The organism is Peribacillus sp. NPDC055009, assembly GCF_053608705.1.
In genome coordinates, this window is sequence record NZ_JBSGVZ010000003.1 from 173,015 (window position 1) to 288,357 (window position 115,343).

Sequence of the window (115,343 nt, forward strand, 5' to 3'; positions counted from 1 at the left end):
CGAATGTCGTTTTTCCACTACCTGTTTTCCCCACTATCCCCAATGTTTGACCGCGCTCAAGCTGAACGGAAATATTGGATAGATTCACAACCGTTGAGGAAGGGTATGTAAAATACACTGAATTGAATTGGATATTTCCCGGATTCGCAATACTCTCCAGCCCCAATGAATTCTTCACATCCGCTTCATGTGAAAGGGTATCCTGAACACGATCTAGCGAAGCATTTCCCCTTTGCATGACATTGATCAGTTCACCCACCGCGATCATCGGCCAAATTAACATGCCTAGGTACACATTGAACGAAACAAGTCCGCCAAGAGTTATGGCCTGTTGAAATACAAGGTAAGCCCCATAGCCCAACCCGATTAAATAACTGATGCCAATGATAATGCTGATCGTCGGATCGAAGAGGGCATCGATTCTTGCCACGGCTAGATTTTTGCGATATACATCCTCGGTCATTTCATCAAACCGCTTTTCATCTTCCCGTTCCTGGACATAGGCCCGGATAACACGGACACCTGAAATGGATTCCAGGACCTTGTCATTTAAAGTACCAAAGGCTGCTTGTGCATCCGTAAAACGTTTGTAAATTTTCTTCACGTAAATTTGCATCATCACTGCCATGATTGGAAGCGGCAGAACCGCCGCAATCGTCAACTGCCAGCTGATCGTGGCTCCCATCATGACCACTACCGTAATGGTGAACAGCACAGCGTCAACGAGGGTCAATATCCCGAAACCAGCTGTGAGGGATATTGCCTTTAAATCATTGGTTGCCCTTGCCATTAAATCCCCTGTACGGTTTTTTTCATAAAAGCTCGGCGTCATTTTCAGCAAATGGCCCATAAATCCGGATCTTAGTTTTCGTTCGACCAAGTTTCCGCCGCCGAATAACAGATAACTCCATAAGTAACCAAATAGATAACTGCCGATCAGTACAATCAGCAAATAAATAACGTATTTCATGACCCCTTCCTGCGTCATGCTGCCATTGTTCATATCATCGATGGCATTCCCGACAAGTTTTGGCGGGATAACCTCCAAGATATTCACTATACATAGAAATAAAATCGCCAAGGTGTAACGCTGCCACTGTTCTTTAAAGAACCAGGACAGCTTTTTAAAAATCGCAAACATGAATTCCCCTCCCTTTTGATCAACTCTTTCACTCGCTAACCGCTTTCTGGATCTCCCGGCTGCAATAAAATTTCCAATGTCTTTTGTCTCATTTTAAAATTCCTCCTATCTTTTATATGGAAAGGATGCGAATGCACCTGTAGTCCAAATGCCAAAAAGCCCCCGCCAATTAGCGGAAGCTTTTTTAAATGCGTAATAACACATATAAAAAGCGCAGGCCGCGAAAATTCCACAACCTGCGCTTTAAAATGATCAATGAACACGTCGGATTCTATGTCTAGAAAGACAAGGTCTCAGGGCAGGCGGACGTATGATATTCGATTATGACATCACTGTGCTTAACTGATTTAGTCATGACGTTCGCCTCCTTTTTCATTAATTAATGGTAATTTTTAACTTATATTTAAAGATTACTACGTTTGCATATTTTTGTCAATTGAGACTTTTCTAGATTATTGATGGATAATCCTTTATTCTTATAAGAATGACGTAACCTAAGGAGGTTCAGCATATGCAATGGAGAAAATATATACTCCTGGCGGTTCCCTTTTTATTATCATCCATTTTCATCTTATTTGCCGTACCGGTCCAATATAGATTTTTATCCTTCATGCCTGTGTTTCTTTTCTGGATAGTCTATTATATTTTATTGTACCTGGAAAAGAAGAAGAAAAGATGACCTCACCTTGGGGGCGTTGCAAATGCAACGCCCCTTTCTTGACGGCTCTGCATATAATGATCGAAAAACAACCGTGGTGATTGTATGCTCTCCCAATATTTGCAAAAGCTGTTGGGTAAACACCCTGCCAAAACAAAACCCATCATCGATGATGAAAGATATGGCACGCTAAAATCCCTTTTACAAAATGAGCTCTTTCAGCCTTTTGATGAGTCAAAAGCTTTTTTCCCTGAGGAAACCGCTCTTATAAAAAGCATTCGAACCGAGACTGCTGCCTTGAACCGGAACAATATCACAAGAACACAAGCATATCTTGCCTTTTACAATCGTAATCCAGAGGTCCATTGGGCCTTTTTAGCACATATGGTTTCGAGGAATGGAGGATACCATATGACTGACTTGAAAAGCTCAGCCATGACCCACCTCTTTGACCAATCGGAACGGCAGAAATTCTTCCTGTTCCTTGAGCGCGCCAATTCAGCCATATTTGATGATGCCTTCCCCCAGCTTCTTTTATATGAACATTCTAAACAAAAAGAACTTCCGCTAAGAAGGTATTTACCGGTATTCCGCATTTCAAGATTCATGGCCCCGATTTGGGAATCTTTCATTGAAGAGCCCCATTCACCCCTTTTGACAACGGCCCTTATCATTAATGAGCAAAGAATGCTTCAGGAAAGGATATTAAAACGCACCCGTCATGGTGAAATCCTCCGCAGGCTTGATTTTCAGCTGCAGGAATACTTAGGCTTCATGAAAGTGATCTTTCCTTATGCAAACAAGCAAAAGGGACTTCATTCCTTGACCGGCCTTACCGTTGAACGCTTTGCCGACCCGAAACAGCGTATTGAAACGGGGAAATCATTATATGAGCTTCTTTTTCAGCATCCGGTGGTTTTTCGCGGTGTTGGCCAATTTACTAAAGAGATTCCCCACACGGGTTCCAGAGAGGATTACTGGGCAAGCATATATACCTCTGATGCATCCACTTCAAAAGATGATAAAGTCTACAGCCCCACTCTTCATGATGCATGGGAAGATCAACTATTCTTTCCTCCCCATTCCTTTGATTGGTTCACGAATGTAAGCTTCATAGAAGATTTACAAAGCTTACCGATCATTAAAAAGTCGGACCTGACCAACGAGGTGCTCGAAAATGTCAAGCATCTCAAAACCCTTAACGGAATGAAAGCCATTTTCTAGCATCAAGCCTCTTACTTTGAATATCCCTTCCCCCATTTGGCAAGAATGGTTAGCAAAAAAGAATGGGTGAAGCAAATGAGAGGCATTGTACTATTGAATCCAAATTACAAAATCGGGGATTTACATACTGATGAAAGCTTTGCAATCCAAAAGATCGTGACGGACAAGTATATGGAAGAGAAGAATATTTCCTCGGTCATACTCAATCCGTATCAAATCCACCCTTATTACACAATCCCGCATGAGCTTTTATTCAATTTACAAAGTAAAAAAGCGGGTCAAATCGATTCCCTTGTGCTTCACTCCCTAGAAACGATCGAACGCTTCAACTATATTTACCCTGAAAAATGGCTTGAGCTATGCGGATATTTCAAAGAGGTTATCAGTGTCACGACTCAAACTCCCGTTAGGAAATATGAAGTAAATTAATGCTTATCATGGTACTTAAGTCATTGTGAATGGATTCTAAGGTTTAAAGACCTTTTTTTCATTCATTTACAAAATGTCCTTCCTAGCGCTTTTGCCACAAGAGCGACTCATATATGCATCTCTCCTCATGATTGTCGCTTTGCCGCTTCTTCCTCTCTTTATCTATTAAAACCCCATTGACATTTATATTTATATCAATTTTCCCAATTATAAGATTACTAGGGATTATATAACTCCAGAACATTCTTTTGGAAATATAGATAAATTTACGGATAAAGCATAGAAAAATAAGTTAATTTTATATATCATTGGAGATAGGAATTTTCTTATTTTTTACTTTTACTAGAAAGGAATGTTAATGATGGCCAAAGAAAAAAAGAAAAAAACCCCAATTCCTTTCCGACTGAACTTTATGTTCTTTTTAATATTCATTTTATTTTCAAGCTTAATAATCCGGCTTGGCATCGTCCAAATCGTGTATGGGGATGATTACCTCCGCGAAGTCGACCGAACGGAAAACGATGTGGCCAATACCCCGGTTCCCCGTGGTAAGATGTATGACCGCAACCTGAATCCGGTCGTTGATAATGAGCCACGTAATGCCATTACCTATACGAAATACCCGAATACGAAAACGGCAGATATGGTGAAGACGGCGGAAATCCTTGCCACCTTGATAGAAAAGGATACCAAAAAGGTAACCCTGCCGGATAAAAAGGATTTTTGGATTTTAAAACATCCGAAAGAAGCCGAAGCCTTGATTACCAAGGCCGAGAGGAAGAAAGTAGTCGAAAAGAAACTGGAGCAAAAAGATTTATACAAACTTCAAATGGAGCGGGTAACCGATGAGAATATCAAGGAATTCTCCAAAGATGAATTGGAAGTCATCGCCATCTTCCGGGAATTCAATAGCGGCTATGCCCTCGCACCGTCGATCGTGAAGAATAAAGATGTCACCACTAAGGAATTCGCCAGGGTCAGCGAACATTTGGATGAAATGCCAGGTGTGGATGTAACGACGGATTGGGAAAGGACCTATAAGTATGACGAGACCCTCCGCTCGGTTCTTGGCAAGGTCTCTTCTTCCGAAGAAGGCATTCCCAGTGAAAATATCGACTATTACCTGGCACGCGACTATACCAGGAATGACCGGGTCGGAAAAAGTTATATTGAAAAACAATATGAAGATGTCCTGCGCGGTCAAAAGACGCGGATTGAAAATGTGCTGAGCAAAGGGGAAGTCATCAAAACGAATACCCTCACTGAAGGGCAAAGCGGAAAAGACTTGGTCCTTACAATTGATATGGAGCTGCAGCAACAGGTTGAAAAAATCATCGAGAGAGAATTGTCGAAATCGAAAGCTAAAGGAAATACCTACTTATTGGATCGTGCCTTCGTCGTTTTAATGGACCCGAATACAGGCGAGGTGCTCACGATGGCCGGCAGGCAATACGGCCGCAACAGTAAAACCGGCTTGACCGAAATGAACGATTTCGCTCTTGGAAACATTACGACATCCTATACGATGGGGTCATCTGTTAAAGGAGCCACTGTCTACACGGGCTTTCAGACAGGAGCCATCGCACCAGGGTCAGCTTTTTTTGACAGAAAACTCCTTTTAGCAGGGGCTAATCCCAAAGGATCTTATAGTGATTTGGGTTATGTAACCGATGTCTCTGCGTTAAAGAAATCGTCGAATGTCTATATGTTCATGACGGCAATCAAAATTGCCGGCGGTCATTATATCCCTCACCGGCCGTTAGGAATCAACCGGGAAGCTTATTCAATCATGCGGAATCATTATGCCCAATTTGGATTGGGTGTCCGCACAGGCATCGACCTGCCAAATGAATCCGTAGGGTTTAAAGGAGTCGATATGTCAACAGACGGATTGCTGCTGGATTTATCGATTGGCCAGTATGATACATATACTCCTATGCAATTGGCACAGTATGTTTCAACGATTGCAAATGGCGGAAAAAGACTTGAGCCCCATATGGTCAGGGAAATCAGGAATCCTTCCAATGAACACCAGGAATTGGGCAGCGTTTTTAAAACAATGAGTCCTAAAGTATTAAACGATTTAGGCGGGAAAGACGTTTGGATGCAACGTGTCCAGGAAGGATTCAGACAGGTTGCCCAGGAACCAGGCGGGACGGCATATAAATATTTCGGCGGGAAGTCCTACCGTGCGGCAGCAAAAACGGGTACTGCCGAGGCCTTTTACGATGGACCGCGGAGAAATCAATATAGCGCGCCAGTCCCGACTATCAATTTGACGCTTGTAGGTTATGCACCTCACAATAATCCGGAAGTGGCATTTTCTGTCGTCGTGCCATGGGTGTATCAAGGCAAGCCCTCTGATGATATTAACAAACGGATCGGGCGGGACGTAATGGACGCCTACTTTAAATTGAAGGAAAAAAGAGCAAAAGGTGAATCTGATGCAGATAAAGCAGTAGAAAGCACTCAATGATGATTACAAAAAAGGCCTGCTCGTAATCGAGCAGGCCTTTTTATGATGCCCGTTTATTCCAGCTTTTGAACGAATTCCTTATAAAGGGCCCTAAGTGCATCTCCCCTGCTGATGATGCCGACGACTTTATAATTTTTGTCCACGACGGGGATTTTCTTGAAATGATGCTTGGAAAGGACCTTTATCAATTCATCTAACGGATCTTCGGGAGATAGCTTTGTAATCCTTTTATTTTTAATGATTTGTGAGACTTTATCATTCATTTTGGATGTAACCTTTTCATCCAACTCTTCACCGGGAAGAACCGTAATATAGGTGAAATACCCCATGATGGCTTCCTCTGCGGGTGTCAAGTAACGGAGGATATCCCCGTCCGTCACCATTCCCAATAGCTTATCATGTTCATCCACAACGGGGACCCCGCCCACTTTATTTTCGATTAAGATCCGCAGAATTTCCTTTAATGTAAAATCAGGACGGGCTACGTAGACTTCCCTTATCATGAAATCCTTAACTAACATATTACCACCCCTTTTTTAAGTTTATACGTTCTGTATTCATCTCTCTCTATTAATACCCTTACTTACTCTATTTAAAAACCCTTGCCGCCTGAACTGCCTTTTTCCAGCCATCATATAAATCCTTCCGTTCCTGTTCTTCCATCTCGGGTTCGAATTTCTTATCGACTGCCCACAGCTTTGAAACCTCTTCCTGATCTTTCCAATATCCGACAGCAAGCCCAGCTAAATACGCTGCCCCTAAAGCTGTCGTTTCACTAATGACCGGTCTTTCGACTGGTACATTCAGGAGGCCGCTTTGAAATTCCATCAAGAAATTGTTTTTGACAACGCCGCCATCGACCCTCAATGCCTTTAGGTTAATCCCTGAATCGACTTCCATGGCCTTAAGTACATCTTTTGTCTGGTAGGCCAGCGCTTCCAATGTTGCCCGGACGAAATGCTCCTTCGATGTCCCCCTTGTCAGTCCGAATACAGCTCCCCTGACATCACTATCCCAATAAGGGGTACCTAATCCAACAAATGCGGGAACTACATAGACACCATCGGCTGAAGTGACCCGCAAAGCATACTTTTCACTGTCTTTCGGATCATGCAAGAGTTTCAGCCCATCCCTTAACCATTGTATGGCCGAACCTGCGACAAAAATACTGCCTTCCAAGGCATATTGGACTTTTCCATTCAGCCCCCATGCAATCGTGGTCAACAGGCCATGCTCTGATTTCACTGCCTTTTCTCCTGTATTCATCAGCATGAAGCATCCTGTGCCATACGTATTCTTAGCCATTCCTTTTTCAAAGCATTCTTGTCCGAACAAAGCGGCCTGTTGATCTCCCGCTGCCCCGGCAATCGGGATTTCGTGCCCAAAGAAATGGTGTGGCGCTGTTTTCCCGTATATCTCCGATGAAGAGCGAACATCCGGGAGCATCGATCGCGGCACTTGCAGGATTTCCAGTAGCTCTTCGTCCCACTTCAGGTCATGAATGTTATACATCAGCGTCCTTGAAGCATTCGAATAATCGGTTACATGTGCTTTACCACCCGAAAGTTTCCATATCAGCCACGTATCGATCGTACCAAACAATAAGTCTCCGTTTTCAGCCTTTTCCCGTGCCCCATCTACATGGTCGAGAATCCATTTCACCTTTGTACCGGAAAAATAAGCATCAATCAACAAACCGGTTTTTTGCAAAAATAAGTCTTCGAGACCTCCATCCTTCAATTGCGTGCAAATTTCGCTTGTCTGCCGGGATTGCCAGACGATGGCGTGATGGATCGGCTGACCTGTTTCCTTATCCCATACCACGGTCGTCTCCCGTTGATTCGTTATGCCAATTCCAGCGATCTGTTCAGGCTTTACATTCATTTCCGATAGACAGGAAGCGATTACCGCTAGGATGGAACCCCAAATTTCATTGGCGTTATGCTCCACCCATCCAGGATTTCTGAAATATTGGGTGAATTCCTTTTGGGCAATATGCAAAACCTCCCCGCTTTTATTAAATAAAATGGCCCGGGAACTTGTCGTTCCCTGGTCCAATGATAGTATGTAAGTCTCCATGGCTGTCTCCTCCTGCACTTAAGAAAAAGTTCATTCCCGCTTAAGTGTCATGCTGTTTTTCTTCCTACATTTTACTAGATATACCCGTGAAAACAAAAAATATATAAATTACGGCGAAAAATTGAAAAATATTGGCAGGTTAAGAGTTTATCTTTTACAATGAAAATAAGATTGATAGGAGGAATGGAAAATGAATAACCATGAAATAGATTTTAAATTATATGGAGATGACATGCAGTTTGTTGAAGTGGAATTGGATCCTCAGGAAACGGTGATTGCCGAAGCTGGAAGTTTGATGATGATGGAAGATCAAATCAAGATGGAAACCATCTTTGGCGATGGGTCATCGAATGGTGACAGCGGAATGATGGGTAAGCTATTCGGTGCCGGGAAACGGCTCCTTACTGGTGAGAGTCTTTTCATGACGGCTTTTACGAATGAAGGACGAGATAAAAAACATGTTTCATTCGCCTCGCCTTATCCAGGTAAAATCATTCCGATGGATTTAAGCGAGCTCGGCGGGAAAATCATTTGTCAAAAAGACGCATTCCTGGCGGCAGCGAAAGGCGTTTCAGTCGGAATTGAGTTTCAAAGAAAGATAGGGGCAGGCTTCTTTGGCGGTGAAGGCTTCATCATGCAAAAACTTGAAGGAGATGGAATGACCTTCGTTCATGCCGGCGGCACAATCCATAAAAAAGAATTGGCTGCAGGAGAGATCTTACGGGTCGATACAGGATGTTTAGTAGCGATGACTAGCGGGGTAGATTATAATATTGAAACTGTAAAAGGCGTGAAAACAGCTTTATTCGGTGGCGAAGGTTTATTCTTTGCAACATTAAAAGGACCAGGAACCGTCTGGGTGCAATCTTTGCCATTCAGCCGGCTTGCAAGCCGTGTATTTGCTGCAGCTCCGCAAAATGGAGGATCCTCCGAAGAAGGCAGCGTAGCTAGAGGCTTATTCAATTTATTCAACGATAAATAAGAACCGGACCAATGACTGCCATCATGGCAGTCATTGATCTCTTTTGAAAAGGATGGGTAGCTACATGCAGCTTGTTAAGTGGTCCTACATGAGACGCTATAATATCAAGGCAATTTTTGATCAATTCCCGAATTCGCCTGTTATTTTCCGAAAAATAAGAGATTACTATTTTGTTTATACCATTCACTGGACAGCTGCCGATGGCCCTATCGGCATAAAGGAGCTTGAAGAAATGGAACAGCTGCTCAACCGGGAACTCGGGACTGAACTGCAATATCTTTATCGGAAAAAATGAGATTACTCCTCGTACATCATTTTTCTTGTCATGCCTCCATCGACGATAAGGTCAGCACCCGTAACGAAATCATTTTCCGATGCCGTCAAATAAAGACAGGCCCTTGCAATATCCTCAGGCTTGCCAACCCGATTGGAAAAATGCTGCTGGTGATCTTTATCCCTCAGCGATTCATAATCTCGCGTTTCAATCCATCCCGGAGAAATCGAATTGACCGTAATTTTCTCTTTGCCTAAAGAAGCGGCAAGTGCATGTGTCAGTGCTTTGATCCCTCCTTTTGTCGCTGCATAGGATTCCGAATCAGGTTCAGACATCACCGCTCTGGTTGATGCCAAATTGATGATTGCACCTCCCTTTTCATTTTTCCGCATCGATTCTGCAGCAGCCCGGGAACAAAGGAAAACACTGCGCAAATTCGTATTCATCATATCGTCCCATTCCTCAATCGTCAGGTCATAAAGCGATTTGAATAATGCCTTTCCTGCATTATTGATTAATATATCAATGGTCTTATATGTTTTTAGAGTTACATCCATCAAATGATGGATGTCAGCTTCCTTGCGTACATCCGTTTTGACGAACATGGCTTCATGACCGTTACTTTTGAGCTCTTCCACATACGAAAGACCTTCCCGCTCGTCCAAATCTGCGAGAACGACTGAAGCGCCGCTTTCTGCATATCCCTTTGCCACGCCTCTCCCTATCCCATTCGAAGCGCCAGTTACAATCACCGTTTTATTTTTGAAACCCATTATTCCATCCTCACTTTCACAGATTTGTCCCTATCATAATATCCAATTCGCTACACTTCAAACAATTTCCATCATCAATAACCTGGAGGACCCTTATATTTTTCTAGCTGCCCTAAAGTGATGTATGATAGATAATAACAGCAAGAATGAACCAGATTGAACGGGATCCGCTATTATCTTTCTTACGGTGTAAAAAACTTATATTGGAGGAATGTAAAAATGGACTTATTAAAAAATGTGTTTTCTTTAGGATTAGGTGCTGCCGCTGCTACAAAAGAGCAAATTGAAAAAGCAGTGGACTCTCTTGTCAAAAAAGGCGATATCAGCAAAGAAGACTCCAAGGTCCTTTTGAAGCAATGGGTCGAAAAAGGGGAACAAGCCCAAAAGCAGCTGGATGATTCCATCAAGGCCAAAGTCAACCAAGCGCTCAATGGCCTAAACTTGGCAACTAAAGAAGAAGTTCAGGAATTGGAGCGCCGTATCGTAATTTTGGAGAAGCAGAACCAAAACTTACAATCGTGACAGGAGGTACTTCAATGTTTCGCAAGCGACTGAAACACGCACATCGTTACCAGGAAATCATTAATGCCTTCTTGAAAAATGGTTTCGGTTACTTCATCTATCGCCTGGGATTATCCGAGAGCAAAGCGGGATCGAAACTCCAACCCGATGAAAACCTGAACCTCCGCTCAATCGGAGAGCGGCTGCATAAGATATTACAAAGCTTGGGACCAACATTCATTAAACTTGGTCAGATTGCAAGCACTAGGCGTGATTTCGTTCCCGATGAGATCGTCCGCGAACTTGAAAAGCTACAGGACCAGGTGACCCCTTTTCCATTTGATAAGGTTCGCAAAATTGTCGAAGCCGAATTGGGTGATTCTTTGGAAAACATTTTTCTTGAATTTAATGAAACCCCTCTGGCAACCGCTTCAATTGGACAGGTCCATACGGCACGCCTTCCTTCACAGGAAGTCGTAGCAATCAAAGTGCAGCGGCCCGATATTCTGCCGACAGTGGAAACGGATTTGGAAATTCTCGATGATTTGGCAAGACTTATGGAAGCTCGCATATCTTGGGCAAGACGCTACCAAATCAGAAAAATGATTGATGAATTCGCTAAATCACTACGCGCAGAACTCGATTATAACTCCGAGGGTCGAAACGGGGAAAGAATTGCCAAGCAGTTCATCGATGATCAAGGGTTTAAGGTACCAAGGATCCATTGGGAGTTTTCCACAAAAAGGGTCCTGACGATGGATTTCATTCAAGGAATTAAGATCAACCATTATAAGCAGCTTGATGATGAAGGTTATGATCGCCGGCAAATCGCAGAAAGATTAGCGAACTCCATGCTTCAGCAAATATTGATTGATGGATTTTACCACGGCGACCCCCATCCGGGCAATATCATCATTTTGCCGGGAAATGTCGTCGCACTCATGGATTTCGGAATGGTGGGACGTCTGGAGGAAGAAACGAAGTATCAGTTCGCCTCGCTAGTCATAAACCTGAAACGCGGAAGCACCAATGGATTGATCAAGACGCTTTCAGATATGGGCCTCCTGACGGACGAAATCGATATGGCTCCATTAAGGGGGGATATTGATGAGCTGCGAAATAAATATTATGATATCCCATTGAGCCAAATCAGTTTAGGCGGAGCAGTCAATGACCTGTTCACTGTTGCCAATCGGCATCAAGTCCAAATCCCTCCCGAATTCACGATGCTCGGCAAGGCTCTGCTTACCATGGAGGCCATTGTCGAAGGGTTAGATCCGAATTTCAGCATCATGAAGGCAGCTGAACCTTTTGGGGAGAGGCTTTTTAAGGAACGCTACAATCCAAAAAACATTGCGAAAAACGCCTGGAATCAATTCATCGAGTCTGCTGAAGCCATTGCCGAACTGCCCAAGGATGTCAAGGAAGTGACAAGTATCATTAAAAAAGGGAAATTGCGGCTCGATATCAACATTCCCGAACTTCAAGTATTTTTACATAAGCTTGATCAAATCTCGAACCGGCTGTCGTTCAGTATTATCCTGCTTGCATTCAGCATAATTATGGTCGGTCTCATTATCGGCTCTGCAATAGGCGGGGAAACCTTAATCCTATGGAAAATACCGGTTATCGAGATTGGATTTGTCGTTGCAACCCTGATGTTCTTACTTATGCTCTACACCATATTCAGATCCGGAAAAATGTAACCTACTATAAAAGGGGTTCAGATTGGTTTCATCCCGAACCATGAATTTAAAACAAGTCCTTATCCTTTAAGTTTTTTACTGCAATTCTCACTGGATTGAAGAAATTTACGACACTCCTGCCGAATAACTGGGCTAGCCGAAACCCACAGACGCTTGCATTGATGAGGCTTGTCTACAGTTGGAAAGGGAGTGGATTTCCGAAAGCAGGTTTTCCAGCAGTCTGAAGGGAACCCCTTTAATGCAGGGTTCCCTTTTCGTGATTTCATTCATTGGTTATTTATCCGTCGTTCATATGAAACGGCATACGCACTATGGCGAAAATTCAAGATCCGGTCTTCCGAGCACTCGATTCCTTCAGAAATATTGGTTGGATCAAACAATAAAGAATCTTTACACACTTCCGATTTTTTGGAGATCATTAAATGCCCAATCGTGATTACCTGTTTATCTTCCGGCCAAGCTGTGGTTGGATCGTCAGTCGGGTCATTTTCCCCTCCTATTTGTATGTTCAATTTAAAGCCCACCGGACCTTCTTTCAGCCTCTCTTCCATTTCTTCATTCAGATACTCTGGCGAATGCTTGGCCAAATCCTTTCTTTCTAGCATACTAAGGCCGGCATCAGGTACCCACTCGTACTTGATGGCCTGCCTCCTTCCTTCCGCGTTAATGAAATAGAATGCATGAATGGAATAATATTGACACGTTGAGAAACTGGCTGGAGAACGCATTTCTTTAAGCATTTGCAGGCTTGCCTTGCTTTCTGGATACTTCCACAGGATTTTTGCAAGCTCTTTCAGATTTGGGAAACCTTCTTTGGCAGATTTGAAAAAGCCAGCTATATCAACAAACGCTTCCGGTGTTTTCGCAAAGAATAACGGAATGGTCACAGTATTAAGATCTGACACCTCTCCATTCGGCAATTGAAACTTGACTGCCATGCCCTTTACAGGGGAAATGGCATCAGGATGGCTTGGAATCGGCGAGCTATTTGAAAACCGAATGATCGCCGGCACGGCTTCATCCTGAAGATGCGAAGCCACCGTTAATGGGGACGCTTTTCCGTTTGGGGTAAAAACCCCCTCATAAACATATCCCCTTGCATGTGCACGCCGATAACCAGGATATTTTCCAGCTACATCTTCAATCACATTAACTGCTTCCCTGGCTAATTCAGGTTTCAAGTCGTCAGTTTCCTCCAACATACCTCACCCCACCTTTTCAGATTATAATCCACTATTACATGTACCCTTTATTCCATTAGCTTATTCTTTCTTGAATCACCGAAAGCATTGATTGCAAAAAAACACCTGGAAATATCCAGGCGCTGCAAACTTATGTATACCTTTATGGACACGTGATTTTATCCATTAATTCAAATGATCGGCCTACAGATCTCTTTTTCTTCCATTAGAAAAATACTCATTCCTATTCCCGCTCCACCTGTGAAAGGATCACATGGGTAACGGTTGCCGCAAAAGGAATGGTCCGATTGATGAATTCCTCCACTTCTTCAAGACTCTGAGTGTGGATTTTCAGCATAAAGCAAGCCTGCCCGGCAATTCGATAACAAAAGTCAACATTCGGCACCTCGGAGATATACTTTTTGAATTTCTCATATTCCCCATTTTTTATCGTTGCTTCCACGATACACTCAATTGGAAAACCGATCTTTTTATGATCAATCTCGGCAACATACCCTTTAATGATCCCGAACGACTCCATTTGCCGTACCCGTTCGGCAACGGTGGGAGCAGAGAGGTTTACTTTCTTTGCCAATTCCCTCATGGAGATGCGGCTATTCAACGTTAATTCGGCAAGGATGCTCTGGTCTTTCTCATCTATTTTCATTTTTAAATTATTCCCCTTCCTCTCTTTACATTCTTTCATTATTCAACCGCATTTCTTTACAAACGGAATTAAATTTCTTGGTTTTTTATATTAGGATTATCTCAAAGGAGAGATGTTCATGACAAGAATAAAAAAATTATCACAGGGATCCAGTCCATTTCAAAGATTATTTCATTCTGAAGAGATTTCGCATAAATGGTCGGAGCTTTCAGATTGCATATCTGCAGATGGGAAACTTTCGGAGAAGTTAAAGGAAAACGTCAGAAGGGTGCTGGCATACGGTAATGGCTGCTCATACTGTCAGGCAAAAGGGACTCCACTAAAGCCGGAAGATATGAAAGAAAGCTATGCAATCGCCTTTGCGGAGGTATTTCTCTTGCAACGTGAAAAAACGGAGGAAAAATTTTTCCAGGTGTTGAAGGAGGCATTCAGTGATGAAGAAATTTCTGAACTATTGGCATTCATTTGTTTTACAACCGCCCAGCAATATTTCGGGGCTTTGATGGATTTAAAATAACGACAAAAAGGAACAGGCGCATTGCCTCGTTCCTTTTGTAATAAACCTATTTTCTAGTTTGAACGGTCACCGAATCCTTATAAATTGAATTACCACCTAGGATTTCGCCCCATGATCCTCCATTTCATTGATCCTTGGAAGAATGGAGCGGGAAGGTACCGGGGATGTCAAAACCACGGATGTATTCAGATGACCATATGGTATCAATCGATCTATCAGTAATCTCATGCTGTCCATATCAGCTAAAGCCGCTTTCAAAAAATATCCAACTGTTCCCGTTACACGATGGCACTCGATAATGTCTAAATCATTTTTCACCAATGTCTCAAAATCGGAAACAGGAACCTTAAGTTCACTCACCTGAATGAACACAAGTACACCCCTTCCTATTGCCAGAGGTGAAACCCTTGCGCTGAACCCCTCAATGATCCCCTTTTCTTGCAGGCGATACATACGTTCAGAGATGCTTGGTCGACTGAGAGCCAATTTCTTCGATAGTTCACTAATCGTAATGCGTCCATCTCTTTGTAAAAGTTCCAGTAACCTGACATCTATTTCATCCATGAAGCAACCGCCTTTCATAATGAAGGAATATAAGCATATATTTCTTTAAAATGTTGTATGGATAGCAATAAATACATTCTTTTTTGTATGTAATTTTACCAGTTAATATTCTATCATTAAAATAATCAAATAGAAAAAGAAAATTCAGAATTCACCAAAGGGAGGAACCTGCATTGACCTTTACGAAAATCCCGGTTCGACAAAACATCGAAAGCATCAGCCCATATGTTTCCGGCAAGCCAATTGAAGAAGTGCAACGCGAACTTGGTCTTGAAACGATCGTTAAATTGGCATCCAATGAGAACCCATTCGGTTACTCACCTCTAGCAAAAGAAGCCATGCTTACCGAAATGGAGCAAACCTCCTTATATCCTGAAGGTATGGCACCGGCATTAGCTGATAAGCTGGCAAGGAAATTGAATATCAATAAAGATCATATCATTTTGGGAAATGGTTCTGATGAAGTGATTCGTTTGTTAACAAGAACCTATATCCAACAAAATGATGAAGTCATCATGGCTGATGTGACATTTCCACGGTATGAAACGAATGTATTGATTGACGGCGGCACACCTGTAAAGATACCTCTTATTAATGGGGTACATGACCTGCAGGGTATGTATGAGGCCATAACAGAAAAAACAAGAATGATATTTGTCTGTAATCCCAATAATCCAACAGGAACGATCGTTCAAAAAGAAAAGTTGCGCACTTTTATCGAGAAGGTGCCGAAACATATTTTGCTGATCGTTGATGAAGCATACTATGAATATGTCGAAGATGCAGAATTTTTAGAAACCTTACCACTTCTCAATATGCATTCAAACCTGGTTATCTTACGCACTTTTTCGAAGATTTATGGCCTGGCTGCATTAAGGATTGGATACGGTTTAATGGATGCTTCAATCATACAAGAGCTAGTTAAAGTGAAGGAGCCCTTCAATACCAATCGTTTAGCACAGGCTGCAGCATTCGCTTCCCTCGACGACCATCCATTTGTTGAGAAATGTGTTCGTAAGAATGAGGAAGGAAGAAGATATTTAGAAAACGAACTAAGCAAGATGGGATTAACATTCTACCCTTCACATGCCAACTTCTTGATGGTCAAATTGAATCAACCTGGCAGGGACATTTTTGAGAAGTTATTAATTCAGGGTGTCATCATCCGTTCAGGTCATTTGCTAGGCTATGAAAATACTATCCGCGTGACCATTGGCACTGCGCCTGAAAACGAGAGATTCATAGCATCCTTACAACATATTATCAATAAAACGTCTGGTGCATGACCGATCGAAATGAAGTTGCTGTATATCAATGATCATTAATGAAAGATACGACATGGACGCCTTTGCCCATGCCGTATCTTTTACGTGAATTTATTTAGCAATATCCTTTTCTATTATAGGTGTCTCCTGTGCATCCACACTTTTAAATTTAAAAATCGAAATCGAGATTAATGCAGCCAACACAATCAGGCAAGCAATGATACTGATCCGATTCTGTTCACTGAACACGAACGTGACACAAATGATGCTTAAGGTGATTACAGTAAACAAGGTTACATATGGAAAGCCCCACAATTTAAAACTCGGAGCCTTGGGATAAGAATTGCGAAGTTTTAGCTGCGCTAAACAGATGCTGATCCATACAAGTGATACTACAAAGCCCGGAAAAGCCATTAATAGAGTAAATGCCTGGTCCTGTGCAACGAAAGTAATCATGGAGCCGACGACCAATACAACTGCACTTAATATCAAACTATACAAAGGAACGCCATTTTTTGATACATAAGAGAATGATTTGGGAGCTTCCCCTTCTGCAGCTAAAGAATGCAGCATTCGGGTACACCCATATATTCCAGAGTTAGCGGCTGATAAGACTGCCGTAATCAAAATGAAATTCATGATATGCGCAGAACCCTGAAAACCTGACATTGACAAAACTTGTACAAACGGACTTGCCTGGTCGCTAATTTCGTTCCAAGGAATCAAACCGCAGATTACAAGGATCGGTAAGGTGAAGAATAAAACGACTCTCCAAATATAGTTTTTAATGACCTTAGGTAAAATGCGTTCTGCATCCTTTGCTTCGGTTACTGTCACCCCTATTAACTCGGAACCGCCATAGGAGAACATGACGATCAGTAACGCCGAAAAGATGGACATCCATCCATTTGGGAAAAATCCTCCATGCCCTGTGAAGTTTTGCAGATAATTAGATCCGCCGCTTGGGATCACTCCAAATAAAATACAGGCTCCCAATATGATGAATAAGATGATCATTGTAATTTTAATGCCAGCAAACCAAAATTCGAATTCACCATAATTTTTGACATTCATCATGTTAATCCCAATTATGAAAGCCGCACACCCTAAACTTAATACCCATAGAGGGATAGCCGGGAGCCAATATTGCAAGAAGCTTCCTGCCACCACTACCTCAATGACACATACGGACAGCCACATGAAACAATACATCCAGCCTACGATGAAGGAAAAACGCTTACCGAATGCTTTCTGTACGAAACCCTTCATATTCGTATTTGGATAGACAATCGCCATTTCTGCTATAGCACCCATGACTACAAGCAGTAATAATCCTGCAAAAATATAAGTGAATATAACTCCTGGCCCTGCTAACGATATGGTTTCGGCACTTCCTTTAAAAATCCCAGTACCTATAGCCCCTCCCATTGCCATCATGCTAATATGCCGTGGCAATAATTTCTTTTGCAGTGACCCACCATTTGACTCCATTACATTTGCCTCCTTCATTCCATAATTTTCTCATATAAATTAAACCCATTTCAATCGTTGAATGGCGAATAGATAAGTTATCTCATCAACCGTTATGGTTTAGGAGTGGAAGAAAGCAAAGCCTTCTTGAAAACTCTTCTCATACTTCCCCAAAGTAAAAATGATATCAATAAGCTGATGGTTTTACAAGAGGAATCATTGCAGGCTAATATGGCTCCCGTATGGTCAAACGCCGGTCAGATTTTCGAAATGGAGTGACTTGCTGATAGCCTTGCCTTACGGGGACCAATGACCGGGTTTCTGACTCTATTAAAATGAAACATTCTAATCGGGGACTACATCGGTAATCCCCATGATACATATTCCAGTTATGTTATTTATTTACGATGTGAATCGCATGTCCCAAAACTGCCTCAGCCGCTTCCATCCACCCCTCGGTCAAAGTTGGATGAGGATGCATGCTGAGGGCAATATCCTCGACCCGAGCCGCCAGTTCAAGGGCAAGGACCCCTTCACCTATAAGGTTGGAAGCATCAGCACCTACCATATGCATCCCGAGCAATATGTGGCTATTAGCATCCACGATCACTTCAGCAAATCCCTCCGTTTCACTCGTTGCAAGCGCCCTTCCGTTGGCACTGAACGGAAATTTGCCGACCTTGACGCTGAAACCCTGTTGTTCAGCTTCTTCACGGCTTAAACCAACACCAGCTATTTGTGGTTCCGAGAAGATTACATATGGAACATATGGTGAGTCTACGGCACTTGGCAGCCCCCCTATCACTTCAGCTGCCACAATTCCCTGTTTGGATGCTCGATGGGCAAGAGCCGGACCAGGTGTAGTATCACCGATGGCAAAGATGTGCGGCACATTTGTACGGCATTCCATATCCACTGCTATTTGGCCTTTCTCGCCAACCGTAACTCCAGCCCGATTCAGGCCAATTTCTTCAGTGTTAGGTATCCTGCCAATTGTAACCAGGGTCTTTTCGCTCACGACCACTTCCGTCCCCTGTTCTTCCGAGGACACATGAAGATGTACTTGGCCATTCACTACTGTCGCGTTTTCTACACTCGAGGAGGTTTTGATTTTCATCCCAAGCTTCTTGGCATTCCTTGTGACTTCCTTTACCAAGTTTTCAGCAACTTGGGGGAGTATGCGATTGGCCATTTCAATGATGGTCACTTTAGTACCTAGCTTTGCAAATGCCATACCCAATTCGATTCCGATATATCCTCCGCCAATGATTGACAAGCTTGAAGGAACTTCCTGCAGCTGCAAAGATGATGTCGAATCCAATATATATTCTCCATCGACTTTAATGAAGGATGGAATGAAAGGCCTGGACCCCGTCGCAATAATTGCCTGCTCAAACTTATAGGTTTCGAAATCGCCATCGGTTTCGACTCCAATGCGGTCATCAGATAAAAAGGTTGCTTGACCTTTAACCACCGTCACTCCATTTTCCTTACACAAATGGGCAATACCTTGCCTCAATTGAGATGTGATGCCCGCTTTCCAATCCTGCCAAACTCCCAAGTCCATAGTCGTGCTTTCCTGAGGCAGCCGGATTCCCATTTTCCCTAAATCATTAAGACTTTGGTATTGATTTGCTGCGTGAATTAATGCCTTTGATGGTATACAGCCCCGATTAAGGCATACCCCGCCCAGCTTATCCTTTTCAACAAGCACGACTGATTTTCCTAACTGGCCGAGACGGATAGCCGCAGCATATCCTCCCGGACCTCCTCCCATGATGACAACATCCGTCTCTACAGCAACTTCCCCAACTACCATTTATCTCATCTCCACAACTAAACGAATTGGATTTTCCAGCAATTCCTTAATTCTATTGGTAAAATGCACCGCTGTTACCCCATCAATCAAACGATGGTCGAAAGAAAGTGACATATTCATCATTAAACGGATAACACCTTCCAAATCGCGAACGACCATGCGATGTTCCATTTTATGCAAAGCTAATATGGCCGCTTCCGGATAGTTAATGATCGGGGTCGCGTGCATCCCTCCGATCGGTCCTACATTGCTGATGGTAAATGTACTGCCTGTGATTTGATCTATGTTCAGCTTCCCTTCACGGGCTTGGGCTGCCAATCGCTTGATTTCATCAGCCAGTTGGAAAATGGTTTTTTGATCGGCATTTTTTATGACTGGTACAATGAGACCCTCGTTTGTATTCGTCGCAATCCCAATGTGATAATAATTTTTCAGGATGATTTCATTGGTTCTTTCATCAATTGAAGCGTTTAGTGTTTTGAACTCCTTTAAGGCGATGACAATCGCTTTAACGAAAAATGGCAAAAAAGTCAATTTAATATCCTTATCATCGGAGTACTCCTTTAATTGATTTTTAAATTCCTTCAATCGGTCCATTTCCAATTCATCTACATGTGTTACATGAGGAATGGTTGAAACCGACTTTACCATATGTTCAGCGATTTTTTTACGAATGCCTTTAAGCGGAATCCGCTCTTCCCGCTCATTTTCCAAACCTTTTTCCTGGATGGCATCCTTCATCGGGGCCATATCTTGAACAATCCTGTCCTCAAGCTGTTTGGCTTTTTCTCGTGTAAACGAATTATTTTCTTTAAACTGCTTCAAGTCACTTTCGGTAATTCGCCCAGCTGGACCGGAGCCTTTAACCTTCTCGATATCAATCTTCATTTCCCTCGCCAATTGACGCACGAATGGTGTTGCCAGCGCACGCAATGTCTCATGATGCTGTTTAGTCGTAATATGCTCTGCATTCACTTTTACATCGCTAGATTGCACGGCATGGTTTTCTTCTTCAATAATGACTGTATCCGGAACTGACATATCGTTCTCTTCCTGAATTGTGAATATTGTGGTTCCCACTTCCACGATATCCCCTTCGGAAAAAAATATCTTCTTGACCACTCCCGCTGCGGGAGCAGTCAATTCAGCATTGACTTTATCCGTTTGCACCTCAACAATGGGTTGATCCTGTTTTACCGCATCCCCCTCTTTGATGAGCCATTGGATAATTTCCCCTTCATGCATCCCTTCCCCTACATCAGGAAGTTTAAATTCCATCATGCGTCATCCTCCTTCTCCCTTAATCACAATTAAAATGATATCGTTTCGACTATTCCTTGTTTTACACGGTCAACAGTCGGTAAATAATGATCTTCTATTGTAAACGGCGGAACCGGAACATCAAATCCAGTTACACGCTTAATCGGCGCTTTCAGGTAAATAAGAGCTTCATCATTAATGATGGAGATGATCTCAGCACCTAATCCGGCAGTCTTATGGGCTTCATGGACGATTAATGCACGACCTGTCTTTTTAATGGATTGCACGATCGTATCCCTATCCAGAGGGTATAAAGTTCTAAGATCGACCACTTCACATTTCCAGCCTTTTTCCGCTTCAATCTTTTTCGCGGCATTCAATGCCTCCCTTAACATGGCCCCCCATGCAAAAATGGTCAGGTCGCTTCCCTCCTGGACCACTTTTGCTTGACCGATGGGTATTCGGTACATTTCGTCGGGAACTTCTTCCTTAAAGGCCCGATACAATTTTGTCGGTTCCAAAAAAATCACCGGATCTGGATCTTCGAGCGCTGAAATGAGCAGCCCTTTTGCGTCATATGGATTACTGGGTGCAACCACCTTTAAACCCGGAGTATGGGCAAAGAAGGTTTCGACACTTTCGGAATGAAGTTCAGGACCCCTGATTCCGGCACCATATGGAGTACGGATTACGAGGGGCACCCCAAATTGCCCACGAGTACGATACCTCATACGGGCAGCATGGGAAACGAGTTGCTCGAATCCAGGATAAATAAAGGCGAGAAACTGGATCTCCACTATGGGCAGCATTCCGTTAAGGGCTAAACCAATGGCAGAGCCGATGATTCCAGATTCAGCTAATGGCGTATCGACAACTCGATCTTTTCCATACTTCTCATAAAGCCCTTCCGTTGACCGAAAAACCCCGCCATTAACTCCAATATCCTCACCCAAGATCATCACGCGATCATCATGACCCAGCATTTGGTCCAGCGCTTCCGTAATAGCCTGGAGCATCGTTAAATTTTTGCCCATTATTTCTTCCCGCCTTTCCTTAAAATTTGATTCAATTCCTGCTTCTGTTCCTTTAGATGCCATGACTCCTTTGCATATACATGGTTAAACATTTCGAGCGGGTCGGATTTTGGATAACCTTCTGCTCTTTGCAGGTGAGCATCGATCAGTTCGTTGAATTGTTTTATCACCAATTCCTCCTGCTCTTCATTCCAGTGACCCTCTTTATCCAAATACTTTCTAAGACGTGTTATGGGATCGCGGTTTTCCCTCCAGAACGTTGAAATTTCGTCCTGATCGCGATATATGTTCGGATTGTCTGCAGTAGTATGGGCGCCATAGCGAAAGGTAATGGCTTCAATCAATGTAGGCCCTTCCCCTTTTAGCGCTCTTTCGACAGCATCCTTTACAGTCAGCCATACTGCAAAAATATCATTTCCATCCACCCGCACCCCATGGATGTCATAAGCAGCAGCCCGCTGGGATATCGTTTTGGATGCCGATTGCTTTTCAAAAGGTACACTGATTGCGTAGCCATTATTTTGGCAGAAAAAGATTGTCGGGGTTTTATAAACGCCAGCAAAATTCAGTGCCTCATGAAAGTCCCCTTCTGAAGTGGCACCATCACCAAAATAAGCAATGCTAACATTCTGTTCGCCTTTAAGCTTACTTGCCCAAGCCGTACCAACTGCATGAACCATTTGAGTGGCAATGGGAACACTTGGAGGCATAATCCTTTTTCCTTCTGGACAAATTGAGCCGTCAAAATGTGCCATCCAGTATAGGAAGACACGGTATAATTCCTGACCATGAATGATTGCAGCTCCATGATCACGGTATGTGGGAAACATCCAATCCCCTGCCGACAATGCTAAAGCGCTTCCTACCTGTGATGCTTCCTGTCCTTCGAATGGTGCATATGTCCCAATCCTGCCTTGGCGCTGAAGATTAATTGATTTTCGGTCAAATGTTCTGAGCAGAAGCATGCTCTCATACATCTTTAACATAAGTGATTTATCGATTTTTCCATCAATCGTTTCAATGATTTCCCCTTCAGGAGTCAATACACGAAACATTTCCGGCTCAGTTCCATCTGAATGCGCTTTCATTATTGGGTTTCCCGTCTTTTCCATTTCATTTCTCCCCTTAAGATAGATTTGATTCGCAAACTTACCAAGGTTTTGAACAGTCATGAAATAACAGCCCAAAATGTTTTATTGGTCTCTATGTCTGTGATTAAATGCTGTTTCATAAAATACATTTCCTTATATAAAAGGATAATACATCCAAGTTTTTAATAATATGTTAAATAGAATGAATTTTTCATATATTGCCTTTATTTAGAATATGTTTTCTGATACTTCACCTTCATTTTGAAAATGAGAACATTCAATGGGTAAATTTCATTTATTACCTACAAATTGTGATATGCTCGATTTATTCACGACCTCACCCAAAAAGTATCCAGCACAAAAAAAGACCCATTATATAATTAAGGGTCTTAGACTGTATACAAACTCCAAGGAAAAATCCAGTTGCATACGTTTTTTTCTAATGGAATATTCCAGTTGATTTCTGAAATCCAATGAGGATTATAGTAAAAACATGAAGGATAATCGAGTTTACTTTTTTAATCTTGGTTCAGGTCGAGAAATCCGAAACTCCTTTTGTCAAAAAAAAATTGATGGAGCCGCCAGACTCTAGACGAATTGGAGAAGGGCCAGTTTCCATACAATATTTCTTAAAAAAGAAGTTCCATTTGATTGGAGCGGGTGTTCGAGACTCCTGCGGGAAAAAGCGCGTCGAGGGAGACCCCGCAGGCGAGCGCCGAGAAGGATCCCGGACGCCCGCGGTAAGTGAGTGCCTGGAGTGGAAATCATTACACATTCCCTCTTTCAGAAATCCGAAATTAGATCAATGTTACCCCTTTTTGCAATTCAGGATAAATGGGGTGGAACTTCGCACCGAAATAGCACCCAAAATTAGAAAGATCTATTTTTCAAATGTTCCTTTCACGACTGCTTCACCATCCTTGACCATGATTTGTCCCATCGCGATAACACTATTTATTTCTAAAGTTTGTTTCTTCATTATGATGATATCGGCGTCCTTACCTACCGCAAGCTGACCCTTTGCAGAAAGTTTTAAAATGTTTGCCGGGTTTGCCGTCGCAACTCGTATGGCATCGGCAATTGTCACTCCATCCTCGAGGACCGCATCGACAACACAATCATATAAGGACATGCATGTACCAATGTTCAAACCCCGCAGGTTGCCGCTTCCATCGAAGTCAGGCAGGCTGGCTTGTCCATCTGAAGTTATGGTAATCTGCCCGATTTCAACGCCTTCTTCCAGTGCCCTTTTTATTGCTGTACTTGCTTTGACCTCCCCTTCTTCAAGGAACTTCTCGATCGTACTTGTCGTAAAATCGATATACCCCCCTTTTTTTGCATATTCCACCCCTGCATTGAATAAATGCGGATTTCGGTTTATATGTGTAGGATAGAACTGAGTGATCGGTATTTCCGTTGTCTCGACAACTTCCTCAATTACATGCAAATGATCTAGACTGTCTCCGACATGAATGTTGACGATACCGCATTTCCCGGACAGCAGACCTCCATTACGCGCCTGAGAGGCCAGTTTAGCCAGCTCAGCTGCAGTCGGCTGCGAGGAACGATGATCGGCAATGGCTATCTCGCCAACACCGATAATTTTATCGATAAGAATCAAATCATCTTCGATCTTACCTGTTAACGTCTTGACTGGAACTTGATAGGAACCAGTCTGAACGAAGCAGCTAATTCCCTCTTCTTCAAGCGCTCTCGCTTTAGCAAGCAGTGCGGGCATCGTCCTTGTCGTTCCATCTGTTCCGATGACCCCTACCAATGTCGTTATACCCGCTAAAGTGGCATCTGTTAATTGGATTTCAGGAGTCCTCGTTTTAAAGCCGCCTTCCCCGCCTCCGCCGATAATATGTACGTGACCATCTATAAAACCCGGAGCCACGATTTGGCCATCCGCATCAATCACCTCCAATTCAACGAAATTGTCAGGTACCTCAATCTTGTCCTCGATGAATCCAATTTGCTTCCCAACCAAGAGGATATCTTTTTGGCCCATATATTCCGGACCATATAGCTCCCCATTTTTAATAAGTGTGAGCATTCTCCTTCTCCCTTCAAAAAATACAAATTTTCAAATAGGTTTCAAAATCTTTTACCCGGGTAAATATACAACATGACCAGCTAACAATTACATAAAAAAGACCAAACATACTTGTTCATTTTTTAAAAGTTGTAGCCGAATTGACATCTTGATTATGCTTTTCCAAAAGTATAAAAACAAAAGGAGCAAACGACATGAATAAAGTGATTTCTTCTGACATTAAAACAAATAAAAGATTATCCATGCGACAAATCATGAACCTATATCAAGTTACAAAAGAATTTAAAGGGAATATATATTTTATCTGCAACCATAAATTGGTCGATGCCAAGAAACTTTCGACTTTCGTATCCTTTGTGCTCATTCTTCAAGAGTGTGCAACCATGAAAGTCATCCTTGAAGGCGAGAATGTACATGCCATGCTAGAAAAAGTACAGGCTATTTGTAAAGAAAATGATGAAAGTTCATTCGGTTTCCAATCGAACCAAACCGTTAATATTTAAATGATTCCGACTACGTTATGAAGAGGGTGTATAAAAATGAGAACCATTTTAATGGTGATAGGCGCAATTGTCGTAATCGGCATTATAGCAAATCTAATTTTTTAAAATAAATGAAGAACTGTAGCCAAACGCGAGTTTGCCTGCAGTTTTTTTATTTTAAAAACGTTCCAGTTGATTTCATCCTGAGCTTTTTTGGGCGGTTCACAGATTTATTCGGCCTTACCCGCTCTTTATTCGGCCGTTCTCGGATTTATTCGATCTTACCCGTTCCTTATTCGACCCTACTCGGATTTATTCGACCCTACCCGCTCTTTATTCGGCCCTTCACAGATTTATTCGACCTTACCCGCTCTTTATTCGACCCTTCTCGGATTTATTCGGCCTTACCCGCTCTTTATCCGGCCGTTCTCGGATTTATTCGGCCTTACCAGCTCTTTATTCGGCCGTTCACGGATTTATTCGACCTTACCCGCTCTTTATTCGACCCTTCTCGGATTTATTCGGCCTTACCCGCTCTTTATTCGGCCGTTCACGGATTTATTCGATCTTACCCGTTCCTTATTCGACCCTTCACAGATTTATTCGACCTTACCCGCTCTTTATTCGACCGTTCACAGATTTATTCGACCTTACCCGCTCTTTATTCGACCGTTCACAGATTTATTCGACCTTACCCGCTCTTTATTCGACCCTTCTCGGATTTATTCGGCCTTACTAGCTCTTTATTCGGCCGTTCACGGATTATTCAGACTCCGGAGCCACGTATTAAATCCGCTCCCTTTCGTCGACAAACTGAGACTGTCAAATGATTGACAGTCTCAGTTTGTTAATTTTATTTAAACCCCCTTACCTGAGAATCACCATGGAACCTCCCAGTCCCTCCATTTATTCAAACCTTCCCTAATCTCATTTCCTTTATCAATCCAATATTGTCTCCTTTTGTGCTCTTCTTCCTTCTCCTGTTGCTCTGCTATAAGTGCCTGCTGTTCAGCTATTAGCGGTCCGATATCCTGAGCTTTAAAAGATTGAGCCGCTTGATTTTGTAAAGCTTGCGCCATTATTTTTTGGAAGATGAGTGCACTTCCCTGACTGCTGTGTGTCGTTAGATAATGATTTTCGTCGGTCTTATCATATCCAGCCCATACAGCACCGACCAGCGAAGGTGAATAACCGATGAACCATTGATCTTTAACCCCTGATATTCCTTCGATGGGAACTTGTGTGGAGCCTGTTTTACCTGCTATTTCATAACCTGAAACTGCGGCGTTTTTCGCTGTGCCATATTCCACTGTTCCAAGCAGCATGGCATTCATTTTATCGACGGCGCCTACTGAGGTCACTTTGGTGCTCTTCTCTTTCCAGGCGGCAACCTCTTTTCCATCGGCATTTTCTATTCTTACAATGGCATGGGTCTCCATCCGTTCCCCTTCGTTGGCAAAAGCTGAAAAGGCTCCTGCCATCTGCAGCGGGGAAACACCTTTTTTCATCCCTCCTAAAGCGATCGACAGGTTTCGATCATCCTTTTCATATGGAATTCCAAACCGCTTAAGTGAATCAAGCCCCTTATCGATGCCAATCTCATTCAATAGCCAAACCGTCGGTACATTCAAGGAATTCATCACCGCTTCATACATGGGGACTTCTCCTTTATATTCACCGCTCAGGTTTGTTGGCTCATATTCACCGAAGCTCATTTTTTCATCCTTTAAAGGGTCAGTGATATCATATCCCTCTTCAACAGCTGGCGTGTAAACGACAAGCGGTTTAATGGATGATCCAGGAGACCTTGTCAGCTGGGTGGCCCGATTATATCCCATGAATTGATGTTCACCTCTCCCGCCGACAAGTGCTTTTATGCCGCCGGTTTCAGGATCAAGGAGAACAGACCCGCTTTGAACCAGTTCTTCTGTACTCGTTCCAGCTGGAAAATTGGCTGCATTCTCATACACGGTTTCTGTAGCCTGCTGCATGGATTGGTCCAGAGTCGTGTAAATTTTATAGCCCTTTGAAAGCAGCTCCTCAAGCTTAATTCCATATTTACTTGATGCTTCCGATAAAACATGATCGACATAATAGGGATATTTACCTCTTAATGGATCGGTTTCCTTCTCCCCCATAAGAAGTGTCACCGCATCTTTTTTTGCAGCTGCTTCTTCATCTTTCGTCAAATAACCATGTTCCGCCATTCTCGAAAGAACCAAATCGCGCCGCTTCACTGCCCCGTCTAAATTCTTGTATGGATCAAGTTTGGATGGCAAGTTAATGACTCCCGCCAGCAATGCGCCCTCGGCAACGGTCAATTCAGAGACCTCTTTGGAAAAATAAATATTTGCAGCCTTTTTGATTCCCCATGCCCCATGGCCAAAATAAACTTGATTCAAATACATTTCCAGAATTTCATCTTTTGTATACTGATTTTCAACTTCCTGGGCGAGAAAAAACTCTTCTATCTTCCTCTTCAGTGTTCGATCCGATTCCAGCATCGTGATTTTCACAAGCTGCTGGGTGAGCGTGCTCCCGCCTTCAACAACACTTCCAGCCTTTGCATTTTTAACCAAAGCCCTCATAATTCCTTGATAATCTATGCCGTGATGTTCATAAAAACGGTGATCCTCAATGGAAACCACCGCTTGTTTCATATGTTCCGGTATTTCATCTATCGCAACACCTTCGGATTTATTTGCCGTGATCGTACTGGCAAGATTCCCATCCAAATCATAGATCCCTGTCGGTTGCTGAAGCTTATTTTCAAGATGACTTATATCAGCACCCTGCCTGAAATACAACAGTGAACCGGCGCCTAAAACCACTATCACCAATATTATAATTAGACCTAATTTCACTAACCCTCTCATTTGTACCCCCATTTTCCCATCTGCGACATGTTTCATTAAAAATATTTTACCCTTTTTATTAAAGAAAACTCGTCGATTGAATAAAAGGCCGAAGCTAGGCGCCCTTTTCATGTATCACTATACTCGGATATCGGCACCCTTGATGATATTTCTTCATAGTCTGAGCGTGACAACTTACTTAAGGACCAGATTTCATCCTACCATTTTAACTATGCTCGTATCTATCCTTTACCCGTAAATGGCAGTCTATATACAGATTAAAGGCGTGAAGCCATTTAAAAGTGGGTATAACACCTTTAAGGTCTTAAAAAGGGGAGAGATGATATTAATGAAGGACTTAAAGCATATTGTCGTCGCTTTTGATGGAAACGAAGAGAGTAAACGGGCTGTCGAATATGGAGCAACATTGAAAAAGGCCTTTCCAAAAGCCGAGTTGACCGTAGTTCATGTCCTAAATGATAAAGTTGAACAGCGTATCGTGGGAGACGCCTCTGCTCCAGGGTTCGTACCTGCTGCCGGATTTTATGTAGATCCAGTCCAGACACATCCTGTTGTTGAAGTTGATCAGCCACGAAATCAAAAGGTAAATGACACCCCTTCCGCCATCGAGAATAGTATTCAGAACGCAGAAAGTAATACGTTGAGATTGTTAAGTGAATGTCAAGTCAAGGGGAAATTCGAACTATTGGAAGGATATGCGCCAGATAGCGTATGTGACTTTGCAGCAAGAACTTCAGCTGATCTTATCGTTGTCGGCAATAGCGCTAAAAGCGGTTTGGAAAAGTTCTTCCTTGGCAGTACAGTAGTTCCATTTTGAAAAACGCCCCCTGTTCGGTATTCATTGCAAAATGAAAGTTGAGCCGGTTCACACTAATTGTTCATACTTCGAAAAAGTCCGTTTTCTTATAGAATCCGGACTTTTTGTTGGATTTTTCAGTAATACATGTATTGTTTGTATCCAAAACCACATCCCTGCACCAGTTCGAACTGTTCACTCTCAGCCTATTTGGCTCCCCTTTGTAAGTATTTAATTTTCGATCATCGGATAGAATATTACAATTAAAGAAAATGCACATGTCATCAAAAATCGCCGTTCCCATTTTATGGCGATATTCTTTCGTTTATCCAACTTCTTTACAGACCTTCAATACACCTGCTATTAACCATGTTAGATGGCTAAATACGACAATTTTTCTATAGACTCACTAAGGTTTGATTTGGTATCTTTATTAAGCCTAATTTACATTGGGGAGGGAATGGACATGGATAAACATTCGATTTCAGCTGAAAAAGGCGCGTACATAAGCATCGCCGCTTACATATTCTTGTCTGCTCTTAAATTGTCATTCGGTTATTTTGGAGATTCCAAAGGGCTTTGGGCTGATGGTTTAAATAATACGACTGACATCATCGCTTCCATAGCCGTATTGATCGGTTTAAAAATTTCAAAGAGACCTCCCGATGATAATCATTCATATGGTCATTTACGGGCGGAAACCGTAGCCTCGTTGGTAGCTGCCTTCATCATGATCACCGTGGGCCTCCAGGTTGTATTCAGTGCCATTGAATCCTTCTTTCACCAAGATTCAACAACCGTTCCCAGTATGCTGACCGGCTATGTAGCTCTATTCTCTGCAATCTTCATGTACGGAATCTACCGTTATAACTTATCTCTAAGTAAAAAGATCAACAGCTCTTCCATCTATGCCGTCGCACAGGATAATCGATCCGATGCCCTTGTCAGTGTTGGTGCTTTCATTGGAATCATCGGCACCAAGATGGGAATCCCTTGGCTGGATGCGATAGCTGCAGCAGTCGTGGGGATCATTATCTGTAAAACAGCCTGGGATATCTTTCGTGATGCCTCCATCTCTTTAACCGATGGTTTCGACGAGCAGCTCCTGCAAAAGATCGGAAAAACCATTATATTGACAGAAGGTGTTAAAGAAATGAGTGAAATTAAAGCCCGGATGCACGGAAGTGAAATCCTGCTCGAAACTACCGTTCACGTTAACCCCCTTTTGACCGTCATTCAAGGTCATGATATTACGGTTAAAATCGAAGAGAATCTTTTGAAGGAATATAATATTCAGCATGTGATCGTTCATATCGAACCATATGCATTTCATAAAAAAGGTAACCGTCATTAACTTTACGGATACCTTTTTTTGTTATTAATTCCTGTAATTACTGTAATAAAACTGTGTCAAAAAAAGGTATTTATTGATTGATTGCCGAATATTTATCCAATTGACACATGTTAAAAGAACAGTAATCTGTTATCATGAAAACAACATGTAATTATTTTGATATTTTGTAATTTTATTCTAATAAAGCACTTTCTGGGTCAAAAGTAAATTCATTTTCCTACAGTATGGAGGGCAAAATGGTATCTAATCGAGAAATGACCATTCACTTTTTATCTTCTCAAAAAACCAGCATCATTTCCAAATGGAAAGATGAGTTGCTGCATTTACCTAACGGATATCTAGGGTATTTTAAAGGAGAAGTGGAAAATATTTTTAATCTGCTAATGGATCAGCTTGGAAAATCGGATACTGAAATAGGCGATGTACTGAAGGTCGTAGGGGAAAAAATTGCGTCTGATCGAGTTAATAAGCAATTGGATATGGAAAATTTCTTTTCCACTGCAACCATCGGGAGATCCATCATCATTGAGCACGTATTGAATTCCGAAGCACCCAAAGAAGAAATATCGGATCTAATTAAGCAAATAAACGTTTGCTTCGATAAACTCATTCATTTTGCATTATCCCATTATACCGAATTGAAAACGATGGAACTTGAAGAACGCTATCAATTCATAAGCCCAAACCATAAAGACCGTTTGACGCTACTTGGCCAAATGACCTCAAGTTTTGTCCATGAATTCAGAAATCCACTGACTTCCATCATGGGATTCATACAATTGTTACAGGCAGAACAGCCTGAAATAAAATACCTTGATATCATTTCAAAGGAATTGGATCAGCTCAATTACCGGATCACACAATTCCTTAATATTTCCAAAAAGGAAACTTCAGCATCACCACCTGATCTATTTTCCATTGCTCAGCTTGTTAATGAGGTAATCGAATTTCTATATCCAAGCATCTTGGAAGTAAATGCTTCCATTACATGTAATATTGCCGAGGATGCCGTAATTTCCGGTTCTAAAGAAGAATTCCGTCAGGTTTTACTTAATATTATTTTAAATGCTCTTGATGTGGTTGCAGGGATGCCTTCCCCATCCATTTACATTTCAGGCTCTGAATCACCACCCAGCATTCTTACTTTAAATATATCGAACAACGGGCCGAAGATACCTGACGACGTTTTGCCGAATATTTTTGAACCATTCATCACAACCAAAAAAAGGGGAACGGGATTGGGATTATTCGTCTGTAAAGAAATCGTCTTAAAGCATCATGGAACCTTAACCTGTCACTCTACCGATTTCCTAACGACCTTTTCCATACAATTGAAAACTAAATAATGGATAAACAACCTTTTTTACTTAGGTTTTTAGTGTGAAATTTTTGACTGATTGACGTCCAGTTACTTATACTAATAGGTAGGTTCCACTACTAATCGAGGTGAATGATCCTATAGATTGAAAATATAAACCAGCATAATTTTCATACAAGATAGACAAGACTTATTTTTCATCTAACATTTTATACACTAAATATCATTTCATTCATTATTGGTTTTGGGAGGTGACTGGGATAATTAAATCGTTTTGCGATTCAATTAAGTCCCACACTAATTGGACATATTAAGTTTTTTATTCGTCATTATTTTAATCGCTTTAACGGCCTTTTTTGTAGCTTCTGAATTTTCGATCATAAGGGTCCGCAGCTCCAGGATCGATCAATTGATTGAAGAGGGAAATAAAAAAGCCATTGCGGCTAAGAAGGTTACATCCGATCTTGATGAGTACCTATCCGCGACACAGCTTGGTATTACCGTTACTGCCCTTGGATTGGGGTGGCTTGGACAGCCGACCGTCCTAAAATTGGTTGGTCCATTATTCAATGCCTTGAATTTCCCTCAAGAAGTCACAAGCATTCTGACATTCGTCATTTCATTTTCCCTGATTACGTTCCTGAATGTGGTTGTAGGTGAATTGGCTCCAAAGACGGTTGCCATCCAAAAGGCTGAGCAAGTGGCCTTGGCAATTGCCAGCCCGCTGATATTTTTCCATAAGATAGCCTTTCCCTTCATCTGGGCCTTGAATCATTCTTCCCGATTAGTTGTCGGTTTATTTGGCTTCAAGCCAGCATCCGAAAGCGAAATAGCCCATACGGAAGAAGAATTGCGTTTCATCCTATCAGATAGCTATAAAAGCGGAGAGATCAACCAGTCGGAATTTAAATATGTAAACAACATCTTTGAATTCGATGATCGTGTTGCCAAAGAAATCATGGTTCCTAGGACGGAAATCATGACCATATCCAAAGATGATACGGTTCAGGAATTCGTCGATGTCGCCAAATTGGAAAAATACACTCGATATCCTGTTGTCGAAGGTGATAAAGACCATGTCATCGGCTTAGTGAACTTAAAGGAAGTTTTCTCGGATCTTATAAAGAATCGGGAAATCCATATCAAAGCGATAGAAAATTACGCTCGTCCGATCATTCGGGTAATGGAAAATATCCCGATTCACGATTTGCTGTTAAAAATGCAAAAAGAACGCATTCATATGGCTATTTTGATGGATGAATACGGCGGGACTTCCGGACTTGTCACAGTCGAGGATATCCTCGAGGAAATCGTTGGCGAAATTCGTGATGAATTCGATATCGATGAAGTTGCCTCGATCAGGAAAATTAAAGATGGCCATTATATTTTAGATTCTAAACTTCTTGTAAAGGAAGTGAATGATTTACTTGGCATTCACTTAGAAGAAGATGATGTCGATACGATAGGCGGATGGGTCCTTACTGAAAATTATGATGTGAAGGTAGGGGACATCATGGAAAAAGACGGCTTCTGCTTTAAAGTGATTGAAATGGAAGATCACGCCATTCGTTCTATCGAGGTGACAAAAAAGGTCGTTCAGCTTCCTCTGGAAGAAGACCTTACCCAAGGATAATGATTAAAAACAGCCACGTAAAAGGTGATTTTACGTGGCTGTTTTTTCGATTGTTCATTTATCGGGAAACCGTCCCATTTTTTTGACCGTTACGATTGGAGGTGTACTCTTTTTTTTCCATAGAATATACAGCATGATAAAGATAAAGGAAAAACCAGCAGCCGGAATGAGATAAGGTTCCGTTATTTCCCGGATTTGCTGCCAATTCTCGCCGAGGATCCGCCCTAAGGTCAGAAACAAGATGGTCCAAGGTATGACAGCCGCAACCGTATAAAATATAAACTTCCATACGGACATCCTCGCAATTCCGGCAGGGATGGAAATGGCATGGCGAACCACTGGAATGAACCGAGCCGTAAAAATCACGCCTACGCCATACCTTTGAAACCATTCCTCAGCATGTATAATATGATTTTCTTTAATTAATATATATTTTCCATACTTCAAGAGAAAGGGCCGTCCTCCATAATAACCAGCCCAATAGAGAAATAGCTGTGCCATCGTCCCGCCTGCCACTCCTGCAAGAACAGCTCCCCAAAAATTCATTTTCCCCAGGCCGACGACATAACCACCGTATCCGAGAACAAGCTCACTCGGGATGATTTCAACCATCAGCCCCAATAAAATCCCCATATACCCCATTTCCGCAAACCAATTCAATATCGTCATAATAAGCTGTGATATCATGCTATCGGACTCCCCTTACCGCTAATTTCAAATTGTTTGTCCTTCTATCCTATTTCAGCTCATGAGGTTCTATTCGATTTTTCATACCAGCTTCACAATACATCACATTTTGGAATGCACAAAAAAAAGACCAGCTGATATGTACTCCGGTCTCTTTGCATCAATATTCTTTTAGCTCCCGTTTTTGGGAAAATTGAGAAAAAACAGCTGTGGTGAGTAAGGATGAATCATTTTGTGAAACATTAGTGAAAATCTCCTGGCGTGATTTCGTTTTTTCGATATGAATCCCGAGATTTTTATACTTGTTGATTTTTTGATTATTCATGCTTACCCTCCCTTTCTGCTGTAGCGTTATCCTTTAACTTCCCATTTAACGAAGAGATGAAACCTGTTTAAACGATGGGATCAAAAAACAATCAATTGACTTGAATCGTTTGCAGTTGATGTTCGTGCACTTCGTCTTTTTCAACATGTACCTGCACCTTATAGGTTCCCGATTCTTCGAAAGATACCTTATTTAGATATGTTCCATTTCCATCTTCTTCAGCTTTGGTGAAATGACTCTCTTCGCTGCCTTCCTTCCAGACCTCGAAATTCACATCTGCATTTGTCAGTGGTTTCCCATTCAATTCAACGGTCGCTTCAAAGTTTGAACTTTTTCCTGCCTTTACTGGGTTACTTTGAAACTCGATGGATACATCCGTACTAGGATGAACCGATGCACCTTCACTTTCATGTTCAGGAACGACAACTTCTTTTTCAGGCATTACATGAAGGCCTTTAGCCGTTACATGGGAGACTACAATATATTTGCCTTGTTCTTCAAAAGTATGCATCACTTGATACATTCCACTTCCAGTATTCTTCGCTTCAAGCATTTCCCGTTTATCCTGTCCGGACTTTCTCACTTCAAACAGTACCTCATCAGCTTCATTCACCAATTGGCTTCCCTGTTTCACTGTCGTTTCAAGAATGACTTCTTTTCCAGGCTCCACTTTCCCTTTAATGACAATTGATGCATCCATCGATTCTGGAACAGCACTGTTCACTTCTTTATCCTCTGGCATTTCAGCCTCTTGACACCCAGCTAGCATAACTAACAATGCAGTACACATATAAAGTTTTTTCATATGAACTTCCCTTTACTATTTATTAGACTAAAAATCTGTCCTTTTCATATTGCCCATCCTTTCCATTTTTCAGATTTTTATACATAAATCAAAACTAAATCGTCCGCATCACGGTGACTGAAGTCAGCATGGCTACTGCGATGATCGTTAAAAATGAATATAAAAAGATTGAAGTCCCCACAACGCTCAATCCGCAAAGCAATACGCATCCATCAATGAAAAAAATCAGCAGCCCTACATTGAGTCCACTTTTCCTAGAAAGGATCTGTGCCAGCATATCCGTTCCGCCTGTAGAAGTCCCATACCGAAGCATCAAGCCGATTCCAAGTCCAATCAACCCTCCCCCGATTATCGCACTTACATAAATGGGAAGACTCCATCCTGTGACAGCGTCGGAAAAAATGTCGATGCATAAAGAGGAAAAAAGCAAGCCATGCAAGCTGTTCAGAAATAATTTTTTTTCAAAATACCAAGCATATATATATAATGGAATGCTGCTCAAAATCACACCCAGTCCGGTAGGAAGTCCTATATAGTAATGAAAAATCAGCCCAATCCCTATCATGCCACCATCCAATAAATGATAAGGTATCAGAAAAAAATTGATTCCCACACCTACCAGCATGCTGCCAGCAATGATCGCTGCCATCCTTTCCATGATTTTCATGGCTGCCACCCCCTTTAATCTTCCGTTAAAACTTGTCTTGGTTTCTATAGAATATGTTTGTACCATCAAAAAAATAATGTAACTGACCAACTTTTTATGAAACGGCTCTTAGTTTTCTGAATATTCTATAATATGTTACAATAAAGTAGAGAAAACAGTCAAAAACAGCTAATTATTAGCTCAAACTGATCCTTTACAAGCAATTTACCGGATTTAAGGTGCCGTAAGCTGTTTGACTGAATGATTAACTCTTTCTATAATGAAAGTATTTAAATTAATTAGAATGAGGTGATTTGATGGGGCATTAAAGAATGTTCGTTTTGACGGACGGAAGCTGCTTTGCGTAACGGATATGTGCATCCTTTTGGAAAATGGCTGCACTCCTTCAGACAGAAATTCTTCTATTTCCCGTCTACGCATCGCTAATCGGCATATACTATTATTCTCTTCATCACTAAAAAAAATGGGAGTTCAAGCGGCTGCACATCTATTACCACAGCCATTTTGAAGTAATCCCAAAAATATTCAGCATGGAAAAAAAATATACTTGTATATTTTAAAAATGTAGGAGGTGTACTCCTTATTCGTCTCGAAGGCGAGTTAAGGGAGACTATTTGGACATAATAAACTTGGTTCTTATTGCCATTTTAATTGCTTTAACAGCATTTTTTGTAGCTACGGAGTTTGCGATTGTTAAAGTGAGAAGCACGAGGGTCGATCAATTAATTGAAGAAGGAACGAGGAATGCTATTTCAGCAAAGAAGGTCATCTCCAACCTGGATGAATACCTCTCAACTTGTCAGCTCGGAATTACCGTTACAGCTCTAGGGCTTGGATTCCTTGGGGAACCGACAGTTGAAAACATTTTGCGACCACTTTTAAATCAATTAAATCTTCCGGAGTCGGCTTCACATGTACTCTCAGTTGCAATTGCCTTTTCTTTCATTACGTTCATACATGTCGTTGTTGGAGAATTGGCACCGAAAACATTGGCGATTCAAAAAGCGGAGCAAGTAACATTATTGGTTTCGAAACCTTTAATTGCCTTTAACAAAGTCATGTATCCTTTCATTTGGGTATTGAATGGCTCTGCAAGGTCGCTTACAAGAATGCTAGGATTAAAAGCAGTTTCCGAACATGACTTGGCTCATACAGAAGAAGAGCTGCGTATCATTGTTTCCGAAAGCTACAAAAGTGGCGAAATTAACCAATCAGAGTTTAAATATGTGAATAAAATTTTTGAATTTGATGATCGGATTGCAAAAGAAATCATGGTTCCACGTACAGAAATTGCAACGGTATCCAAAGAAGATACGATCCAGCAGTTTTTCACTGTTATGGCGGAAGAGAACTTTACACGATATCCTGTCATTGACGGTGATAAGGATCATGTTATCGGAATGGTCAATATCAAAGAGCTATTCACTGAAATGATAGATAAGAACAATCAGGCTGCGTCAACGATCGACCGATATGTTCGTCCGATCATCCGTGTCATTGACAGTATCCCCATTCACGATTTACTTTTAAAAATGCAAAAGGAACGGATTCACATGGCTATCCTCATGGACGAATACGGCGGTACGTCAGGGTTGGTGACCGTTGAAGATATCCTTGAAGAAATCGTTGGCGATATCCGCGATGAGTTCGACCTGGATGAAGTGCCCGATGTCCGTAAATTAAAAGAAGATCACTACATCATCGATGCCAAGGTATTGGTCAGCGAAGTGAATGACTTACTTGGATTGGATATCAATGATGAAGATATTGATACGATGGGCGGATGGATCCTTACCGAGAATTACGAGGCCAAACAAGGTGATATTCTGACTTACGGTCCTTATAACTTTAAGATAAAGGAAATGGAAGATCACCATATTCGTTATATTGAAATATATAAACAAGTAAAAGTCGTAAGCGAAGTAAAAGAATTCCCGATCATATCACAAACCGAAATCGTTTCATGATAATAACCCCCGTTCCTAAAAGACAATAGGATCGGGGGTTATTTTTTTCAACTGGTACATGAAATAAAATAAATACATATTATATAAAACCTGCTGCTTTTAACATTGAATGATTACATGAAGTATAGTTCTACCTTAATTGTTTCATACTGTTAAAAAAGCGATACTTTTTGAAGGAGTGAGGAATCATGAAACTCATAACCATTTGCCAGCACTGCAAAGGGAAAGGGAAAACCCGTTTTCTGCAATTCTTTTCCCGGGACTGCAATCATTGCAACGGTCAAGGTAAAGCGGTAAAAGATATGTCAAATTTAAGAAATCAGGCAAAAAACATCTAATAATCTTTCATATTTTGAAATTGGTTTTGATGACACCTGCCCTCTTTAACGTATCATAAACAATCAGTATCGAAGGTCCAAGGAAAAGCCCAATGAAGCCAAGCATCTTAAACCCTAAGTAAAGACTGATCAACGATGCCAATGGGCTCAACCCCATATTTGCTGAATAGATTTTTGGTTCGATTGTCCTTCTTATGATGGTAATGGCCAGGAATAGGATGATGAGGCCAATACCTAGATGATGGTTTCCTTGAGCCCAGACGATAACTGCCCAAGGAACCAGTACAGATCCCGTCCCCAAGATAGGAAGAATATCCACAACTACTATTAAGAGTGCCAACGGAATCGTATACTTCACTTCTAACAACCATAGTCCTCCATAAGCCATGATGAACGTTACTAAACTCAACGTGATTTGTGCCTTGATGAAGCCTACGGCTGCCATACTTAAATCTTGATAAACTAGCGAAATCTTTTGATAGGTGGATGCCTTCAAATAAAGGACTGCCTTTTTTCTTAACTTTGGCAATTCAAGACTAAATAAGAATAAAGCGATTAAGTAAATTAAAAAGTCAATGAAAAATCCCGGAATGAGTGTAACGAATTGAACCATATCCTGAACAAAGCCCTCTGTGAACCCCTCCAGAGCCATGACTCCCTTTTCCATCGTTTGTTCTATTGATTGAATGAGATTTGGCGGTAAAGTTTGGGAATATCTTTCCCATTGCCTAATGACTGGCAATATTGCCGTCAAATACACTTCACGTATGAAACCGGGAAATTCTTCCGAATAGACAATGACCTTCTTGATTAATACCGAAAAGGAAAAATAAGTGATGCTCATAAGCCCGCCTACATATAAAACAAATGAAATCAATACTGCCCAAAAACGATGCAGCTTTGCCGTTTCACCAATCATGCGGACCAATCCATCCAAAAGAATGGCGGTGAGCAACGCTAAAATCAAAGCCCATGAATAGGGAATGACGATTACTATGACTAAAAGGAGAAGCCCCCTCCAAAACCAGCGAAAAAAGACGGCGAAATTCACTGAACAAACCCTCCTTGCACTTTCCTGTTCTCCTTATATTTATGAAATGGGATCACATATATTTCGCTTATACGTTTTATTTTCTCAATAAGGGGAAAAAGAGATACAAAGAGATGGAGGGATTGACATTGGATAATAAAGATAAAGAAAAGTATCTTGAGGAGCGTAATGATAAATCCAAGGCCTTCAAGAAAAATCAGGAAAAACAGCTGGAACGTGATCAAGTGGTCATGCCCATTGATGATTTACCAATTGATGAAATTAAATATGAACAACAAGAAGAAAGAAATAAAAAAGAAACAAAACACCGCTCCACCAGCGAGAAGCTTTAAACAAAACCCAGCCACTTTAGAGGCTGGGTTTTGTTTGCAGGATATACTGAATTCAGGCTTCAAGGTGAGGTGTCGTATAGACTTTTCTCTGCGCCACTAGTACTTGCTAATAGAATATTTGAAGGAAAACATATATTACAGTTAGTAGTCAAAAGGAGTTCGGAAAACGTATTTTTAATTAAATGATGTACCGGGCCTAACTGACCCGCAAAGCCACACCTTCAACTCCTCAGGTATGGTTTCTGACTAAATGTTATAACAAAGTTGATTGGAGCGGGTGTCGAGACTCCTGCGGGAAAAGCGCGCCCAAGGGGTGCAAGCCGAGGAAAGCGAGTGCCTGGTGCGGAAATAAACGCCCAAATGGAAAAACCATTAATAAACTGTTGGCAAACTCGAATTTCCTATAGTCTAAAATATCTCCCATCATATATTAAGGTTCTTCTTGTGAATGTGCTTATGCTTCCCCGTAGTTTTTTGATGATTTGGGAAGACTGAGCTTTCCCTCAATTCATTCATATTGCCAGTGTTTTTCCCTTTCCCGCTTTGCTTCCAAAAATAAACATTGACTGAAATAAATGATTCTTTACAATAGACTTTTAAGAATTAAAGAATATAATGGATTGGTCGACCATTATAAAGGAGAATCATATGACGAACCCTACTCAATTATTTCATCAATATTTACAAGTATCGAGATCATTAGTAAGCAAAATGAATGAACAAATTACAGCACTTGAAATTTACCATAATCAGTGGACAATCCTGAATTACTTAAAGAACTGTGGCTATTCCACAATCCCCGATATTTGCAGTTACTTGGATGTAGATAGTGTTATCATCACACGTTCGGTCAACAGTATGGAACAGAATAATATGATTAAACAAGTTCCTGGAAAAGATGAACAGGAAAAACGAATCGAATTGACCCCCCGGGGCAAAGAGGTACATACAAAATGTCTTAAGATTGCCGAAAAAATCGAAGGGAAAGCCCTGGAAGGCATTACAGAAGAAGAACAGGAAGTATTTTTCCAGACGGTCCTTAAAATCCTCAATAATATAAGAAACTAAAATGGGTATCTTATATCATTGTTGCACACCAAGCTATAGCCATGCCTTTTTTAAAAGCCGGATTCCTGCTTCGATTTCCCTTTCGGTTAAACCACCGTACCCAATCAAAATAGTCGGATCTTTCACATTCTTTGAATGATAAACCGATGTTGGGTGGACTTTAACCCCCACACTGGCAGCCTTTTGAATGAGCTCTGCCTCACTGCTGCCGTTTTTCACTTTTAAAAGAACGTGCAAGCCTGACTTTTCACCGATTACGGCTACACGATCATGGAAGCTCTCTTCAATAGCATTCAGCAGCACCTTATTCTTTTTTCGATAAATCGTTCGCATTTTATTCAGATGGCGTTCCCAATGTCCATTTTTCATAAAAAGACAGAGCGTTTCCTGAATCAGTCTGGAAACGGTCTGTTTGTATCCTATTAACTTCTGCTGATAGCGGCAAGCCAACTCCATGGGTAACACCATAAATCCCACCCTGATTGATGGGATGAGCGACTTTGAAAACGTGCCTAAATAGATGACCCTTCCATTGGTGTCCAACCCCTGCAAGGACGGAATCGGTTTACCAGCATGTCGGAATTCCCCGTCATAATCATCTTCAATAATATAACCCTTTTTTTCCACTGCCCAATTGAGCAATTCCACCCGTCTAGTTATCGGCATGATCATACCGGAAGGAAATTGATGGGAAGGAGTGACATAGGCAACATTCGCTGCACTCCCTTTCAAGGAGTCCACACTCATTCCACTTTCATCCAAGGGTATGTATGCCATATCCGCTCCCTCCAGCCTCAGTACCTCCCTTACCCGATGAAAGCCAGGGTCTTCCAACCCAAATACCCGTTCATTTCCAAGAAGTAACCGCAGCTGATGGATGAAATACTGGGTACCTGCTCCAATGATGATTTGATCAGCCCCGCAGCGAACTCCTCTTGATTGAAATAGATAGGATGAAATCTCAGCCCTGAGCCCCCATTCCCCTTGAGGATCACCGCTCATGAACATTTCCCTTTCCTGTAGATACAAAGTATTGTTCAAGCATTTTTTCCACACGGCATGCGGGAAAGAATCCACGTCCACCCGGCCATGGTTGTAATCTATCTCATTTCCTTCATTCGGAGGACACATCATCCCTTCTGTTACAGGCAACGGCTCATTCATAGCTGAGATCGGTTCTAAATCGGCTACGTAATAACCTTTCCTTAATTGACTTTCCACATATCCTTCTGCCATCAACTGCTGATAAGCCGTATCCACTGTATTCAGGCCTATCCCTAAATGCCAGGCTAGTTTTCGTTTAGAAGGCAGTTTCATTCCGGCCTGGATTTGCCCATTCTGGATTTCCTTTATAAAGTATTTATACAATTGGACATATAAAGCTTCTTTATTCGTTTTATCTAAGGTTAGAGTGATTTCAAACATTTGGTCCTCCTTCAAACTGGTTCCATAAATTATATCAGCATTGGTCCTTATTGCAGAACCAGAATATTTTTATAATGAAGATATCAATCAAGAGGAGGAAACTATGGAGCATATCGAATTATACGGGAAACATGTGATACTCACCCCGATGCTGGAACGTCATATCGAACCACTTTACGCCGCTTCCCTGCCATCTGAAATATGGGAATGGAGTGCAACAAAAATTTTGTCATATGAAGAGGCGATCTCTTATGTAAAGGAAGGCATTCGAGCAAGGGAACAGGAACTTCATCATCCATTTATCGTTATCGATCGGACTGATGATTCGATAGTCGGCAGCACGAGCTTAAGAAATATTCACTTTCATAATCAATCCCTGGAAATCGGCGCGACTTGGTATCATCCCGACAAATGGCGAACAGCCATTAACACAGAATGTAAGTACCTGCTATTGCAGCATGCTTTTGAAAAGTGGCAAATGAAACGGGTTGAATTCAGGACTGACGAATGCAACAAAAGATCGCGTGCAGCAATAACCAGGCTCGGCGCCCTTGAAGAAGGCATTTTGAGGATGGAGAAAAAACTGCAAGATGGGAGGATCAGGAACACGGTGGTCTATAGTATTCTTGAGCATGAATGGCCCAGTGTGAAAAGGAATTTGGAAGCTTTTTTGGAAAGGTGAAAATGAGAAAAAGAGTGCCGTTGTTTTGCACTCTTTTTCTCTTGCGCTATTTTTCATCTGAGTCTTTACGAATTTTCGATAAAGAATCCTTTTGCCTTTTCGTTGATCGAATGAATATGAAAACGCCAATCGCAAATAAAAACGGCATAAGTAAAGCAAAAAGAAGATAAATCATATCACCAAAGAACAAGTTCATTCCCCCTAAGCAATGCGACGCGCACTTTTGTCTGTAAAGCATTTCCGTCAAACTGGATGATCATTGCTTAGTCTAAGCTTTGTGACAAGCGAATCATATCCTGGCACTTAATCCCATTTTCATAAATGGCCTCGGAATAGTTTCTATTAAAAAAATCCCGATCGACCCCAGCGATTCTAAAACCGCATTTTTGGTAAAGGGCAAGCTGCCCTATCCCCGAATTCCCCGTTCCGATTTCAATCATTTTATATCCCTGTTCCCTTGCATGGCCTTTGGCATGTTCAATCAATTGCCTGCCGATTCCCCTTCCATGGTGCCGTTCATCGACTGCGATGTTCATTATCTCTATCAGTTCCGGGCCTTTTTGCAGTAAAACATAAACACCGATCATTCGCTTATCACTCACGGCAACAAAGCACGTTCCGCTCCCCAAATATTCCTCGACCAATTCCCTTGAAGGATCTGCCAAAAGCAATAAATGCATCGGGGGTGGCTCATCCTTGAATAATTCCCTTATCTCCATCATCATCCAAACCCTTCTCAGTTTAATTCTTCTACAAGAAGTTCAACCAATTCCGATGCAGGAAGTTCCCTGCTCAACTTATATCCCTGTCCTGCCCACAAAGCCATCAATTCAGGATTGTTTTTTTGTCCAGCCGCTTTTCGCATTTGTTTTGTCATGTGATGGACAAAAGGATAGGCGACGGGTGCAACGCTATCATATTCCGTTATAAAGTGATTCACCAACCCGCGTGCCCTCCGGCCGCTGAAGGCTCGGGTAATAGAGGTTTGAGTAAATCGTGGATTTCCCAGCGCCGCCTTATGGACCGGACTTGCCCCGCTTTCGGGACAGCGAAGGAAAGCGGTTCCCAATTGCGCCGCTGTTGCTCCCGCTTCGAGCACGGCCGCGATATCCTTTCCATGCATCAGTCCGCCCGCGGCAATGATCGGTAAGTCCAGTTCATCTTTTATCATCCGTATCAATACTAAAAGACCATAATCATCTTCTGTGCGGTTATCAAAGCTGGCCCGGTGCCCCCCTGCTTCAAACCCCTGTACACATAGAACATCGGCGCCTGCTCCCGCCGCCTTTTTTGCTTCCTGAAGGTTGGTTACTGTCACGGCTATAAGGGAACCGGCCTCTTGGAGCTCCCTTATTACATCTTCCGTTGGACAACCAAACGTAAAACTGACGACAGCGACCCCAGCCTCCTTCAATACATGTAGTTTATTTCCCCAATCATCGTCATCACTATCGGCTTTTCCAATCTCAGCCCCAACGCTCTCGGCCTCTTTCTCGATCTTTTCACGATAGCCAGATAATATATTTTCATCCACCGCCTCGTTGCCTGGCACAAATACATTCACGCCAAAAGGGCGCTCAGTCAACTGACGGGTCTGCCCTATCTCGTCCTTCATCTCTTCCGCAGTCTTATAGCCAGCTGCGAGAAAGCCCAATCCTCCTGCATTGGATACTGAAGCCGCAAGCTTCGGAGTGGAAGCTCCTCCTGCCATCGGTGCCTGAATGATTGGATATCTAATTAACTCTTTCAACATTCCATACAACTCCTCTTGATTTTTCTTCATGCCCTTATCATTTTTACGTTTTCTTGGTATAATGATTATCTGTAAGAGAAAAGTGTCTAAATGATCACCCTTTATATCTTGCAAATATAAAACATAGGTGGTAAATAAAAAATGGAAACAAAACCATATAGAGTATTACTTTATTATTTGTATGTACCTATCGAGAATCACGAAGAATTCGCAGTCGAGCATCTTGCGGCATGTAAAGCCCTTGAATTGAAAGGCCGTATCTTGGTGGCTTCAGAAGGTATCAACGGAACAGTTTCAGGTACGATCGAACAAACCGACAAATATATGGACATGATGAAAAGCGATCCCCGCTTTGCCGATATCGTGTTTAAAATAGATGAAGCTGAAGGCCATGCTTTCAAAAAAATGCATGTTCGTCCACGCAATGAACTTGTAACGCTTCGCTTGGAAGACGACATCAACCCGAACCAGACGACTGGCAAATACTTGAGCCCGAAGGAGTTCTTCGAGCAAATGCAAGATGAAAACACCATCGTCCTTGATGCCAGAAATGACTATGAATTTGATTTAGGACATTTCAGGGGTGCAATCAAGCCAGAAATCACGAATTTCCGTGAACTTCCGGAATGGGTACGGGAAAATAAAGAAATGTTCGAAGGCAAAAAAATCCTAACGTATTGCACGGGCGGTATCCGCTGTGAGAAATTCTCCGGCTGGCTTGTCGAAGAAGGCTTTGAAGATGTAAGCCAGCTGCATGGCGGCATCGCAACATACGGGAAGGATCCCGAAGTCCAAGGTGAACTATGGGATGGCCAAATGTATGTTTTCGATGAAAGGATTGCCGTACCTATCAATCAAAAGGAACATGTCATTGTCGGACGCGATATTTATTCCGGCGAACCTTGTGAACGCTATGTCAATTGCGCTAATCCTGAATGCAACAAGAAAATCCTTTGCAGCGAAGAGAACGAACACAAACATATGCGCAGCTGTACCCATGAATGCCGAGTGCATCCGCGTAATCGCTATGTAGTCGAGCATAACCTTTCTGAAGAAGAAGTGGCTGAGAGATTACAGCTAATCGATAATTCCATTACGGCAAAATAATTTTAGCAAACCCGAATCAGTGGACAAGATCCCTGTTCGGGTTTTTTTATCGATTCAAACCAAACCTTATTTTCCTATATTAAACCTATGTCTTGGACTTCATTCCACTGCAAGAATTAACTATGATCTTTTTTAATACTACTGCTTCTTTTGCAATATTACTTACATTCTTACTTCTATATCACAATAGAAAAAACCTTCTTAATTCGTAAAAAGAATGGTTTCAGCTTTTAGATTTTAGCTGTCTGCAGTCCTACCTTCATGAAAAGAGCGATTCCTCTTTAGAGGAATCGCTCTTACTTCATTAATTTTATTTTGCCTCTGCACTTACAACAATCCCGCAAGCTTGCCTATCGCCTGCATCACCAGTTTTCAAAGTATCTGCATCCGGTCCTTTTTCTCCATTGGCTTCATAGCGGTCAGGAATATTGGCAAAGTTGTCTGGATTCGCATGAACGATTACAGCCAGCTCTTCTTTCTTCAGTTGGTCTATTGTCATGTTATCCAATGTTGCCGTATATTTTGCTGTCCCATCTTCTTTTACATATAAAGGAGGCATATCACCTGCATGCTTAGAATGCGTTTCGTCAGTTGGATTGAAGTGTCCTCCAGCTGTAGTGAAAGGGCCATCCTTGGCATCCGCCTCACATGCTGCGTTTTCGTGAACATGAAATCCATGATAGCCTGGCTCAAGGCCCTCCAAAGCGGTCTCGATCACTACAGAATTCTCTTCAGCGGTAAAGTTCACCGTCCCAAGTGTATTACCTTCAACATCTTTAACTTCCGCTTTCACCTGCGGATCAACCTCTGCATCTGTTCCTTGTCCCACTGTAGTCATGTCCTCGGCATTATTATCGGCCTGATTTGAATCATCCGCTGAATTACATCCATACAGTAAAAAGGCAGTACACATAGGCAGTATAAGTTTTTGTTTATAATTCATGATAAATTCCCTCACTCTCTTATATGTATTTCCTCTTATTACTTTCCACTATTATGGAAGAATAAACAGAAAGCGGGATAAATAGGAAAATAGATTACACCAGTGAGAGTGAACACCTTACTAAATTCACAGACAAGGATTTTACAATATAGCTTAATGGGCTCATATTTTACAAAGTGATGACCCCGAAAGCAATGGCTGCAATCGTCATGATGATGGTTGTCCCAAACGCCCATTTAAACAGGAATTTTTGGTGATCCCCAAAATCCACGCCTACAAGGCCAATCAATATGAATGTTGCAGGCACCAATGGCGATAAGGGGAACCCTGCGGTCGAATGACCTAATAAAGCCGCCCTTCCGATCTCTACAGGAGCAATACCGAAGTTCGATGCCGTTTCACTTATTATTGGCAGAATGCCAAAGTAATAGGCATCAGGTGAAAAAATGAACCCCATCGGAATGCTTGTCAGCGCTACCACCAGTGGCAAATGTGCCCCGAGCCACTCCGGAATTACGGTAACGATTGAAGCAGCCATCGAGTCCATCATCTTTGTTTCTGTGAATACACCCGTAAAAATCCCTGCAGCGAAAATGAGTGTACAGATCATCACAAAACTATTGGCATGACTTAAAAGTCTTTCCTGCTGTTCTTTTGGGTTCGGAAAGTTAACGAATAGTGCAATCGCAAAAGCGGAGGCAAATAAGATTTGTATCGGCAGCACTTCCATCACCAGCAAAACCATCAGTAAAATCGTCAAGAACCAATTAAACCAAAAAAGCTTGGATGTTCCTTGAGGTGCGGTTTCAACAGCTGCAGCCTGTTCGCTCATACCAGGTTGCATGTTCGTTTCCAGGGAGCTGACTCCCAATCTCTCCCTTTCCTTTTTGCCAAGCACATATGCCGAAAAAAGCGTCCATAAAAGACCGCAGATCATGACTGGTATGAGAGGAATGAATAACTCCGATACTTCAACCTGAAGGCTCGCGGCCGCCCTGACCAAAGGACCTCCCCAAGGGATCATATTCATGACACCAGCGGCTAAACCAACGACACAGGCCAATACGAGCCTGTTCATCCCTAATTTGATATAAAGCGGCAGCATGGCTGAAACGGTGATCATGAATGTAGAAGATCCGTCTCCGTCCAAACCTACCAAAATGGTTATTATGGCGGTTGCCATGACAACCTTTAGCGGGTCTCCTTTTACAAAACTCAGTATTTTAGCGATCATGGGCTCGAATAAACCAACGTCAATCATTAAACCAAAGTATAGAATAGCAAAAACGATCATGACTGCTGTTGGTGTCACCTTTAAAATACCGGCAACCATCATATCTCCCATTTCCGAAGCGAACCCACCAATCAGACCAAAGGCTATCGCCGTGAAGATAAAAGCTACAACCACTGATAAGCGCTTTGTGATGACTAAGACAAGAAACGTTAAAATCATGCAAAATCCTAAAATCGTTAACATGTTAAAAACTCCTTTAATTGAAAATATGAGAACCTTTAGATTTTTAATTTTTCTGAAAAATCAATATTTTCACATTATAACATTTGCACATTCATTAAAAAACCAGTAAAACAAATTCGTTTAATAAATTAGTTAAATTCTGTATACTATTATTTAGGAACCCGAAGTTTTTTCGGAGGAAAGAAGTGTTGTATGTAAAATGAACGCTCATAAAATAGCTAAACGGAATCTTTTCATCATGTGGTTCGCCAATTTCTTCATAGGCGGGAGCATGACGATGGTTCTTCCATTCATATCCTTATACATTGGTACATTCGGAGATTACTCGACTCAATATATCCAGCATTGGTCCGGATGGACTTTTGGAATCACTTTCGTGACAGCCTTTTTATTTTCCCCCATTTGGGGACGGATTGGTGACCGGTATGGCAGAAAGAAAATCCTGATTGCCTGCGCCTTTGGGATGGGTCTGTCCATCTTCCTGATGGGATTCGTCGAAAATGTTTGGCAGCTATTCGTCTTAAGGATGTTCACAGGAATATTCACTGGCTTCATTTCCATGTCACAGGCCTTCATATCAACGCAGACACCAAAAGAAATTGCCGGACGTGTACTTGGAACCTTACAAACGGGAAATATAACCGGTTCCCTTTTCGGACCATTGCTTGGCGGCGTGCTTGCAGACACACTCGGCTATTCAACCGCCTTTAAATTCACCTCCATCACCATTTTCATCTCTGGACTTCTTGTTTTTGCAACCAAGGAGTACATAATGGAACAGCAGAAGGGAACGAAGTCGAGCTATACAAGCAGGGAGGTTCTTTCGCATATCTTAAGGAACCCCATCTTAGTGAATGTCATGCTCATTTCGACACTTGTCCAAGTTGCCCACTTCAGCATCCAGCCCATTCTTTCTTTATACGTTGGCGAGCTGCATGGAACTTCCAATCTCGGATTTTATTCAGGAATCGCCTTTTCTGCAGCAGGCCTGGGGAATTTATTGATGGCGCGTCACTGGGGCAAGATAGGTGATCGGCATGGTCATGTGAAGATTCTTGTGCTGCTTCTTTTTCTGACAGCTCTTGTCTATTTGCCCGGTGCCTTCATCAATCATTTTTGGCAGCTTGTTTTTGTACGTTTCATACTAGGCATGGCAATAGGCGGCATCATCCCTGTAAGGATTGCCTACATTCGCCAAGAAGCGCCTGTCGCAATGCAGGGGGAAGTGCTTGGGTACAATACGAGCCTGCGCTTTTTAGGCAATATCATCGGACCCGCTATGGGCGGAATGGTTGCTGGTTTCTACGGATTCTCCGCCGTTTTCATAACGACCAGCACTTTACTCCTCATTGCCGGACTTGTCCTCTATTTCGCGATGCACCGCAATCCGGAGTTGGCCAGATCACATTAATCACACTTTGGCAAGAAAGCCTGCTTCCAGATGGAAGCAGGCTTTCTCATGTTTAATGCTCATACAGCTGTAGTGCTGGATACTTTTGGAACTGAATCTCGTTTCGGTCGTATTCCGATACAGTCAGTGAGTTGAAAATTTGAAACCGGTAACGTTCATGCCTATCCGTAAACTCCATCCAACCTTAGGTCCCACCCATAAACTGATAAGTATTTTTACTGCACTGCACTTCATCACACATTAGGTTTTATGTTATGATTATTATAGGCAAATTTTATGAAAGTAAAAGACGCAAAGCCACGGGCCTAAACCAACAACTAGTTGTCATGGCAGCCGGGCTGCCAAGATTTTTCTTGAATGGATCACTTTATTATCAATTTCTTGCCCCTTTTTAATTTGCCTAAAATTAAAACAAGGAGGGTTATATATGTTCTTTCCAACCATTTATTCAGCTACTACGGATGAGAGACACATAGTTAAAGATAAAAATACTTGTGCATGCGGCACAAGATATAATGTATTCGCAATGTTGTCCAGAAGCGACCTTCGAAAGATCAGGTTCAAGCATTATAAAGAAGTGACATGTCCTAAATGTAAATCCAGCATTGATAATGGTTAGCCCCTTAACAATGGTATGGGGTTCCTTACTTTTTAACCCTCACCACTTCCTTGTATAAAAAAAGGAATATATAGTTCCGGTAAAAAACACTCAATTACCTCATGCCCAATTATACTGACACAGTTAAAGCACTATCATTTTTCATTATATGAATAGTAAATGTACGGTCGGCCTATAACTGGCTCGATTGATAAATCATCATGTGGTTTATAAGAAATCATTAGATTCTACCGCGTTTCACTACCTTCTAAAGCCCATGTCTGGACTGTCATGAACCGGTTCCAATCGTTGGGGCAAAGCGTGTAGGAGCCCATTACGTCAAAAATGGCCAAGCCATTTTTTCGGAAATCCATTTCGATTGACATTATTACTTGCATGCCCTGTATGCAAACATACTAAATGATCCAGCTTTCTAGTGGTACGGCCTACCTCCATATATAATCGGCTGTTATAAGATAATGATATATCCCTCCCAATACGAAGGTACGAGTTTATTTGCCCCTCAACCGGTAATCTTCATATCATCCCTTTTAGTCATTCATTTTTTCGAGACCCTACCGAAGGTCAATAGACAGTTTTCCGATTCATCCTATAGATGAATCGAGGCTTCTTCAGCCTTGGTTCCCTTACAAGATGGCTCAAGCACCTTTTGTATCAATTCTTCCCGCTTTAGGCATTTTACCTTCATTCAATTAGAAATGAATAACCCTCGATTTGTCGTTTAATTATCCGTATAGATAGAAAGAAGGACTCATGCTATAATTTAGTGCGTTAAAAATGAAATTAACACACACATATATAAAAAAGAAAGAAGGAGTGTTTCTTTGAATACATCTGCATACAAACAGGAATGGTTCGGCAACGTTAGAGGAGATGTCCTATCGGGAATTGTCGTTGCCCTGGCATTGATTCCGGAGGCGATTGCCTTTTCGATCATTGCTGGCGTTGACCCAATGGTTGGTCTATATGCCTCATTCTGCATTGCCATTGTCATCTCTTTCGTCGGCGGGAGGCCGGGAATGATATCGGCTGCCACTGGCGCAATGGCACTCGTCATGGTCGACCTTGTTAAAGATCATGGCTTGAACTATTTACTTGCTGCAACAATATTGACTGGTTTGCTGCAAATTTTACTAGGGGTCTTAAAAATCGGGAAATTAATGAAGTTTATCCCGAAACCGGTCATGACTGGTTTTGTGAATTCTTTAGCCATCTTGATTTTCACGGCACAGCTTACCCATTTCGTGGGCGAAACGTGGATTATGTATGTCATGACAGCCGTTTCATTAGCAATCATTTATCTTTTTCCGCTGGTCACGAAAGTCATACCTTCACCACTTGTCGCCATCATATTCATGACGGTCGTTGCAGTTACCACAGGGGCTACGGTGCGGACAGTTGGGGATATGGGGCAATTGACCGAAGCGCTCCCGATGTTCATGCTTCCAGACATCCCTTTGACCTTCGAAACTTTGGCGATCATTTTCCCTTATTCCATTGCCCTTGCGTTTGTTGGGCTGCTTGAATCGTTATTGACAGCTCAAATTGTCGATGAGATGACTGACACGGATAGTAATAAAAATAGGGAAGCCAAAGGCCAGGGGATTTCGAATATAATCGCCGGATGTTTTGGAGGCATGGCAGGATGTGCGATGATTGGCCAATCCGGTATCAACATTAAATCAGGTGGAAGGGGCCGGCTCTCGACATTTGTAGCGGGAGCATTCCTTATGATATTAATCGTGGTATTGAATGATGTCCTTATTAAAATACCGATGGCTGCACTTGTCGCGGTCATGATCATGGTTTCAATCGGGACATTTGACTGGTCTTCCCTAAAGAGGCTCACTAAAACTCCTAAGTCGGATGCAGCCGTGATGATCGTGACGGTCCTTATTGTTCTTTATACACATGACTTATCAAAAGGCGTATTTGCCGGAGTGCTTTTGAGCATGATTTTCTTCTCGGCTAAAATTTCTAAAGTGGCAGCAGAGAAAACGGAAGATATCCAGGCTAAGAAAATCACTTATCGTATCAGCGGACAAATATTTTTTGCTTCTGTCCAGGACTTTGTTTCGAAGTTTGACTTCAAGGAAAAAGCCGATGCAATCGTCATCGACTTCTCCCATTCCAAGATCTGGGATGCTTCAGCAGTCGGTGCTGTTGATACGGTTATCCTTAAATATCAGCTTCTGGGAATACCTGTCCAAGTCCAAGGGCTCGATGAAGAAAGTTCGTCATTGCTTGAAAAACTCGCCACCTCAGAAAGTAAAATATCTTGAAGAAGTAACATTCTGCTGAATAGAAACTTTTCAAACCGACAAAATAGATAACATGAATCAATTCCTTTTGAAAGGAGCGAAAAGCATGACACCCGAGCAGGATTATACAGCAGCAAATCTGTCACCGGTTTTATTGAATGAACTGAAAAGCTTTGAAAGCAAACTAGGCGAGGAAGCCAATAAAGAATTGATTGTCATCGCCTATGAAAAAGAAAAGGAAGCCTTGAATTAAGAAAAAAGACTCAAACATCCTTAATGGATGGTTGAGTCTTTTTTTGCATGTACAATAAATGGATGCCCAAATAATGAGCATCCCTTTTCCTTTATTACTTGCTGAATACGTCCGTTAAGACCGGAACGATTTGTTTTTTACGCGATACAACGCCTTCTAAGACGGCGATGTTGTTGTTTAATGAAACGTCGTATGCTTTTTCCACTGCATAAGCCGCTTTACCAAGAGCCAAGGCAACAGAATCATTAGTCAAGATATCCGTTACGACGAATAGGAATAAGTCCAATTCCTTGACAGCGATTACCGCTTCAATCGCCGCTTCCAATTCAGCTTGCTTAGCAAGGACTTCGTTTGGATCCACAGCATTTACTTGTGCAATCTCCACTTTAGCCAATCCCATGGAAAATTCCTTTGCATCAAGTGTGATGAGCTGGGCGATCGTTTTGTCGCTCAAGTCAGCTCCCGCCTTCAACATTTCCAAGCCATATGTTTCAGCGTCGACTCCCGCAATGGCAGCCAATTCCATAGCTGCTGCAACGTCTTGCTCCGTGCATGTAGGTGATTTGAACAATAAAGAATCGGAAATGATGGCAGACAGCATAAGACCTGCGATTGCTTTAGGAACTTCAATGCCGTTTTCTTTATAAATTTTATTTAAAATGGTTGCCGTACAGCCAACTGGTTCCGCACGGTAATATAAAGGATCGCTCGTTTCGAAGTTAGCGATACGGTGGTGGTCGATAACTTCCAACACACGGACTTGGTCAATATCTTCAGCACTTTGCTGGCGTTCGTTATGATCGACCAAGATTACGCCATCAGCTTCCCCTGCAACTTTTTCCACAAGACGGGGAGCATCGAATTTGAATTGGTCCAATGCATATTGAGTTTCACCATTCACTTCACCCAGACGAACTGGTTCAGCGTTGATACCTAACTGCTTTTTCAGATCTGCATAAGCGATTGCTGAACAGATTGTGTCTGTATCCGGGTTTTTATGTCCAAAAACTAATACTTTTTCCAAGATTTTATCCCCTTTTTCATAAATATTTTTCCGCGAATCCCCTCACCGCAATAAGGGAGAGCCACCTTTACTAGACACTTTATTTTAACACAAAATCCCGTAAAATCAGCGCTTGAATTATCCATTCCCCAATAAAATCTTTCATTCCTTCACCCTCTGCCATCACTTTGTCAATAGATAAGGGTTGGTTTTTTTCAAATATATTAGTTGAATTATCATCGTATATGGCTTACGATAATATAAGCAGAAATACTAGATATTGATTACATAATCTATACCAATAACTATATATAGAATTTTTATAATCCAAGGTGCCAGTGATGGCTGAAAAGGGAATCCGGTGTAAACCCGGAACTGTCCCCGCAACTGTAAATGTGACGAAATGAGAAACCCACTGTATAGCTCTCTATACGGGAAGGACTCAAAGTAGGATGATCATGAGTCAGGAGACCTGCCTTGAATTTTTGACGTTTCTTATTCTTCGGGGATTGAGATGATGAAACGATAGTATAACGGCTATTTTTTCATGGCTCTTTTATTCTATCGTTTGATCCGCTCAATTCTTTGGGCGGTTTTTTTATTTTAGCGGAAGTTAACAAGGAGGATTATTAATGACTCAAACATATAACTCTACCATAAGTGAAAATGAAACAGAAAAGAAATCCATCCAGCTTGAGATGTTATCGAAGGAATTCGAAGGCCGTCTCGATATGGAAAAGTTCAAAAAGCGTTTTACAAAATGGCTTGATCGCAAAAGTGACTCAACCGAAGAACAGGCATCAAAAAAACTGATTCAGCTCGCTCTTGAGGGTGTGGATATCGATGCTCCGGATTGGACATTCGTTGCTGCAGCAGAACTGTTGAATACAATGTATAGGGATGCACAAGCCAATCGAGGTTATGCAGGCAAGAGTTATGGCCCATTCTATGAGCTGATCACAGAACTCTCCCAGCTTTCGGAAGGTCAGCGTTATCCAATTTACAAGCCAGAACTGCTATCTTCATATACAAAAGCGGAAATTGAGGAATTGGGCTCGGTGATCGACCCGGAAAAAGATAAATTATTCTCATACATAGGCATCTACTTATTGAACGACCGCTATCTGGCCCGCCCAAAAAAGGACAAGGTCTACGAACTGCCGCAAGAACGTTTCATGATCATCGCGATGGAAATCATGCGAATGGAAAAAACGGAGCACCGCCTGCAACTTATAAAAGAAGCATACTGGGCCATGTCCAACCTTTATATGACCGTTGCGACTCCTACACTCTCCAATGCTGGGAAAACACATGGACAGTTAAGCTCTTGCTTTATCGACGCGATTGAAGATTCCATTGATGGCATCTATCTATCAAACTACGATGCAGCAAAAGTATCTAAATTCGGCGGCGGTGTCGGCCTTTACGTTGGTAAGGTTCGCTCGCTTGGTTCTGATATCCGGGGTTTCTCTGGAAATAGTTCCGGCACGACTCCCTGGATTCGACTATTCAACCAGACAGCTGTAAGTGTCGATCAATTGGGGCAACGTAAAGGTGCCATCGCGATTTACTTGGATGCCTGGCATAAAGATATCATGAGCTTCCTCGATTTGAAGACACAAAACGGGGATGACAGATTAAAAGCCCATGATATATTTACAGGCGTTTGCATACCGGATTTATTCATGGAGGCTGTACGCGACAGAAAAGAATGGTATCTTTTCGATCCGCATACCGTTAAGCAAACCCTTGGATTTTCACTTGAAGATCTTTATGACGAGAAGAAAGGCGAAGGAAGCTTCAGGAAACATTATGCACTTGCTGTCGAGGCCGCAGAAAATGGCACGCTTCCAAACTACAGCTTTGAAAAAATCAATGCGATGGACATCATGAAAAGCATCATGATTTCTCAATTAGAAGAAGGCGTACCGTATATGTTCTACCGCGATGAAGTGAATCGGAAGAATCCCAATAAACATAAAGGTATGATTTATTGTTCCAACCTTTGTACGGAGATTGCCCAAAACCTAAGCCCTTCGACGATCACGGATGAATATGAAACAGAAGATGGAGATGTTGTTGTGGTTCGTAAAAGCGGCGATTTCGTTGTCTGCAACCTTTCATCCATTAACTTGCCACGGGCGGTGGGCAGCGATGTTTTGGAAAGATTGATTCCCATTCAGATCCGTATGCTGGACAATGTCATTGATGTGAATAATCTTCCTGTCAAACAAGCATCCATCTCGAACAAACGTTACCGGGCAATTGGTTTAGGAACGTTTGGATGGCATCATTTACTTGCCACACAGAATATTTATTGGGAATCCGATGAGGCTGTTCAATATGCCGATGCTTTATACGAAAAGATCGCTTACTTAACAATCAAGGCATCCAACGAATTGGCCAAGGAAAAAGGATCATACCCATATTTTGAAGGATCTGATTGGCATACAGGGGACTATTTCGAACTGCGTGACTATACAGATCAAAAATGGATGGATTTAAAAGCAGACGTACAGGAACACGGAACCCGTAATGGATATTTAATGGCGATTGCCCCCAATTCATCGACAGCCAAAATCGGTAATTCCACGGATGGCATCGACCCTTTGTATGAAATTGAATTTTACGAAGAAAAGAAAAACTTCAAATTCAAGGTGACCGCACCAGGCTTGACGCCAAATACGTATGAATATTATAAAAAGACGCGATTCAATTTGGACCAACTGGAAAGCATCAGGCAAAATGCAGCTCGACAACGCCATATTGACCAAGCAATCAGCTTTAATCTGTATGTACACAATACAATCAAAGCGAAGGTCCTGTTGGATATACATTTAACGGCATGGGAAAGCGGGTTGAAATCAACGTATTATGTTCGTTCGACTTCTTCCGAATATGACAATGCCTGCGAAAGCTGTTCAAGTTAACGACAATCATGACCCAGTAATCTATTCTTAAAGGAGTTTTCACGAATGACCAATCATATCAAAAAAATTCGTATGCTCGAACCGACGCATCCAACCAAGGCAACCGGTGTTTTCAAAGGAGAAGCTTCAGGCTTCCTCCTTTGGAACGATATTCAGTATGAAAAATTCTATGATACCTATACACAGCTCATCAATAACTTTTGGAAGCCTTCGAGCGTGAACATGATTCAGGATAAAAAGCAGTGGGGCGAATTGGATGAAGATATCCAGGATGCATTTCTCGATATCCTTACGATGATTGCTGGAATGGACAGTCTTCAAACGCCCACATTAGTAGAAATCCTTCGGTACATCAAAGATCCGGCGGCAAAAGCTATCCTGGCCAACATGGCCCAGCAGGAATCGATCCATAATGAATCTTATTCCTATATCCTTGCTTCCTTGATTCCGGTAGGCAAGCAAAAACAGCTTTTCGACCGCATCAAAGAACATCCTGAAGTGATTAAGCGTAACCAACCGATCGTTGATGCTTATCAAACGTTCGTGGACGATCCCAGCCCACAGCATTTATTCGAGGCACTGATCCATTCAACGAACCTTGAAGGAATTTATTTCTATCTGGCTTTCGCCTTTTATTATAATTTAGGACGGCAAAATCTAATGACCGGATCGGCTACGATGATATCCTATATTCATCGCGATGAAATGGTACATTTCGATTTCATTGGAATGCTCATTCAAATCTTGATGTATGAATATCCTGAGTTAAATAATGAAGAAAACACGAAGTTCATCTATACAACGATTGAAAAAGCAGTCGAACTCGAAAAGGAATGGTCTGAATATATGCTCGAAGATATCCAAACCAAAGCCGATCTTGATTTGGAAGAATTCAATGAGTACATCGAATATATCGCCAACAAACGGTTACGTATGCTAGGCCTTGAAAATTTGTATAAAGAGTATGGCGAGAACCCGATGCCATGGATCAAAACGTTTGATGATGAATCCATCGGACTTACCAAAACCGATTTCTTCGAGCAGAAGTCAAGGACATACAGTCAAGTAAATGCCAGCAATGGGTTCGATGAGCTGTAAAGTTGCCATTGTCTATCATTCTGCCGGCGGCAATACAAAAGCGCTTGCTGAAGCCCTCGCTTCCCTTTTACCTGAAGCTGGACTATATCGAATGAATGAATTCGATTCACGTACATTGCCAGATTACGATGCATTGATCGTCGGCACCTATACATGGGGCAATGGGGAGCTTCCCGCTAAATCAGCAGCCCTTTATAAAGAACTGGAACAGTTGCCTATTGCTCATCTGAAAACGGGAGTCTTCGGCACTGGTGAAACCAACTATAATCATTTTTGTGGGGCGGTCGATCATTTCCGGGACATGTTATTTGCCAAGAGCCAGTTATTGGTGACATTGAAGATAGAACAGATGTATCAAGAATCAGACTTGCCCAGACTTCAAAAGTTCGCCTCGCTATTCCAGAACTGACTGAAAGGGGATATGCATGCTCGCATATCCCCTTTCAGTGTTTAAAAAACTTGGCTCCCTATATCATAGCAGCCGTAAGCATGGAGTATAATGGAAGAAAAAAGGAGATAATATCCAATGACTGAAAATATAACACAGTTCCTTCCTATCCTTTTTATGCTAGTGCTTGTAGTATTCGTTATATTCATCGTCTTTTTCCTGTCAGGGCATTTTAATCGTTCTAAACGGATCGAAGAAAAATTGGACAAAGCATTAAAGGAAATCGCCGAAATAAAAGAAAAATAAAAAGACTCCAAAATCGGAGTCTTTTTTTTATATGCGTTCAATTATTTTTGAACGTTAGCTGCTTGTGGTCCACGAGCGCCTTGCTCGATTTCGAAAGAAACTTCTTGGCCTTCTTCAAGCGTTTTGAAGCCTTCTCCTTGGATAGCTGAGAAATGTACGAATACATCGTCTTGGCCTTCAACTTCGATGAAACCGAAACCTTTTTCTGCGTTAAACCATTTTACTTTACCTTGTACCATGATAGTTCCTCCTGTGTTTGGAAAAATCCATTTTATTACTATTTTTGGTTCTGGATAATGTTTCAAGAGGAATCCTATTACAGTAAATCCTTCTATCAAACTTTTCCGAACAAAAATAATTACTCATATTATATCATGGGAAATCCTAAAAAAACAAGATTATCGCAGTAAATCAACCGACAAATTATCCTAAAATTCTACATATTTCTCTTCTTGCTTTGTCGGAAGCCTTCGTCCAATAAGTAACGCTCCGCCTCTACCGGACTCTCGAAACATTCCTCAAGATTCGACCCTGAATAAACATTCCAAAGCAGGTCTTCCCTTTCAAGTGTAAGCTCTTGCTTTTCAGGGCCAATCCATGCCCCTTCCAACCTAGCGAACTCGTTTTCCTCTTCTTCGAATTCTACCGGAGGTTTTGATAGGTAATCCACGCTTTTTTGAATCAATTCTTTCAAATCCGCTTCATCATAGTCACGTATATTGATAAACCCTTTACGGTCAGTGTCTTTTTTTCTCATATGCCCAGCGTAAACGAATCCATTTCCATTGGGATGCAAGTGCTGAACGACGATTTTTTTCTCTTGGACGCTATCTGGATAATGGAAGTTCACACGTCCCAATGAAACGTCTTTTCGCTGTAATTCCGGAAAAGTTTCAATAATGCTCAATTTTTCTTCAAATGTTAACAAATTTCTTCCTCATTTCATTAGTTCATATTGTTTGTCGATTATAACATAGACTGATTAGAAACAATAATCCCCCTCTTCCATTATAATGTAATGAAAGGGAGTGATTTGATTGCTCATGACAATTCGGGACCTGGACTCCGCTTATGGCCGGCAGCTTTTTAAACTTCAGAAAGAAGCCTATAAGGTGGAAGCGGAAATGATCGGCTTTGCTGATATCCCTCCATTATTGGAAACATATGAACAATTCATTCATTGTCATGAAACGTTTCTATGCTTTTTAAAGGGTGGTACCTTAGCGGGTGCAATATCTTATACAAAAGAAAATGGTCAAATACTGATTTGCCGGATGGTCGTCCATCCTGATTATTTTCGGCAGGGTATCGCGGATGCACTGCTGCATGCTCTTCAATTACCCGGCGACTGGGAAAAGATATCCGTTTCGACCGGTAAAATGAACCTGCCTGCACGGAACCTTTACGAAAAAAACGGATTCACCCATAAAGAGGACGTAGAAGCCGCACCTTTCTTTTTCATAAGCATATTCGAGAAACAGCATTCATTTTATGTATGTCACGATAAAAAGCATAATGAATGAAATGACAATGATTACGGCAACCCATAGCCAGGCTAATGTCATATTCCCGGAGTCCATGGCGATATAAATCGCCGTCGGTATGGTTTGTGTCTGTCCGGGAATGTTTCCGGCAAACATGAGTGTGGCCCCGAATTCCCCCAATGCACGCGCTGAACTCAAGATGGCACCAGTGACGATGGATTTGACCGCCAATGGAAGGGATACATTCAGGAATAATCTCCACTCGCCGGCCCCGTCAACCCTTGCTGCATTTTCGATTTCTTCATCTATACCTTCAAAGCCCGTTTTAGCGGATTGGTACATAAGCGGAAACGCTACCACGGTAGATGCAATGACCGCCGCCCACCACGTGAACATCAGTGGCTGATCAAAAACCCTTTCAATCAATTGTCCCGGCATTCCACTCTTGCCAAAAATCACAATCAATAAAAACCCCACGACGGAAGGCGGCAAAACAAGCGGCAATAAAAACGCTGTTTCCAACAGGACTCTTCCCTTGAATTTCTTTTTAGCCATCATTCGCGCTAGGATAATTCCTAAAACGAAAACAAGGATACCCGATAGTCCCGCTACTTGTATCGATAGCCTGACTGGTGACCAAAAATCCCCTGTCATGATACCATCCGCACATCACTGTTAAATAACGGCCTATGCAGGTCCTTTTTCGGCACCATTACCCAAACCGTTTCTTTTTCATTAAAGGCAGATTCCATTTCATTTTCTCCCTTTCTTTTTAAAATAACATTTAAGTTTATTTTTCTTGACATCTTGCTGACACAAAGGAACGTTAAAGTAAGAGTATCACAAATATAAAAATAATTTCATTCCAATAAACTTGAAAACTTTGAAGGAGTCGATTTTAATGGTAACAATTTATACTACCCCAAGCAGTTTAGCCTGTCGTAAAGCAAAAGCTTGGCTTAAGAAGAACGAAATTTCCTTTAATGAACGTAACCTATATTCCCAACCACTTTCTATAGAAGAAATAAAAGAGATTTTACGTAAAACGGAAGGCGGGACAGATGAAATCATCTCAACCCGTTCCAAAAAATTCAAAAGCCTGAATATCGATATAAATAATACACCACTTAATGATCTTTGCAAGCTTATTCAAGATAACCCGGATTTACTTCGCCGGCCAATCATTTTCGACCATAAGAACTTGCATGCAGGATATAATGAAGAAGAAATGGGACGCTTCCTTCCAAGGAAGGTCCGTCATGTACAATTATGGCGTGCAATCAGCCAATTGGCTTAATCAGTTAACATTCTGCATAATAAGAGGGTTGTCCATTACATGGACAACCCTTTTTTATATCTTATCCGCTTTCTCTATGACAATCGTGAAGGTGGTGCCTTGTTCATCGCTATCCTTAAGCACAAGATCTCCCTTTTGCGCTTTTGCGAGCATCTTACTGAATGGCAGTCCCAAACCTAACCCACGTACCTTCAGCTTTTTGTTTTCACCTCGATAAAATGGTTCGAACACATATTGCTGTTCATGTTTCGGAATCCCCCGCCCGCTGTCCAGTACATCAATGCAGATCCGTTCTTCATCCTTTTCATAAAGGTGAATCGCTATTTTCCCTTTGCCGTCAAGTGCATGTCTGGCATTATTCAAAAGGTTAATGACGATTTGCTGCATCCGCAATGAATCAATTTGACCAAAGACCGGTTCATCAGGAACTTTTATCTCAAAAGCGAACGCTTGATCATCATCCTGGGTCACCTGCCAGCGATAGGCGATTTCCTTGATGAATATATTGATATTCTCTTTTTGTACCCGGATTTTAAAAGCGCCTGCCGATATGGCATTATAATTGAGTAAATCCTCTATCATACCTTGTAATCGCTGAGTTTCCTTTAAGGAAATATCGAGGAATTCCTTACTTTGCTCTCCCTTAACGACATCGTCCTTAACCGCTTGTATCAGTCCGCTAATGGAAGTGACTGGCGTTTTCAAATCATGGGTTACGCCTGCAAGCAATTCCGCCCGCAACTTCTCCATGACCTTCAATCGATTGGTCATTTCCTTAAATGATTCTATCAGTTCATAAATTTCTTCTTCCTTGATTTCCTCTTCCTCTTTGAAATGGATATCATAGTTGCCTTCACGAACCTGGACAGCGGCGTTAGCTACGTCTTGGATGGGGCGCGAAATTTGCCTGGAAAGAAAATAAATGACTCCCGTCCCCAGAATCAGAAGGCCTCCAATCATGATCGCCAACAAGCCATGGTCTTGGTTGATTTCCTTCAATGCCCCTTCTTCCTGGGCAATGACCACCCAGCCTCTCGTCTCATCGTTAAACGTAATGGGGGATTTGACGACATATACTTTGTTGTCTGAAATCTTGACCTTCTGGACTAACTCCGTATTTTTCATGATGACGTCCGGGAGTTTATTTTCATCCGGATCGATATACAATTGTGGCATCGTATATATGATGGTGGCATCGGGATCGACGATATAGATGATTGGCTGTTGGTTCAGATGGAGGATTTTCTCCCTTTCCTCAACAATTTCCGAAAGGATCGGACCAACGACAATCTGGCCATTTTCCTTAATCGCGCGATCGGATGTTTCATCAGCTAAGTATTTAAGAAGGCTGAGCCTATATTCCAAAGCTGTTTTTTCCATCCACCATAAGGAAAAAACAGACAATAATATCAAACCTGAAATCAAGGTCAATACGTATCTCTTTGTCCAATAGCGTTGTAAAGTGGTTCTTTTTTTAGTTTTCATAGACACTCAATTGATACCCCAATCCACGCAATGTTTTTATTTCCCCCTCAGTCACAGGCCATGCATCTATCGCCTTCCTGATTCGTTTGATCGCCAGGTCCACCGCACGGTCACTGCCGTCATAATCTATGCCCCACACTTGGTCAAGCAGCTGTTCTCTCGTGAAAATTTGATTAGGGTGCTTAGCGAAAAAAACGAGCAGCGACAAATCACGCGGCGTCAAGTTTATCTCTTCCCCATTCAAATGCACCTTATAAGACAGATCATCGATGGTTAAACTCCCAAATTGATGTACATGACCATCTTCCGTAACAACCGATGATGATCTTCTTAAAACGGCATGCACCCGGGCCACGACTTCTTCGGCAACAAAGGGTTTGGAGATGTAATCATCCGCACCTGACTTAAATCCCGATAATCTGTAATCGACATCTGTCAGTGCAGTCAACATGATAACCGGACATGTATCGTCCTCCCGAATTTCCTTCAGTATATCCCAGCCTTCCTTACCAGGAAGCATGACATCAAGCAGGACAAGGTCTGGCTTCGTTTCTTCAAACACCGGAATGGCCTTTAGCCCATCGTAAACTTGGACTACATCAAAACCTTCCCGCTCCAAATATGCTTTCAACACCATCGATATGGCAATTTCATCTTCTACTACAAGAATTTTCTTCATTGACAGATTCCTCCTTCCTGAATTATAGTGGAATCATTTTATATATGCTATCTATTAAAAAGACCAAGCATTTTCCCTCAATCTTACCATTTTTATGTGTCAGGATTATGTTCGCAGTAAAATTAGCCGATGTTTTCACATAATAACCTTTTGTAAGTGATCTCGATTCATTTTAACAGGAATGCTTCTGCATGGTCGTAATGATCATCCAGAAAATACACTCTTAAGAGGCTGGCTCTAAACTGAGCCAGCCCTTTTCAATTACATGTCTCGTGTGGATTCGGACAACCCGCTTCCTGTCTTTCCACTTGGATCGTGCTATGTTCAATTCCAAACTGATCATGAAGTAGTTTTTGCGCTTCTGCTAAAACGGAATCGTGATTACCGCTCTCATCTATGACAACATGGCAGCTCATTGTCAAAAAGCCAGAGGTGATCGTCCAGATATGAAGATCATGGACATCTGATACACCATCCAATTCCATCAAGGATGCTTTCACTGCATCCATATCGACTTGGTCTGGTGTGCCCTCCATCAAGATATGGAAAGAATCCCTCACTACCCTAAAACCGCTGATAATGATTAAAATCGCGACTATGACGCTCGCAATCGGATCTGCAATTCCCCAATCGAAAAAATAAATCAAAAGTGCGGCCGCTATGGCACCCACAGATCCAAGCATATCACCAATAACATGTAAAAAAGCACTCCGTACATTCAGATTGTCTTCCTTATCTCCGCTCATTAAAATCCAGGCCGCAATGATATTAACAAGTAAGCCGATGATTGAAATCATTAGCATTCCCAAGCTTTGCACCTCAGGGGGATCCAGGAACCTCTTAATTGCCTCTACGAAAATGAATACGGATATGACGATCAAGGTCAATCCATTCAAACAAGCAGCAATGATTTCAAACCGTTTATATCCAAACGATTTGGACGATGTCGCTTTCCTTTCCCCCAACCTTATAGCTGTATAACTAAGCCCTAAAGCTGCTGCATCGCTAAGCATGTGACCTGCATCCGACAGTAAAGCCAGACTATTTGTCAAGAATCCGCCAATGACCTCGACGATCATGAATGTGGAGATTAATAAGAAAGATGCCAACAAGGCTTTTTTATTATTAGAATGGTGGTGGTGTCCGTGCCCATGATCATGGGAGTGACCATGATGATGTCCCATGCCATCCCTCCTCTCGGATTTGAAACTTATATATAGTATGGGATAAATCCAGAATGGTTTCAAATGATTCACTTCCGGGATTCACTGGCGGAAAAAGAGTGATGGAATCAGGAGGACGTGATCTTTTACGAAAACCCTAAATTCTGGCTTCAGCCATTTCAAAGTAAAAATAAACGCTACAGACATTACCTGCAGCGTTTTTCCCGTTTATCCTTCCTCTTTCATCGTATCATCGACAATGGCGTACAGATCCTTATTAAACAATTCATCATTACAAACAAAACTGTGCCCTTCCATCTCTTCCTGCTCTTGATTTACTACCCGTTCCTTTTCCTTCATGACATACCTCCAGCTTCGTTGAGTTTGCCTATTATCGTATCCACAGGCATGTACCTTTATGCTCAACATTTCCCCATACTTCATCTTTTTTAAACGTCCTAGACCTGCTGGCCGCCATGGAAGGCACGAATAATGAATTCATGCTCTGGGACTTGTAAGCTTTGATACGATGACAGGAACGATGTATTATCATAGGCGACTTTTTCAAGATTTACCTGAATACCGGTATTTTCAATCGCAACAATCGCATAAGGGGCAACTGGTTCACCATTACAGCCAAGAGAACCAGGGTTCAGGAATATCGTTCGGTCATTTTTAAAAAGGTGGATGGGATGATGATGTCCAAATCCGATTAAATCGTGATGCTGATCTTTGAAAAGCGTTTCTAAGTTACTTAAACTCGGTTCAACGATTTTACTAAATGGATTTTGGCTTATGTGCTCATCCAATTTCTTCGATTCCAAGTGATAATGGGTGAAGTAAACGGAGTGATCATTAATGATATGATGTATGGTCCGAGGCAATTTTTCCAATTCATTTATGAATTTCCTATGCATCCTTTCAGCTATCCATTCATGATGCTCCTTAACATGAATATGACCGTCCGGATGCGGCTCCCCGTTAATGATGGCCAGGACAGCTTCATCATGATTTCCAGTTATCATCGATACACCATTTCTTGAAAATAAAAGTTCAAGGACTTCATTAGTATCCGGGCCAATCCCGACCATATCTCCCAAACAATAGAGACGATCTATATCTTCCCTTTGATCAATATCCCTAAGAACGGCTTTCAACGCTGAAGCATTACCATGCACATCCGTAATAATGGCAACTTTCATGAGTTAGTTCAGCTCCCTTCCCCCACAATCCACATGGTATATTATAACATTTAAAACAAAATCAAAAAAATATTCGGGCTTATTCCCTTGATTTTGCCCACGCCCATTTTTTATGAATAAGCAAACACTTCGGCCTAGAATACATAGTATGAAGTATTCCCGGTAAAGATGTTTTGCTAGGTATGTAATTCATAATATGTATGAGGAGGAAATCAAATGGGTGGAAATGGTAACGAATGTTGTGGCGGCGGTGGCGGCTGCGGCGGTTTCGATAACGGATTTGCATTGCTGATCGTATTATTCATCTTGTTGATCATCATCGGATGCAGTTGGGGATTCGGCGGCGGCGGCGGTGGATGCTGCTAATATACTAAATCAAAAAGGCGCCTGAGCATGGCGCCTTCTTTGTTATGAATTGACTTTTATTTTTTCTCTTTGCTTTTGTTTTCGAGTCTTCATAATGAACCAAATGACAATAAGTGCAATAGGGATAAGCAAGAAATTCGCATATTGTGAAAAGATGGCTCCCGCCTGCTCCCATCTAGGTCCTAACTTAAACCCTAAATAAACATAAACGCTTGTAACAGGAAGCATCGCCATATAAGTATATAATATGAATTTCCAAATATTCATTTTCAATATTCCGCATGGCAGCGACACGGCGGTACGTATACCTGGTACAAACCGTCCAAAGAAGGCAATTCCCCCACCATACCTTTCAAAGAAGCGGTCAGCTTTGTTCAGCTGCTCATCTTTGATCAAAAAGTATTTTCCGAACTTTAATACAAGCGGTCTCCCGCCATACTTGCCTAAGGCATAAAGCGTCAATGGGCCCGTTACCCCGCCAAGCGAACCGGCAAGGATAGTCAAGTATAAATTCATATCACCTTGATAAACCCAGTATCCTGCCAGTGGCAAAACTATTTCAGCAGGAATGAATTCAAAAGTCAAAGCTAGCAAAACACCGAAATAAGATAAAGATTTAAACGCTTCAATCATATCCATTATTAAAGTTTCCATTGAGGTTTCCCCTTTTCTAACTTTTATAACATATAAAAAGGGGTGCTCCAAGATGAATGCGGGCACCCATGATGTCAAAAAGGACATTGTCCATTGTATCACAAGTTAACCCGCATTTTTCTATAATGTTATCCTAAAACAGTGTTCTTATGGAGTCCAGGTTTTGTTATCGGGCTATTCACTATAGACCTACGCTTGTAAAAAGAAGGATAATAGAATATCAGATGTCCCGAAACGAAAAAAACTTGAGGACGAATTGACCTCAAGCATTCGTTATAGTTAATCAAGTGAATAGCCTCTAAATGGGTAGAGATGTACCCATGACAAGATCGGTACCCCTCTCAAATCATAAAAGGGGCAGAGAGCCTCCTCAATCCATCTTCCATTTGTTTTTTTGCATCTTTCATCATGCCATCAAGTAATTCCTTTACCGTGGGTATATCGTCAATCAATCCGGCAACCTGGCCGCTGTTCATAAAACCATTGTTAACATCCCCGTTCATTGCGCCATTAATATGATGGACCTCAGAGGTCATTTCACGATAATTCACAGGAGACAGCCCCTGTTTTTCCAAATCAAGGACTTTCTCGGTATATGGATCCTTCAATACCCTTCTGACCTGGCCAAACGTTCTGCCCAAAATTACCGTATCATTGCCCATCGCTTCGATTAGTTTCTGTTTATATGACGGATGGAACGGTGCCTCTTGTGTAGCGATCAGCCTGGTTCCCAATTGGACTCCTGAAGCCCCCAGCATCAATGCCGCTGCCAAACCCTGTCCATTGCCTATTCCGCCAGCTGCCAAAACCGGGAGCGTCACATGCTTGCTGATTTGCGGAATGAGTGTAAAGGTCGTCATTTCCAGGTTCGAATTGATGCCGGCAGCTTCAAACCCTTCTGCGACCAACACATCAGCCCCTGCTGCTTGCGCTTTTTGCGCGTGCTTGACCGACGCAACGATGGCAATCACTTTTATATTCTTTTTTTGCAATAGCGGAATGAAAGGGGCAGGATTTCCTGCAGATAAGGAAACTACAGGTATTTCATGCTTCAGGACAAGATTCACTAACTCATCTGTATATGGACTAACATTTATTGGAATGTTCAACGCGAAATTGTTATTGGTTTTATCTTTGGTTTCGAGAATGATGGCTTCCACCTGTTCAGGATTCATGGTACCGCACCCTATTGTCCCAAGTCCTCCTGCATTGGATACTGCAGCCGCAAGACTTGCATTGCTTATATTCCCCATGCCGCCTTGTATAATGGGATATTTTATCGCAAAAAGTTCACAAATATATTTCACTTTCATCCCTCCCTGTCAATTTAATGTTATACTATATTCATTAGAAAAACAATTCTGACTTTTCAAAAAGGAGCGAGACTATGATTATTCCGTACAATAATAAAAAACCATCCATTGATGATACTGTTTTCGTGGCACCCGGCGCTCATTTAATCGGTGATGTTTCGATTGGGAAAGACTCGACCATTTGGTTTAATTCCGTACTGCGCGGTGATGAAGATTCAATTACAATAGGAGAAAAATGCAGTATACAAGATAATTCCACCATTCATTTATTCGAAGGATGCCCAGTTGTCATTGAAGACGAAGTGACGGTTGGTCACAATGTCATCCTGCATGGCTGTAAAATAGGCAAACGCTCCATTATCGGTATGGGTTCAACGATATTGGATAATGTAGAGATTGGCAAAGAATGCATCGTCGGAGCGAACACATTGATTTCCTCTGGCAAAATCATACCTCCACGTTCACTGGTTATTGGTTCCCCGGGGAAAGTGGTTCGCAGATTGAATGATAAAGATCTTGAATTGATCCAACTTTCAATCGATACATATGTTCAAAAAGGAAAAGACTTCAAAGGGATACTTGATTAATTAAAAGCAAGAGTCGAAAATGATAATGTGAAAAGAGCCTCGGCAAGTCGTAGTTAACGACTGGCTGAAGCTCTTTTTCACTTAATGATCAGTGGATGGTCCTTGGCATCATAGGTTTCATCTTTCCGGCATAAATCATTGTTTTCCTGAAATACGCTTTCAAAAAAACGGCTTGCTGGTTCAGCCAAGACTTGATAATACTGGCTAAATAAAAGAGCAGCATGATTGCCATTCCACTTTGAAGGCAGAAGTTCCTTTGGCAGGCCCGGATCGATAAATAAAAATTTACGGTATTCATGCACCAAGTTCGTTCGTTCCACAAAACAATCAGCATCGGACATTTCGCCCCTGCTAATGATGCTTTGATGAACGATGAATTGTTTGCTGTATTTCTCGATGAATTCTTCATATTTATTTTCAATCTCTTCTAAATGCCAGCTCTTCTCGACAAGCGATTGGTTTTCCTTTGGACCTTTGTACTCCGAAATGAAAAAATCAACATATTCATCTATGTCATATTTCTCGATCAAGCGATTGATTTGTTTCTCCAAATCATTAGGGGAAATCCAGCAACCACTTGAAAAACTGCCAAACCCGCTCCATAATAATTCTTTACGGAGATCATCTCGTAATTGCCGCTTATCTTCAGGGATCGTGTACATTAAGATACGCCATTTACCGTCCCATTCATTCGGTTTCATCTTATATATGCGGTTGGCCGCTTCATCCATTCTCTGCACACCGCGATCAGTCAAAAAGTAATAGCTTTTATTTCCCTGCTTCTCCGACTGAATCCACCCTTGCTTGACCATTCGTGAAACGGCTACACGAACGCCCTGCTCATTATGGCCGAATTCCTTTAACAAACGAATTAAACTGCCTATCCAGATCTTACTTCCATAGTTACGGATATAATCGCCGTATATCGTAAAAATCATGGATTGTGTATTAGTACCTATCCTTCTCACCTCGTCCTAACATTGTTACTGTTTTCACACGGAAGACATAATAATTATTATATCTTTTTAAAATGAAAGCGCAATATCATTCACCAGTAAACCGTGCTTTTCTCCGTTCACTAAATGCCAGCAGCGCTTCCGATCTGTCTTGAGTCGGGATAGTCAATTCATAGGCTTTACCTTCTATGGCCATTCCGGTTTGCAAGTCCGTATTCATTCCTTGGTCAATCGCATATTTGGCTTGTTTGACTGCAATCGGCCCGTTTTTCATGATATTGGCTGACAATTCTCCACAAGCTGACATTAGTTGATCCCTTGGCACGACCTTCAAAAGGATCCCTAATTGACATGCCTCTTCTGCAGTCAATTTTTTAGCAGTGAAAATCAATTCCTTCGCTTTCATTTCCCCAATCAATCTCGGCAGCCGCTGTGTACCGCCTGCCCCAGGAATAATGGCCCAGCTAGTTTCAGTGAGCCCCATAGAAACACCTTCGGCTGCAATTGCAAAGTCACATGAAAGCATCCATTCAAATCCTCCCCCCAATGCATATCCATTGACGGCAGCTATGGTTGGCTGCGGAAGCCCTGCGATACTATTAAAAACATCACGAATCGCTTTCACGTTCCTTCTTACTTCCGCATCATTCAAAGACTTTCTTTCTTTCAAATCCGCACCCGCGCTGAATGCTTTTTCCCCAGCACCGGTGAAAATGACGACACGGATATTGCCGTCATAATAAACTGCATCGATGACTTCCTGAAGTTCACAAAGTGTCCCATAGTCGAAGCAGTTCAATACGTCGGGCCGATTCACTGTTATATAGCCGATTTGATTTATCACTTCATAAATAACCTTGGACATGAGGCACCTCCCCTTAATTTGTCTCGATATTTTCTATAATTGCCGATATGCCTTGGCCAACGCCTACACACATCGTCGCAAGACCATAGCGTACTTTCCGCTTTTTCATTTCGTGGACAAGTGTTGTTAAAATACGCGCCCCGCTTGCACCGAGGGGATGGCCAAACGCTATTGCCCCGCCATTGACATTCACTTTCTCCTGATCCAATTTCAACTGGCGGATGCACTCCAAGGATTGGGAAGCGAATGCTTCATTCAATTCCACTAGCCCGATGTCTTCAATCGTCAAGCTTGCCCTCTCCAATGCCTTTTTAGTGGCATGAATCGGACCAAGGCCCATAATGGACGGTTCTAAGCCCGCTACCGCCCCTACAACATATTTGGCCAGAGGCTTCAATCCAAGCTCCCGTGCTTTTTCTGCACTCATCAAAAGTAATGCCGAGGCTCCATCATTTACACCTGAAGCATTACCGGCCGTTACGGTGCCGCCTTTAAAAATCGGTTTGAGTTTTTCCAACTTTTCGATGGTCGTGTCAGGACGAGGGTGTTCATCCTTCTCGATAATGACCTCATTCCCTTTACGATCCGTATATCGAACAGGTACGATTTCAGTAATGAAACGCTCATTTTCCACTGCTTTTTTCGCTCTTTGCTGGCTTTGATATGCGAATTGATCTTGGTCCTCCCTTGAAACCGAAAAACGCAGGGCGACGTTTTCAGCCGTTTGAGGCATGGAATCCGCACCATACATTTCTTTAAGTTTCTCATTCGTGAAACGCCATCCGATCGTTGTATCCTGAAGCTCCATTGAACCCCGAGGAAATTCACTCTCAGGTTTGGCCATGACGTACGGCGCCCTTGTCATGCTTTCAGTACCGCCTGCGATATAAATATCGCCTTCACCAACTGCAATGGAGCGTGCAGCATACATGACGGCATCCAATCCGGATCCACATAAGCGATTTATTGTCGTTCCACCTACATTTACCGGAAGACCAGCTAAAAGGGCGGACATCCGGGCCACATCGCGATTATCCTCTCCGGCTTGATTTGCATTCCCGAAGATGACATCCTCAATTTGATCTGGCGGCAGCTCTGGATTGCGATCGGTCAGCGCCTTGATTACAATTGCACCTAGGTCATCCGGTCGAACGCTTTTCAATGCGCCTTTATATCTTCCGATTGGTGTTCTCACAGCATCAATGATCACAACATCCTTCATTTCCTCACCAGCTCGCCGTCTTTTGTATAATCGTACACACCTTTACCTGATTTACGGCCGAGCCTGCCAGCTTTAACATACTGTTCAAGGAGGGGAGCCGGGCGGTATTTCTCACCAAGCTTACTATGTAAGTATTTTAAATTATTCAATCGGGCATCCAGTCCCACCAAATCACCTAGCTCAAATGGACCCATTGGGTAATTCAGCCCTAACTTTATTGCCTTATCGATTTCCTCTGGTGTGCCTAAACCTTCTTGAAGCATAAAGAAGGCTTCATTTCCTACCAAACAGCTGATCCTGCTGGTTACAAACCCAGGGAATTCATTTATGACCACTGTTTCTTTTCCCATTTTTCCGGCTACCTCTTTTATTACGGCTGCCGTTTCATCGCTGGTTTCAAGTCCACGTACAATTTCAACGAGCGGCATCTTTTGTACAGGATTGAAAAAATGCATGGCAATCGTTTTTTCGGGACGTTTTCCATAAGAACCAATTTCCGTCGGGCTCATCGTGGACGTATTGGTTGCAAAATAACAGTCTTCTTTTGCATGGACTTCAATCGTTTCAAAGACTGCCCTCTTAATTTCCGCCTTTTCAGGAACTGCCTCTATGATCAAGTCGGCATATGCTGCTGATTCTTTCAAATTGGAAGAATAGGAAAATCTGCTTTTTGCAGCTGCCGCTTCTTCCTGAGTGATTTTTTGATAGCGCACACCCTTCTCAAAAATGGCATCTATCTCGTTTCTTGCACTTTCCAAAGCATCCTGATTCACATCCACCAGCACTACATTAAAGCCCCCTGTTGCTCCTACATAAGCTATTCCCCTGCCCATGACACCAGATCCGACAATCACTAGATTTCTAATCATTCGTTCATTCCTCCTTCAAAAATAAATAGGGCTGGCTGCGGATGAATCAGATCAGCATTCATCCATACCTGAATTACTTTTCCGACATACCGTTCAGCCAGCCGCCTATTTTATGTTTTATTAAATTCCAAAGGGATTTAAGGGACGGCTTCCATGATAGGAAATGATGCTTTTCGTTTCTGTATAAAGATCAAGTGTCTCAATACAAAGTTCCCTGCCGAATCCTGATTGCTTATACCCTCCGAAAGGTGTTCCAGGAAATGCGGAGAATGGGCAATTCACCATGACGATTCCCGCTTCTATTTGATTGGCGACTCTAGTCGCACGCCCGCCGTCTTTTGTCCAGAGGGCTGAACCCAAACCGAATTCCGTATCATTCGCGAGTCTCACGGCTTCTTTTTCATCTTTGAATTTCATTATGACAACGACCGGCCCGAATATTTCCTCTTTCACAACATCCATATCATGATTGACATTCGCAATGACCGTCGGTTCATACCAATAACCGTTTTCGAAGCCTTCGATGACCGCTGGCTTTCCTCCTGTAAGGATTTTCGCTCCATCAGTAATGGCAGATTGTACATAATTGTCGATGACATCCAATTGCCCTTGATCTATGACTGCACCGACGTGTGTTTCTTTATCGAGCGGATTGCCCAATTTCAATTTTTTCGTTTTTTCTACGAATCTGGCAACGAACTCATCATATATGTCTTCGTGAACGTATAAACGGGATCTGGCTTCGCAAGACTGCCCAGTATTGTAGAAAATGCCATATAATGATCCATCGATAGCCGCTTCAAGGTCTGCATCCTCAAAAACAATATTAGGGGACTTACCGCCAAGCTCCAATGTCACCCTCTTTAATGTCTGTGAAGCTTTGCCCATGAGATCCCTGCCGATTGGCGTAGAACCCGTGAAGGCTACCTTATTCACTTTCGGATGTTCGACAAGGTAATTCCCTACGTCAGATCCAGGTCCTGGAATGATGTTGACCACGCCGGAAGGAACACCAGCTTCTAAACAGATTTCACCTAATACAATGGCAGTCAGCGGCGTTAACGAAGCTGGCTTAACAATGACCGAACAGCCGACTGCGATTGCAGGTGCAATTTTCCACGCAGCCATCATCATAGGGTAATTCCAAGGGATGATTTGAGCACAAACCCCTACTGGCTCCTTTTCCGTATAATTATGGAATTGACCAGGAACATTATTGACCGATCCGCGATGTGCAACTAAAGCTCCTGCATAAAACTCGAAATCTTCAATTGCCTGCATGACTTGGCCTTGAGCTGCAGAGATGGATTTGCCGCTGTTCAGGACCTCCAATTCAACCAATTCATTAAAGCGTGAACGCATGATCGCTGCAATTTTGTTCAAAACACGAGACCGTTTGTTAATCGGTGTCCTCTTCCATTTCCCGTTATCAAATGCTTCACGTGCTGCTTGAACAGCCTTTTCTGCATCTTCCTTGGTCGCCTTTGCAACCTTGGCAATGATTTCACCTGTTGCAGGATTATACGCATCAATCGTGGAACCATCTGAGCTTTCCACTCTTTCTCCATTAATGATCAGATGATAATAATCACGCTTCATTTCCGCTTTTTCAAATGCCGCCTCTTGTACTCTAACCATGTAATCCCACTCCCTTTTCTATATTACTTCCCTATGAATTGAGCTTTCCTTTTTTCAGTGAATGCTGCCACACCTTCTGCATAATCTTTCGTTAAGCCAGCAATTCGCTGCCCCTCCGCTTCTTCTTTTAAGTATTCTTCCAATGAAAGGTGATAGGACGCCTCTAAGTATCTTTTGATTAAACCGATCGCTTTCGTTGGTTTGTTTGCGATATTCTCTGCAAAGGCTTTCAATTCCTCGTTCCATTCCTCCAAAACGATCACTTTTGTAGCGAGTCCGATATTTTTCGCCTCGCTAGCCGTAACCTTTTCCCCCAATAAAGATAATTCCAAGGCTTTCGCATGACCAACGATCCGCGAAAGGTAATACAGATTCCCCGAATCAGGAATCAACCCGATATTGACAAAAGCATTTAAAAAGCTGGCTTTTTCAGAAACAAGCCGAAAATCGCATGCCAGCGCCAGGCTGAAGCCAGCACCTGCAGCCACTCCATTGACTGCGGCAATGATCGGTTTTTCACAGTTTGCTATTTGCTGCATCATCGGACCGTAGTCTTCGCGCAGCTTTTGGCCTAAATTCATGCCCTCATCAACATCCGATAAATCCTGACCCGAACAAAAGGCCCTGCCTTCCCCAGTAATGATAATGGCCCGCACTTCATCTGACCCCGCAGATATTTTGATCGCTTTCTGTATTTCCTTATTCATTTGGGAAGTAAAGGCATTTAGTTTTTCAGGACGGTTCAAAGTAAGCCATGCCACTCCATTTTCAACCCTATATTTGATGGTTTCGTACATAGAGCACCCCTTATCCGCCTGTAAAATCCGGCTCTCTTTTTTCTACAAATGCTTTCATTCCTTCTTTTTGGTCCTCTGATGCAAAAAGAATATAGAAGTTCTTCCGTTCAAATTGCATGCCCTCATATAAGGTGTAATCAACGGCTTTATTGACGGATTCTTTAATCAGCCTTACAGCTAACGGGGGTTGCTTTGCTATCTTCCTGGCAAAATCAACCGTTTCTTCCATTAACAATTCAGGTGCCACGATCTTATTGATGAAACCATATTGCAGAGCTGTCTTTGCCTTTATCCTTTCAGCCGTCAACATCCATTCAAGTGCCTTTGTCTTGCCTACCAATTTCGTCAATCTTTGGGTTCCTCCCGCACCAGGCATGACCCCTAGTGTCACTTCTGGAAAGGAAAACTGGGTATCGCTGGCGGCAATCAGGAAATCACAGGATAAAGCAAGTTCAAAACCACCGCCGAATACAAAACTTTTCACCGCACCAATCACAGGCTTTTTGACTAGGCTTATTCGGTCCCAATCGGCAAATTGGTTCGTTAACTCCATACTGATTGGATTGTCGTTCACCATCTCGTCAATATCAGCTCCAGCGGAAAATGCTTTTCCATTACCCGATAGCAAGATCACCTTCACTTGCGGGTCCCGGTCGAATTCTTCCATGGTTAAAACTATTTCCCTCACCATTTTCCTGTTAAGGGCATTCAGTTGCTGCGGCCGATTTAAAGAGATATAACCAATGCCATCCGCGATTGACGTTTCAATGAATTGAAGCGCATTCATTTTATTTCTTCGCCGATCATCATCGTTACAAGTTTCCCCGCAAAGCCCATTAAGTCTTTCCCTGATGCTTTGCCCTCAGGAGAACGCATTCCTTTTTGCAGTGCATCATGGTCTTCATAATACATTTCACATAGAATGTGATACTCAGAGTCTTTGCCCATCGGTGTCCCGACTATTTTAGTGACCTCCATTTTTTGAAGACCAGGAATTTTTTCCGTTATCGGACCATGTACATTGAAGTAGTGCTCATCGAATTCTTCCTTGTTTTCAGGTTGTTTATAAAGGGCGATTAGTTTTACCATTTTAGAAAACCTCCATTTTATTAGATTATTTTTATCATCGGTTTCATCGCTTCGAACGGATTTTTACATGCCTTACAATATAAAATGCTGCGGCAGGCCGTTGGACCGAAGATATTTTCCATCGTGACATATGTCGATTCACAATATGGGCAATCCACATGCCATGATCCATCACTTTTCATTTGTCGGGGAGGAGGGGAGATTCCGAAAACCTTCAATCCCGCTTTCCCCTTTTCCGTAATTCGATCAGATGTCCAGGAAGGGGAACGTAAAAATTCCACACTTACATTTTTTACGGCAGGCAGCTGTCGAAGGGCTGTTTCCACATTTTTTTGAATGATCGACAATGCCGGGCACCCAAGAAAAGTTGGCAGCATTTTTACCGAAACGTCCTGGCCCGAAACCGTCACGTCTTCGACCATCCCTAAATCCAGAATACTTACTGTATCGATTTCGGGATCTTTAACGTCTTCCAGGAGCCTATATATTTCTTCTGTGTTTAACTGTACGGTCGCCATGGTACCCCTCCCCTTTCTATTGATTCACCATGAAGCTGCTTTATCGCTTGCGTATACTTCGCTTAACGTTTCTAGCGCCTTTTCCAAATCTTCCGTATGCTGGCCATTACGACCATCACCTCTTGCCATCCCTATTTGAATCGTTGTTGCCAAGCCTACACTTTCAAAAATTGGTGTGATGACCTCGATCCATTTTTTCTGTAAAACAGCTTCGCCCTCTATCAAGCCGAGCTCAACCATTTCCTCTCCATATTGTCCAAGTGAAAATACGCCAGCAAAATCGGGCATTGTTTTCCCGATTGCCGCTTTCATTCTCGAAACCGCTTCCAAGTGACCAGATCCCAGCAATTGGACGAACCATGTTTTCCAGTGCATCAAATGATAGTAAAGTTCCATCTGTACCTTTTGTGCCACTTCAGCAAGCGGTTCATATGAACTTGAATGAAGGGATTGAACCTTAATCGCTTTGGCTTGGGTATAAAAATAATTTCGCACTACCGCAAACGCCCAATCATAATCCGGGTCTTTCATATAGTAACCAGGACCATTGACCAATTCGAGAATGATCGCGTTGCGCCGTTCCTTGGCGGGACGGTCATGAGCAAGCTTATCAGCATCCCCTTCACCGAGTTCTTCAAGTAATTTATAATATATTGCGGCATGCCCCATCGTGTCTTGAGATATCGAAGCGGATGCAACATCTTCCTCGATATGCGGTGCAAGTCCCAACCATTCTGCACCACGGTATGAATGGATGAAGTCATCGTCAGCCAGTTGAAGCAGCAATTCCTTGATTGCGATGCCCTTCAATGATTCATTCTTCATTTTTCACACCTCCAGCCCAAGACATTATCTCTTTTTCATCGAGCATTCCCTGCTCATACTTCCGCCATTTTTTCTTTAAATACCCGTATCCTTTTGTGGTCCTGTAGTCTTTATTATCGATACGTTGAAGCGTTTTCTTTTCCTCGGCCGTCATTTTCCGTATATTCTGTCTTTTAACGACCCAGATATCATCAACCGCTTCACGTCTCATGAAGTTTTCTTGTGCCATCATGATGGCGATATCCTCATTCGGGGCCAGCAGGCTGAAGTGATATTGAACGGGTGATGATTGCGTTTTACGGCTAAATACTTCAAATTCTTCAAAGTAATTCCCTTGCCTAGTTTCCATATCGTCCTTCCCCCTCCCTTAGATGACCTTGGGCGCCAATGCCTCACGTACCCATTTATTATTTTCATAAGAAATTCTTCGAAGACTTAAGCGATCCTGCGAACGGGGACCTTCATTCCTTGCGAACACCTTCAATTTCCCCCAATCGGGTTGTTGGTAAATCCAGGTTTCGGATGCTTTGTCAAACCTAAGCGTTTCATCTGGAATGCTGAAGCCAAGTGAAAGGATCCGCTTCACATATTTAGAAAAAAAGGCTTGTCGAAGTTGTTCATTCGTACTGGTTCTGATTCTGTACTTAATCGTTATATCCTGTTTGGATGTGCCCACTTCATTCTTACTGGGAGGTCCAAAGAAAAGTAATAAAGATTCCCACCAATAATTGATGGAGTCTTGAACCAATTTCCTTTGTTCTTCCGTCCCCTCAGCCAAAGCCATGATTATCGCTTCACCATGCTGGGCGTGAAAAACTTCTTCCGCGCAAATCCTCTGTAATGCCCTGGCATAAGGTCCGTATGAGGCGCCAAGCATGTTCGTCTGGGAAATGATGGCTGCACCATCAACAAGCCAGCCAATCAATCCAGCATCGCCCCAGGATTTGGCTTCCATATGGAAAACATTATGAAACTTTAAATCTCCTTTAAACAAATCTTGCATTAGGTCATCCCGTTTTTTACTGTAAGGCCTTAGCAGATCCTCGGCGACTCGAAGCAATAATTGCCCATGCCCCATTTCATCCTGCACCTTTGCCATGATTCCAAGTTTTCTATTTAAGGTCGGGGCTTTAGGTACCCATTCCTTTTCTGGAAGCGCCCCCATGATTTCACTGATTCCATGCATCGATATTAACTTGATTAAAGTGCCCCGGTATTCTTCCGGCATCCAATCATCCGCCTCTATCTTTTCTCCCGCTTCTATTCTGGCAATAAATTGATTTAGCTTTTCTTCTCCTGCCATATCATTTAAAAGAACGTTCATCCAAATCACCTCTTTTTATAATATAACGTTTATATAACGTTATTATATTTTACTGTTATATTTAATGCAAGACTATTCTGTCTTTTTTCGAAATAAAAGGAAATTATCTGGGTTTCTTTGAATCTTTTAATCCACTAAAACTTTAAAGGGCGAGGTTTCCACTTTGATTGAATCTGTCGGACAACCTTCCACTGCATCATCCAGATCATCAAATAAACCTTCCGCGACCTCTGCAGTTCCTTCATTTTCATCCAGGATGACAAATGCCACTCCCTCATCATTGTAATCAAAGATTTCAGGTGCAGCCGCACCGCATGCACCGCAAGCAATGCAAGTTTCTTGATCCACAACTGTATATTTTGACAAGAGGCCCTCCTCCTTCTCCATTTATGATTGGCTCCATCTTCTCTTCCATTAAGAGATAAACCCATATTTAACCACGATTGCATCCGCTTTATGTATCGCGTTTACTTGTTCGATTTCTTCAGCTCACTTATTCCAATCGTACGGTAATTTAGCAGGAAAGAACTGAACGATAGAATCGTCCGGTTTCAACATCCATATTCATGAGCATGGAATTTATAAACGAATGACTTCATCCTTCCGCTTATCAACGACACGAATCGCTTTTCCTTCTGAACGGGGAATGCTTTTTGGGATGTTGACAACAATATCCATCGTTACAAGACATGCGGATTTCAAATGATGCTGTATCGTTTTCCTTAATATCTCTACATTCCCATGCGTTAAGTCTTCTTCAATCTCCCTGTAGAAACCGCTTTCAATTTCAATGTGCAGTTCAACACCGTCCATATTTCCCTTCTTAACGAGATGAATCTGATAGTGTGGCACAATTCCCTCCATTTGGAATAGCACACGCTCTATTTCAGATGGAAACACATTCACTCCCCTGACTATGATCATATCATCCGTTCTGCCCTTAACACGGGACATTCTAGTTGTCGTACGCCCGCATTTACACGGTTCATGTGTAATTGAGGCGATATCACCTGTACGGTAACGAATGATTGGCAGCGCTTCCTTTGTAAGGCTGGTAAAGACAAGTTCCCCATCTTCGCCGTCCTTAACCGGTTCAAGCGTGTCCGGGTTAATGACCTCGACAAGGAAATGGTCTTCTGCGATATGCAGTCCATCCTGTGCTTCATGACATTCAATCGCAACTCCCGGCCCCATGATTTCACTTAATCCGTAAATATCGATGGCTTTCAATTTCAGTTTCCTCTCAAGTGTTGCCCTCATTGCCTCCGACCATGGCTCAGCTCCGAAAATCCCATACTCAAGCCCATTATCAGCAGGATCAATTCCCATCTCTTCCATCTTTTCAGCGATATTCAAAATATAAGTAGGGGTTCCGCAAATGCCTCGCGGTTTAAAGTCATTGATGATCGTAATCTGCCTATCGGTATTCCCCCCTGAAATGGGTACTGTCGCAACTCCCAGCTTTTCTGCCCCGCAATGCAAGCCCAGGCCCCCTGTAAACAGACCATATCCATATGCGTTATGGAAAATATCTGACTTGCGACCTCCTGCAGCTACAATTCCACGTGCGACGATTGTTGCCCAATTTTCCAAATCATTTTTCGTATACCCGACAATTGTAGGCTTTCCGCTCGTTCCGGATGAACCATGAATGCGTGTTACATCCTCCATCGGAACGGCAAATAAACCGAATGGATACTGATCACGAAGCGTCTGTTTTTTTGTAAATGGAAGCTTTATCACATCGTTTAGAGTTTGAATATCTTCTGGTTCCAGGCCCATCTCTCTAAACTTTTCTCTGTAATAAGGTACATTTTCATATACATGGCTAATCGTTTTTTTAAGGCGTGCCATTTGTAAACTTTCCATTTCAGCACGTGAAGCCGTTTCAACTTCCGGATTGTACATTGTTTCAGTCCCCCTCAATTTTACTATTGTCCCACCTAACATACATAACGGTTATAAAACGGATATTAAATTATTGTTATGATTTATTTCAAGATTAATACGTCATTTCTACGTTGTCAATAATGTTTTTATAATTCAGATAAAATGACCGAATAGACAAAATACTAATTTACTAAATTTTCAGACTATGTTAATTTTAACAATGATATATCATTTTATCAAACAATCGTTTTAAAAACGTACTACACAAAAAGGGGGCTTACTATGGAATCACAGGCTAAAAACGGCCATTCACCATCAGGACATGACAACGGAAATAAGTATCGTCAATTAATTGAAACGGAAGAATTCAAGTATTTGCTTCAAAAGAAAAAAGCTTTCATCCTACCTGTCACTCTCTTCTTTCTTGCTTTTTATTTTGTTCTGCCTATTTTAGCCGCTTATAGCGAAGTGTTGAAGGGTGAAGCTTTTTTTAATATTACTTGGGCTTGGGTATATGCACTTCTCCAATTCGCTGTCGTATGGTTAGGGGGAATTGTCTATATCAAAAAAGCAGAGAAATACGACAAGATGGCTAAAAATATCTTGAATAAATATGAGAAGGAGCTTGGCGAATGAGCATTTTATCCCTCACGCTTTTTTTGGGCATCATCTTGTTAACGCTTACAATAACCTATTACTCTTCTAAGAAGACGAAAAATGCCAGCGATTTTTATACGGCCGGCGGCGGATTGACAGCATGGCAGAATGGATTGGCCGTAGCAGGTGACTTTATGTCAGCCGCATCCTTCCTGGGAATTACGGGTGCAATCGCACTGATTGGTTTTGATGGCTTTTATATGAGCATCGGGAACCTTGTGGCCTTTCTTGTCTTATTGTATCTTGTATCGGAACCACTTCGCAATCTAGGTAAGTTTACGCTGGCAGACATGATTTCAGCACGCTTCAAATCAAAAAAAGTGCGAGGGATAGCTGCTGCTAACACACTTGTCATTTCAATCTTTTACATGATTGCCCAACTTGTAGGTGCAGGAGGATTAATTAAACTCTTGCTCGGCATCGATTATTGGCTATCAGTTCTTCTTGTCGGTGTACTGATGACGATTTATGTGATTTTCGGCGGGATGAGAGCGACAAGCTGGGTGCAGATCACGAAAGCGGTTCTATTGCTAGGCGGTTCCGCTGTATTGACGTTCATCGTTTTTTCCCGTTTTAATTTCAACATTTCAGAGATGTTCCAACATGTACAAACTGCAACACCGCTCGGAAAGGAATTTTTGAATCCAGGAAATAAATACACCGATGGACTCGACATGATTTCATTTAATATGTCGCTTGTCCTTGGAGCAGCAGGCCTTCCGCATTTACTCGTCCGCTTCTTTACAGTAAAGGACGCAGCTACTGCAAGGAAATCCGTCGTATATTCCACATGGTTTATAGGGGTATTTTTCATCATGACGATTTTCCTTGGTTTCGGCGCTGCATCTTTCGTCGGGTTTGAGCGGATCATCGAAGCAAACTCGGCTGGAAACATGGCCGCGCCCCTTCTTGCATTAACCATGGGCGGGGAATTTTTATTCGCATTCGTTTCTGCTGTGGCATTTGCCACGATTTTAGCGGTTGTATCCGGCCTTGTTTTAACGTCGGCATCGGCTTTTGCACATGATATATACGGTGAAATCATCAAGGAAGGAAATATTACGGAAAAACAGCAAATACTCGTTGCCCGAATGGCTTCTGTCGGAGTAGCGGTCATTTCGATTTTACTTGCTTTATTTGCTCAATCAATGAATGTCGCTTTTCTTTCAGTCCTTGCGCTTGGAATTGCTGCCAGTGCCAATTTACCGATCATTCTTTGCACAATATATTGGAAACGCTTCAACGCAACCGGAGCGATCACCGGAATGTCATTCGGGTTACTCAGCTCCATCATACTGGTCATGCTCAGTCCCAATGTATGGAATCCGGAACCTGGGATGGGGATTTTCACTGGTGATCCCCTCTTCTCGATGAGCAACCCGACCATTTTCACCGTACCGCTCGGCTTTATTGGAGCTTATTTAGGTACAATACTGTCAAAAGCAAAAGATGAAGAAAACGGTTTTGCTGAAGTACTGTTCAAATCAAACACCGGATATGGGATAAGTTCAGCAAAAGACCATTAAGAAGGAGGATTTCCATGACCACACATTTAGATCAGGATATTCACGAATTGCATTACGATCAAATCAAACAAGTACTGGTCGACGAACCATACGCTTCTTTTCTAGGGATGAAATTGACGAAACTCGGTCCCGGGACAGCTGAAGCAGAATTGATTCCAAGTGACCACATGCTAAATAGCCATGGAACCGTTCACGGTGCCATCATCTTTTCACTTGCTGATTACGTGTTCGCCGCAGCCAGTAATTCATATGGCAAAATTGCGGTTGGCGTTTCAAACAACATCAACTTCTTATCAGCTGGCAAACGGGGTGAGACTTTAACTGCCAGAGCGGAAGAAATAAAGAAAAACCATAAACTGGCCTGGTATAAAATAGACGTGTCAAATGAAAGGGAATTGATTGCAACCATGGAAGCGATGGTATACAGGAAAAATCAATATTTCGTCGACCAAGTTGAATAAGTAACACTTGAAACCGGACGAGCAATCAACTTGTCCGGTTTATTTTCCCCTTGTTTTGCCCATGATACATACATTAAACTAATAAAAAGGGGATTCCCGATTTGGAATCCCCCTCCCTTATTTTAAAACCCTTCTTCCTAGCTATTGGCCGGAATACTGGAATCTATCACTTTTAGCCACTCCCCACGCTCCCTTTCACTGATTACATCAGTCTCGTAAACTATTTTCCCTCTATTCATGGTAGCCGTGATTTGGCAAGGAAAGGTATGGCCCATATAAACGCTTTGCTTATGTTTCGCGAAAAAATTCGTTTCCGAAACTTCATGCATACCATTAAGGGAAACGATGGCAAGGTCTGCATCCTTCCCTACCTCGATTTGTCCTTTTCTAGAGGAGAGACCGAACCTTTTTGCCGGGGCTGAAGCTGTCCACTCAGCGACCTTATGAAGCGGGATACCATGTAAAACAGCCAACTCAATCATCGACATCAACGAAAATTGCCCCCCGCTTATTCCGCCCCACGCTTCAAAAATATTATGTATGGCAGGATCTTTCAGCTCAAAAGGGCATGGTGAGTGGTCGGAAGAAATCATATCGAATTTCCCTTCCATTAAACGGGTAATCAATCTTTCTTGTTCTTCCCTTTCCCTTAGTGGGGGAGCACATTTTGCAACCGCGCCTTTTTCTATTAAATCATCCTGATTGAATAATAAATAATGCGGACACGTCTCGACCGTCACATCCAGCCCCTTCTGTTTGGCCGATTCAATTTTTTCGATGGCCAAACTACTGCTAATATGGACAAAGTGCAGCGGACAGCCCGTTAACTCTGCATATGTAATGGCACGCTCCACAGCCTCCGCTTCCGCTTGCACAGGTCTTGTAGCTGCATAATCATTCGCACTGAATAGTCCATCCTTCTCTTTTTCCCGCTTGAACCACTGAGTGATCGGATCACTTTCCGCATGAAGGGCCAAGACCTTTCCCAATTCCGCTATTTTCTTCATTCCATGTAAAAGGGTGAAATCATCTGCCCGTTCAAACTCCTCATTTCCCGTCGCTGATAGAAATGCCTTAAATCCGATGACTCCGGATTTGGCGAGATCCTCTAAATCATCGATATTTCCCGGGACCAGCCCTCCCCATAATCCAAAGTCTATAACCGACTTCATCTCACCGAGATTGCCCTTTTCAAGGAGGGCCTTTCGATCAATCGTTGAAGGGATTCCATTCAATGGCATATCGAAATATGTGGTGCAGCCTCCCGCTGCCATCATTTGCGATCCTGTTTCAAAGCCCTCCCAATGGGCGCGGCCAGGTTCGCTAAAATGCACATGGACATCAATCATACCAGGAAAGATATGCTGGCCATCCGCTTCATACTCTGCATAACCATTGCCATCCAGGATATCCCCAATCTTAACAATCACCCCATCCTGGATGGCAAGATCAGCTTTCTTCACTCCATCAGGAAAAACTACATATCCATTGCGGATAATAAGATCATATATTGACATATGGACCACTCCCCCAAAATAGTTTTATAATCAAAGAGATCCCCTTGATGCAGCCACTTTCTCCGTCTTTCCCACATACACATCCAGTGCAGCCTGCAAAGCCTCTCCCCGATTAACTTGGAACCCCTGGCGCAAAAGGACAGCTTCCAAGGAGGCCAATACAAAGAGGATGTTTTCTTTCCTGCAACTGAATCCCATGGTCCCGATCCTCCAGATTTTGCCGTGAAGCGGACCAAACGAGGAAGCGATTTCGATACCAAATTCATTCAACAGCATGGCTCTTACAGCTTCACCGTCGATTCCGTTTGGAATTTCGATGCAAGTTACACACGGAAGTTTGTTTTTCCCATCCCCGAATAACGTTAGCCCCATTGCCTTGATCCCTTCAACGAGAGCAGCTTCGTGGAGTTCATGACGGGCAAAGCGCGTTTCCAGACCTTCTTCAAGCACAAGGCGCAACCCTTCACGTAACGCATAAATCATGGAGGTCGCTTCTGTATGGTGATTCAAGCGGCGCGGTCCCCAATAATCCTGCAGCATGCTTAAATCGAAATAATTACTGGTGATCGGACGGCGGAGCGAAACCTTTTGGTTATCTTCATCCGTCGCAATACCACGTTCCACCTTTTTGCGGGACTGGATGATTTCTTCTATTCTCTCATTATACGTAATCGGTGCCATACCTGAAGGAACTGACAAGCATTTTTGTGTCCCTCCTATCAACCCATCAATACACCATTCATCCACCTTAACATCGGTGCCCCCGATCGAGGCAACCGCATCCACCACAAGCAGGACACCCAATTCTCGGCAGGCCAACCCGATTTCCTTCAAAGGCTGCATACAACCTGTGGAAGTTTCCCCATGAACGATTGCTGTTATTTTTGGGGAGACTTTCTTGATTTCCGCGATGACAGCTTGCGGTTCGAACACCTCTCCCCAAGGACATTCCATCGTATGGACTTCAGCTCCGTATCGCTCACAGATTTCGACCAACAAATGACCGAATCTACCGAATATGGGAACCAGAACCTTATCTCCCGGCTCAATGATGCTGCATAGAATCGCTTCATTACCCGATCTTGAGGTGCCATCGATAGGGAATGCCCATTTATTTTTCGTTTGAAAAACCAAACGCAGCATTTCCATCACTTCATTCATGATTGTAGTGAATGCAGGATCGAATTGCCCTAATATCGGTGTGCTCATCGCCCTTAAAACACGCGGATCCACTTCGACCGGTCCTGGTGTCATGATCGTTCTCATCGGTGCATTCAATTCTGAATATGCCATTTTCCCCAACCCCTTTAATAGGCTAATTTATATAGTATTTCACTTAAAACGTCGATTCCCTTTTCCATATCCACAACACTCGTAAACTCCTTAGGCGAATGGCTGATCCCCCCCTTACTTGGAACGAACAGCAAGCAAGTCGGACAAAACGAACCAAATACTTGTGCATCATGGCCGGCTCCGCTGACCATATCTTGGTATGGTATATTTTTATCTTTAGCTACCTTTCGGACAAGGCCATTCATTTCCCGATCCATCGCAACCGGTTTGACATCCATCCATTGTGAAACCTCCAGCTTCATTTCAGCTTTCTTTGCCAAGGAATCGAAAGTCGAAAAGATTTCCTTACAAAACCTTTCAAGAACCTCTTCCTCGTGATGCCTGATATCGAGACTGAGCTCCACTTCACCAGCAATGACATTCGGAACATTAGGTTTAACATCCATTCTCCCAACAGTCGCAACTAAACCCGGGTCCATACCCATCGCTTTTTTCGTTAAAAAAGAAATGAATTCCGAAGCAAAACCGACAGCATCCTTCCTGTATGACATGGGAGTGGTGCCCGCATGATCACTCTCACCCATGATTTTAACCGTATAACGGCGCTGCCCGACAATATGGCTGACGACCCCAATTGCATTCTCATTCTTTTCAAGCACCATCCCCTGTTCTACATGAATTTCGACGAACCGTTCAATATCATCGCGGACCGGGGTTTTATAGGCTCCAGGTTCAAACCCTGACTTTTTCATGGCTTCCAAAAAAGGAATTCCTTCTGTATCTTTTAAATCCCTGACATGCTCAAGACCATAGACTCCTTTAATATTCCTCGACCCCCAAAACGTTAAGGGAAATCTGCTTCCTTCCTCCTCACAAAAGGAAACGACTTCAATCGTCTTTCGCGGCGCCCCATAGGCTTTATACAACCTCTTAACTGCCAGGAAACTAGCGATGACCCCATATGCGCCGTCATATTTCCCCCCATCCTTGACCGTGTCTATATGAGAACCGGTCAGAATGATTCCACCTGAGAGATCCCTTCCCTCAAGCCTGCCAAACAAGTTGCCTACACTATCAAAATATGTACTGAGGTTTTCTTTTTCCATCTCAGCTTTCATTGCCTGCTGAGCGCTCATCCATTCCTTGGAATATAATAACCGGGTCACCCCATTACTCTCCGTTGCCCCGAAAGATGCCAACCATTCTATCATCGACGCAACATCATCCTTTTCATCTATGAATTTTTCGATTTGAATGCCCATCACATCGCTTCCCTTCTCAATATCCATTCATGTTATGAATATTCACAAATTTATGTTATCTATTATTTTACTTGCTTTCACATTTAACTTCATTGACAATTCTGTTAGTATTTCGGTGTTTTTTTGTGCAAAATAACCAACTGAAAACAAGCCAACAAAAGAAGAGGGCGCCCATTAAACCGGACACCCTCTTTTTATCAACTTGTATAATTCGAGCCTAAGCCCAATTCCCTCAATAGCTGACGATAAGCGATCGACGTCTTATCTGCCGCGATATGTGCTTCCGCTTGCAAATCAAGAGGCAGCTCCTCCGGCTTTTGATTTTCCACCATTTCCTTATCTTCATTGAAAATCTGCAAGTTGAATTCATAAGTATCTTCAACCGGGGCATCTAAATCAAAGTTACGGGCCATCGGTGAAAACATTCTTGTCTTTCGTGCCGAAACCGGACTGGCACAGTTCAAGATGTGAAGTTTCCCATCCTCCGGGAAATGGACAGTAAGCCTGGCCGCCAGCGGTGGATAGATATCAAAAACACGCAGCCACTCAAAGTGGGCAGGTTCTAAATGCCGCATGCCTTTTCCGTAATTACTGACGGAACTTAAGTATTCCACATGGAGGCCATATTCCGTTTTTTCCACCTTATAACTAGGAACGATAGGATTGTTACGATCAGCGAAGCTTTCCGAATGAACCCAAGCAAAGTGGGACACATCCAAAAAACCTTCCATCTGCCGACCGGCTGAACCGGCAATGTCTATGGATGGCGGCAGGATGTTCAAATATGCCTCATCATCCCAGGCCGGCAACTTTGGAATATCCTCTTTATCGCTCGCAATCGAAGTCCAAATCAAGCCGTAGCGCTCAACCGCGGGATAAATATTAATGCAAAGACGCGGGGATATTTTAGCGTTGGGATGTGCAGGTATCCCCGTACAATTCCCTTCCGGGCCATATCTAAAACCGTGGTAAGGGCATACGATATCATCACCATCCACCCATCCCATGCTTAATGGCACACCACGATGCAGACAAAGGTCCCTCGCAACGATAATCTTCCCATTGGCCCGATAAAGGACAAGGTGCACATCCAGAAGTTTAATGCCTATCGGTTTTTCCGATATTTCCTCGACTGCCGCCACAGGAAACCAATATTGCGATAATACATCCCAGTCCCCTTTGCTGAATGTGCATTCTTTCGGAAACGGCGTTACTCTTTTTTTCTTACTGGAAGCAACTGTGCCTTCACTCATTTTATCGTCTCCCTTATCCTCACGTTATTTTTTATAAATATTAACAAAATTAAAATAACATGTCACCAACGATGTTATAAAACCTAACATAAAAATGCTTTTTTTATTTATCTGATAATCCAAACAATGAAATTTGTAGGATATGCCAAAGTGTTTGTATGATATGATAATGAAAATCCGCAAAGCACGTTAGTAAACGGAGGGATTCAAACTAATATCAGCAACATGCGCTAATTTAAAACCGATTCATTTCCCCTGTATTTATAAACTTACACTCAATACTCTAATTTTCCAAAATGAGGTGTTTCAGATGAAGGTAGCCGAACTTTTAACATTACCAGCATTAACCGGCATGCATTTAATTGCCGGAGGAACAGGGATCGAACGGGAAGTCCTCACAGTCAATATGATGGACGCTCCGGATATCATCAACTTTTTAAAACCAAATGAATTCCTTGTAACGACGGCTTATCACATAAAGGACAAGCCGCATCTCTTGTCATCACTCGTCGAAGCGATGGCAAACCAAGGCTGCGCAGCCCTGGGAATAAAGACAAGGAGGTACCTAAAGGAAATACCTGAGGAGGCACTGGTTCTTGCCAATGATTTATCCTTTCCAATCATTGAACTCCCGGCCGAATTGTCACTCGGGGAAATCATCAACCATACATTACGGGGGATTTTGGATCAACGTGCAGCGGAATTGACTTTTGCCATGGAAACACATAAACAATTCACAAACTTAATCATGCGCGGCAAAGGAATTCAAAAGCTGCTTGATCATTTATCGGATATGATTGGATACCCCATCTTATTAGTTGACCAGTACCTAAAACCAATATTCCAACCAATCTCAACACCTGGAATTATTCCAATAATCAAAAAAATGAGCGAAGCGGGATTCCGATTCCACAAAACCAAAACACCTTTCTTTTCATTTTCATCCCTTTCCAATAAACAGCCCTATACCGTCTTCCCCATCTATATGAATGAAGAGAAATTTGGTTATTTGACGATATCGGGAGAAATTAAGACTAGCGATAACCTCATAACATTGACGATAGAACAGGCAACTAATGTCATTTCTTTTGCCCTGATGAAAGAACACGCCCTTAAACAGCATGATCGGAATATCCGAAATGATTTCTTCCTTCATTTTCTCGATGGCAGTTTCTCTTCACAAGAGGAAATCATAAATCGGGCAAAGGAGTTTTCCTTACACAATGAAAAAACCTATATATGCGCAGTCGGAAAGATCGATGAATCCGATTCGGACATAAGTTACACACAGCTGCAGCGACGGGCTGATTCGATATACGAGTTTTTGGAAGATGAACTTTGCCTATCACCCAATCCCATTCATCTCTTTACCAAAGGCAAGAAATGCATTCTTTTATATGAAGTGAATGAAGTCTCTGACGTTCTCCAAACTGTCGAAACCTCGCTAAAATCATTGCAAAGGATAACAGCCAGCCAGTTCGGCTGCACGATTTCTTTCGGAGTGAGCCATTTGAGCCAGAGTTTTTTACAGACCAAGAATTCTTACAAAGAAGCGAACGACTCCCTTCTCGAAGGAGGCCTTTCGAAAAGGATCGAATACATCCATATATTCCGAACGAAGGATATTATGGAATTATTGAGGATCATCCCCGAAGAAGACCTCATGAATTTTCACCATTATTCACTACAGGGATTTTCAAAGGTTTTCACCGAGGAGGAGCAATCCTTATTACAGACATTATCCGTCTATCTCGAAACTCATTGTCAAATATCCGAAACTGCCAAAAGGTTATTCGTACATCGAAACACAGTTGTATACAGACTCGAGAAATGCGAAGAGCTGCTCGGCAAGAGCCTGAAAGATTCGGAGACCACACTCCAGATACGGCTTGCCCTTCGCATTAAATCCTTACTTAAAATATAAAACAAAAGCCTCCCATCACTTTATGCAAGTTGTCTATATCCACAACCAAAAATTGTCTAATCTAACTAATGACAATTTTCTGATTTTTTATTATGATATTAATCATAACAGAATCACGTGATATAAAATGACACGCTACTGTAGAAGGGAGTTTTTTTATGAATGACAGAATTAATAAGTCCAAGGCCTTCTCGTTAGGTCTTCAGCACGTTCTTGCCATGTATGCTGGTGCCATATTGGTGCCGATCATCGTCGGGGGGGCATTGGGATTCAATTCTCAACAGTTAGCCTACCTTATTGCCATTGATCTATTGACCTGCGGGATCGCTACATTATTGCAATCTTGGAAAAATAAATACTTTGGAATTGGCCTCCCGATAGTTTTGGGAACTTCTTTCGTCGCAGTCACCCCCATGATATCCATCGGCAGCAATTATGGCATTTCCGCTATCTATGGATCAATCATAGCCGCTGGATTATTCATCATTTTTTTCTCCAACATCTTTGGTAAACTGCTTAAATTATTCCCGCCTGTCGTGACCGGTACCGTCGTCATCATCATTGGATTATCCTTAGTGCCCACCGGCATAAAGAATATGGCTGGCGGTTCCGGCAGCAAAGACTTTGGCTCAGCTGAGAACTTGATGCTTTCTTTAGGAGTCCTCGCCGTTATTCTGTTAATCAATCGCTGCTTCACTGGATTCATTCGCTCCATTTCCGTTCTGATTGGCATCATAGCAGGAACGATCGCTTCAACGTTTTTTGGGAAGATGGACTTTTCCACCCTTGCCGAGGCTTCTTGGTTCCATATCCCCACTCCTTTGTACTTCGGTACACCCAGCTTTGAAATAGCACCCATACTTACGATGATGTTGGTTGGCACAGTCATCCTTGTCGAATCCACTGGCGCATTCCTTGCTCTCGGAAAAATAACCGGCAGGGAATTGAGTGAAAAAGATATTGTCAAGGGCTACCGGGCAGAAGGCCTTGCCTTCACTTTAGGCGGGATTTTCAATGCCTTTCCTTATAGTACATTCGCCCAGAATGTAGGCCTCGTACAATTATCCGGTGTAAAAAAAAGAACAATCACCATTGTAGCCGGCTTCATTTTAATCGGGCTTGGACTTGTACCGAAAATCGCAGCACTCGCTACACTGATTCCCACTGCCGTTCTCGGAGGTGCTACCGTCGTCATGTTCGGAATGGTCGTTTCATCAGGAATTAAAATGTTGAATGACGTCGATTTCTCGGATAATGCCAATTTATTGGTCATTGCTTGTTCAGTCTCACTCGGACTGGGCGCAACCGTCGTTCCCGAGTTATTCTCAAGCCTGCCGGAAACCATCCGAATCGTTGTCGGTGATGGAATCATCACAGGAAGCCTGACAGCCATCATCCTGAATGTGATCTTGACTCCCCGAAAGAAAAAGGCGGCAGATAGAACCATCGCGGATGCAGATCAGTTCATGGCAAAAAGCATTTAAAAAGGAGCCCTTAGAATGATTACTATTAAGTCACTAAATGCAATTAGCGAAAAGGAGTTCACGATGTTCCTTGGTGATACTTTCGAACATTCACCTTGGATTGCAGAAAAGGCGGCAGCCAATAGACCATTTTCATCCATTATCAATCTGCATCAATGCATGGTGGACATTGTAAGCAATTCGTCAAATGAAGAAAAGTTAACATTAATCAAGAAGCACCCGAACCTAGGGGACAAAGTTGAAATGAGTGATGATTCGACTAAGGAACAGCATGGCGCCGGTTTAAAGGATCTTACTGCCGAAGAATATGAAAGTTTCATATCATTGAACCGGCAATATGTGAATAAATTCGGCTTTCCATTTATCCTGGCTGTACGCGGCAAAGATAAAAATGACATATATCAATCGATGAAAACAAGGATTCACCATTCAGAAACAATAGAGTTCGATAAGGCACTATCTGAAATTCATAAAATTGCCCTATTTCGTTTACAGGATAAAATCAAAATCGAAGGAGAGAATTCAATGAAAAATAAATCAGCCGCACAAACACTAAGTTATGGAAAAGGAAATGTTTTTGCCTATAGGACCTATTCAAAGCCTTTAACCGGAATCAAACAAATACCAGAATCCACTTTTTCAGGCAGAGATCATATCATTTTTGGCACCAATGTAAAAGTTTCCGTTGGCGGCTCCTCTTTTCTTCCCTCCTTCACGGAAGGAGACAATTCCATGGTCGTCGCGACAGATTCGATGAAAAACTTCATCCAACGGCATTTAGCCACATTCAAAGGAGCAACATTAGAAGGATTTGCTTCATATGTGTCAGAAGCCTTCCTTAACAAATATCCTCAAATCGATACGGTTAAATTGATTGCCGAGGATATCCCTTTCGAAGCTGTGACTGAAGCGACGGATCTTCAATTGAAACCGAGTGACCTTGTATTCAAAAAGTCCCGCAACGAACGGGCCAAGGCAGCCGTCGAAATCATCCGTAGGGAAAACGGCAGCGAAATCGTTCAGCAAAGCAGTTCCATCCTTGACCTCCAATTAATCAAAGTAAGCGGGAACTCTTTTGTCGGTTTTGTCCGTGATGAGTATACGACGCTTCCCGAAGATGGAAATCGTCCGCTTTTCATCTATTTGAATCTCCACTGGGTCTATGAGGATCAAAAGGATGCATTCGGTGTGGATCCTTCTAAATACGTGGCTGCTGAACAGGTAATCGATATTGCTACATCCGTTTTCCATGAAATGGAGACTCCTTCGATCCAAAATCTGATTTATGAAATCGGCTGCCGTATTTTAACCAGATTCCCTCAGCTTCTTGAAGTTACATTCGAATCCCAGAACCACACATGGGATACAGTCGTTTCCGAAATCCCGGAATCCAAAGGAAAAGTATATACAGAGCCGCGCCCGCCATATGGATTTCAGGTCTTCACCGTTAAAAAAGAAAATCTCGAAAATAATAAAATCCTGGCTGCTGCTGAAGAAAACATCGGTTAAGGAGTATTTATGCCTGGTATAACAACACATATATTGGATTTAATGCATGGCCAGCCGGCCGAAAACGTGACGATTGAATTATACTATTCCGAATCATCAACCGCTGACTGGCAGCTGCTCCAATCAGCGGTCACAAATATAGACGGGAGGCTCGATGCCCCGCTGCTGAACGCAGAAAACACTAAAATGGGAAACTACGAAATCATTTTTCATATCGGGGATTACTTCCGGAATAAGTCCATCGACCTTCCTGATCCGCCCTTTTTGGACCAGGTACCCGTCCGTTTCGGGCTATCTTCCCCATCCTCTCATTATCATGTGCCACTGCTCGTTTCCCCATGGGGCTATCAAGTGTATCGGGGAAGTTAAAAGAAACTGCCGGAGAAGACCTTCTCCGGCAGTTTCTTTTTTGATCGATTACAGTCTGGATTTTAAAACACATAACAAAACCCCACCTGTTCCCAATAGCAACTGGTGGGGTTTCTAACTGGCTTCTACATCTACATCAACCGGGAGGTCCATCTTGTGCAATCACGTCCTTTCATTTAAACGGCTAATTTACTGTATTCATCCAACTGATCTTTAGTTAAGTTTTTGATGAAGCGGTCAAAGTTTATCGACTCGATTTCATACCTTTCACAAATCTTTAAATAACTTTCATAGGCTTTATCCTGAATATTCATCATCTTGACTCCTCCTTCTGTTATATAACAATAAATTTAACTTATTAATAATATATAACAACTGTAATTTCCCGTCAATGTATTTTTCTGAAAATTCGGTAAGATTTTCATTCTTTTAGTATTTCCCATATTGTTCTTTGCTAACCGTCCTATAAAGGAAAAGCCGCCTTAGCGACAGCTCCGATCAAAAGCTAATTCACACGTTATTTCTTTAAACCAAGAAATAGAATGCTGTTACATTAATGGCCATTTGAACAGCATAAAAAACCAACTCTCCATAAAGGAAAATTGGTTTTTTTCTTTTGAACTATAGATTATCTAAGCAATGCAGTCAGTAATTATTTGTAACTGCTGCAAGCACACCAGGTACACCTGTGTTTTCAGTTATAACACTAATAACTCCACCTAAAATTTAGCGCTTCCAAGGGAGAATCCACAGGAGCAAAGGACGCCTTGGGGATAGCCCGCGGTAAGCGAGTGCCCGGAGTCGAAAATAACAAATTCGGCAAACTCAATCATTTGTCTACAGTCTGAGCAGGTAATTCCACCTGCCATTTCTTAGATGATTAACTAAACAGCGCTTTGTTTGTTCCCTTTTTTGAAGGGGATGGGGTTGGGAATATTTCTTTTTGTAATATAGGGCCGTATGTATCGACACGACGGTCTCTAAAGAATTGAAGAATTTTTCTAGTTTCTTCTATTTCATTTAAATCAATTTCTTGCACAATAATTCCTTCTTCTTCATCAAGTGAAGCTAGAATATTCCCGAATGTATCGCTAATGAATGAACCGCCGTAAAAATTCATGTCCTTTTCCTGGCCCACTCGATTTGTCGCAGCAACGAATACACCATTAGAAATGCCATGAGCGGAAATTGCCTTTTCCCAGGATGATCTTGTCGATATCTCGGGATGATCTGGCTCTGAACCAATAGCGGAAGGATAGAATAATATCTCTGCACCTTGTAAGCTCAAAATTCGGGCAACTTCTGGATACCACTCGTCCCAACAAATCCCGACTCCTATTTTTCCATAAGCCGTTTCATAGACAGGATAGCCTGTATTGCCTGGAACGAAATAATATTTTTCATGATACTGGGGACCATCCGGAATATGATTTTTTCTTGTAATCCCTAAACATTCTCCATCAGCATCAAATACAGCTGCACTATTAAAATAAATTCCAGCACCTGCTCTTTCGTAAAAAGGGACAATCAAGACAATTGCTAATTCCTTTGCTAATTCACCCATTTCGGCTAATGTACCGCTATTTACATCTTCAGCTAAATCATAATTTTTCACACTGACCGTTTGCGGAAAATATTGCGAAGAAAATAATTCCTGTAAGCAAACGATTTGTGCCCCTTTATTTACTGTTTCTTTTATTTTCTCTATCGTTTTTTGGATATTTTGCTCAATGAATTCTCCGCAATGAATTTGAATAAGACCAACTTTTACTTTTGACATTTTCTCACTACCTACCTTTTAATATTTTTTTATCTTATACCTTTTGGACGACCTGGTTTTCATATACGACCTTTCCATCCATAATCGTCATCTTCACTTCTGTTTCAAGAATTTCCTCTGTTGATATGCTAAATAAATTTTTATTTAATACTGCGATATCCGCTATCTTCCCTGCTTCCAAGGTGCCTAATTCTTTATCTCTGAAAGACCCGAATGCCGGTGTAGCCGTGTAATATTTTAACGCTTCAGCTAATGTTATTCCTTCCGACTCTTGCCACGCCTTCCCGGTTAAATCTTTTCTGGTGATTGCCTGATAAATACCCATCATGGGATTTAAGGGCACTACAGGAAAATCTGTACCAAAGGCAATTTTAGCACCAGTATCCACTAGTGTTTTGATAGGATAATAGAGAGGTTGTTGTTTTTCACTGATTCTGGCTGTGTATGCCTCACTTTCCATTAATTCAATATGTTTAGGTTGAAAGGAAGCGATTACATCTAATTCCTTAAAGCGATGAACATCATCCGGATGCAATACCTCCACATGTTCAATGACATGTCTAGCATCTCTTTGTCCATTTACGTTTCTCGCTTCTTCAAATGCATCCAAAGCTAAGCGGACTGCACCGTTACCAATAGCATGGAAACGAATTTGGAAATTTTCCTTATCTGCCTTTTTTACTAATTGTTTAATTGTTTCAGCTGGATAAGTTGTTCCGCCTTTTGTATCTGGACGGTCTTTGTAAGAATCCAATAAAAAAGCAGTATGACTTGTCACAACACCATCTATAAATTGTTTTAATCCAGAAAAGGTGAGCTTGTCTGAATGATAATTTGTTTGTAATTCCTTTGCGGCAGCTAAATCAATTTTTAACTCCGGCGAAAAGTGAATTCTGGTTGTAAGTAACCCTTCTCTCTCAAATTCCTTGAAAATTTCAAGATCGTCTAATGGATTTGGCGCAATTTTAGCTCCATATAAATCATTAACGGATGTGATTCCCAATCTTTTTGTTTCATTAAGAAAACCTTGGAATAGGCTTACACGTTTATCTTTCGGTAATTTATATGCATGTTCTGATGCATAGCCAATTGCCTGTTCAAATAGAAGGCCTGTCAGTTCCCCATTTTCATCTTTTCCAATTTCCCCATATTCCGGATCTGGGGTATCCTTCGTTAATTGAATCATTTCCATTGCTTTACTATTGATCCATGCGTAATGCACTTCTGCATTGAATAATAAAACAGGGCGATCACTAATATATTTATCTAGCGTTGTTCTATGTGGCAGCACTTTGTTCTTCCAATTGGTATGATCCCAGCCGACGCCAAATATCCACTCATCATTTGGTCTCGTTTCGGCAAATTCACCTACTATTTTGGCTGCATCTTCTTCTGAAGCTGCATCAAATAATTTAGCACTATCCTTCTGTAAAATGCTTCCCATCATAATGTGCATATGAAAGTCATGAAAACCCGGTATAATTAGTCCATCTTCCATGTCATAGACTTTTGTTTCATCTCCAAGGAATGACATTATATCTTCTTTAGAACCGATTTTAATAATTTTATTATCTTTAATGGCGATAGCTGCTTTTATTGGCTCATCTTGTAACCCAGTAAAAACATGTTGACCAGAAAGAATGATGTCTGCACTTACCATTTTTATCCTCCTTGATGAATATAGCTTTTATGCCTGAATTTCTTTTTCTATCGCATTATCAATAGAAAGCTCAGGCGGCCGCTTACTAAACAATTTCGTATTTGAAAGCAGCATGATGAAACCAATTCCAAACCATCCCAGTCCGAGTAAAAGTGCCTTTGAATCAAGGCTAGTCCATAACCAAATTGTGAAACCAGTACCAATCAGCGGCAATATGAGGTATTTTAGTGTGTTCATTCCGTTTCGCTGTTTTTCTCTAATATAATAATGGGAAATAACCGAAAGATTAACAAAAGTAAAGGCAACAAGCGCCCCAAAGTTAATAAAGGATGATGCTGTCACTAAATCAACAAATAAAGCAGATAAAGCAAAAATACCCACTAAGATGATGTTGTGTGTTGGAGTTTGAAATTTTGGATGAATGTGACCAAATATTTTCTTTGGAAGAACTCCATCTCTCCCCATCGCATACAAAAGTCGCGAAACACTTGCATGAGCTGATAAACCAGATGCCAGCCCCCCGGTAATATATCCTGCTAGAAAAATAGATTGAAATAAATTACCCCCTATGTACATGGCAATTTCCAAGGAAGCGGAATCCGGATCTTTAAAAGCTTGGAAATTTGGGTAAACAAGGTGACTGATGTATGAGATGGTGACAAACAGACCTCCCCCTATTAACGCGACGAGGAAAATGGCTTTTGGTATTATTTTTTTCGGATTAATGGTCTCCTCTGAAAATGTGGTAACAGCATCAAATCCTAAAAAAGATAAACATAAAACAGATGATCCCGCTAATACTAAAGATAGTGGTATATCTCCGTTCACAAATGGAGAACTCATGAATAATGTTCCTGAACCCATTCCGTTAAGTAACCCTTTAATCGAGAGGAATGAAAATATTACTATTATAAGAAATTGACAGGCAACTAATAAAACATTTATTTTTGTTGCTATTTTCACTCCAATTATATTTACAGTGGTGATTAAAATGACAAAGGCTATTAACCAGAAGGAAAAAGGAACGGATGGAAAATATGCGTTTAAGTAAATAGCGATCAGTAATCCATTGATCATTGGCAAAAATAAATAGTCCAATAGGATAACCCAGCCCACTAAGAACCCAAGGTGAGGATTAAGAGCCTTTTGAGTAAATGTATATGCAGAACCGGCAACAGGGTAGGCCTTAACCATTTGACCATAGCTATAGGCTGTAAACAACATACCAGCCAAAGCTATGATATAGGCAGCAGGTACCATCCCTTTCGTTATCTCCGCAACAACCCCATATGTAGAAAAAACTGTTGTAGGTGCCATATAAGCCAATCCAAATAGCACTAAAGGAAATACTGTTAACGAACGTCTTAATTTTGCATTCTCCATGTATCACTCCACCCTTATTCGTGATTAATTAATTTATATGCAAATACCATACCAAGTGGGTATCAATGGTATTTTGCCAACAATTGCAATATACAGATTATTTAATGAATTAATAGGTTTATGCAATTCTACATCATTTATTTAATATTGCATAATCAGTCGTCAGGGACGGGATATGGCAACCCATTATTCAATACTTTTCTTCTTCAGCTAGCAGTCCTCGGCTCTCACTCTTCCGATATCTAAGAAATATCTATTCATTAAGTCATTTATAAAGGAAAAATCAAATGGCAAAGTTATCATAATGCCATCGCCCGAACATAGTCTACTTGGTGCCTTCTACCGTAAGCACTTCAAAGAGACTTCATTGAAAGAGAGCGATATTGGAAGGTTTCCCTATCCCAACCGCTCTCGTACAACTTCGCTCTTCATTAACTGTGTAAACGTCACCATTTTTAAAGATCAATCTATTTTCCCTCTTAGAAAGACTATTCATTACCCGTTTATTTGATTATCTGTATCCTTATCGTCTATTGTCCTTTTTTCAGAGAAAGGATTACTTTTACTTTGACTACTTCGGACAAATAATACTGAGATAAGAGATGCGATACAAAGAAATACTAAAAATGAAGCAAGCGGAATCCAAGAATTATTGTAGGTGCCTACTAATATAGTCGCAATCATTGGGGCAGTTCCACCAAATAATGCAGAGCCTGTTTGATAACCAAGCGTTATTCCTGTATAACCAACATTCGTACTAAACATTTCAGTAAACATTGTCCCGATAGTCGCCGCAATTGGAGGCCATAGAATTCCTAAGCCCACTATTGAAATAACGTATAACCAAGGAGTGGATTGTAAGGAAAATAAATAAAAGTATGGAAAGGCAAAAAGCGTTATTCCGATAGTACCAATAAGAAAAACACGTTTACGGCCAATTTTATCAGATAACATTCCCATAAATGGCATGCAAATCGCTGTAACGATTGTTGCAACAGTAACTACATTTAAAGCTGTAGTCCTTGAAAAACCCTGCGTTTCTGTAGCATAGGATATGAAAAATGTGGAAAATAAATAGAATGGGCCCACTTCAACACATTTTGCTCCTAAAGAAATTAAAACAGCTTTCCAATGATATCGCAGTGTCTCAAATAGTGGGATTTTTACGACGTTTCCTTTTTCTTTCTCTTCCTTGAAGGCCGATGTTTCCTCAATCCCTTTCCTTATCCAAATACCAATAACTACTAAAATCGCACTTAGGACAAATGGAACCCTCCATCCCCATGAAAGAAATTGTGATTCAGGAAGTAAACTCATTAATGATATGGAGAATGTCCCAAGTAACATCCCAAGAGGGATACCCATTGCAGGAAAGCTTCCAAAAAAGCCACGTCTTTCTTTAGGTGCAGATTCAACCGCTAAGAGTATTGCTCCTCCCCATTCCCCGCCAAGTCCAATCCCTTGAACGAGACGAAAAAAAACCAGAAGGATTGGTGCCCAAAGCCCTATCATTCCATATGTTGGAAGTAGTCCGATACATACAGTAGAAATTCCCATTAATAAAAGTGAAAGCACAAGAGTATTTTTCCTGCCAAACTTGTCTCCCAAATGACTAAAAACAAGCCCACCAAGAGGTCGTATAAAAAATGTAATGCCAAATGATGCATAAGCAAGCAATAAACTTACAAACGGATCATCATTAGGAAAATACAGTTTATTAAATACAAGTGCAGCAACGGTTCCATAAAGAAAGAAATCAAAAAATTCAATGGTACTGCCAAGTAAACTTGCAAATAATATCTTTTGTGATTTCTTGTCCAGTTTCTTTTTCCCACTCAATTTAACACACCTCCGGATTAGTTACTTCCTGGATGCGGGTTCTTGGATGTGGATGGCTTGCTGATTATTAATAGGTTAATGGTGCACCAACATTAATAACGTACTATGTTACTTCCCCGATAAAGAGAGTCTGATCTCCTGCTATTTGTTTACTTTGTGCCTTATATTAATCTTGAACATGCAGTTAATCAGACTCATAAGTATTCAGTATAATGTGTTGTGTATCCACAATACATTATATAAATACCTTCAATAAGGCACTAATCGTTCTGGTGAAAAAGCCGATAATCGCAATTTGTCTATCAACCGTGGATATATTAGCCTAAACAAAGATGTTTATCGTTATACCCAAATTCCCGTGAAATATCGAGTGCTGCACTCTTAACCTTTTCAACCAATGGAGGCAACAACTCGTTTTGGTAATTCACTTCAAGACCAGCAACACTAATGCCCGCAATGATATAACCTTTGTAATTAAAAATAGGAGCAGCTACCGCAGATATATAATTTTCAAGTTCCGAGTGACTGATCGTAAATTGCATTTTTCGAGACTCTTCTAGAAGAATACGAAGTCTCCCTTTATCAGTAATTGTTCCAGATGCAATCGACTTCAGTTCTATTTGCTCTAAATATTGTTCCCGCTCATACTGCGGCAGAAAAGCGAGAATGACACGAGAACACGCTCCAGCATACAGCGGTGTTCTCCGGCCAATTGCCGTATTAAGCCTTACACGCTGTTTTGTATCCTGTTTTTCGATGCAGATTGCCTCTTTGCCGTCTTGTACGATGAGATTAACGGCTTCCCCTACCTTATCATGAAGTTTTTGCATAATCGGCAAAGCTACCTGCCGAATATCGAAGCGTTCAGCTACTAAATGGCCAAACTGAAGAAATAACAGGCCAAGTGAATATTTTCCATCTCTATCTTTAGCGAGAAGACCCATCTCTTCAAGTGACATTACCATTCGATAAACAGATGTTTTCGGTATCCCTGAAAAATGTACGATTTCATTAAAACTTAACTTTGAGTGCTTTAAAAAAAGATTAAGGATATCCATTGATCTGACGGATGTCTTATTTTTGCTTTGCATGAGTTCCCCTCCTTAACAAAACAAAAGCGCTTTTTCAAGAATGCTTTACGGTCTTTTTAACTAATACGGAACAGGATCATCGTTTTCAAATTTAATGATCAAACTTTTACAAAAATCCTGATATAAACAGATTAGCTGAGTATTTTGGCGTATTTCCCTTCATAAAAGGCTAGTGGTGCTCCTTCGTTAATGACGAGTTCAGTTACTTCTCCAATAAAGAGTGTATGGTCCCCAGCCATTTGTTTACTATGGACCTTACATACGATATTTGCTAAAGCATTTTTAATTACTGGCAGTTCATTTATCCAGCCAAATTCAATCTGACGGTTTTCTTTAATCTGCCCCGCAAAATGCATGGATAACTCTTTTTGAGCATCTGACAATATATTTACAGCAAATTTTCCAGATTCATTAATTTTATCTAGCATTTTAGCTTTTTCGCCTATGGATATTAAGACCATTCTTGGATTAAGTGAAACTGACATAAAAGCATTCGCCGTCATACCGTGTGCTTCATCTTCTAAAAGTGTTGTAATGACTGTTACTCCTGTTGCAAATTTCCCCATCGCATTTCTAAAATTTCTATCATCCATCATTTTATAACCTCCTTAAAATTTGAACTATACTTAGACATTGATTCGAAAGGAATCTGTTTTATGAATTTAACAGTCAGTTCTTCCACAACACCTCCCTTCAGCATTTCTATAATTTGACCGCTTATTTCATCATTTCTCTTGCTGCACCCATATCTTATGAATTTCCCATGACAAGATTTGTTCTCGTTTTTGATTTCTACACGATATAAGCCTGGTGCTGGCAGGATATACTTATTCCCAATATAGATTTCCATATTTGTCTCTTTCTCATGTTTATGTCTATTTGCACTATAAACGACCCCATTAATTTCAAAATGATGTCCCAAATAGTAGGGTACGAGGTGGACATCTCCATCCCTTACCATTTTTCTAATTAAAGTTGAACTTATTTTTTCGCCATTATGTACCTGTTTTGAAATGACGGTTACATCAAAGAGGTTGTTTTTACTCACTTTTTGTAAATAATCAACAGTACCCTGAGCTTTATTTCCAAAGGTGAAATCAAATCCTACCACTATATGTTTAGCTTGAAGACCTAAAACATATTGTTTAATAAACTCAGATGGCTGAAGGGAAGCAAATGCTAAATTAAACTTTATGACAAAAAGCTTGTCCACTCCAATAGCAGCCATTCTTTCAATCTTTAAAGCTAGGGGAGTTAAATATCTCCAATCTTTCTCCAATTTGATTACTTCATTTGGATGTGGATCGAAGGTCATCGCCGTGAATTTAAGATTTTTCTTTTCGGCTATTCTCTTGGTTTGCTTCAACAGAGATTGATGACCTAAATGAACACCGTCAAAAAAACCTAATGCCATTACGTGAGGCTCCCTTGGATATAGGGATCCCTCTAGTGGATGTGCTAAATGGAAAACATCCAACCTGCTTCACCTTCTCCGTCATCAAGATAATGATTTTTAAAATGTTTAGCCGATATTATTTTGTGTAATACTGGTGTACGGTAGACCCATCAACCATTAATGACGTACATTTTAAGTCAACAATTGAACTTTTCATGAATGTTCACTCACTGTTTAACGATTAGAGTTTCTTCGTAATGAACTCTGTATACATAATCTTTTACACAGAAGATTCAGATACTTAAATACCCCAATAATCAATTTGAGCATTCAGCATTGGGTTCCTGCGTAAGAATGTATCAGAGATAAAAGGCTCCTCGTTGTTTAATGTCACGAGAAGCCATTTGATGGATTACCATATTCGTATATGCAGGAGCTTATTCGTTTCAAAACATATCTGTTTATTGTACCTTAGAGTAGTAACGGACCTCGAAAATCTTACAGCCATCCGGTGATTTCCATGGGCCATGCTCCATCCCAGGAGGACGGCAAGCAACCATTCCTGCTGTAAATTCCTCATTTAAACGTAGATCAATTAAAGATCCTTCAATTATATATAATTCTTCCCAAAAATCATGGACTTGCACCCCATTAGGAGAAGTATCTGTCCCTGGACCGTTATGAAGAATTCTTGTAGCGACTCCTGTAGTAGGGTCAGAAGCAATAATTCTTTCAGAAAGGCTCTTAACCTTACTAAAAGGCTGCGCTTCAAAAGTGTTATGATTGACAAATTCATGTTCTTCTTTTTTCTGATCTGCATAATAGCGAACTTCGAAAATCCTGCAACCATTAGTTGATTTCCATGGACCATGCTCCATCCCTGGAGGACGGCATGCAACCATTCCTGCTGTAAATTCCTCATTTAGACGTAAATCAATTAAGGATCCTTCTATAATATATAATTCTTCCCAAAAATCATGGACTTGGACTCCATCAGGGGATGTATCAGTACCTGCCTCCAGTTCAAGAATTCGAGTTGCAACATTAGTATCTGGAATCTGTGCAATAATTCGTTGAGATGCACCTTTTACAGTTTTTGAAGGAACAGCCTCAAAGGTTTTATACTCAACAAATTCTAATTCTGGTTTTCTATCAATTTTCATTTTTGATTTTTCCATTTCAAACTACCTCCGAATCCACTAAAATATGAACTTGATAATACATTTGAATTTTGTTATCCGTTAAACGATCATATAATTCTGCTGAAAATGCTTCCCCATAAATAAATTCACCATTTTTAATCGGTAATGTTCCGCAAAACACAATCATATCCTCACTATCATATCCACGTTCCTCGATTATTTTAAGCAAGTCTTCAGGATGCAAGAATTCTCCCAGCTTGCCTGTTTGGTACTCTTTTTTCACCCCATCAACAATCATCCAGCTTCTCATTTCAATGTCATCCCATCGATCTTGTACTTCATCCAAAGCCCAAAATTGTGTTGAAATAGGTTTGCTGCATACTTGTTTGGATTTCTGAATAGACACTTTTTCAAGCCCGCGGTCCGTGTGATCACTGCCAAGTCCTAAATACCATTTCCCTTGAATTTTCATGATGACCACTTCTGCTTCTCCGCTGCTGCTTTCTTGAATAACTGAAATTGAGTTATTTGTCGTAATGAGATTTGTTGAAAGATCGTAAATCATCGGAACTTGTGGAGGAGCCGGTACGCCGATCTCCTTCAATTCATCAATATGTTTTTTTACAGATTCCTGGTCTTTTCCCGTATAGCCGGCAATAAGTAATCGTTTAGGGTCTGCGACAATATTTCTTCCACAAACATTAATATTTATCAACTGAATTCCTCCTCTCTATCCAAAACTCGGTGCTTCAAATTAGGGAATACATCTCGAATCTTAGTAACCTGAGATGGATCAATCTCTGTTTTAATAATAGTTTCTTCGTCTCCTCCAGCAGCCACAACAATCCCCCATGGGTCAACCACTTGACTATGACCAGCTAAAAGGACGTCATTAGTATTACCAACACAATTACTCGAAATCAAGAAACACTGGTTTTCCAATGCTCGAACTGAATTGAATAATTTCCAATGCTCCAGCCTTCTATGCGGCCAAGCAGATGTAACAAGAAGTAACTCTGCTCCTAAATCCACTTCAGCACGATACAATTCAGGAAATCGCAAATCATAGCAAGTTGATAAGCCAACTTTCCCGAATTCTGTATCGACTACAGTTGTTTCATTTCCTCTCGTCAATATTTGGCCTTCTCTTGAACCATAACGAAATAAATGCATTTTTCGATAGGTTCCTATAAGTTTCCCATCCGGAGAAAATAGAACACTTGTGTTGTAGTATTTTCCATTATTTTTTTCTATAAAACTACCTGCAAATATATATGACTTAACTTCTTTAGCCTTTGAGGAGAATCGTTGGACAAAATCCCCATTCAATTCTTCTGATTCGTCAATATAACGATCAAAAGAAAAGTACCCTGTTGCCCACGTTTCTGGTAAAACTATTAAATCTTGTCCTTTTAATCCATCAATCATTGACTCCACACGATCTATACGAGCAGATTTAGATTCGCTATCTTTAATCTCTAATTGTATTGATGCAATTTTCATTTCTGCAACATCCTTTTATTTATATTTTTTTATATTAGTTCTTCCACCTGAGTGGGAAGTGAATAGCTTCCTAAAAATTCATCCACCATTTGAACCGGCTCATCATAGCCGTAATTTCTAAATGAAAAGCCTTTCGTGACAAAAGGTGCACCATTATAGAACATTTCATACTGTTGATGCCTGCCACCGAATTCTGAACCAATGATATCCCATACTAACTTAAATAGTTTAATTTTCTCCTCAGCCCCAACTCCCGTAGAACGTATATATTGATACATATCATCTTTCGTTTCAGGATTGATGAGTTCTTTATATGAAGATGGTAATTGTAAAACACCTCCACCGCATAACTCCCGTAAAATTTTAATAGTGGAAGCATATATAGTTTCCTGTTGACCTACTACACCATAGAGAAAACGTGGATTCGGTCGTGCCACACCGTTTTTGTCGATGATACAATTATATTCAGAAGCTAAGAGATTACCTTCTACAGAAGCCGCAATAGAAGCAAGTTCCCCTAACTTCTCTTGGACTGAAGGGATTTTATCAATTCCATTCATAGCAGAAACTTTTCGAGCAGCCCCAATCAAAAATTTCAATTTATTGCTAAATCTTATTTGCGCCTGATTATTGCCTAATACGTGAGCTGGTGTTTCATGGAACTGAGCTCTCACGATGTCAATATTTTTGTAAACAAAAATATCTTGCCAAGGAATGAATACATCGTCAAAAACAACTAATGAATCACTTTCATCAAAACGAGAGGACAATGGGTAATCAAATGTGCTTGGAGATTTTTCAGCATAACCAGGCCTCGCATAAAATTTTAATCCTTTTGCATGAATCGGCAGTACAAAAGACAAAGCATAATCTTCATCACCAGGTCTGAGTGGTGTAAGGCAACTTACAAATAAGTAATCTGATACTGCTGATGCAGTACCGAGCATTTGAGAACCTCGAACAATAATTCCGTCCTCTCTTTCTTCGTACACTCCAACTGGAAGAAATTTATCTTCCTGTTCATGAGCTGCTTTACTTCGATCGATTTGTGGCGGAATAATAACGTATGTTACATATAGATCCTGATCTCGCACATGTTTATAGAAATTCAAAACATTATTCCCATAACCTTCTCCTCCACGATCAAACACATCGGGTGAACTGGCAAAAGCAGCCAAAAAGCTGGCGACGTGATCAGGGCTTCTTCCGACAAATCCACATGTTGCTTCAGACCATTTAGAAATCGCCAATCTTCTATCTTTAAGTTCTTCCCGACTCCTTGGAATCATATAAATTTTATTTGCTAGTGTACCGTCCTCAGTTTTGTATGTCATATTCTGAGATTCATCCCATGCTAAATCGTATAAACCTGCAATGGTATGTGTAATTCCTGTAAAAGCTGGGTGGGTCGTCACATCCTGTACTCGTTCCCCATTTATGTAGATTGCCCTATCATCTTTCAATGACTGTAAATATTCTTTACCTGTTCTAACCATACCTGATTCCTCCTATATGTTTGAATAAGTACATGTTTTAAAAACAAAAACGATTTAACAGGCGAACCTTAATTGTATTTCGTGTTATGTATTATGTATTGTGTATACATTAAAGGTTTTGCCAATTCCAATCTGTAATTAAGGTAGGTAATGACATTCCATATCGGATCATTATTCCTTTATACCTTAACTCTTTACCTATGAACATTAACATCGGGATCGATGGGTAAACGCTTTCATTTCCAATGAATTATAGATTGTTCTCTTACTATTTCAACAATAAGGCTTACTATCTAAGCAAAAACCCAGGAAAAAGCATTCGGAAGAATTTCTCCAAGGCTTTGCTCTACACGTGAAAAAAAGAATCGGTTTAACCTTGCTTCAACTTCATAGTCTGAAGTTGATTCTAAACCCTTTTTTTCTAAAGATTAATAAACTGCCTTTTACTAGGAGCACCCCCCTTCAAGCATTTGATAGAAATCAGGAATTATCAACCATAATCAATGTTTCTTTTGTTTTTTCTAAATGGTTTAAAATCGCCTGTGAAGCCAGTTCGGGATTTTTCTCCTCTAAAGCCTGGATAATCTGAGTATGTTCCATTAAAACATTTTTCATTCTCCCAAGTTTACTGACTGCTTTTAAACCCATAAGCTGAGTAAGGTTATGAAGATTGTTCAAAACTTGCTCTATTATAGTGAAGTTTGCTAGCCTTGTCAGCGAGAGATGAAACTCATGGTCTAGCCTGATAAAACTAATAGCATCATCGTTTTGCAACGCTTCTTCTTGTTGCTTCAGAATTAATTTAAGTAACCTCAGCTTTTCAGGTGATGTCATTTCTTTTGTTAGTTTTTTCACCGATTCAACTTCAATTGCACTTCTTAGTAAAAAGATTTCATCCTGTTCCTCTGGTGTAATCTTTCTTACAGTTAAACCCTTCCTTGGTATGGAAACAAGTAATCCTTCCTTCACCAAATCTTGAATAGCTGCCCTTACCGGAGTTCTCGAAGTATCTAACCTTTCCGCTAATTGAACTTCAGTAAATATTTCATCACTGGTAATACCACCAAATAAAATTGCTTTTTTTATTTGATTATAAACTTTATCTTGTGTTGTTCTTTCCTTTTCGATTGGTTTTAAATGAATTCCTGCCATATTAATCCGTCCTTTTTGATAAGTCTTTACAATATGAACAATTTAAATCTACATGATTGGCTAAAACCTCATATGTGTTATGTATACATAATACATAACACCTCAGACATAAGTCAATAATATATTTTTTATTTTTCTGAATTTTACAAACCGGACAGCACCTTTTTATTCCATAAGAAAAAGAGCTGCCGAAGCAACTCCTTTGAAAGAGTACCTTAACAATAGTCGAAAATATAATTTTTTGGGCTCACTTACTTATGCAAGTCCTTGTATTTTCCCCTTCATTCTTTCAATGAAGGGTGAAAAATTTCGTGGGGGTACTTCTGTTGGATATAGCGTATTAGTGCAGTGACAACTTGCGGACCGGATTCTACGAGTCTACCTTGTTCAAATGCAGTGAAGTTATCACCGCCTGAAGCTAAATAATTACTAACTGCCACTTCATATTCGTTGCTTGCCTGAATCTCTTGACCCTTCATATCTTTCAGCGCAACAATGCGGTTGCCAATTGGAGCTTCGGGGTCCCAATTATACGTTAAACCAACCGTTTGCAGCCTATTTTCATAATCTTTCGCCCACTGCTGTTCTAAAGCAAGTTTTATTTGGTCTCCTGTTAAGATTAACTTATTGACACTATGACCCATAGGCAATACTGTATAAAGGTCTTCTACAGTGACCTCCCCTTTTTTAAAACTTTTCCGCATTTCGCCTTGATGGACAAAAGCTATATCTACCCCCATGGCTTCCCGCTCAGATTCTGCAATCATTTTCGCTAATGGGGATTCACCGTTTGCATCTTGATTTCGTTTGATTTCTTCAGGCATTTGTCCTATTACCTGATTAAAGTGGCTCCCCAATCTTTTTCTGTATTTATTTAGAAGGGCAACCGTTTCTTTATCCGGTTTTATATGATGATGTGAAGTGACAATAATCTTTGCTTGTTTCTTAACGATAATTTTAGAATGTGGGTCAATTTCAAGATTTACTTGAGAAAAGGCTTTCCCATTAGAATAAGCTTGAACGATCAGTTTACCGGCTACAACGGTATTGGCATATTCATGGCTGTGACCCGCAAAAATGACATCGACCTCATCATCGATTCTTGGAGCCATCTCCACTAAAGCTCCACTGGTATTTGCTCCTGCCTTATCTGATTTAGCTGAATCATGTGCCAATACAACAATCACTTTAATCCCATTTTCCTTTAAAATCTTAACGGATCGGTTAATAGCTGTAACTTCATCCGTAATTTCTACTTCTTTTCGATTTTCAGGTGTCACATACAGGTTGGTCTCTTTTGTGACCACCCCGATAAATCCAATATTAATTCCGTCAATTTGTTTAATAACATACGGTGGTAACAAGGGAGTACCCGACTTTCTATCGATTATATTTGCAGAACTGTAAGAAGTATTGGCACCTTGAAAATAGCCTGTTTTTTTATTGAATCCTCCATAAATAAGGCGTTTCATTTCATTTACACCTTGATCCAATTCATGATTTCCAGGTGTCCCGACATCAAAGTGCAGAAGGTTTAAAAATTCAATCGTCGGTTCGTCTTTAAATTGAGAAGAGATTGGAGGACTTCCTCCTACCATATCACCTGCATGAACAAGTAGTGTATTTGGGTTTTCTTGTTTATATTTTTTTAAATGGGCAGACAAGTATTCAGCCCCACCTGCCATGGTTCCTGAAACCATTTGATATTTGTTTAGTTGGCCGTGAAAATCATTAACTCCTAACAAATGTACTTGAATGTAGTGGTTGGATGTGGAATGGTTCGTTGAATGATTGGATGAGTATGCTGTGATTTTATAAGTTACGAAAATGATGATGAATACCAAGATGAACAAAGAAGATATGGCCTGAAATTTTGACAATTTCCGATCCCTCCCTCTGGATGTAAATTAAGAATAACTCTTGAATTTTATATCCGTATAAAGGGACCGTGATTTTTTGTTATATTTCATATAATAATTATTAAATTAACCCAGTACATGCATAGCTTTTTTAAATACTCATACGGCTTAACATTTAGAAATCTGCTAAGATTTTGACTAGCAATAAATACAGTTTTATTTAAAAAGGCTCCCATTTTTCTACCCATTTAATTACGCAGAAAATGGTGTAATGCCTTATCAGATTCCCCGGCCTAATTTGGTACTAATGGACAGCTCTAATCATATTCTTATAAAAAGAAAACAATAAGAAGGGGTGCAAAGTCAGTTGATAAAAGTCAAGGTTGGTTTACGGCCCATCGTAAGTAAAATAAATTTACCTACTGTTTTGAAAACAACCATACTTCCAGGTGACTCAATTGAAAGATTATTTATTGCAACCCAGGTAGGAGAGATCTTTTACATAGGAAACGGAGATATAAGGACTTTTTTGGATATTCGCCCGCGAATCCTGAAACTAGGTGCTTCTGGTGGCGGATATGATGAACGGGGATTGCTAGGGCTAGCGTTTCATCCCGATTTTTATTATAACGGTCTGTTTTATCTTCATTATTCAGCGGCTGGAACACAAGGACCAGGTGCTCTTCCTGAATCTTTTAAGCCTGATCCATGTGATCCCAAGACTTTAAACCTACGGTGGATAAATAGAGAAACACAATATGATCATATTGATACAATTGAAGAATGGATTTTACAATCGAATGGCCAACCCCAAAAACGACGGACATTACTTAACTTAAGAAGACCATTTTCAAATCATAATGGAGTCAATAGTTTAAACTTTTCACCTGAAACAGGAAAACTTGTTTTAACAACCGGAGATGGTGGATCAGGCCATGATCCATTTAACTTAAGTCAGGATGATCTGGAAATCGCTGGTAAAATAATTGAAATTGATGTAGGTAAGAATATGTACGTCAATGATCCACCCATTGTCACACGTTTCAATGAACTTCCCACAACCATTCAGGAAGCACTCATGGTAATGGCCAAAGGTGTTCGCAATATACCAGGCATTTCATTTCAAAGGTTTTATAATCAGTATATTAAATATGCGGGAAATGTCGGCCAGAATTTGGTCGAGTCGATTTTTTCATTCGTTCATTATAAACCAATGCCGGTTACTCAGCTTATTCAAGCTTCTTTCATGAATTCTGAACCTGACAAAGAAGGATTTATTAACTTTGGCTGGCGAGGTTGGGAAGGTGCTTTTCCTGCTTCGATTATAAAAGGCTGCACTGAAAATCAGAATTCGGATGAAAAAACGATTACTTATTACAATGAAGCAGTATCACTTTCAGGGAGTCGTCTTCAGCCTTTAACTAGTTATTTTCATAAAGATAACAGACCCGATAAGTTTGAAGGAACTGCACTTACAGGAGTGCAAGCATATATGGGGAAAAGCATCCCTGGTTTAGCAGGAAGCGTTGTGTTTACGGATCTTTTCCGGAAAGAATCTCAACCTCAGGTTAGAGGGGCTCTAGCTTATACCACCATTAGACCAAATGGTGAACAAAATGATTTTAGTGTGATACAAACCGATTATGATTTTGGGTCTCAATCAGCTTATTATGTTAATTTGGGAACGAACCTGGATCAAAGCAGGTTATATTTAGGGGTTTATGGCTCTATGAAAGTGACTGATTTCAACCAGGGTACTGTTTTTGAAATTGTTCCATGAATTAATTCTTGATAATTCTCTTATGAATCCAAATTAAAATCAAGTGAGTGATGGGGAATCACTAAATTATAATCATTTTTAATCTTTTAAAAATGATTAAAGCAATTTCAACCCATAACCAGCTATAAATGAAAGCAAATAAGAAGCCAGTAATAAGAAATGAAAAGGAAACAGAGACTGCTGGACCTAAAACTGGAAAGTGAAAAATAAATATTAGACTCATAATCCCTAACATTAAAAGAATTGCGCCAGCAGCGATAATACTTAATCTCTTCCTAAAGAAGTAAAAAGATGCCCCTATGCCAAGTCCTAACAATCCTGTTGTAAAAGGAAATACAATCAGTTCAGTGGGCTGTAGGATGCATAACAACATAATTGTCAGAAGGTAGGTCATCACTCCATATGGAATGGAAAACATGGAACATAACAGAATAGGTGCAGTGGCTAGCGGACTTATAAAATATCCTATACCTGGTAAAAAGCCAGCAGCAGCCTGTAGAATAGCAGCAATACAGGCAAAAATAGACCCTAAAATGAGCTTCATCGTTTTTTTATGTTTATTGAATACTATTTGAGATAAACGAATCTCATCAGAAATAGGTTTAAAAAAATACACCTTTCCACCTCCTTCCATTTGGTTTATACGTTACGATACATTATATTACCATTTATTAGAGGTGGAACAATTATTAATCATCCAAACATCAATTTCCTGTGTAATGAAAAAATAGCTTAATAAATAAAAAAACAAGGCCTTATTGGCCTTGCCTTTTATTTGACTATTACTTTCCCAACCATTCCCTCCTGGAAATGGTACCGGCATGTCAGTTCATATGTACCGGGCTGTTTTGGTTGCACGGTAATGGTTTTTTCTTTACCTGGCTGGACCTCGGCGTCAATTCCGAGCTTCTCCACTGTGAAGGTGTGTTCTTTTGTACCTTTGTTTTTCAATATCAACGTTGTGGCTGTTCCATTCGGAATAGTGATGACTTCCGGATTAAAGTAATCGTCGTTCAACTCGACCTCAATCGATTTCACCGTAGGCTGAGCTACAACACCGGATTCGGCAAATACGCCGAGTGAGCCTAGACTTGTCACAACTACAAACATTGCAAGCACAACGGCCAATCCTGTTACCCGCTTTTTAATAGACATTCGCAATCCCTCCTTCCTTAACACTATTTTTTCTAATCCATTAATATATTATTACTATTAATTTGGTTGCAAAGGAGAGCTGCTAGTCAGCTCTCCTTTGCAACGCACCTGATAGCTCAATAACAATCATTTATACAAGATATCATCTCTTAGTGTAGCAACTTTAGATAGAGCTGTATTTATGTCAGCTTCTTTCACTCCAAAGTGAGCTAGTGCATCGTTAAGATGTTTTACAATGGCATTAAAATGTTCTGGTTGCAGATTCAATCCTTGGTGAGCTTTTGCCATCGATTGTCCAGAATATTGTTTTGGACCACCTAATGCAAAACTAATGAACTTTGTTTGATGACGGCGTTGCTTTTCCATATCCGTCTTTTCAAAAAAATGATTAACTGTCTCATCCTTAAGAACCAATTCGGAGTAAAAATAGTCCACAACTTTTGCTATTGCTTCTTCTCCGCCGACTTTTTCATAAAGTGTTTGTTCCATATATACACTCCTAACTTGTAATTAATAGAAGTATTCTCTGTAGAAAATTTGTTTTTATTCCTTATCTTTCAATTTAATTCCCTTTTGCTGAGATCCACTTATCCCTCTTTATTTCAACTTGTTGCTACCAAGTTGCTGAAAATGCATAATTGATTTAGGGAATTCCATTCACTGTTCACACGTTTTTTTACATATTCAAATTGTAATGTGACAAAATTGTAATCTTACTTCCTGTTACATCTATGGTGGGAAAAGGGATGAATTTTATAGTATGTAACATGAGGAGGAGATTTACGTTGAAAAAAGTATTACAAACTAAAAACTTATCAAAATCCTATGGAAAGGCACAGGTTTTAAAAAATATTGACCTTACCATTACTTCGGGTGAATTTACGGCTATTATGGGGCCATCCGGTTCAGGAAAAACCACACTGATGAATGTGCTATCGACAATTGATAAATTTTCTGGCGGGGAGGTCTGGCTTGAAGAACAGGCCCTGTTGGATTTAAACAAAAAAGCATTGCGTACATTTCGCCAAGAGCGAATGGGATTCATCTTTCAAGATTACAATTTGCTTGATACTTTAACGATTAAAGAGAATATTCTCCTGCCCCTTTCATTAAGAAAATTTTCTGCGGATGGGATGGAAAGACGGCTGGGACCAGTCATTCAAGCATTGAATATTGAAGAAATCCAGGATAAATATCCTACAGAAGTTTCAGGCGGTCAGAAACAACGGGCCTCATCTGCGCGCGCCATTATTACAAACCCTGCGATTGTCTTTGCAGATGAACCTACAGGCGCTCTTGATTCGAGATCGGCAACACAATTATTGGAACAGTTATCGAGCTTAAATGAAACGTTTCAAACGACTATTCTTATGATTACTCATGACTCCTATGCAGCAAGCTTCTGTAAACGAGTTATCTTCTTGCGTGATGGAGGAATCGTAAACGAGCTTTATAAAGGTGACCAAAGTCAAAGTGACTTCTTTGATCGAATCCTTCACATCCAGAGTGCCATGGGAGGGAATCAAAGGTGAACTTACTGAATTTGACGTTCCGGAATGTTCAGCGCAATTTCCGTGTTTATACGATTTATCTGTTTGCCATGATTACTGGTGTGATGGTCCATTTCACCTTCTCATCATTGATGTATAACCAGGATATATTGGATGTACTCAATAATAAGGAAAGTTTTCAAACGGGGGTGTCGATTGCCTCAGTGGTCATCTTCCTCTTTATCATTTTCTTTATTCTTTATGCTAACTCTTTCTTTATGAAGCAAAGAAAAAGAAGGATACCCAAAAAAACTGTAGACATTAACTTTAAGATAAAAAAGTTACCAGATTGGCCAAAAAATAAGTATAAGAATGTAATAGATTGGATAAACTAATAAAAAAGGAGTGGGAGATTATGGAGACTAAAATTAAAGAAGGAACGAAAGAAATGTGGAGCGAAATTAATGCATGTATTACTAGGAAAATTAATGAAAAACATGATTTATCTTTTCAAAAGAAGAGCAATGATAATTATATGAATCTATATATTCAAACAGCCGTATTACACACCCTATTTGAACTATCAGATGAGTTCAGGAAAATTGAAAGAAAATATA

The 115,343-nt window shown here is 41.3% G+C and carries 113 protein-coding genes and 2 riboswitches (2 of these 115 running past the window's edge); of the genes, 42 read left to right on the top strand and 71 right to left on the bottom strand.

Going from position 1 to position 115,343, the window contains the following annotated elements; genetic code table 11:
* Positions 1 to 1,141: the 5' portion of an ABC transporter transmembrane domain-containing protein gene (locus tag ACWF5P_RS07055; protein WP_434168808.1), read on the bottom strand. The gene continues 611 nt to the left of window position 1, outside the view; the window shows 1,141 of its 1,752 coding nt (coding positions 1-1,141); the start codon lies at positions 1,139 to 1,141; the stop codon falls past the left edge of the window.
* A gap of 511 nt (positions 1,142 to 1,652) precedes the next feature.
* Between ACWF5P_RS07055 and ACWF5P_RS07060 the strand changes: the two genes are divergently transcribed.
* The 4 genes from ACWF5P_RS07060 (at position 1,653) to ACWF5P_RS07075 (ending at position 5,928) form a co-directional block, all read left to right on the top strand.
* Complete coding sequence (locus ACWF5P_RS07060; protein ID WP_434168807.1) at positions 1,653 to 1,820, top strand: hypothetical protein; 168 nt, start codon at positions 1,653 to 1,655, stop codon at positions 1,818 to 1,820.
* An 84-nt stretch (positions 1,821 to 1,904) separates the two neighbouring features.
* Positions 1,905 to 3,023 (top strand): DUF2515 family protein, encoded by a 1,119-nt coding sequence (locus ACWF5P_RS07065; protein ID WP_452444746.1) that lies wholly within the window; start codon positions 1,905 to 1,907, stop codon positions 3,021 to 3,023.
* A gap of 75 nt (positions 3,024 to 3,098) precedes the next feature.
* The gene (locus ACWF5P_RS07070; RefSeq protein ID WP_452444747.1) at positions 3,099 to 3,452 is read left to right on the top strand and encodes a hypothetical protein; all 354 of its coding nucleotides are present in this window, start codon (positions 3,099 to 3,101) and stop codon (positions 3,450 to 3,452) included.
* A 361-nt stretch (positions 3,453 to 3,813) separates the two neighbouring features.
* Positions 3,814 to 5,928 carry a peptidoglycan D,D-transpeptidase FtsI family protein gene (locus tag ACWF5P_RS07075; RefSeq protein ID WP_452444748.1) on the top strand — a complete coding sequence of 705 codons (2,115 nt, stop codon included), beginning with the start codon at positions 3,814 to 3,816 and terminating at the stop codon, positions 5,926 to 5,928.
* 53 nt (positions 5,929 to 5,981) lie between these two features.
* On the opposite strand, the gene ACWF5P_RS07080 is transcribed toward ACWF5P_RS07075, so the two are convergent.
* Together ACWF5P_RS07080 and glpK are read right to left on the bottom strand one after the other, a co-directional pair.
* The gene (locus tag ACWF5P_RS07080; protein ID WP_452444749.1) at positions 5,982 to 6,449 is read right to left on the bottom strand and encodes a CBS domain-containing protein; all 468 of its coding nucleotides are present in this window, start codon (positions 6,447 to 6,449) and stop codon (positions 5,982 to 5,984) included.
* 67 nt (positions 6,450 to 6,516) lie between these two features.
* On the bottom strand, positions 6,517 to 8,007 hold the full coding sequence (gene glpK / locus ACWF5P_RS07085; RefSeq protein WP_452444750.1) for a glycerol kinase GlpK: 1,491 nt from the start codon (positions 8,005 to 8,007) through the stop codon (positions 6,517 to 6,519).
* Positions 8,008 to 8,197: 190 nt separating this feature from the next.
* Between glpK and ACWF5P_RS07090 the strand changes: the two genes are divergently transcribed.
* Both ACWF5P_RS07090 and ACWF5P_RS07095 read left to right on the top strand, forming a co-directional pair.
* Positions 8,198 to 8,989, top strand: coding sequence for a TIGR00266 family protein (locus ACWF5P_RS07090; RefSeq protein WP_048687434.1), 792 nt, complete (start codon positions 8,198 to 8,200; stop codon positions 8,987 to 8,989).
* 64 nt (positions 8,990 to 9,053) lie between these two features.
* Positions 9,054 to 9,284: a hypothetical protein gene (locus tag ACWF5P_RS07095; protein WP_101224224.1), complete on the top strand. Its 231-nt coding sequence runs from the start codon at positions 9,054 to 9,056 to the stop codon at positions 9,282 to 9,284.
* A gap of 2 nt (positions 9,285 to 9,286) precedes the next feature.
* Here ACWF5P_RS07095 and ACWF5P_RS07100 read toward each other — a convergent pair whose 3' ends face one another.
* Positions 9,287 to 10,036, bottom strand: coding sequence for an SDR family NAD(P)-dependent oxidoreductase (locus tag ACWF5P_RS07100; protein WP_101224225.1), 750 nt, complete (start codon positions 10,034 to 10,036; stop codon positions 9,287 to 9,289).
* A gap of 219 nt (positions 10,037 to 10,255) precedes the next feature.
* Here ACWF5P_RS07100 and ACWF5P_RS07105 point away from each other — a divergent pair, with 219 nt between their 5' ends.
* Both ACWF5P_RS07105 and ACWF5P_RS07110 read left to right on the top strand, forming a co-directional pair.
* On the top strand, positions 10,256 to 10,558 hold the full coding sequence (locus ACWF5P_RS07105; protein WP_230177310.1) for a phasin family protein: 303 nt from the start codon (positions 10,256 to 10,258) through the stop codon (positions 10,556 to 10,558).
* Positions 10,559 to 10,572: 14 nt separating this feature from the next.
* The gene (locus ACWF5P_RS07110; protein ID WP_452444751.1) at positions 10,573 to 12,243 is read left to right on the top strand and encodes an ABC1 kinase family protein; all 1,671 of its coding nucleotides are present in this window, start codon (positions 10,573 to 10,575) and stop codon (positions 12,241 to 12,243) included.
* A 266-nt stretch (positions 12,244 to 12,509) separates the two neighbouring features.
* On the opposite strand, the gene ACWF5P_RS07115 is transcribed toward ACWF5P_RS07110, so the two are convergent.
* Positions 12,510 to 13,445 carry a catalase family peroxidase gene (locus ACWF5P_RS07115; RefSeq protein ID WP_452444752.1) on the bottom strand — a complete coding sequence of 312 codons (936 nt, stop codon included), beginning with the start codon at positions 13,443 to 13,445 and terminating at the stop codon, positions 12,510 to 12,512.
* A gap of 223 nt (positions 13,446 to 13,668) precedes the next feature.
* Positions 13,669 to 14,091, bottom strand: coding sequence for an Lrp/AsnC family transcriptional regulator (locus ACWF5P_RS07120; protein ID WP_452444753.1), 423 nt, complete (start codon positions 14,089 to 14,091; stop codon positions 13,669 to 13,671).
* 118 nt (positions 14,092 to 14,209) lie between these two features.
* Between ACWF5P_RS07120 and ACWF5P_RS07125 the strand changes: the two genes are divergently transcribed.
* The gene (locus tag ACWF5P_RS07125; RefSeq protein WP_452444754.1) at positions 14,210 to 14,608 is read left to right on the top strand and encodes a carboxymuconolactone decarboxylase family protein; all 399 of its coding nucleotides are present in this window, start codon (positions 14,210 to 14,212) and stop codon (positions 14,606 to 14,608) included.
* A 96-nt stretch (positions 14,609 to 14,704) separates the two neighbouring features.
* Here the strand turns inward: ACWF5P_RS07125 and ACWF5P_RS07130 are convergent, their stop codons facing one another.
* Positions 14,705 to 15,172: an Lrp/AsnC family transcriptional regulator gene (locus ACWF5P_RS07130; protein WP_101224229.1), complete on the bottom strand. Its 468-nt coding sequence runs from the start codon at positions 15,170 to 15,172 to the stop codon at positions 14,705 to 14,707.
* A gap of 173 nt (positions 15,173 to 15,345) precedes the next feature.
* Between ACWF5P_RS07130 and hisC the strand changes: the two genes are divergently transcribed.
* Positions 15,346 to 16,458: a histidinol-phosphate transaminase gene (gene hisC / locus ACWF5P_RS07135; RefSeq protein ID WP_434168796.1), complete on the top strand. Its 1,113-nt coding sequence runs from the start codon at positions 15,346 to 15,348 to the stop codon at positions 16,456 to 16,458.
* Between the two features lie 90 nt (positions 16,459 to 16,548).
* Here hisC and ACWF5P_RS07140 read toward each other — a convergent pair whose 3' ends face one another.
* From ACWF5P_RS07140 to iadA, 6 genes are all read right to left on the bottom strand, one after another.
* Entirely contained in the window at positions 16,549 to 17,928 is a 1,380-nt protein-coding gene (locus ACWF5P_RS07140; RefSeq protein ID WP_101224231.1) for an amino acid permease, read from the bottom strand.
* 373 nt (positions 17,929 to 18,301) lie between these two features.
* On the bottom strand, positions 18,302 to 19,726 hold the full coding sequence (lpdA, locus tag ACWF5P_RS07145; protein ID WP_434168794.1) for a dihydrolipoyl dehydrogenase: 1,425 nt from the start codon (positions 19,724 to 19,726) through the stop codon (positions 18,302 to 18,304).
* On the bottom strand, positions 19,727 to 21,007 hold the full coding sequence (locus ACWF5P_RS07150; RefSeq protein ID WP_434168792.1) for a 2-oxo acid dehydrogenase subunit E2: 1,281 nt from the start codon (positions 21,005 to 21,007) through the stop codon (positions 19,727 to 19,729).
* Positions 21,008 to 21,036: 29 nt separating this feature from the next.
* Positions 21,037 to 22,020, bottom strand: coding sequence for an alpha-ketoacid dehydrogenase subunit beta (locus ACWF5P_RS07155; RefSeq protein ID WP_101224443.1), 984 nt, complete (start codon positions 22,018 to 22,020; stop codon positions 21,037 to 21,039).
* On the bottom strand, positions 22,020 to 23,132 hold the full coding sequence (pdhA, locus tag ACWF5P_RS07160; RefSeq protein WP_434168791.1) for a pyruvate dehydrogenase (acetyl-transferring) E1 component subunit alpha: 1,113 nt from the start codon (positions 23,130 to 23,132) through the stop codon (positions 22,020 to 22,022). The genes ACWF5P_RS07155 and pdhA overlap by 1 nt, the downstream gene beginning before the upstream one ends.
* A gap of 859 nt (positions 23,133 to 23,991) precedes the next feature.
* Entirely contained in the window at positions 23,992 to 25,167 is a 1,176-nt protein-coding gene (gene iadA, locus ACWF5P_RS07165; RefSeq protein ID WP_434168790.1) for a beta-aspartyl-peptidase, read from the bottom strand.
* Between the two features lie 194 nt (positions 25,168 to 25,361).
* On the opposite strand from iadA, the gene ACWF5P_RS07170 reads away from it, so the two are divergent.
* Positions 25,362 to 25,670, top strand: a complete 309-nt coding sequence (locus tag ACWF5P_RS07170) for a hypothetical protein (protein ID WP_098372549.1) — start codon at positions 25,362 to 25,364, stop codon at positions 25,668 to 25,670.
* A gap of 857 nt (positions 25,671 to 26,527) precedes the next feature.
* Here ACWF5P_RS07170 and ACWF5P_RS07175 read toward each other — a convergent pair.
* Positions 26,528 to 28,561, bottom strand: a complete 2,034-nt coding sequence (locus ACWF5P_RS07175) for a PBP1A family penicillin-binding protein (protein WP_434168789.1) — start codon at positions 28,559 to 28,561, stop codon at positions 26,528 to 26,530.
* A gap of 292 nt (positions 28,562 to 28,853) precedes the next feature.
* Here ACWF5P_RS07175 and ACWF5P_RS07180 point away from each other — a divergent pair, with 292 nt between their 5' ends.
* From ACWF5P_RS07180 to ACWF5P_RS07195, 4 genes are all read left to right on the top strand, one after another.
* Positions 28,854 to 29,342, top strand: a complete 489-nt coding sequence (locus ACWF5P_RS07180; protein ID WP_452444755.1) for a universal stress protein — start codon at positions 28,854 to 28,856, stop codon at positions 29,340 to 29,342.
* A 445-nt stretch (positions 29,343 to 29,787) separates the two neighbouring features.
* Positions 29,788 to 30,675 (top strand): cation diffusion facilitator family transporter, encoded by an 888-nt coding sequence (locus ACWF5P_RS07185; RefSeq protein WP_402941120.1) that lies wholly within the window; start codon positions 29,788 to 29,790, stop codon positions 30,673 to 30,675.
* Between the two features lie 236 nt (positions 30,676 to 30,911).
* Positions 30,912 to 32,021 carry a histidine kinase N-terminal domain-containing protein gene (locus ACWF5P_RS07190; RefSeq protein ID WP_434168788.1) on the top strand — a complete coding sequence of 370 codons (1,110 nt, stop codon included), beginning with the start codon at positions 30,912 to 30,914 and terminating at the stop codon, positions 32,019 to 32,021.
* Between the two features lie 273 nt (positions 32,022 to 32,294).
* Positions 32,295 to 33,626 carry a hemolysin family protein gene (locus tag ACWF5P_RS07195; protein ID WP_101224240.1) on the top strand — a complete coding sequence of 444 codons (1,332 nt, stop codon included), beginning with the start codon at positions 32,295 to 32,297 and terminating at the stop codon, positions 33,624 to 33,626.
* A 54-nt stretch (positions 33,627 to 33,680) separates the two neighbouring features.
* Here ACWF5P_RS07195 and ACWF5P_RS07200 read toward each other — a convergent pair whose 3' ends face one another.
* From ACWF5P_RS07200 to ACWF5P_RS07215, 4 genes are all read right to left on the bottom strand, one after another.
* Positions 33,681 to 34,310 (bottom strand): VTT domain-containing protein, encoded by a 630-nt coding sequence (locus tag ACWF5P_RS07200; RefSeq protein WP_434169620.1) that lies wholly within the window; start codon positions 34,308 to 34,310, stop codon positions 33,681 to 33,683.
* Positions 34,311 to 34,473: 163 nt separating this feature from the next.
* Positions 34,474 to 34,638, bottom strand: a complete 165-nt coding sequence (locus ACWF5P_RS07205) for a hypothetical protein (protein ID WP_157831095.1) — start codon at positions 34,636 to 34,638, stop codon at positions 34,474 to 34,476.
* Between the two features lie 91 nt (positions 34,639 to 34,729).
* Positions 34,730 to 35,443, bottom strand: a complete 714-nt coding sequence (locus ACWF5P_RS07210; protein ID WP_101224241.1) for a FixH family protein — start codon at positions 35,441 to 35,443, stop codon at positions 34,730 to 34,732.
* Between the two features lie 94 nt (positions 35,444 to 35,537).
* Positions 35,538 to 36,110 carry a YitT family protein gene (locus ACWF5P_RS07215; RefSeq protein WP_311735918.1) on the bottom strand — a complete coding sequence of 191 codons (573 nt, stop codon included), beginning with the start codon at positions 36,108 to 36,110 and terminating at the stop codon, positions 35,538 to 35,540.
* Between the two features lie 614 nt (positions 36,111 to 36,724).
* On the opposite strand from ACWF5P_RS07215, the gene ACWF5P_RS07220 reads away from it, so the two are divergent.
* Positions 36,725 to 38,077, top strand: coding sequence for a CNNM domain-containing protein (locus tag ACWF5P_RS07220; RefSeq protein ID WP_434168787.1), 1,353 nt, complete (start codon positions 36,725 to 36,727; stop codon positions 38,075 to 38,077).
* 345 nt (positions 38,078 to 38,422) lie between these two features.
* Here the strand turns inward: ACWF5P_RS07220 and ytvI are convergent, their stop codons facing one another.
* On the bottom strand, positions 38,423 to 39,466 hold the full coding sequence (gene ytvI / locus ACWF5P_RS07225; RefSeq protein ID WP_434168786.1) for a sporulation integral membrane protein YtvI: 1,044 nt from the start codon (positions 39,464 to 39,466) through the stop codon (positions 38,423 to 38,425).
* A 128-nt stretch (positions 39,467 to 39,594) separates the two neighbouring features.
* Between ytvI and ACWF5P_RS07230 the strand changes: the two genes are divergently transcribed.
* Positions 39,595 to 39,798, top strand: coding sequence for a hypothetical protein (locus ACWF5P_RS07230; protein WP_101224447.1), 204 nt, complete (start codon positions 39,595 to 39,597; stop codon positions 39,796 to 39,798).
* Positions 39,799 to 40,446: 648 nt separating this feature from the next.
* Complete coding sequence (locus ACWF5P_RS07235) at positions 40,447 to 40,866, top strand: MarR family winged helix-turn-helix transcriptional regulator (RefSeq protein WP_034314851.1); 420 nt, start codon at positions 40,447 to 40,449, stop codon at positions 40,864 to 40,866.
* A gap of 33 nt (positions 40,867 to 40,899) precedes the next feature.
* Here ACWF5P_RS07235 and pdxR read toward each other — a convergent pair whose 3' ends face one another.
* A complete protein-coding gene (pdxR, locus tag ACWF5P_RS07240) occupies positions 40,900 to 42,291 on the bottom strand; it encodes a MocR-like pyridoxine biosynthesis transcription factor PdxR (RefSeq protein ID WP_434168785.1) in 1,392 nt (463 codons plus the stop codon).
* 103 nt (positions 42,292 to 42,394) lie between these two features.
* Here pdxR and ACWF5P_RS07245 point away from each other — a divergent pair, with 103 nt between their 5' ends.
* Complete coding sequence (locus tag ACWF5P_RS07245; RefSeq protein ID WP_434168784.1) at positions 42,395 to 42,973, top strand: GNAT family N-acetyltransferase; 579 nt, start codon at positions 42,395 to 42,397, stop codon at positions 42,971 to 42,973.
* A gap of 46 nt (positions 42,974 to 43,019) precedes the next feature.
* Here the strand turns inward: ACWF5P_RS07245 and ACWF5P_RS07250 are convergent, their stop codons facing one another.
* The 3 genes from ACWF5P_RS07250 to ACWF5P_RS07260 all read right to left on the bottom strand — a co-directional run bounded on the left by ACWF5P_RS07250 (position 43,020) and on the right by ACWF5P_RS07260 (position 44,726).
* Positions 43,020 to 43,163, bottom strand: a complete 144-nt coding sequence (locus ACWF5P_RS07250) for a hypothetical protein (protein ID WP_157831096.1) — start codon at positions 43,161 to 43,163, stop codon at positions 43,020 to 43,022.
* 73 nt (positions 43,164 to 43,236) lie between these two features.
* The gene (locus tag ACWF5P_RS07255; RefSeq protein ID WP_434169619.1) at positions 43,237 to 43,692 is read right to left on the bottom strand and encodes a GNAT family N-acetyltransferase; all 456 of its coding nucleotides are present in this window, start codon (positions 43,690 to 43,692) and stop codon (positions 43,237 to 43,239) included.
* A 17-nt stretch (positions 43,693 to 43,709) separates the two neighbouring features.
* Positions 43,710 to 44,726, bottom strand: coding sequence for a nitronate monooxygenase (locus ACWF5P_RS07260; protein WP_434168783.1), 1,017 nt, complete (start codon positions 44,724 to 44,726; stop codon positions 43,710 to 43,712).
* Between the two features lie 141 nt (positions 44,727 to 44,867).
* Between ACWF5P_RS07260 and trhO the strand changes: the two genes are divergently transcribed.
* On the top strand, positions 44,868 to 45,833 hold the full coding sequence (gene trhO, locus ACWF5P_RS07265; protein WP_434168782.1) for an oxygen-dependent tRNA uridine(34) hydroxylase TrhO: 966 nt from the start codon (positions 44,868 to 44,870) through the stop codon (positions 45,831 to 45,833).
* A 310-nt stretch (positions 45,834 to 46,143) separates the two neighbouring features.
* On the opposite strand, the gene ACWF5P_RS07270 is transcribed toward trhO, so the two are convergent.
* Complete coding sequence (locus ACWF5P_RS07270; protein WP_101224247.1) at positions 46,144 to 46,776, bottom strand: superoxide dismutase family protein; 633 nt, start codon at positions 46,774 to 46,776, stop codon at positions 46,144 to 46,146.
* Between the two features lie 169 nt (positions 46,777 to 46,945).
* The gene (locus ACWF5P_RS07275; RefSeq protein ID WP_434168780.1) at positions 46,946 to 48,253 is read right to left on the bottom strand and encodes a citrate:proton symporter; all 1,308 of its coding nucleotides are present in this window, start codon (positions 48,251 to 48,253) and stop codon (positions 46,946 to 46,948) included.
* 199 nt (positions 48,254 to 48,452) lie between these two features.
* On the opposite strand from ACWF5P_RS07275, the gene ACWF5P_RS07280 reads away from it, so the two are divergent.
* From ACWF5P_RS07280 to ACWF5P_RS07290, 3 genes are all read left to right on the top strand, one after another.
* Positions 48,453 to 49,664, top strand: a complete 1,212-nt coding sequence (locus tag ACWF5P_RS07280) for an MFS transporter (RefSeq protein WP_101224249.1) — start codon at positions 48,453 to 48,455, stop codon at positions 49,662 to 49,664.
* A gap of 256 nt (positions 49,665 to 49,920) precedes the next feature.
* Positions 49,921 to 50,010, top strand: a riboswitch (cyclic di-GMP riboswitch).
* Between the two features lie 1,097 nt (positions 50,011 to 51,107).
* Complete coding sequence (locus ACWF5P_RS07285) at positions 51,108 to 52,565, top strand: SulP family inorganic anion transporter (RefSeq protein ID WP_434168779.1); 1,458 nt, start codon at positions 51,108 to 51,110, stop codon at positions 52,563 to 52,565.
* 85 nt (positions 52,566 to 52,650) lie between these two features.
* Positions 52,651 to 52,797, top strand: coding sequence for a hypothetical protein (locus ACWF5P_RS07290; protein ID WP_452444756.1), 147 nt, complete (start codon positions 52,651 to 52,653; stop codon positions 52,795 to 52,797).
* Between the two features lie 94 nt (positions 52,798 to 52,891).
* On the opposite strand, the gene ACWF5P_RS07295 is transcribed toward ACWF5P_RS07290, so the two are convergent.
* Entirely contained in the window at positions 52,892 to 53,821 is a 930-nt protein-coding gene (locus ACWF5P_RS07295) for a manganese-dependent inorganic pyrophosphatase (RefSeq protein WP_101224252.1), read from the bottom strand.
* Positions 53,822 to 54,113: 292 nt separating this feature from the next.
* Positions 54,114 to 54,294, top strand: a riboswitch (cobalamin riboswitch).
* A gap of 138 nt (positions 54,295 to 54,432) precedes the next feature.
* On the opposite strand from ACWF5P_RS07295, the gene ACWF5P_RS07300 reads away from it, so the two are divergent.
* The 4 genes from ACWF5P_RS07300 to ACWF5P_RS07315 all read left to right on the top strand — a co-directional run bounded on the left by ACWF5P_RS07300 (position 54,433) and on the right by ACWF5P_RS07315 (position 58,522).
* Positions 54,433 to 56,730, top strand: coding sequence for a ribonucleoside-diphosphate reductase subunit alpha (locus tag ACWF5P_RS07300; RefSeq protein ID WP_260356847.1), 2,298 nt, complete (start codon positions 54,433 to 54,435; stop codon positions 56,728 to 56,730).
* Between the two features lie 45 nt (positions 56,731 to 56,775).
* Positions 56,776 to 57,828 carry a ribonucleotide-diphosphate reductase subunit beta gene (locus tag ACWF5P_RS07305; RefSeq protein ID WP_137023613.1) on the top strand — a complete coding sequence of 351 codons (1,053 nt, stop codon included), beginning with the start codon at positions 56,776 to 56,778 and terminating at the stop codon, positions 57,826 to 57,828.
* Positions 57,800 to 58,237: a flavodoxin domain-containing protein gene (locus ACWF5P_RS07310; RefSeq protein WP_230177290.1), complete on the top strand. Its 438-nt coding sequence runs from the start codon at positions 57,800 to 57,802 to the stop codon at positions 58,235 to 58,237. Before ACWF5P_RS07305 ends, ACWF5P_RS07310 begins: the two co-directional genes overlap by 29 nt.
* 117 nt (positions 58,238 to 58,354) lie before the next feature.
* Positions 58,355 to 58,522: a hypothetical protein gene (locus ACWF5P_RS07315; RefSeq protein WP_402941076.1), complete on the top strand. Its 168-nt coding sequence runs from the start codon at positions 58,355 to 58,357 to the stop codon at positions 58,520 to 58,522.
* Between the two features lie 41 nt (positions 58,523 to 58,563).
* On the opposite strand, the gene ACWF5P_RS07320 is transcribed toward ACWF5P_RS07315, so the two are convergent.
* Both ACWF5P_RS07320 and ACWF5P_RS07325 read right to left on the bottom strand, forming a co-directional pair.
* The gene (locus tag ACWF5P_RS07320; protein ID WP_028393295.1) at positions 58,564 to 58,761 is read right to left on the bottom strand and encodes a cold-shock protein; all 198 of its coding nucleotides are present in this window, start codon (positions 58,759 to 58,761) and stop codon (positions 58,564 to 58,566) included.
* Positions 58,762 to 58,958: 197 nt separating this feature from the next.
* Positions 58,959 to 59,450, bottom strand: coding sequence for a hypothetical protein (locus ACWF5P_RS07325; RefSeq protein ID WP_434168778.1), 492 nt, complete (start codon positions 59,448 to 59,450; stop codon positions 58,959 to 58,961).
* A 115-nt stretch (positions 59,451 to 59,565) separates the two neighbouring features.
* Between ACWF5P_RS07325 and ACWF5P_RS07330 the strand changes: the two genes are divergently transcribed.
* Entirely contained in the window at positions 59,566 to 60,045 is a 480-nt protein-coding gene (locus tag ACWF5P_RS07330) for a GNAT family N-acetyltransferase (RefSeq protein WP_434169618.1), read from the top strand.
* Here ACWF5P_RS07330 and modB read toward each other — a convergent pair.
* The gene (gene modB, locus ACWF5P_RS07335) at positions 60,007 to 60,660 is read right to left on the bottom strand and encodes a molybdate ABC transporter permease subunit (RefSeq protein WP_101224257.1); all 654 of its coding nucleotides are present in this window, start codon (positions 60,658 to 60,660) and stop codon (positions 60,007 to 60,009) included. The two genes, ACWF5P_RS07330 and modB, sit on opposite strands and share 39 nt — an antisense overlap.
* 247 nt (positions 60,661 to 60,907) lie before the next feature.
* On the opposite strand from modB, the gene spx reads away from it, so the two are divergent.
* Positions 60,908 to 61,303, top strand: a complete 396-nt coding sequence (spx, locus tag ACWF5P_RS07340) for a transcriptional regulator Spx (RefSeq protein ID WP_034314875.1) — start codon at positions 60,908 to 60,910, stop codon at positions 61,301 to 61,303.
* Positions 61,304 to 61,357: 54 nt separating this feature from the next.
* Here spx and ACWF5P_RS07345 read toward each other — a convergent pair whose 3' ends face one another.
* From ACWF5P_RS07345 to ACWF5P_RS07365, 5 genes are all read right to left on the bottom strand, one after another.
* Positions 61,358 to 62,788: a HAMP domain-containing sensor histidine kinase gene (locus ACWF5P_RS07345; protein ID WP_230177435.1), complete on the bottom strand. Its 1,431-nt coding sequence runs from the start codon at positions 62,786 to 62,788 to the stop codon at positions 61,358 to 61,360.
* Complete coding sequence (locus ACWF5P_RS07350) at positions 62,778 to 63,467, bottom strand: response regulator transcription factor (protein WP_402941072.1); 690 nt, start codon at positions 63,465 to 63,467, stop codon at positions 62,778 to 62,780. Before ACWF5P_RS07350 ends, ACWF5P_RS07345 begins: the two co-directional genes overlap by 11 nt.
* Positions 63,468 to 63,724: 257 nt before the next feature.
* Complete coding sequence (locus ACWF5P_RS07355; protein WP_434168777.1) at positions 63,725 to 64,651, bottom strand: cation diffusion facilitator family transporter; 927 nt, start codon at positions 64,649 to 64,651, stop codon at positions 63,725 to 63,727.
* A 207-nt stretch (positions 64,652 to 64,858) separates the two neighbouring features.
* Positions 64,859 to 64,990, bottom strand: coding sequence for a hypothetical protein (locus ACWF5P_RS07360; protein ID WP_260356845.1), 132 nt, complete (start codon positions 64,988 to 64,990; stop codon positions 64,859 to 64,861).
* 98 nt (positions 64,991 to 65,088) lie between these two features.
* The gene (locus ACWF5P_RS07365; RefSeq protein WP_434168776.1) at positions 65,089 to 65,832 is read right to left on the bottom strand and encodes a metallophosphoesterase family protein; all 744 of its coding nucleotides are present in this window, start codon (positions 65,830 to 65,832) and stop codon (positions 65,089 to 65,091) included.
* 216 nt (positions 65,833 to 66,048) lie between these two features.
* Between ACWF5P_RS07365 and ACWF5P_RS07370 the strand changes: the two genes are divergently transcribed.
* Entirely contained in the window at positions 66,049 to 66,198 is a 150-nt protein-coding gene (locus ACWF5P_RS07370; RefSeq protein ID WP_434168775.1) for a YjcZ family sporulation protein, read from the top strand.
* 42 nt (positions 66,199 to 66,240) lie between these two features.
* Here the strand turns inward: ACWF5P_RS07370 and ACWF5P_RS07375 are convergent, their stop codons facing one another.
* Positions 66,241 to 66,852 carry a DedA family protein gene (locus tag ACWF5P_RS07375; RefSeq protein ID WP_230177286.1) on the bottom strand — a complete coding sequence of 204 codons (612 nt, stop codon included), beginning with the start codon at positions 66,850 to 66,852 and terminating at the stop codon, positions 66,241 to 66,243.
* 341 nt (positions 66,853 to 67,193) lie between these two features.
* Positions 67,194 to 68,159, bottom strand: a complete 966-nt coding sequence (locus tag ACWF5P_RS07380) for an NAD(P)H-dependent flavin oxidoreductase (RefSeq protein WP_101224264.1) — start codon at positions 68,157 to 68,159, stop codon at positions 67,194 to 67,196.
* Between the two features lie 80 nt (positions 68,160 to 68,239).
* Between ACWF5P_RS07380 and ACWF5P_RS07385 the strand changes: the two genes are divergently transcribed.
* Positions 68,240 to 68,752 carry a DapH/DapD/GlmU-related protein gene (locus ACWF5P_RS07385; RefSeq protein WP_434168774.1) on the top strand — a complete coding sequence of 171 codons (513 nt, stop codon included), beginning with the start codon at positions 68,240 to 68,242 and terminating at the stop codon, positions 68,750 to 68,752.
* A gap of 77 nt (positions 68,753 to 68,829) precedes the next feature.
* Here the strand turns inward: ACWF5P_RS07385 and paaX are convergent, their stop codons facing one another.
* The 14 genes from paaX to ACWF5P_RS07455 all read right to left on the bottom strand — a co-directional run bounded on the left by paaX (position 68,830) and on the right by ACWF5P_RS07455 (position 80,763).
* A complete protein-coding gene (paaX, locus tag ACWF5P_RS07390) occupies positions 68,830 to 69,711 on the bottom strand; it encodes a phenylacetic acid degradation operon negative regulatory protein PaaX (protein ID WP_096339984.1) in 882 nt (293 codons plus the stop codon).
* An 85-nt stretch (positions 69,712 to 69,796) separates the two neighbouring features.
* Positions 69,797 to 70,573 carry an enoyl-CoA hydratase-related protein gene (locus ACWF5P_RS07395; protein ID WP_434168773.1) on the bottom strand — a complete coding sequence of 259 codons (777 nt, stop codon included), beginning with the start codon at positions 70,571 to 70,573 and terminating at the stop codon, positions 69,797 to 69,799.
* A 13-nt stretch (positions 70,574 to 70,586) separates the two neighbouring features.
* Positions 70,587 to 71,795, bottom strand: coding sequence for an acetyl-CoA C-acyltransferase (locus ACWF5P_RS07400; RefSeq protein WP_101224266.1), 1,209 nt, complete (start codon positions 71,793 to 71,795; stop codon positions 70,587 to 70,589).
* Positions 71,792 to 72,664 carry a 3-hydroxyacyl-CoA dehydrogenase gene (locus ACWF5P_RS07405; protein WP_230177278.1) on the bottom strand — a complete coding sequence of 291 codons (873 nt, stop codon included), beginning with the start codon at positions 72,662 to 72,664 and terminating at the stop codon, positions 71,792 to 71,794. Before ACWF5P_RS07405 ends, ACWF5P_RS07400 begins: the two co-directional genes overlap by 4 nt.
* Before the next feature lie 120 nt (positions 72,665 to 72,784).
* The gene (locus tag ACWF5P_RS07410; RefSeq protein WP_230177277.1) at positions 72,785 to 74,302 is read right to left on the bottom strand and encodes an aldehyde dehydrogenase family protein; all 1,518 of its coding nucleotides are present in this window, start codon (positions 74,300 to 74,302) and stop codon (positions 72,785 to 72,787) included.
* Between the two features lie 23 nt (positions 74,303 to 74,325).
* Positions 74,326 to 75,099, bottom strand: coding sequence for an enoyl-CoA hydratase-related protein (locus ACWF5P_RS07415; RefSeq protein WP_434168772.1), 774 nt, complete (start codon positions 75,097 to 75,099; stop codon positions 74,326 to 74,328).
* 10 nt (positions 75,100 to 75,109) lie between these two features.
* On the bottom strand, positions 75,110 to 75,886 hold the full coding sequence (locus tag ACWF5P_RS07420) for an enoyl-CoA hydratase/isomerase family protein (RefSeq protein WP_260356843.1): 777 nt from the start codon (positions 75,884 to 75,886) through the stop codon (positions 75,110 to 75,112).
* On the bottom strand, positions 75,883 to 76,188 hold the full coding sequence (locus ACWF5P_RS07425) for an EthD family reductase (RefSeq protein WP_098372584.1): 306 nt from the start codon (positions 76,186 to 76,188) through the stop codon (positions 75,883 to 75,885). Before ACWF5P_RS07425 ends, ACWF5P_RS07420 begins: the two co-directional genes overlap by 4 nt.
* A gap of 20 nt (positions 76,189 to 76,208) precedes the next feature.
* Positions 76,209 to 76,706, bottom strand: coding sequence for a 1,2-phenylacetyl-CoA epoxidase subunit PaaD (gene paaD / locus ACWF5P_RS07430; RefSeq protein WP_101224271.1), 498 nt, complete (start codon positions 76,704 to 76,706; stop codon positions 76,209 to 76,211).
* A gap of 24 nt (positions 76,707 to 76,730) precedes the next feature.
* Positions 76,731 to 77,531 (bottom strand): 1,2-phenylacetyl-CoA epoxidase subunit PaaC, encoded by an 801-nt coding sequence (gene paaC, locus ACWF5P_RS07435; RefSeq protein ID WP_434168771.1) that lies wholly within the window; start codon positions 77,529 to 77,531, stop codon positions 76,731 to 76,733.
* A complete protein-coding gene (gene paaB / locus ACWF5P_RS07440; RefSeq protein ID WP_101224273.1) occupies positions 77,521 to 77,880 on the bottom strand; it encodes a 1,2-phenylacetyl-CoA epoxidase subunit PaaB in 360 nt (119 codons plus the stop codon). The genes paaC and paaB overlap by 11 nt, the downstream gene beginning before the upstream one ends.
* Before the next feature lie 18 nt (positions 77,881 to 77,898).
* Entirely contained in the window at positions 77,899 to 78,855 is a 957-nt protein-coding gene (gene paaA / locus ACWF5P_RS07445) for a 1,2-phenylacetyl-CoA epoxidase subunit PaaA (RefSeq protein ID WP_101224274.1), read from the bottom strand.
* A gap of 126 nt (positions 78,856 to 78,981) precedes the next feature.
* Positions 78,982 to 79,221, bottom strand: a complete 240-nt coding sequence (locus ACWF5P_RS07450; protein WP_048678740.1) for a ferredoxin — start codon at positions 79,219 to 79,221, stop codon at positions 78,982 to 78,984.
* A gap of 213 nt (positions 79,222 to 79,434) precedes the next feature.
* Positions 79,435 to 80,763 carry a phenylacetate--CoA ligase family protein gene (locus ACWF5P_RS07455; protein ID WP_260356840.1) on the bottom strand — a complete coding sequence of 443 codons (1,329 nt, stop codon included), beginning with the start codon at positions 80,761 to 80,763 and terminating at the stop codon, positions 79,435 to 79,437.
* 264 nt (positions 80,764 to 81,027) lie between these two features.
* Here ACWF5P_RS07455 and ACWF5P_RS07460 point away from each other — a divergent pair, with 264 nt between their 5' ends.
* Genes ACWF5P_RS07460 through ACWF5P_RS07470 form a run of 3 tightly spaced genes read left to right on the top strand, consistent with a single transcriptional unit; the run spans position 81,028 to position 83,389 of the window.
* On the top strand, positions 81,028 to 81,381 hold the full coding sequence (locus ACWF5P_RS07460; protein WP_434168770.1) for a DUF485 domain-containing protein: 354 nt from the start codon (positions 81,028 to 81,030) through the stop codon (positions 81,379 to 81,381).
* Positions 81,378 to 82,928 carry a solute symporter family protein gene (locus tag ACWF5P_RS07465; protein WP_260356838.1) on the top strand — a complete coding sequence of 517 codons (1,551 nt, stop codon included), beginning with the start codon at positions 81,378 to 81,380 and terminating at the stop codon, positions 82,926 to 82,928. Before ACWF5P_RS07460 ends, ACWF5P_RS07465 begins: the two co-directional genes overlap by 4 nt.
* Before the next feature lie 14 nt (positions 82,929 to 82,942).
* Complete coding sequence (locus ACWF5P_RS07470; RefSeq protein ID WP_101224278.1) at positions 82,943 to 83,389, top strand: PaaI family thioesterase; 447 nt, start codon at positions 82,943 to 82,945, stop codon at positions 83,387 to 83,389.
* 137 nt (positions 83,390 to 83,526) lie between these two features.
* On the opposite strand, the gene ACWF5P_RS07475 is transcribed toward ACWF5P_RS07470, so the two are convergent.
* From ACWF5P_RS07475 to ACWF5P_RS07490, 4 genes are all read right to left on the bottom strand, one after another.
* On the bottom strand, positions 83,527 to 84,906 hold the full coding sequence (locus ACWF5P_RS07475) for an allantoinase (protein ID WP_434168769.1): 1,380 nt from the start codon (positions 84,904 to 84,906) through the stop codon (positions 83,527 to 83,529).
* 30 nt (positions 84,907 to 84,936) lie between these two features.
* Entirely contained in the window at positions 84,937 to 86,199 is a 1,263-nt protein-coding gene (locus tag ACWF5P_RS07480; RefSeq protein WP_101224280.1) for a pyridoxal-phosphate-dependent aminotransferase family protein, read from the bottom strand.
* Positions 86,200 to 86,213: 14 nt separating this feature from the next.
* Positions 86,214 to 87,461 carry an allantoate deiminase gene (gene allC, locus ACWF5P_RS07485; RefSeq protein ID WP_434168768.1) on the bottom strand — a complete coding sequence of 416 codons (1,248 nt, stop codon included), beginning with the start codon at positions 87,459 to 87,461 and terminating at the stop codon, positions 86,214 to 86,216.
* Positions 87,462 to 87,658: 197 nt separating this feature from the next.
* Entirely contained in the window at positions 87,659 to 88,714 is a 1,056-nt protein-coding gene (locus tag ACWF5P_RS07490; protein WP_434168767.1) for a Rieske 2Fe-2S domain-containing protein, read from the bottom strand.
* Positions 88,715 to 89,024: 310 nt separating this feature from the next.
* Between ACWF5P_RS07490 and ACWF5P_RS07495 the strand changes: the two genes are divergently transcribed.
* From ACWF5P_RS07495 to uraH, 4 genes are all read left to right on the top strand, one after another.
* Positions 89,025 to 90,638 (top strand): PucR family transcriptional regulator ligand-binding domain-containing protein, encoded by a 1,614-nt coding sequence (locus tag ACWF5P_RS07495; protein ID WP_434168766.1) that lies wholly within the window; start codon positions 89,025 to 89,027, stop codon positions 90,636 to 90,638.
* A 158-nt stretch (positions 90,639 to 90,796) separates the two neighbouring features.
* Positions 90,797 to 92,122 carry a solute carrier family 23 protein gene (locus tag ACWF5P_RS07500; protein ID WP_434168765.1) on the top strand — a complete coding sequence of 442 codons (1,326 nt, stop codon included), beginning with the start codon at positions 90,797 to 90,799 and terminating at the stop codon, positions 92,120 to 92,122.
* A gap of 15 nt (positions 92,123 to 92,137) precedes the next feature.
* The gene (gene pucL / locus ACWF5P_RS07505; RefSeq protein WP_452444757.1) at positions 92,138 to 93,631 is read left to right on the top strand and encodes a factor-independent urate hydroxylase; all 1,494 of its coding nucleotides are present in this window, start codon (positions 92,138 to 92,140) and stop codon (positions 93,629 to 93,631) included.
* Between the two features lie 9 nt (positions 93,632 to 93,640).
* The gene (gene uraH / locus ACWF5P_RS07510) at positions 93,641 to 94,000 is read left to right on the top strand and encodes a hydroxyisourate hydrolase (RefSeq protein WP_434168763.1); all 360 of its coding nucleotides are present in this window, start codon (positions 93,641 to 93,643) and stop codon (positions 93,998 to 94,000) included.
* Positions 94,001 to 94,176: 176 nt separating this feature from the next.
* Here uraH and ACWF5P_RS07515 read toward each other — a convergent pair whose 3' ends face one another.
* The 14 genes from ACWF5P_RS07515 to ACWF5P_RS07580 all read right to left on the bottom strand — a co-directional run bounded on the left by ACWF5P_RS07515 (position 94,177) and on the right by ACWF5P_RS07580 (position 110,322).
* Positions 94,177 to 94,317, bottom strand: a complete 141-nt coding sequence (locus ACWF5P_RS07515; protein WP_157831099.1) for a hypothetical protein — start codon at positions 94,315 to 94,317, stop codon at positions 94,177 to 94,179.
* A gap of 563 nt (positions 94,318 to 94,880) precedes the next feature.
* The gene (locus ACWF5P_RS07520) at positions 94,881 to 95,780 is read right to left on the bottom strand and encodes a carbon-nitrogen hydrolase (protein ID WP_452444758.1); all 900 of its coding nucleotides are present in this window, start codon (positions 95,778 to 95,780) and stop codon (positions 94,881 to 94,883) included.
* Between the two features lie 34 nt (positions 95,781 to 95,814).
* Positions 95,815 to 97,440 carry an amidohydrolase family protein gene (locus ACWF5P_RS07525; RefSeq protein ID WP_434168762.1) on the bottom strand — a complete coding sequence of 542 codons (1,626 nt, stop codon included), beginning with the start codon at positions 97,438 to 97,440 and terminating at the stop codon, positions 95,815 to 95,817.
* A gap of 27 nt (positions 97,441 to 97,467) precedes the next feature.
* The gene (locus ACWF5P_RS07530; RefSeq protein WP_101224289.1) at positions 97,468 to 98,823 is read right to left on the bottom strand and encodes an APC family permease; all 1,356 of its coding nucleotides are present in this window, start codon (positions 98,821 to 98,823) and stop codon (positions 97,468 to 97,470) included.
* 495 nt (positions 98,824 to 99,318) lie between these two features.
* Complete coding sequence (locus ACWF5P_RS07535; RefSeq protein ID WP_434168761.1) at positions 99,319 to 100,662, bottom strand: MFS transporter; 1,344 nt, start codon at positions 100,660 to 100,662, stop codon at positions 99,319 to 99,321.
* A gap of 317 nt (positions 100,663 to 100,979) precedes the next feature.
* Positions 100,980 to 101,753, bottom strand: coding sequence for an IclR family transcriptional regulator domain-containing protein (locus ACWF5P_RS07540; protein WP_434168760.1), 774 nt, complete (start codon positions 101,751 to 101,753; stop codon positions 100,980 to 100,982).
* Between the two features lie 131 nt (positions 101,754 to 101,884).
* Positions 101,885 to 102,346: a flavin reductase gene (locus tag ACWF5P_RS07545; RefSeq protein ID WP_434169617.1), complete on the bottom strand. Its 462-nt coding sequence runs from the start codon at positions 102,344 to 102,346 to the stop codon at positions 101,885 to 101,887.
* Positions 102,346 to 103,230, bottom strand: a complete 885-nt coding sequence (locus tag ACWF5P_RS07550; RefSeq protein WP_452444759.1) for an adenylyltransferase/cytidyltransferase family protein — start codon at positions 103,228 to 103,230, stop codon at positions 102,346 to 102,348. Before ACWF5P_RS07550 ends, ACWF5P_RS07545 begins: the two co-directional genes overlap by 1 nt.
* 380 nt (positions 103,231 to 103,610) lie before the next feature.
* Positions 103,611 to 104,327 carry a hypothetical protein gene (locus tag ACWF5P_RS07555; RefSeq protein WP_434168758.1) on the bottom strand — a complete coding sequence of 239 codons (717 nt, stop codon included), beginning with the start codon at positions 104,325 to 104,327 and terminating at the stop codon, positions 103,611 to 103,613.
* Position 104,328: 1 nt separating this feature from the next.
* The gene (locus ACWF5P_RS07560) at positions 104,329 to 105,006 is read right to left on the bottom strand and encodes a DUF2848 family protein (RefSeq protein ID WP_434168757.1); all 678 of its coding nucleotides are present in this window, start codon (positions 105,004 to 105,006) and stop codon (positions 104,329 to 104,331) included.
* Positions 105,003 to 105,794 carry a carbon-nitrogen family hydrolase gene (locus ACWF5P_RS07565; RefSeq protein ID WP_434168756.1) on the bottom strand — a complete coding sequence of 264 codons (792 nt, stop codon included), beginning with the start codon at positions 105,792 to 105,794 and terminating at the stop codon, positions 105,003 to 105,005. Before ACWF5P_RS07565 ends, ACWF5P_RS07560 begins: the two co-directional genes overlap by 4 nt.
* Before the next feature lie 29 nt (positions 105,795 to 105,823).
* A complete protein-coding gene (locus ACWF5P_RS07570) occupies positions 105,824 to 107,290 on the bottom strand; it encodes a 4-hydroxyphenylacetate 3-hydroxylase N-terminal domain-containing protein (RefSeq protein WP_434168755.1) in 1,467 nt (488 codons plus the stop codon).
* A 480-nt stretch (positions 107,291 to 107,770) separates the two neighbouring features.
* On the bottom strand, positions 107,771 to 108,442 hold the full coding sequence (locus ACWF5P_RS07575) for a GntR family transcriptional regulator (RefSeq protein ID WP_260356824.1): 672 nt from the start codon (positions 108,440 to 108,442) through the stop codon (positions 107,771 to 107,773).
* Between the two features lie 281 nt (positions 108,443 to 108,723).
* Positions 108,724 to 110,322, bottom strand: coding sequence for a 5'-nucleotidase C-terminal domain-containing protein (locus tag ACWF5P_RS07580; RefSeq protein ID WP_434168754.1), 1,599 nt, complete (start codon positions 110,320 to 110,322; stop codon positions 108,724 to 108,726).
* Between the two features lie 346 nt (positions 110,323 to 110,668).
* On the opposite strand from ACWF5P_RS07580, the gene ACWF5P_RS07585 reads away from it, so the two are divergent.
* Positions 110,669 to 112,081 (top strand): PQQ-dependent sugar dehydrogenase, encoded by a 1,413-nt coding sequence (locus ACWF5P_RS07585; protein WP_434168753.1) that lies wholly within the window; start codon positions 110,669 to 110,671, stop codon positions 112,079 to 112,081.
* A gap of 61 nt (positions 112,082 to 112,142) precedes the next feature.
* On the opposite strand, the gene ACWF5P_RS07590 is transcribed toward ACWF5P_RS07585, so the two are convergent.
* The 3 genes from ACWF5P_RS07590 to ACWF5P_RS07600 form a co-directional block, all read right to left on the bottom strand.
* Entirely contained in the window at positions 112,143 to 112,697 is a 555-nt protein-coding gene (locus ACWF5P_RS07590; protein ID WP_434168752.1) for a hypothetical protein, read from the bottom strand.
* Positions 112,698 to 112,852: 155 nt separating this feature from the next.
* A complete protein-coding gene (locus tag ACWF5P_RS07595; protein WP_434168751.1) occupies positions 112,853 to 113,236 on the bottom strand; it encodes a cupredoxin domain-containing protein in 384 nt (127 codons plus the stop codon).
* Between the two features lie 126 nt (positions 113,237 to 113,362).
* Positions 113,363 to 113,725: a globin domain-containing protein gene (locus ACWF5P_RS07600; protein ID WP_434168750.1), complete on the bottom strand. Its 363-nt coding sequence runs from the start codon at positions 113,723 to 113,725 to the stop codon at positions 113,363 to 113,365.
* A 296-nt stretch (positions 113,726 to 114,021) separates the two neighbouring features.
* Here ACWF5P_RS07600 and ACWF5P_RS07605 point away from each other — a divergent pair, with 296 nt between their 5' ends.
* The 3 genes in view from ACWF5P_RS07605 to ACWF5P_RS07615 are tightly spaced (at most 20 nt apart) and all read left to right on the top strand, a layout consistent with a single transcriptional unit that may run on beyond the window.
* The gene (locus tag ACWF5P_RS07605) at positions 114,022 to 114,768 is read left to right on the top strand and encodes an ATP-binding cassette domain-containing protein (protein ID WP_434168749.1); all 747 of its coding nucleotides are present in this window, start codon (positions 114,022 to 114,024) and stop codon (positions 114,766 to 114,768) included.
* Positions 114,765 to 115,121, top strand: coding sequence for a hypothetical protein (locus ACWF5P_RS07610; RefSeq protein ID WP_434168748.1), 357 nt, complete (start codon positions 114,765 to 114,767; stop codon positions 115,119 to 115,121). Before ACWF5P_RS07605 ends, ACWF5P_RS07610 begins: the two co-directional genes overlap by 4 nt.
* A gap of 20 nt (positions 115,122 to 115,141) precedes the next feature.
* Positions 115,142 to 115,343: the 5' portion of a hypothetical protein gene (locus ACWF5P_RS07615; RefSeq protein WP_101224302.1), read on the top strand. It continues 11 nt past the right edge of the window; 202 of the gene's 213 nt are visible here — the first part of the coding sequence; its start codon is at positions 115,142 to 115,144; the stop codon falls past the right edge of the window.

Bases quoted from the DNA above. Each gene is read 5' to 3' on its own strand.
- ACWF5P_RS07060 (WP_434168807.1), top strand. From the start codon at position 1,653: ATGCAATGGAGAAAATATATACTCCTGGCGGTTCCCTTTTTATTATCA.
- ACWF5P_RS07065 (WP_452444746.1), top strand. From the start codon at position 1,905: ATGCTCTCCCAATATTTGCAAAAGCTGTTGGGTAAACACCCTGCCAAA.
- ACWF5P_RS07070 (WP_452444747.1), top strand. From the start codon at position 3,099: ATGAGAGGCATTGTACTATTGAATCCAAATTACAAAATCGGGGATTTA.
- ACWF5P_RS07075 (WP_452444748.1), top strand. From the start codon at position 3,814: ATGGCCAAAGAAAAAAAGAAAAAAACCCCAATTCCTTTCCGACTGAAC.
- ACWF5P_RS07080 (WP_452444749.1), bottom strand. From the start codon at position 6,449: ATGTTAGTTAAGGATTTCATGATAAGGGAAGTCTACGTAGCCCGTCCT.
- glpK (WP_452444750.1), bottom strand. From the start codon at position 8,007: ATGGAGACTTACATACTATCATTGGACCAGGGAACGACAAGTTCCCGG.
- ACWF5P_RS07090 (WP_048687434.1), top strand. From the start codon at position 8,198: ATGAATAACCATGAAATAGATTTTAAATTATATGGAGATGACATGCAG.
- ACWF5P_RS07095 (WP_101224224.1), top strand. From the start codon at position 9,054: ATGCAGCTTGTTAAGTGGTCCTACATGAGACGCTATAATATCAAGGCA.
- ACWF5P_RS07100 (WP_101224225.1), bottom strand. From the start codon at position 10,036: ATGGGTTTCAAAAATAAAACGGTGATTGTAACTGGCGCTTCGAATGGG.
- ACWF5P_RS07105 (WP_230177310.1), top strand. From the start codon at position 10,256: ATGGACTTATTAAAAAATGTGTTTTCTTTAGGATTAGGTGCTGCCGCT.
- ACWF5P_RS07110 (WP_452444751.1), top strand. From the start codon at position 10,573: ATGTTTCGCAAGCGACTGAAACACGCACATCGTTACCAGGAAATCATT.
- ACWF5P_RS07115 (WP_452444752.1), bottom strand. From the start codon at position 13,445: ATGTTGGAGGAAACTGACGACTTGAAACCTGAATTAGCCAGGGAAGCA.
- ACWF5P_RS07120 (WP_452444753.1), bottom strand. From the start codon at position 14,091: ATGAAAATAGATGAGAAAGACCAGAGCATCCTTGCCGAATTAACGTTG.
- ACWF5P_RS07125 (WP_452444754.1), top strand. From the start codon at position 14,210: ATGACAAGAATAAAAAAATTATCACAGGGATCCAGTCCATTTCAAAGA.
- ACWF5P_RS07130 (WP_101224229.1), bottom strand. From the start codon at position 15,172: ATGGATGAAATAGATGTCAGGTTACTGGAACTTTTACAAAGAGATGGA.
- ACWF5P_RS07140 (WP_101224231.1), bottom strand. From the start codon at position 17,928: ATGGAGTCAAATGGTGGGTCACTGCAAAAGAAATTATTGCCACGGCAT.
- lpdA (WP_434168794.1), bottom strand. From the start codon at position 19,726: ATGGTAGTTGGGGAAGTTGCTGTAGAGACGGATGTTGTCATCATGGGA.
- ACWF5P_RS07150 (WP_434168792.1), bottom strand. From the start codon at position 21,007: ATGATGGAATTTAAACTTCCTGATGTAGGGGAAGGGATGCATGAAGGG.
- ACWF5P_RS07155 (WP_101224443.1), bottom strand. From the start codon at position 22,020: ATGGGCAAAAATTTAACGATGCTCCAGGCTATTACGGAAGCGCTGGAC.
- pdhA (WP_434168791.1), bottom strand. From the start codon at position 23,132: ATGGAAAAGACGGGAAACCCAATAATGAAAGCGCATTCAGATGGAACT.
- iadA (WP_434168790.1), bottom strand. From the start codon at position 25,167: ATGCTCACACTTATTAAAAATGGGGAGCTATATGGTCCGGAATATATG.
- ACWF5P_RS07170 (WP_098372549.1), top strand. From the start codon at position 25,362: ATGAATAAAGTGATTTCTTCTGACATTAAAACAAATAAAAGATTATCC.
- ACWF5P_RS07175 (WP_434168789.1), bottom strand. From the start codon at position 28,561: ATGAAACATGTCGCAGATGGGAAAATGGGGGTACAAATGAGAGGGTTA.
- ACWF5P_RS07180 (WP_452444755.1), top strand. From the start codon at position 28,854: ATGAAGGACTTAAAGCATATTGTCGTCGCTTTTGATGGAAACGAAGAG.
- ACWF5P_RS07185 (WP_402941120.1), top strand. From the start codon at position 29,788: ATGGATAAACATTCGATTTCAGCTGAAAAAGGCGCGTACATAAGCATC.
- ACWF5P_RS07190 (WP_434168788.1), top strand. From the start codon at position 30,912: ATGGTATCTAATCGAGAAATGACCATTCACTTTTTATCTTCTCAAAAA.
- ACWF5P_RS07205 (WP_157831095.1), bottom strand. From the start codon at position 34,638: ATGAATAATCAAAAAATCAACAAGTATAAAAATCTCGGGATTCATATC.
- ACWF5P_RS07210 (WP_101224241.1), bottom strand. From the start codon at position 35,443: ATGAAAAAACTTTATATGTGTACTGCATTGTTAGTTATGCTAGCTGGG.
- ACWF5P_RS07215 (WP_311735918.1), bottom strand. From the start codon at position 36,110: ATGAAAATCATGGAAAGGATGGCAGCGATCATTGCTGGCAGCATGCTG.
- ACWF5P_RS07235 (WP_034314851.1), top strand. From the start codon at position 40,447: ATGACGAACCCTACTCAATTATTTCATCAATATTTACAAGTATCGAGA.
- pdxR (WP_434168785.1), bottom strand. From the start codon at position 42,291: ATGTTTGAAATCACTCTAACCTTAGATAAAACGAATAAAGAAGCTTTA.
- ACWF5P_RS07245 (WP_434168784.1), top strand. From the start codon at position 42,395: ATGGAGCATATCGAATTATACGGGAAACATGTGATACTCACCCCGATG.
- ACWF5P_RS07255 (WP_434169619.1), bottom strand. From the start codon at position 43,692: ATGGAGATAAGGGAATTATTCAAGGATGAGCCACCCCCGATGCATTTA.
- ACWF5P_RS07260 (WP_434168783.1), bottom strand. From the start codon at position 44,726: ATGTTGAAAGAGTTAATTAGATATCCAATCATTCAGGCACCGATGGCA.
- trhO (WP_434168782.1), top strand. From the start codon at position 44,868: ATGGAAACAAAACCATATAGAGTATTACTTTATTATTTGTATGTACCT.
- ACWF5P_RS07270 (WP_101224247.1), bottom strand. From the start codon at position 46,776: ATGAATTATAAACAAAAACTTATACTGCCTATGTGTACTGCCTTTTTA.
- ACWF5P_RS07275 (WP_434168780.1), bottom strand. From the start codon at position 48,253: ATGTTAACGATTTTAGGATTTTGCATGATTTTAACGTTTCTTGTCTTA.
- ACWF5P_RS07280 (WP_101224249.1), top strand. From the start codon at position 48,453: ATGAACGCTCATAAAATAGCTAAACGGAATCTTTTCATCATGTGGTTC.
- ACWF5P_RS07290 (WP_452444756.1), top strand. From the start codon at position 52,651: ATGACACCCGAGCAGGATTATACAGCAGCAAATCTGTCACCGGTTTTA.
- ACWF5P_RS07300 (WP_260356847.1), top strand. From the start codon at position 54,433: ATGACTCAAACATATAACTCTACCATAAGTGAAAATGAAACAGAAAAG.
- ACWF5P_RS07305 (WP_137023613.1), top strand. From the start codon at position 56,776: ATGACCAATCATATCAAAAAAATTCGTATGCTCGAACCGACGCATCCA.
- ACWF5P_RS07310 (WP_230177290.1), top strand. From the start codon at position 57,800: ATGCCAGCAATGGGTTCGATGAGCTGTAAAGTTGCCATTGTCTATCAT.
- ACWF5P_RS07315 (WP_402941076.1), top strand. From the start codon at position 58,355: ATGACTGAAAATATAACACAGTTCCTTCCTATCCTTTTTATGCTAGTG.
- ACWF5P_RS07320 (WP_028393295.1), bottom strand. From the start codon at position 58,761: ATGGTACAAGGTAAAGTAAAATGGTTTAACGCAGAAAAAGGTTTCGGT.
- ACWF5P_RS07330 (WP_434169618.1), top strand. From the start codon at position 59,566: ATGACAATTCGGGACCTGGACTCCGCTTATGGCCGGCAGCTTTTTAAA.
- modB (WP_101224257.1), bottom strand. From the start codon at position 60,660: ATGACAGGGGATTTTTGGTCACCAGTCAGGCTATCGATACAAGTAGCG.
- spx (WP_034314875.1), top strand. From the start codon at position 60,908: ATGGTAACAATTTATACTACCCCAAGCAGTTTAGCCTGTCGTAAAGCA.
- ACWF5P_RS07345 (WP_230177435.1), bottom strand. From the start codon at position 62,788: ATGAAAACTAAAAAAAGAACCACTTTACAACGCTATTGGACAAAGAGA.
- ACWF5P_RS07350 (WP_402941072.1), bottom strand. From the start codon at position 63,467: ATGAAGAAAATTCTTGTAGTAGAAGATGAAATTGCCATATCGATGGTG.
- ACWF5P_RS07355 (WP_434168777.1), bottom strand. From the start codon at position 64,651: ATGGGACATCATCATGGTCACTCCCATGATCATGGGCACGGACACCAC.
- ACWF5P_RS07360 (WP_260356845.1), bottom strand. From the start codon at position 64,990: ATGAAGGAAAAGGAACGGGTAGTAAATCAAGAGCAGGAAGAGATGGAA.
- ACWF5P_RS07365 (WP_434168776.1), bottom strand. From the start codon at position 65,832: ATGAAAGTTGCCATTATTACGGATGTGCATGGTAATGCTTCAGCGTTG.
- ACWF5P_RS07370 (WP_434168775.1), top strand. From the start codon at position 66,049: ATGGGTGGAAATGGTAACGAATGTTGTGGCGGCGGTGGCGGCTGCGGC.
- ACWF5P_RS07375 (WP_230177286.1), bottom strand. From the start codon at position 66,852: ATGGAAACTTTAATAATGGATATGATTGAAGCGTTTAAATCTTTATCT.
- ACWF5P_RS07385 (WP_434168774.1), top strand. From the start codon at position 68,240: ATGATTATTCCGTACAATAATAAAAAACCATCCATTGATGATACTGTT.
- ACWF5P_RS07395 (WP_434168773.1), bottom strand. From the start codon at position 70,573: ATGTCCAAGGTTATTTATGAAGTGATAAATCAAATCGGCTATATAACA.
- ACWF5P_RS07400 (WP_101224266.1), bottom strand. From the start codon at position 71,795: ATGAAGGATGTTGTGATCATTGATGCTGTGAGAACACCAATCGGAAGA.
- ACWF5P_RS07405 (WP_230177278.1), bottom strand. From the start codon at position 72,664: ATGATTAGAAATCTAGTGATTGTCGGATCTGGTGTCATGGGCAGGGGA.
- ACWF5P_RS07410 (WP_230177277.1), bottom strand. From the start codon at position 74,302: ATGGTTAGAGTACAAGAGGCGGCATTTGAAAAAGCGGAAATGAAGCGT.
- ACWF5P_RS07415 (WP_434168772.1), bottom strand. From the start codon at position 75,099: ATGTACGAAACCATCAAATATAGGGTTGAAAATGGAGTGGCATGGCTT.
- ACWF5P_RS07420 (WP_260356843.1), bottom strand. From the start codon at position 75,886: ATGAATGCGCTTCAATTCATTGAAACGTCAATCGCGGATGGCATTGGT.
- ACWF5P_RS07425 (WP_098372584.1), bottom strand. From the start codon at position 76,188: ATGGTAAAACTAATCGCCCTTTATAAACAACCTGAAAACAAGGAAGAA.
- paaD (WP_101224271.1), bottom strand. From the start codon at position 76,706: ATGGCGACCGTACAGTTAAACACAGAAGAAATATATAGGCTCCTGGAA.
- paaC (WP_434168771.1), bottom strand. From the start codon at position 77,531: ATGAAGAATGAATCATTGAAGGGCATCGCAATCAAGGAATTGCTGCTT.
- paaB (WP_101224273.1), bottom strand. From the start codon at position 77,880: ATGGAAACTAGGCAAGGGAATTACTTTGAAGAATTTGAAGTATTTAGC.
- paaA (WP_101224274.1), bottom strand. From the start codon at position 78,855: ATGAACGTTCTTTTAAATGATATGGCAGGAGAAGAAAAGCTAAATCAA.
- ACWF5P_RS07455 (WP_260356840.1), bottom strand. From the start codon at position 80,763: ATGTACAATCCGGAAGTTGAAACGGCTTCACGTGCTGAAATGGAAAGT.
- ACWF5P_RS07460 (WP_434168770.1), top strand. From the start codon at position 81,028: ATGGAATCACAGGCTAAAAACGGCCATTCACCATCAGGACATGACAAC.
- ACWF5P_RS07465 (WP_260356838.1), top strand. From the start codon at position 81,378: ATGAGCATTTTATCCCTCACGCTTTTTTTGGGCATCATCTTGTTAACG.
- ACWF5P_RS07470 (WP_101224278.1), top strand. From the start codon at position 82,943: ATGACCACACATTTAGATCAGGATATTCACGAATTGCATTACGATCAA.
- ACWF5P_RS07475 (WP_434168769.1), bottom strand. From the start codon at position 84,906: ATGTCAATATATGATCTTATTATCCGCAATGGATATGTAGTTTTTCCT.
- ACWF5P_RS07480 (WP_101224280.1), bottom strand. From the start codon at position 86,199: ATGGCATATTCAGAATTGAATGCACCGATGAGAACGATCATGACACCA.
- allC (WP_434168768.1), bottom strand. From the start codon at position 87,461: ATGGGCATTCAAATCGAAAAATTCATAGATGAAAAGGATGATGTTGCG.
- ACWF5P_RS07490 (WP_434168767.1), bottom strand. From the start codon at position 88,714: ATGAGTGAAGGCACAGTTGCTTCCAGTAAGAAAAAAAGAGTAACGCCG.
- ACWF5P_RS07495 (WP_434168766.1), top strand. From the start codon at position 89,025: ATGAAGGTAGCCGAACTTTTAACATTACCAGCATTAACCGGCATGCAT.
- ACWF5P_RS07500 (WP_434168765.1), top strand. From the start codon at position 90,797: ATGAATGACAGAATTAATAAGTCCAAGGCCTTCTCGTTAGGTCTTCAG.
- pucL (WP_452444757.1), top strand. From the start codon at position 92,138: ATGATTACTATTAAGTCACTAAATGCAATTAGCGAAAAGGAGTTCACG.
- uraH (WP_434168763.1), top strand. From the start codon at position 93,641: ATGCCTGGTATAACAACACATATATTGGATTTAATGCATGGCCAGCCG.
- ACWF5P_RS07515 (WP_157831099.1), bottom strand. From the start codon at position 94,317: ATGATGAATATTCAGGATAAAGCCTATGAAAGTTATTTAAAGATTTGT.
- ACWF5P_RS07520 (WP_452444758.1), bottom strand. From the start codon at position 95,780: ATGTCAAAAGTAAAAGTTGGTCTTATTCAAATTCATTGCGGAGAATTC.
- ACWF5P_RS07525 (WP_434168762.1), bottom strand. From the start codon at position 97,440: ATGGTAAGTGCAGACATCATTCTTTCTGGTCAACATGTTTTTACTGGG.
- ACWF5P_RS07530 (WP_101224289.1), bottom strand. From the start codon at position 98,823: ATGGAGAATGCAAAATTAAGACGTTCGTTAACAGTATTTCCTTTAGTG.
- ACWF5P_RS07540 (WP_434168760.1), bottom strand. From the start codon at position 101,753: ATGCAAAGCAAAAATAAGACATCCGTCAGATCAATGGATATCCTTAAT.
- ACWF5P_RS07545 (WP_434169617.1), bottom strand. From the start codon at position 102,346: ATGGATGATAGAAATTTTAGAAATGCGATGGGGAAATTTGCAACAGGA.
- ACWF5P_RS07555 (WP_434168758.1), bottom strand. From the start codon at position 104,327: ATGGAAAAATCAAAAATGAAAATTGATAGAAAACCAGAATTAGAATTT.
- ACWF5P_RS07565 (WP_434168756.1), bottom strand. From the start codon at position 105,794: ATGAAAATTGCATCAATACAATTAGAGATTAAAGATAGCGAATCTAAA.
- ACWF5P_RS07570 (WP_434168755.1), bottom strand. From the start codon at position 107,290: ATGGTTAGAACAGGTAAAGAATATTTACAGTCATTGAAAGATGATAGG.
- ACWF5P_RS07575 (WP_260356824.1), bottom strand. From the start codon at position 108,442: ATGGCAGGAATTCATTTAAAACCAATCGAAAAGGAAAGAACAACACAA.
- ACWF5P_RS07595 (WP_434168751.1), bottom strand. From the start codon at position 113,236: ATGTCTATTAAAAAGCGGGTAACAGGATTGGCCGTTGTGCTTGCAATG.
- ACWF5P_RS07600 (WP_434168750.1), bottom strand. From the start codon at position 113,725: ATGGAACAAACACTTTATGAAAAAGTCGGCGGAGAAGAAGCAATAGCA.